86 protein-coding genes, 1 tRNA gene, 1 other RNA gene and 1 riboswitch (1 of these 89 running past the window's edge) are annotated in these 102,288 nt (G+C 65.7%); of the genes, 51 read left to right on the top strand and 37 right to left on the bottom strand.

Annotated elements, in window-relative coordinates; all coding sequences use genetic code 11:
• Window positions 1-154 precede the first annotated feature (154 nt).
• From rpoD to GGR90_RS14395, 4 genes are all read right to left on the bottom strand, one after another.
• Entirely contained in the window at window positions 155-2,170 is a 2,016-nt protein-coding gene (gene rpoD, locus GGR90_RS14410) for an RNA polymerase sigma factor RpoD (RefSeq protein WP_167922118.1), read from the bottom strand.
• Between the two features lie 35 nt (window positions 2,171-2,205).
• The gene (gene dnaG, locus GGR90_RS14405; RefSeq protein WP_167922117.1) at window positions 2,206-4,107 is read right to left on the bottom strand and encodes a DNA primase; all 1,902 of its coding nucleotides are present in this window, start codon (window positions 4,105-4,107) and stop codon (window positions 2,206-2,208) included.
• A complete protein-coding gene (locus tag GGR90_RS14400) occupies window positions 4,104-4,493 on the bottom strand; it encodes an endonuclease domain-containing protein (RefSeq protein ID WP_167922116.1) in 390 nt (129 codons plus the stop codon). Before GGR90_RS14400 ends, dnaG begins: the two co-directional genes overlap by 4 nt.
• A 103-nt stretch (window positions 4,494-4,596) precedes the next feature.
• Window positions 4,597-5,049, bottom strand: coding sequence for a GatB/YqeY domain-containing protein (locus GGR90_RS14395; RefSeq protein ID WP_167922172.1), 453 nt, complete (start codon window positions 5,047-5,049; stop codon window positions 4,597-4,599).
• A 131-nt stretch (window positions 5,050-5,180) separates the two neighbouring features.
• On the opposite strand from GGR90_RS14395, the gene carA reads away from it, so the two are divergent.
• The 5 genes from carA (at window position 5,181) to GGR90_RS14370 (ending at window position 11,483) form a co-directional block, all read left to right on the top strand.
• A complete protein-coding gene (gene carA, locus GGR90_RS14390) occupies window positions 5,181-6,446 on the top strand; it encodes a glutamine-hydrolyzing carbamoyl-phosphate synthase small subunit (protein WP_167922115.1) in 1,266 nt (421 codons plus the stop codon).
• A 3-nt stretch (window positions 6,447-6,449) separates the two neighbouring features.
• On the top strand, window positions 6,450-6,674 hold the full coding sequence (locus tag GGR90_RS14385; protein ID WP_152568123.1) for a methionyl-tRNA formyltransferase: 225 nt from the start codon (window positions 6,450-6,452) through the stop codon (window positions 6,672-6,674).
• Window positions 6,674-10,000, top strand: a complete 3,327-nt coding sequence (gene carB, locus GGR90_RS14380; RefSeq protein WP_167922114.1) for a carbamoyl-phosphate synthase large subunit — start codon at window positions 6,674-6,676, stop codon at window positions 9,998-10,000. Before GGR90_RS14385 ends, carB begins: the two co-directional genes overlap by 1 nt.
• A gap of 353 nt (window positions 10,001-10,353) precedes the next feature.
• Entirely contained in the window at window positions 10,354-10,830 is a 477-nt protein-coding gene (gene greA, locus GGR90_RS14375) for a transcription elongation factor GreA (RefSeq protein ID WP_167922113.1), read from the top strand.
• A gap of 17 nt (window positions 10,831-10,847) precedes the next feature.
• The gene (locus GGR90_RS14370) at window positions 10,848-11,483 is read left to right on the top strand and encodes a rhomboid family intramembrane serine protease (RefSeq protein WP_167922112.1); all 636 of its coding nucleotides are present in this window, start codon (window positions 10,848-10,850) and stop codon (window positions 11,481-11,483) included.
• A gap of 148 nt (window positions 11,484-11,631) precedes the next feature.
• Here GGR90_RS14370 and GGR90_RS14365 read toward each other — a convergent pair whose 3' ends face one another.
• Genes GGR90_RS14365 through GGR90_RS14345 form a run of 5 tightly spaced genes read right to left on the bottom strand, consistent with a single transcriptional unit; the run spans window position 11,632 to window position 14,829 of the window.
• Window positions 11,632-12,180, bottom strand: coding sequence for an NUDIX hydrolase (locus GGR90_RS14365; protein WP_167922111.1), 549 nt, complete (start codon window positions 12,178-12,180; stop codon window positions 11,632-11,634).
• Window positions 12,181-12,192: 12 nt separating this feature from the next.
• Window positions 12,193-12,873 carry a TPM domain-containing protein gene (locus tag GGR90_RS14360; RefSeq protein WP_167922110.1) on the bottom strand — a complete coding sequence of 227 codons (681 nt, stop codon included), beginning with the start codon at window positions 12,871-12,873 and terminating at the stop codon, window positions 12,193-12,195.
• 12 nt (window positions 12,874-12,885) lie between these two features.
• On the bottom strand, window positions 12,886-13,704 hold the full coding sequence (locus tag GGR90_RS14355) for a TPM domain-containing protein (RefSeq protein ID WP_167922109.1): 819 nt from the start codon (window positions 13,702-13,704) through the stop codon (window positions 12,886-12,888).
• Window positions 13,701-14,225: a TPM domain-containing protein gene (locus GGR90_RS14350; protein ID WP_209023761.1), complete on the bottom strand. Its 525-nt coding sequence runs from the start codon at window positions 14,223-14,225 to the stop codon at window positions 13,701-13,703. The genes GGR90_RS14355 and GGR90_RS14350 overlap by 4 nt, the downstream gene beginning before the upstream one ends.
• 1 nt (window position 14,226) lies before the next feature.
• Complete coding sequence (locus GGR90_RS14345) at window positions 14,227-14,829, bottom strand: LemA family protein (RefSeq protein ID WP_167922107.1); 603 nt, start codon at window positions 14,827-14,829, stop codon at window positions 14,227-14,229.
• Between the two features lie 116 nt (window positions 14,830-14,945).
• On the opposite strand from GGR90_RS14345, the gene mscL reads away from it, so the two are divergent.
• Together mscL and ssrA are read left to right on the top strand one after the other, a co-directional pair.
• Window positions 14,946-15,362 (top strand): large conductance mechanosensitive channel protein MscL, encoded by a 417-nt coding sequence (gene mscL, locus GGR90_RS14340; protein WP_167922106.1) that lies wholly within the window; start codon window positions 14,946-14,948, stop codon window positions 15,360-15,362.
• Between the two features lie 28 nt (window positions 15,363-15,390).
• Window positions 15,391-15,745: a transfer-messenger RNA gene (gene ssrA, locus GGR90_RS14335) on the top strand.
• A gap of 104 nt (window positions 15,746-15,849) precedes the next feature.
• On the opposite strand, the gene GGR90_RS14330 is transcribed toward ssrA, so the two are convergent.
• On the bottom strand, window positions 15,850-16,707 hold the full coding sequence (locus GGR90_RS14330) for a BON domain-containing protein (protein WP_167922105.1): 858 nt from the start codon (window positions 16,705-16,707) through the stop codon (window positions 15,850-15,852).
• 148 nt (window positions 16,708-16,855) lie between these two features.
• Window positions 16,856-17,266 carry a MerR family transcriptional regulator gene (locus GGR90_RS14325; RefSeq protein ID WP_167922104.1) on the bottom strand — a complete coding sequence of 137 codons (411 nt, stop codon included), beginning with the start codon at window positions 17,264-17,266 and terminating at the stop codon, window positions 16,856-16,858.
• A 69-nt stretch (window positions 17,267-17,335) separates the two neighbouring features.
• Between GGR90_RS14325 and GGR90_RS14320 the strand changes: the two genes are divergently transcribed.
• On the top strand, window positions 17,336-17,956 hold the full coding sequence (locus GGR90_RS14320) for a cation efflux transmembrane domain-containing protein (protein WP_167922103.1): 621 nt from the start codon (window positions 17,336-17,338) through the stop codon (window positions 17,954-17,956).
• A 134-nt stretch (window positions 17,957-18,090) separates the two neighbouring features.
• A complete protein-coding gene (locus GGR90_RS14315; RefSeq protein ID WP_167922102.1) occupies window positions 18,091-19,479 on the top strand; it encodes an exopolysaccharide biosynthesis polyprenyl glycosylphosphotransferase in 1,389 nt (462 codons plus the stop codon).
• A gap of 22 nt (window positions 19,480-19,501) precedes the next feature.
• Here the strand turns inward: GGR90_RS14315 and GGR90_RS14310 are convergent, their stop codons facing one another.
• The 3 genes from GGR90_RS14310 to GGR90_RS14300 are packed head-to-tail and all read right to left on the bottom strand — an operon-like array spanning window position 19,502 to window position 22,732.
• Window positions 19,502-20,503, bottom strand: coding sequence for a polysaccharide pyruvyl transferase family protein (locus tag GGR90_RS14310; RefSeq protein ID WP_167922101.1), 1,002 nt, complete (start codon window positions 20,501-20,503; stop codon window positions 19,502-19,504).
• A complete protein-coding gene (locus tag GGR90_RS14305) occupies window positions 20,500-21,981 on the bottom strand; it encodes a lipopolysaccharide biosynthesis protein (protein ID WP_167922100.1) in 1,482 nt (493 codons plus the stop codon). Before GGR90_RS14305 ends, GGR90_RS14310 begins: the two co-directional genes overlap by 4 nt.
• Window positions 21,971-22,732, bottom strand: coding sequence for a glycosyltransferase family 25 protein (locus GGR90_RS14300; protein ID WP_342449945.1), 762 nt, complete (start codon window positions 22,730-22,732; stop codon window positions 21,971-21,973). Before GGR90_RS14300 ends, GGR90_RS14305 begins: the two co-directional genes overlap by 11 nt.
• A 225-nt stretch (window positions 22,733-22,957) precedes the next feature.
• Here GGR90_RS14300 and GGR90_RS14295 point away from each other — a divergent pair, with 225 nt between their 5' ends.
• From GGR90_RS14295 to GGR90_RS14280, 4 genes are read left to right on the top strand one after another with little or no spacing between them, the layout of a single operon-like run.
• A complete protein-coding gene (locus tag GGR90_RS14295; protein ID WP_167922099.1) occupies window positions 22,958-23,827 on the top strand; it encodes a glycosyltransferase family 2 protein in 870 nt (289 codons plus the stop codon).
• Entirely contained in the window at window positions 23,827-24,792 is a 966-nt protein-coding gene (locus GGR90_RS14290; RefSeq protein ID WP_245198675.1) for a glycosyltransferase family 2 protein, read from the top strand. The genes GGR90_RS14295 and GGR90_RS14290 overlap by 1 nt, the downstream gene beginning before the upstream one ends.
• Window positions 24,789-25,703 (top strand): endonuclease/exonuclease/phosphatase family protein, encoded by a 915-nt coding sequence (locus tag GGR90_RS14285; protein ID WP_167922098.1) that lies wholly within the window; start codon window positions 24,789-24,791, stop codon window positions 25,701-25,703. The genes GGR90_RS14290 and GGR90_RS14285 overlap by 4 nt, the downstream gene beginning before the upstream one ends.
• Window positions 25,700-26,998, top strand: a complete 1,299-nt coding sequence (locus tag GGR90_RS14280; RefSeq protein WP_167922097.1) for an outer membrane beta-barrel protein — start codon at window positions 25,700-25,702, stop codon at window positions 26,996-26,998. Before GGR90_RS14285 ends, GGR90_RS14280 begins: the two co-directional genes overlap by 4 nt.
• A 6-nt stretch (window positions 26,999-27,004) precedes the next feature.
• Here GGR90_RS14280 and GGR90_RS14275 read toward each other — a convergent pair whose 3' ends face one another.
• Genes GGR90_RS14275 through GGR90_RS14265 form a run of 3 tightly spaced genes read right to left on the bottom strand, consistent with a single transcriptional unit; the run spans window position 27,005 to window position 29,468 of the window.
• Window positions 27,005-27,721 (bottom strand): serine acetyltransferase, encoded by a 717-nt coding sequence (locus GGR90_RS14275; protein ID WP_167922096.1) that lies wholly within the window; start codon window positions 27,719-27,721, stop codon window positions 27,005-27,007.
• Window positions 27,722-27,726: 5 nt separating this feature from the next.
• Window positions 27,727-28,290, bottom strand: coding sequence for a polysaccharide biosynthesis/export family protein (locus GGR90_RS14270; protein ID WP_167922095.1), 564 nt, complete (start codon window positions 28,288-28,290; stop codon window positions 27,727-27,729).
• On the bottom strand, window positions 28,287-29,468 hold the full coding sequence (locus tag GGR90_RS14265) for a glycosyltransferase (RefSeq protein ID WP_245198674.1): 1,182 nt from the start codon (window positions 29,466-29,468) through the stop codon (window positions 28,287-28,289). Before GGR90_RS14265 ends, GGR90_RS14270 begins: the two co-directional genes overlap by 4 nt.
• Before the next feature lie 184 nt (window positions 29,469-29,652).
• On the opposite strand from GGR90_RS14265, the gene GGR90_RS14260 reads away from it, so the two are divergent.
• Both GGR90_RS14260 and GGR90_RS14255 read left to right on the top strand, forming a co-directional pair.
• On the top strand, window positions 29,653-30,813 hold the full coding sequence (locus GGR90_RS14260; protein ID WP_167922094.1) for an acyltransferase family protein: 1,161 nt from the start codon (window positions 29,653-29,655) through the stop codon (window positions 30,811-30,813).
• 44 nt (window positions 30,814-30,857) lie between these two features.
• Entirely contained in the window at window positions 30,858-31,136 is a 279-nt protein-coding gene (locus tag GGR90_RS14255) for a hypothetical protein (protein ID WP_167922093.1), read from the top strand.
• Here the strand turns inward: GGR90_RS14255 and GGR90_RS14250 are convergent.
• The 3 genes from GGR90_RS14250 to GGR90_RS14240 are packed head-to-tail and all read right to left on the bottom strand — an operon-like array spanning window position 31,133 to window position 34,722.
• Window positions 31,133-32,323 (bottom strand): glycosyltransferase family 4 protein, encoded by a 1,191-nt coding sequence (locus GGR90_RS14250; protein ID WP_167922092.1) that lies wholly within the window; start codon window positions 32,321-32,323, stop codon window positions 31,133-31,135. The genes GGR90_RS14255 and GGR90_RS14250 overlap by 4 nt on opposite strands.
• A 36-nt stretch (window positions 32,324-32,359) precedes the next feature.
• On the bottom strand, window positions 32,360-33,373 hold the full coding sequence (locus tag GGR90_RS14245; RefSeq protein WP_167922091.1) for an NAD-dependent epimerase/dehydratase family protein: 1,014 nt from the start codon (window positions 33,371-33,373) through the stop codon (window positions 32,360-32,362).
• The gene (locus GGR90_RS14240) at window positions 33,370-34,722 is read right to left on the bottom strand and encodes a UDP-glucose dehydrogenase family protein (RefSeq protein WP_167922090.1); all 1,353 of its coding nucleotides are present in this window, start codon (window positions 34,720-34,722) and stop codon (window positions 33,370-33,372) included. Before GGR90_RS14240 ends, GGR90_RS14245 begins: the two co-directional genes overlap by 4 nt.
• 486 nt (window positions 34,723-35,208) lie before the next feature.
• Between GGR90_RS14240 and GGR90_RS14235 the strand changes: the two genes are divergently transcribed.
• The 5 genes from GGR90_RS14235 to GGR90_RS14215 all read left to right on the top strand — a co-directional run bounded on the left by GGR90_RS14235 (window position 35,209) and on the right by GGR90_RS14215 (window position 43,600).
• Window positions 35,209-36,147 (top strand): hypothetical protein, encoded by a 939-nt coding sequence (locus GGR90_RS14235; protein ID WP_167922089.1) that lies wholly within the window; start codon window positions 35,209-35,211, stop codon window positions 36,145-36,147.
• A 173-nt stretch (window positions 36,148-36,320) separates the two neighbouring features.
• Entirely contained in the window at window positions 36,321-37,178 is an 858-nt protein-coding gene (locus tag GGR90_RS14230) for a UTP--glucose-1-phosphate uridylyltransferase (protein WP_167922088.1), read from the top strand.
• Window position 37,179: 1 nt separating this feature from the next.
• The gene (locus tag GGR90_RS14225) at window positions 37,180-39,357 is read left to right on the top strand and encodes a polysaccharide biosynthesis tyrosine autokinase (protein WP_167922087.1); all 2,178 of its coding nucleotides are present in this window, start codon (window positions 37,180-37,182) and stop codon (window positions 39,355-39,357) included.
• A gap of 12 nt (window positions 39,358-39,369) precedes the next feature.
• Window positions 39,370-40,767, top strand: a complete 1,398-nt coding sequence (locus GGR90_RS14220; RefSeq protein ID WP_167922086.1) for a hypothetical protein — start codon at window positions 39,370-39,372, stop codon at window positions 40,765-40,767.
• A 166-nt stretch (window positions 40,768-40,933) separates the two neighbouring features.
• A complete protein-coding gene (locus tag GGR90_RS14215; RefSeq protein WP_167922085.1) occupies window positions 40,934-43,600 on the top strand; it encodes a TonB-dependent receptor in 2,667 nt (888 codons plus the stop codon).
• Between the two features lie 103 nt (window positions 43,601-43,703).
• On the opposite strand, the gene lptG is transcribed toward GGR90_RS14215, so the two are convergent.
• Window positions 43,704-44,804 (bottom strand): LPS export ABC transporter permease LptG, encoded by a 1,101-nt coding sequence (lptG, locus tag GGR90_RS14210; protein ID WP_167922084.1) that lies wholly within the window; start codon window positions 44,802-44,804, stop codon window positions 43,704-43,706.
• Entirely contained in the window at window positions 44,804-46,015 is a 1,212-nt protein-coding gene (gene lptF, locus GGR90_RS14205; RefSeq protein ID WP_167922083.1) for an LPS export ABC transporter permease LptF, read from the bottom strand. Before lptF ends, lptG begins: the two co-directional genes overlap by 1 nt.
• Before the next feature lie 131 nt (window positions 46,016-46,146).
• Here lptF and GGR90_RS14200 point away from each other — a divergent pair, with 131 nt between their 5' ends.
• The 3 genes from GGR90_RS14200 to GGR90_RS14190 all read left to right on the top strand — a co-directional run bounded on the left by GGR90_RS14200 (window position 46,147) and on the right by GGR90_RS14190 (window position 48,651).
• A complete protein-coding gene (locus tag GGR90_RS14200; protein ID WP_167922082.1) occupies window positions 46,147-46,620 on the top strand; it encodes a DUF2141 domain-containing protein in 474 nt (157 codons plus the stop codon).
• Between the two features lie 4 nt (window positions 46,621-46,624).
• Window positions 46,625-47,599, top strand: coding sequence for a diacylglycerol/lipid kinase family protein (locus GGR90_RS14195; RefSeq protein ID WP_167922081.1), 975 nt, complete (start codon window positions 46,625-46,627; stop codon window positions 47,597-47,599).
• A gap of 188 nt (window positions 47,600-47,787) precedes the next feature.
• Window positions 47,788-48,651, top strand: coding sequence for a hypothetical protein (locus tag GGR90_RS14190; RefSeq protein ID WP_167922080.1), 864 nt, complete (start codon window positions 47,788-47,790; stop codon window positions 48,649-48,651).
• 113 nt (window positions 48,652-48,764) lie between these two features.
• On the opposite strand, the gene GGR90_RS14185 is transcribed toward GGR90_RS14190, so the two are convergent.
• The 3 genes from GGR90_RS14185 to GGR90_RS14175 all read right to left on the bottom strand — a co-directional run bounded on the left by GGR90_RS14185 (window position 48,765) and on the right by GGR90_RS14175 (window position 52,290).
• The gene (locus tag GGR90_RS14185; RefSeq protein WP_209023759.1) at window positions 48,765-50,747 is read right to left on the bottom strand and encodes an ATP-binding protein; all 1,983 of its coding nucleotides are present in this window, start codon (window positions 50,745-50,747) and stop codon (window positions 48,765-48,767) included.
• A 96-nt stretch (window positions 50,748-50,843) separates the two neighbouring features.
• Window positions 50,844-52,046 (bottom strand): serine palmitoyltransferase, encoded by a 1,203-nt coding sequence (gene spt, locus GGR90_RS14180; RefSeq protein ID WP_167922078.1) that lies wholly within the window; start codon window positions 52,044-52,046, stop codon window positions 50,844-50,846.
• A gap of 7 nt (window positions 52,047-52,053) precedes the next feature.
• On the bottom strand, window positions 52,054-52,290 hold the full coding sequence (locus GGR90_RS14175) for an acyl carrier protein (protein ID WP_167922077.1): 237 nt from the start codon (window positions 52,288-52,290) through the stop codon (window positions 52,054-52,056).
• Window positions 52,291-52,443: 153 nt separating this feature from the next.
• Here GGR90_RS14175 and GGR90_RS14170 point away from each other — a divergent pair, with 153 nt between their 5' ends.
• From GGR90_RS14170 to GGR90_RS14150, 5 genes are all read left to right on the top strand, one after another.
• The gene (locus tag GGR90_RS14170) at window positions 52,444-53,016 is read left to right on the top strand and encodes a Pycsar system effector family protein (RefSeq protein WP_167922076.1); all 573 of its coding nucleotides are present in this window, start codon (window positions 52,444-52,446) and stop codon (window positions 53,014-53,016) included.
• 155 nt (window positions 53,017-53,171) lie between these two features.
• The gene (locus GGR90_RS14165; protein ID WP_167922075.1) at window positions 53,172-54,569 is read left to right on the top strand and encodes an MATE family efflux transporter; all 1,398 of its coding nucleotides are present in this window, start codon (window positions 53,172-53,174) and stop codon (window positions 54,567-54,569) included.
• A 131-nt stretch (window positions 54,570-54,700) separates the two neighbouring features.
• On the top strand, window positions 54,701-54,988 hold the full coding sequence (gene groES, locus GGR90_RS14160; RefSeq protein WP_037554105.1) for a co-chaperone GroES: 288 nt from the start codon (window positions 54,701-54,703) through the stop codon (window positions 54,986-54,988).
• 42 nt (window positions 54,989-55,030) lie between these two features.
• Window positions 55,031-56,674 (top strand): chaperonin GroEL, encoded by a 1,644-nt coding sequence (groL, locus tag GGR90_RS14155; protein WP_167922074.1) that lies wholly within the window; start codon window positions 55,031-55,033, stop codon window positions 56,672-56,674.
• Between the two features lie 139 nt (window positions 56,675-56,813).
• Complete coding sequence (locus GGR90_RS14150) at window positions 56,814-57,581, top strand: glutaminyl-peptide cyclotransferase (RefSeq protein ID WP_167922073.1); 768 nt, start codon at window positions 56,814-56,816, stop codon at window positions 57,579-57,581.
• Here the strand turns inward: GGR90_RS14150 and GGR90_RS14145 are convergent.
• The 4 genes from GGR90_RS14145 to GGR90_RS14130 form a co-directional block, all read right to left on the bottom strand.
• Window positions 57,578-58,249, bottom strand: coding sequence for a DJ-1/PfpI family protein (locus GGR90_RS14145; protein WP_167922072.1), 672 nt, complete (start codon window positions 58,247-58,249; stop codon window positions 57,578-57,580). The genes GGR90_RS14150 and GGR90_RS14145 overlap by 4 nt on opposite strands.
• Window positions 58,250-58,269: 20 nt before the next feature.
• Window positions 58,270-58,350, bottom strand: a riboswitch (ZMP/ZTP riboswitch).
• A 32-nt stretch (window positions 58,351-58,382) separates the two neighbouring features.
• Complete coding sequence (locus tag GGR90_RS14140; protein ID WP_167922071.1) at window positions 58,383-58,571, bottom strand: hypothetical protein; 189 nt, start codon at window positions 58,569-58,571, stop codon at window positions 58,383-58,385.
• 76 nt (window positions 58,572-58,647) lie between these two features.
• Complete coding sequence (locus GGR90_RS14135) at window positions 58,648-58,977, bottom strand: entericidin EcnAB (RefSeq protein WP_167922070.1); 330 nt, start codon at window positions 58,975-58,977, stop codon at window positions 58,648-58,650.
• Window positions 58,978-59,148: 171 nt separating this feature from the next.
• A complete protein-coding gene (locus GGR90_RS14130; protein WP_167922069.1) occupies window positions 59,149-59,481 on the bottom strand; it encodes a hypothetical protein in 333 nt (110 codons plus the stop codon).
• 232 nt (window positions 59,482-59,713) lie between these two features.
• Here GGR90_RS14130 and GGR90_RS14125 point away from each other — a divergent pair, with 232 nt between their 5' ends.
• The 6 genes from GGR90_RS14125 to GGR90_RS14100 all read left to right on the top strand — a co-directional run bounded on the left by GGR90_RS14125 (window position 59,714) and on the right by GGR90_RS14100 (window position 66,912).
• The gene (locus GGR90_RS14125; RefSeq protein WP_167922068.1) at window positions 59,714-60,700 is read left to right on the top strand and encodes a metalloregulator ArsR/SmtB family transcription factor; all 987 of its coding nucleotides are present in this window, start codon (window positions 59,714-59,716) and stop codon (window positions 60,698-60,700) included.
• Window positions 60,697-61,635: a methylenetetrahydrofolate reductase gene (gene metF, locus GGR90_RS14120; RefSeq protein WP_167922067.1), complete on the top strand. Its 939-nt coding sequence runs from the start codon at window positions 60,697-60,699 to the stop codon at window positions 61,633-61,635. The genes GGR90_RS14125 and metF overlap by 4 nt, the downstream gene beginning before the upstream one ends.
• A 14-nt stretch (window positions 61,636-61,649) precedes the next feature.
• Window positions 61,650-62,696 (top strand): homocysteine S-methyltransferase family protein, encoded by a 1,047-nt coding sequence (locus GGR90_RS14115; RefSeq protein ID WP_167922168.1) that lies wholly within the window; start codon window positions 61,650-61,652, stop codon window positions 62,694-62,696.
• A 3-nt stretch (window positions 62,697-62,699) separates the two neighbouring features.
• Window positions 62,700-63,224, top strand: a complete 525-nt coding sequence (locus tag GGR90_RS14110; RefSeq protein WP_167922066.1) for a GNAT family N-acetyltransferase — start codon at window positions 62,700-62,702, stop codon at window positions 63,222-63,224.
• Window positions 63,225-63,246: 22 nt separating this feature from the next.
• Entirely contained in the window at window positions 63,247-65,865 is a 2,619-nt protein-coding gene (metH, locus tag GGR90_RS14105; RefSeq protein WP_167922065.1) for a methionine synthase, read from the top strand.
• 93 nt (window positions 65,866-65,958) lie between these two features.
• Entirely contained in the window at window positions 65,959-66,912 is a 954-nt protein-coding gene (locus GGR90_RS14100; RefSeq protein WP_167922064.1) for a right-handed parallel beta-helix repeat-containing protein, read from the top strand.
• A gap of 110 nt (window positions 66,913-67,022) precedes the next feature.
• On the opposite strand, the gene GGR90_RS14095 is transcribed toward GGR90_RS14100, so the two are convergent.
• The 5 genes from GGR90_RS14095 to GGR90_RS14075 all read right to left on the bottom strand — a co-directional run bounded on the left by GGR90_RS14095 (window position 67,023) and on the right by GGR90_RS14075 (window position 71,518).
• Complete coding sequence (locus GGR90_RS14095; RefSeq protein WP_167922063.1) at window positions 67,023-67,529, bottom strand: type III secretion system chaperone family protein; 507 nt, start codon at window positions 67,527-67,529, stop codon at window positions 67,023-67,025.
• Window positions 67,530-67,698: 169 nt separating this feature from the next.
• Entirely contained in the window at window positions 67,699-68,043 is a 345-nt protein-coding gene (locus tag GGR90_RS14090; RefSeq protein ID WP_167922062.1) for an accessory factor UbiK family protein, read from the bottom strand.
• Window positions 68,044-68,092: 49 nt separating this feature from the next.
• Window positions 68,093-68,644, bottom strand: coding sequence for a TspO/MBR family protein (locus tag GGR90_RS14085; protein ID WP_167922061.1), 552 nt, complete (start codon window positions 68,642-68,644; stop codon window positions 68,093-68,095).
• 61 nt (window positions 68,645-68,705) lie between these two features.
• Entirely contained in the window at window positions 68,706-69,446 is a 741-nt protein-coding gene (locus GGR90_RS14080) for a TlyA family RNA methyltransferase (RefSeq protein WP_167922060.1), read from the bottom strand.
• Window positions 69,446-71,518 carry a protein-disulfide reductase DsbD family protein gene (locus GGR90_RS14075; RefSeq protein ID WP_167922059.1) on the bottom strand — a complete coding sequence of 691 codons (2,073 nt, stop codon included), beginning with the start codon at window positions 71,516-71,518 and terminating at the stop codon, window positions 69,446-69,448. Before GGR90_RS14075 ends, GGR90_RS14080 begins: the two co-directional genes overlap by 1 nt.
• Window positions 71,519-71,663: 145 nt before the next feature.
• Between GGR90_RS14075 and GGR90_RS14070 the strand changes: the two genes are divergently transcribed.
• Both GGR90_RS14070 and GGR90_RS14065 read left to right on the top strand, forming a co-directional pair.
• Window positions 71,664-73,286 (top strand): alkaline phosphatase family protein, encoded by a 1,623-nt coding sequence (locus GGR90_RS14070; protein ID WP_167922167.1) that lies wholly within the window; start codon window positions 71,664-71,666, stop codon window positions 73,284-73,286.
• Between the two features lie 19 nt (window positions 73,287-73,305).
• The gene (locus tag GGR90_RS14065) at window positions 73,306-74,136 is read left to right on the top strand and encodes a pyrroline-5-carboxylate reductase family protein (RefSeq protein WP_167922058.1); all 831 of its coding nucleotides are present in this window, start codon (window positions 73,306-73,308) and stop codon (window positions 74,134-74,136) included.
• A 115-nt stretch (window positions 74,137-74,251) separates the two neighbouring features.
• Here GGR90_RS14065 and GGR90_RS14060 read toward each other — a convergent pair whose 3' ends face one another.
• Complete coding sequence (locus GGR90_RS14060; protein WP_167922057.1) at window positions 74,252-74,764, bottom strand: MarR family winged helix-turn-helix transcriptional regulator; 513 nt, start codon at window positions 74,762-74,764, stop codon at window positions 74,252-74,254.
• Between the two features lie 78 nt (window positions 74,765-74,842).
• On the opposite strand from GGR90_RS14060, the gene GGR90_RS14055 reads away from it, so the two are divergent.
• Both GGR90_RS14055 and GGR90_RS14050 read left to right on the top strand, forming a co-directional pair.
• On the top strand, window positions 74,843-75,928 hold the full coding sequence (locus GGR90_RS14055; RefSeq protein WP_167922056.1) for a branched-chain amino acid aminotransferase: 1,086 nt from the start codon (window positions 74,843-74,845) through the stop codon (window positions 75,926-75,928).
• 58 nt (window positions 75,929-75,986) lie between these two features.
• Window positions 75,987-76,061: transfer RNA gene (locus GGR90_RS14050), tRNA-Gln, on the top strand.
• A 5-nt stretch (window positions 76,062-76,066) separates the two neighbouring features.
• Here the strand turns inward: GGR90_RS14050 and GGR90_RS14045 are convergent.
• Window positions 76,067-77,446, bottom strand: a complete 1,380-nt coding sequence (locus tag GGR90_RS14045) for an amidohydrolase family protein (protein ID WP_167922055.1) — start codon at window positions 77,444-77,446, stop codon at window positions 76,067-76,069.
• Between the two features lie 138 nt (window positions 77,447-77,584).
• Between GGR90_RS14045 and GGR90_RS14040 the strand changes: the two genes are divergently transcribed.
• Both GGR90_RS14040 and GGR90_RS14035 read left to right on the top strand, forming a co-directional pair.
• The gene (locus GGR90_RS14040) at window positions 77,585-79,399 is read left to right on the top strand and encodes a DUF885 domain-containing protein (protein WP_209023757.1); all 1,815 of its coding nucleotides are present in this window, start codon (window positions 77,585-77,587) and stop codon (window positions 79,397-79,399) included.
• A gap of 141 nt (window positions 79,400-79,540) precedes the next feature.
• Window positions 79,541-80,782, top strand: coding sequence for an ROK family transcriptional regulator (locus tag GGR90_RS14035; RefSeq protein WP_167922054.1), 1,242 nt, complete (start codon window positions 79,541-79,543; stop codon window positions 80,780-80,782).
• 3 nt (window positions 80,783-80,785) lie between these two features.
• On the opposite strand, the gene GGR90_RS14030 is transcribed toward GGR90_RS14035, so the two are convergent.
• A complete protein-coding gene (locus tag GGR90_RS14030) occupies window positions 80,786-82,147 on the bottom strand; it encodes a sugar porter family MFS transporter (protein WP_167922053.1) in 1,362 nt (453 codons plus the stop codon).
• Between the two features lie 215 nt (window positions 82,148-82,362).
• On the opposite strand from GGR90_RS14030, the gene GGR90_RS14025 reads away from it, so the two are divergent.
• From GGR90_RS14025 to GGR90_RS13975, 11 genes are all read left to right on the top strand, one after another.
• Complete coding sequence (locus GGR90_RS14025) at window positions 82,363-83,190, top strand: cupin domain-containing protein (RefSeq protein WP_167922052.1); 828 nt, start codon at window positions 82,363-82,365, stop codon at window positions 83,188-83,190.
• A gap of 112 nt (window positions 83,191-83,302) precedes the next feature.
• Window positions 83,303-85,615, top strand: coding sequence for a GH92 family glycosyl hydrolase (locus GGR90_RS14020; RefSeq protein ID WP_245198673.1), 2,313 nt, complete (start codon window positions 83,303-83,305; stop codon window positions 85,613-85,615).
• Between the two features lie 101 nt (window positions 85,616-85,716).
• Window positions 85,717-87,666 (top strand): glycoside hydrolase family 2 protein, encoded by a 1,950-nt coding sequence (locus GGR90_RS14015; protein ID WP_209023755.1) that lies wholly within the window; start codon window positions 85,717-85,719, stop codon window positions 87,664-87,666.
• Window positions 87,667-87,957: 291 nt separating this feature from the next.
• On the top strand, window positions 87,958-90,948 hold the full coding sequence (locus tag GGR90_RS14010; protein WP_245198708.1) for a TonB-dependent receptor: 2,991 nt from the start codon (window positions 87,958-87,960) through the stop codon (window positions 90,946-90,948).
• Between the two features lie 153 nt (window positions 90,949-91,101).
• On the top strand, window positions 91,102-92,142 hold the full coding sequence (locus tag GGR90_RS14005) for a glycoside hydrolase family 43 protein (RefSeq protein WP_167922051.1): 1,041 nt from the start codon (window positions 91,102-91,104) through the stop codon (window positions 92,140-92,142).
• A gap of 14 nt (window positions 92,143-92,156) precedes the next feature.
• Window positions 92,157-94,481, top strand: a complete 2,325-nt coding sequence (locus GGR90_RS14000) for a GH92 family glycosyl hydrolase (protein WP_167922162.1) — start codon at window positions 92,157-92,159, stop codon at window positions 94,479-94,481.
• 14 nt (window positions 94,482-94,495) lie between these two features.
• A complete protein-coding gene (locus GGR90_RS13995) occupies window positions 94,496-95,935 on the top strand; it encodes a glycoside hydrolase family 125 protein (protein WP_167922050.1) in 1,440 nt (479 codons plus the stop codon).
• Window positions 95,936-95,949: 14 nt separating this feature from the next.
• Window positions 95,950-98,286 carry a GH92 family glycosyl hydrolase gene (locus GGR90_RS13990; RefSeq protein ID WP_167922049.1) on the top strand — a complete coding sequence of 779 codons (2,337 nt, stop codon included), beginning with the start codon at window positions 95,950-95,952 and terminating at the stop codon, window positions 98,284-98,286.
• Window positions 98,287-98,436: 150 nt separating this feature from the next.
• The gene (locus GGR90_RS13985; protein ID WP_167922048.1) at window positions 98,437-99,357 is read left to right on the top strand and encodes an ROK family protein; all 921 of its coding nucleotides are present in this window, start codon (window positions 98,437-98,439) and stop codon (window positions 99,355-99,357) included.
• 56 nt (window positions 99,358-99,413) lie between these two features.
• Window positions 99,414-101,753: a GH92 family glycosyl hydrolase gene (locus GGR90_RS13980; RefSeq protein ID WP_245198672.1), complete on the top strand. Its 2,340-nt coding sequence runs from the start codon at window positions 99,414-99,416 to the stop codon at window positions 101,751-101,753.
• A gap of 91 nt (window positions 101,754-101,844) precedes the next feature.
• On the top strand, window positions 101,845-102,288 hold the beginning of the coding sequence (locus GGR90_RS13975; protein ID WP_167922046.1) for a monovalent cation:proton antiporter-2 (CPA2) family protein. It continues 1,365 nt past the right edge of the window; 444 of the gene's 1,809 nt are visible here — the first part of the coding sequence; the start codon lies at window positions 101,845-101,847; the stop codon falls past the right edge of the window.

The raw sequence follows: 102,288 nt of genomic DNA, 5'->3' as shown, positions 1-102,288 counted from the left end.
AGTCATCACTTATGGCCAAGCTTGCGCACTAAGGCGCAAAAGGCACAATCAGCTTTGGAAGCGCGGAGCTAAACGTCCGCTTCCCACCCCAAAGCGGACAAAAAAGGGGCGGCCCGTTCCCGGACCGCCCCCGTGAAATTCGGCGAACTCGCCCTTACTGGTCGAGGAAGCTGCGCATCTTGCGGCTGCGCGACGGGTGCTTCAGCTTGCGGAGCGCCTTCGCCTCGATCTGGCGGATGCGTTCGCGCGTCACGCTGAACTGCTGGCCCACTTCCTCCAGCGTATGGTCGGTGTTCATCCCGATGCCGAAACGCATGCGCAGCACGCGCTCCTCGCGCGGAGTGAGTGAGGCGAGGACGCGGGTGACCGTCTCTTTCAGGTTCGACTGCACCGCGGCGTCGACCGGGATGACCGCATTCTTGTCCTCGATGAAATCGCCGAGGTGGCTGTCTTCCTCGTCGCCGATCGGCGTTTCGAGGCTGATCGGCTCCTTGGCGATCTTCATCACCTTACGGACCTTTTCGAGCGGCATCGACAGACGCTCGGCCATTTCCTCCGGGGTCGGCTCGCGGCCGCTTTCGTGAAGGAACTGGCGGCTGCAGCGCACCAGCTTGTTGATCGTCTCGATCATATGGACAGGGATGCGGATCGTGCGCGCCTGGTCGGCGATCGAGCGGGTGATCGCCTGCCGGATCCACCAGGTCGCATAGGTGCTGAATTTGTAGCCGCGGCGATACTCGAACTTGTCGACCGCCTTCATCAGGCCGATATTGCCTTCCTGAATGAGGTCGAGGAACTGCAAACCGCGGTTCGTATATTTCTTGGCGATCGAGATCACGAGGCGCAGGTTCGCCTCGACCATTTCCTTCTTGGCGATACGCGCTTCGCGCTCGCCCTTCTGGACCATGTTCACGACGCGGCGGAATTCGGTCAGGCTCATGCCCGCGGCTTGCGCGATTTCGCTGATCTCGATGCGGATGCGGTCGACCGCGCCGGCCTCATTCTCGGCGAAGGCGGCCCATTTCTTGTCGAGACCGCTGACGCTCTCGATCCAGTTTTCTTCGAGCTCGCGCCCGACATAATTATCGAGGAACGATTTGCGCGGCACCTTGTGGCGCTCGGCGAGGCGCAGCATCTGGCCGCCCAATGCGGTCAGGCGGCGGTTATAGCTGTAGAGCTGGTCGACGAGATATTCGATCTTGGTGTTGTGGAACTGCACGCTCTCGACCTGCGCGGTGAGTTCCTCGCGCAGCTTGTGGTATTTTTTTTCCGACGCCGAAGGGAATTCTCCCGCGGTCGACAGAGCCTCAAGCCGCGCGTCCTGCAACTTCGAGAAGGCCTTGAAGCTCTTGGTGATGTTCGCGAATTTTTCGAGCGCGTCGGGCTTCAGCAGCTCTTCCATCGCGGCGAGGCTGAGCGTGTTGTCTTCCTCATCCTCTTCGAAGCTTTCGCGCTTGCCCGACGAGCCTTCGCCGTTCTCGTCGTCGCCGTCGGCCGAGGGTTCTTCCTCGACCTCATCCTCGTCCTTGAACGAGACGCCGGCGGTCTTCTCGCTGATCTCGCCGGTATCCTCGGCGCCCTCTTCCTCGAGATTCTCGGGCGCCGGGTCCTTCGACAGCATCGCTTCCAGATCGACGATCTCGCGCAGCTGCATGTCGCCGTTGTTCAGCGCGGTCGACCAGTCGATGATCGCGTTGAAGGTCAGCGGGCTTTCGCACAGCCCGAGGATCATCGTGTCGCGGCCCGCCTCGATGCGCTTGGCGATCGCGATTTCGCCCTCGCGGCTCAAGAGTTCGACCGCGCCCATTTCGCGCAGATACATGCGAACGGGATCGTCGGTGCGATCGACCGTTTCCTTCTTCTTCTCGATCGCCGGGTTCGAGACCGATCCGGTGCCGGCGCTGACGTCGACGTCGTCGTCCTGCTCCTGCTCGGCTTCTTCCTGCACATCCTCGTCGCTTTCGACGATATTGATGCCCATGTCGGAGATCGCCGACATGATGTCCTCGATCTGCTCGGACGACATTTCGTCCTGCGGCAGCGCCGCATTGAGCTCGTCATAGGTCAGGTAACCGCGCTTCTTGCCGCGCGCGATCAGCTTTTTGACGTCGGCCTCGTTGAGGTCGATCAGCGGGGCGTCGGTATCGGCTTCGGTGTTCTTGGTGGCCATCAATTTTTCCTGCCTAAAAGGGCATCCATGGGTCGTTACTGGCTGCTGCTGCTCTCGGACAGCGCGGCCAGGCGGCGGGTCAGATCCTCGTCCATCGCGCGCAGTTTCTGCTGCCGCGCCAGGCCTTCGTCATCCATCGTGCGCTGAAAATCCGCGGTGGCCTGTGCCAGCCGCTCGCGGATTTCGGGCTGGGTGACCAGCACGCCGATATATTCGTCGAGATCGCGCAGCGCGGTTTCGCGCGCCGCATCGGCCTCGTCATTGCATTCCAGCCTGCGATTGAACGAGAAGTGCATTCCGTCGGCTCTGAGCAATGTCGTCGCCCTATTATACACTTTCATCGGCTCCAATATGGCAAGCAACCCCTCGCAATCAAGCCCTTCCTGACACATTGCGCTGTCAAGCATTACGCCGAGCAATTCGGCGTCGCCGGAATCGGCGATCGGCAGCCGCGTCAATCCCTCCTCGTTCCGCCGCAGCGCTTCGGGATAGCGCAGCAATCCGCCGATCAACGCCGCGATATATGGCGCCGAAATCCCGGTCTGTCCGATGGAACGCGTTTCGTCGGCCGGAGGTTGCAAGCGCGGATCCGGGCCGAAGCGGCGATTGCCCCCTCCATAATGTCCGGCACGCGGCGGGTTCGGCGTCCATGGCCGGGGCGGCCCGCGCTCGGGGCGTTGCCGCGCGAACAGCGCGTCGAGTCGCTCGCGGAAGGCTTCGCGGTAATGATGGCGCACATCGGCGTCCTGGACCGCGTCGGCGTGCGCAAGCAGGCGCGACTTCAGCGCGGCGCGTTCCTCGGGCGTCGCGAGCGGACCAGCTGCGGCTTCGTGCGCCCAGAGGCGCTCGACGAGCGGCTGTGCGTCTTCGAGCAGCGCGGTGAAGCCCGTCGCGCCGCGCGCGCGGACGATGTCGTCGGGGTCCTGTCCCGCCGGCAACGTCGCGAAGGCGAGGCTGAAGCCGGGACGGAGCAGCGGCAGCGCGCGCATCGCGGCGCGCATCGCCGCCTTCTGCCCCGCGTTGTCGCCGTCGAAGCAGAGAATGGGCACGGGCACCATCCGCCAGATCATCCCGAGCTGATTCTCGGTCAGCGCGGTGCCGAGCGGCGCGACGGCGTCGGCGATCCCCGCCTCGGCGAGCGCGATCACGTCCATATAGCCCTCGACGACGATGATCCGGTTCGTCTGCCGCGACGCGGGGCTCGCCTTGTCGAGATTGTAGAGCGTGCGCCCCTTGTCAAAGAGCGGCGTATCGGGCGAGTTCAGATATTTGGGCTCGCCGTCGCCGAGGATGCGTCCCCCGAACGCGATCACCCGCCCCCGCGCGTCGCGGATCGGGATCATCAGCCGGCCGCGGAAGCGGTCGTAGGGTTCTTTCTCTTCGACCGCGATGAGCATCCCCGCCTCGACGAGCATCGCGGTCGGGAATTTCTTGAGCGCGTCCTTGAGCGCGCTGCGGCTCTCGGGCGCGAGGCCGAAGCCGAAGGCCTTGCGCGTCGCTTCCGAAATGCCGCGCTTCGCGAGATATTCGCGCGCCGGCGCACCGTTGCTGCTGCCGAGCTGCTGGGTGAACCAGTCGGCGGCGGCTTGGGTGACGTCGCGCAGGCTCGCCGCCTCCTCTGCCTTTTTCGCGGCACGCGGGTCGGGGGCGGGAACGTCCATGCCCGCCTCGGCGGCGAGTTCCTTGACGGCATCCATGAAGCTGAGCCCGCGCTGATCGGTCATCCAGCGGATCGCATCGCCATGCGCCGAGCAGCCGAAACAGTGATAGAAACCCTTTTCGTCGTTGATCGTGAAGCTGGGCGTCTTCTCGTTATGGAAGGGGCAGCAGGCTTTGTATTCGCGGCCCGCACGTATGACCTTCACCGTGCGGCCGATGAGCGTCGACAGCGTGACGCGCGAGCGCAGTTCGTCCAGCCATTGCGGGGTGAGGGTCATTCTTCTCCCCTCCCATTTATGGGAGGGGCCGGGGGAGGGCATGTTGCAAGGACGTGCTCAATCTCGCTCACAACCCCCTCGATCCGCTCCATCACATCATTGTTCCAGAACCGGATCACCCGATAACCTCGTGCTTGCAAATAGGCCGTGCGTGCTCGGTCTTTTTCTACATCAACCGCATGTTGCCCGCCATCGACTTCGATGACGAGCTTGGCCGATCGCGAGACGAAGTCGCAAATGAATGGGCCGATAGGGAATTGGCGATTGAAACGGACGCCGGCAACTTTGCGGGCGCTGAGCTGGCCCCACAGCTTCCGTTCAGCGTCCGTGGCGTTCAACCTGAGTTCGCGCGATCTCGCGGTCGGTCGTTTGTAGCCTTTATCCAACAGGCCCTCCCCCGACCCCTCCCGCAAGCGGGAGGGGAGAATTATGATCGCGACCGTCTGTCCCCCTCCCGCCTGCGGGAGGGGTTAGGGAGGGCATGTCTCCTTACGACAAAGCCGCCTTCACCCACCCGCTCGCCTTGCTCATATCGAGCTGGCTCCCGAGCCGGTCCTTCACCGCGGCCATCACCTTGCCCATGTCCTTCAGGCTCTCGGCGCCAAGCTCCACCACGATCGCCTTGATCGCCGCCGTCGCTTCCTCGTCCGAAAGCTGCGCGGGCAGGAAATCCTCGATCACCGCGACTTCGCTCGCTTCGATGTCGGCCAGTTCCTGACGGCCGCCCTGTTCGAACATGGTGATCGACTCGCGGCGCTGCTTCACCATCTTCTGCAGCACGTCGGTGACGAGCACGTCGTCGTCGGCCGGCGCGGTGCCGGTGCGCAGTTCGATGTCCTTGTCCTTGATCTTGGCCAGCATCAGCCGGATGGTGCCCAGACGCGCCTTGTCGCCGCTTTTCATCGCGGCGACCTGCGCAGCCTTGATGTCGTCACGAATCATACGTGTCCCCATGCGCTGCAAATTTCGGAAAGGCCCTCTCTAGCGGCAAGTTTCATAATCCGATAGCTTGTGAATCACTTTTTTGCCTCCTACTTGGTCGGCCGTTTAGCCCCCCGTCCGGAGCATGTTGAATGGCACCTGCCAACCCCTCTGCCGCGCCTGCAAGCCAGCCTTCTGGCGCGACTGGCGTCCTTGTCCTTGCCGATGGCACGATCCTGTGGGGCGTGGGTTATGGTGCCGCCGGGGCCAGCGTGGGCGAGATTTGTTTCAACACGTCGATGACGGGCTATCAGGAAATCCTGACCGACCCGAGCTACGCCGGGCAGATCGTCACCTTCACTTTTCCGCATATCGGCAATGTCGGCGCGAATCCCGAGGATATGGAGCGCGGCGTGCATGGCGCACTGGGTGCGATCACGCGCGAGCTGCCGACGCAGCCGAGCAATTTCCGCAGTGTCCAGACCTTGCCCGAATGGATGGTCGAACAGGGCGTGATCGGGCTCGCGGGCATCGACACGCGCGCGCTCACGCGCCGCATCCGCGATGCGGGCGCGCCGAACGGCGTGATCGCGCATAATCCCGAGGGCAAGTTCGACGTGGACGAGCTGCTTGCCATGGCGCGCGGCTGGGCGGGGCTGGAGGGTATGGACCTTGCGAAGGACGTCAGCCGTACCGACACGGGCGATTGGGATGCGGGGACGTGGGAATTGGGCAAAGGCTACCAGTCCCCCTCCCGCTTGCGGGAGGGGCTAGGGGAGGGCATGTCGACTTCCGCTTCGACCGAAACAGGCCCTCCCCCGACCCCTCCCGCAAGCGGGAGGGGAGATCAACGCCCCCATGTCGTCGCGATCGATTATGGCGCGAAGGACAATATCTTTCGCAACCTCGTCAAGGCCGGCGCGCGCGTCACCGTGGTGCCCGCCACCGCGAGCCTCGACGAAGTGCTGGCGCTGGAACCCAAGGGCGTGTTCCTCTCGAACGGTCCCGGCGACCCCGCGGCGACGGGCGATTATGCGGTGCCGGTGATCCAGGGACTGCTCGAACGTGACGTGCCGATCTTCGGCATCTGCCTCGGTCACCAGATGCTCGGCATCGCGGCGGGCGCCAAGACCATGAAGATGCACCAGGGCCACCGTGGCGCGAACCATCCGGTGCAGCGCGCCGAAGATGGCGTGGTCGAGATCACGAGTATGAATCACGGCTTCGCGATCGACGCATCGACGCTGCCGGGCGGCGTGGTCGAAACGCACAAGAGCCTGTTCGACGGATCGAACTGCGGCATCGCGATCACGGGCAAGAACGCGTTCAGCGTGCAATATCACCCCGAGGCGAGCCCGGGGCCGCAGGACAGCTTCTATCTGTTCGAGAAGTTTGTGGGGCAACTGGGGAAGGACTAAGCGATGGCAACTGTCAGGAAGTTTACCGTTGTGCCACTCGATGATGCGCGCCCGCATGAAGACGTTGAAGCCATCGTTCGCCTTGTTGATTGCGGACGAGAGCGCCTAATACAAATCGATACTTACGGCCGGCCGACGCGCGAAAAGCCGGGAAAACTCTCACAAACCATCCGTCTGGATAAGGCTGCTTTTGAAAAGCTGGTCGAAATTGGAAGCAAGCACTTTTAATGCCCAAAAGAACCGACATCCAATCCATCCTCGTCATCGGCGCCGGCCCGATCGTTATCGGTCAGGCGTGCGAGTTCGACTATTCGGGGACGCAGGCGATCAAGGCGCTGAAGGAGGAGGGCTATCGCATCGTCCTCGTCAACTCCAACCCGGCGACGATCATGACCGATCCCGACCTCGCCGACGCGACGTACGTCGAGCCGATCACGCCCGAGATCGTCGCGAAGATCATCGCGAAGGAGCGCCCCGATGCGGTGCTGCCGACGATGGGCGGGCAGACCGCGCTCAACACGGCGCTGGCGCTGTTCAACGACGGGACGCTCGAGAAATATGGCGTCGAGATGATCGGCGCCGATGCCGAGGCGATCGACAAGGCCGAGGACCGGATCAAGTTCCGCGACGCGATGGACAAGATCGGGCTGGAAAGCGCGCGCAGCGGCATCGCGCACACGCTCGACGAGGCGTTCGCGGTGCTCGAACGCACCGGCCTGCCGTCGATCATCCGCCCGAGCTTCACCATGGGCGGCACCGGCGGCGGCATCGCGTATAACCGCGAGGAATTCGAACATATCGTCCGCGGCGGCCTGATCGCCTCGCCGACCACCGAAGTCCTGATCGAGGAATCGCTCCTCGGTTGGAAAGAATATGAGATGGAGGTGGTGCGCGACCGCAAGGACAATTGCATCATCATCTGTTCGATCGAAAATGTCGATCCGATGGGCGTGCATACGGGCGACAGCATCACCGTCGCGCCGGCGCTGACGCTGACCGACAAGGAATATCAGATCATGCGCAACGCGAGCATCGCGGTGCTGCGCGAGATCGGGGTCGAGACGGGCGGGTCGAACGTGCAGTTCGCGGTGAACCCCGCCGACGGCCGCCTGATCGTGATCGAGATGAACCCGCGCGTGTCGCGTTCGTCGGCGCTCGCGTCGAAGGCGACGGGTTTCCCGATCGCCAAGGTCGCGGCGAAGCTCGCGGTCGGCTACACGCTCGACGAGATCATGAACGACATCACCGGGGTCACCCCGGCGTCGTTCGAGCCGACGATCGACTATGTCGTGACCAAGATACCCCGGTTTGCCTTCGAAAAGTTCAAGGGCGCCGAGGCGACACTGTCGACCGCGATGAAATCGGTCGGTGAGGTGATGGCGATCGGCCGCACGATCCATGAGAGCCTGCAAAAGGCGCTGCGCGGGCTGGAGACGGGGCTTTCGGGTTTCAATTTCGTCGAGCGGCTGAAGGGCGCGACGCACGATCAGCTGCGCAGCGAGCTGGCCAAGCGCACCCCCGACCGGCTGCTCAATGCTGCGCAGGCGATCCGCGAGGGGCTGCCGCTCGAAGAGATCAACCGCGTCGCGGGCTACGACATGTGGTTCCTCGAACGCATCGCCGAGATCGTTGTGGCCGAGCAGGAGGTTTGCGAGAACGGCCTGCCGCGCGATGCCGAAGGGCTGCGCAGGCTGAAAGCCATGGGCTTTTCTGACAAGCGCCTCGCCTATCTCGCGCTTCAGTCGGCGAATCTTCAACCGGGCGTCGGCCATGCGACCGCGCATGGCAGCGGGCTGATCCACGAGGCCGTGAAGGCGATGACCGGCGGCGTGACCGAGGCCGAAGTGCGGAGCCTTCGTCACAAGCTCGGCGTGCGGCCGGTGTTCAAGACGATCGACACCTGCGCGGCGGAATTCCGGGCGCAAACGCCCTATCTCTATTCGACCTATGAAGCGCCGACCTTTGGCGCGCCCGAGTGCGAGGCGAACCCGTCGGGCCGCAAGAAGATCGTCATTCTCGGCGGCGGACCGAACCGGATCGGACAGGGGATCGAGTTCGATTACTGCTGCTGCCACGCCTGCTTCGCGCTCGAAGAGGCGGGCTATGAAACGATCATGGTCAACTGCAATCCCGAAACGGTGTCGACCGATTATGACACCTCGGACCGCCTCTATTTCGAACCGCTAACCGCCGAAGATGTGCTCGAAATCCTGCATGTCGAACAGCAGAACGGCACGCTCGTCGGCGTGATCGTCCAGTTCGGCGGGCAGACGCCGCTCAAGCTCGCGCAGGCGCTGGAGGAAGCGGGCATCCCGATCCTCGGCACCTCGCCCGACGCGATCGACCTTGCCGAAGACCGCGAGCGTTTCGCGGCGCTGGTCAACAAGCTCGGCCTGAAACAGCCCGAAAACGGCATCGCGCGCAGCCGCGAGGAAGCCGTCGCGGTCGCGGCGCGCATCGGTTATCCGGTGCTGACGCGCCCCTCCTATGTGCTCGGCGGCCGCGCGATGGAAATCGTCGACGATCAGGCGCAGCTCGAAAATTATATCGAGACCGCGGTGCAGGTGTCGGGCACATCACCGGTGCTGATCGACCGCTATTTGCGCGACGCGATCGAGGTCGATGTCGATGCGCTGTGCGACGGGACCGACGTCGTCGTCGCGGGCGTGCTCCAGCATATCGAGGAAGCCGGCGTCCATTCGGGCGACAGCGCCTGTTCGATCCCGCCGTACAGCCTGTCGGCCGACATCGTCGCCGAAATCGAGCGTCAGGCCGACGCGCTCGCGCGCGCGCTCGAGGTTCGCGGCCTGATGAACATCCAGTTCGCGGTCAAGGGCGACGAGGTTTACCTGATCGAAGTCAACCCGCGCGCCAGCCGCACCGTGCCTTTCGTCGCGAAGGCGGTGGGCTCGCCGATCGCCAAGATCGCGGCGCGGGTGATGGCGGGCGAGAAGCTGGCCGACCTGCCCAAGATCAACCGCGACATCGCGCATGTCGCGGTGAAGGAAGCGGTCTTCCCCTTCGCGCGCTTTCCGGGCACCGACCCGGTGCTGTCGCCCGAAATGAAATCCACCGGCGAAGTCATGGGGATCGACAGCAATTTCAACCTCGCTTTCGCCAAGGCGCAGCTCGGCGCGGGCGACCGCCTGCCGACCACGGGGCGCGTCTTCGTATCGGTCAAGGACAGCGACAAGCCGCGCATCGTCGGGGCGGTTCGCCAACTGACCGACTGGGGCTGGCAGGTCATCGCGACCGGCGGCACCGCCGATTATCTGGCGGGCGAGGGGATCGCGGTCGAGCGCGTGAACAAGGTCGCCGAGGGCCGCCCGCACATCGTCGACCGGATCAAGGACGGCGATGTGCAACTGATCTTCAACACGACCGAGGGATGGCAATCGCTGCAGGATTCGCAGTCGATCCGCGCCTCGGCGCTTGGCGCCGACATCGCTTATTATACGACGGCGGCGGCCAGCGATGCCGCGACCCAGGCGATCGGCGCATTGCGCTCGCACAGTCTTGAAGTAAAGCCGCTTCAAGACTATTATCAGGGTTAGAGCCCATCAATAGCACGTTCGAGGTTTGAAGCGATTTTGTTCAGGGCGAGGAAGCGAGGCGCAGGTATATGAATATATTCCAAGGCTCGCTGACGCTGCCATGGACAAAATCGGTCAAATCCCGAAGGGACGTCGAAATGGCTTCGATCTCGCTTACGCGCAGCCTAACAGGTAGAACCACTACCTGTCGCGGCTACGCGAAAGCGATATCTTCGCCATTTCGACGCCTCGAACGTGCTATTGATGGGTTCTAACCCTAGACCGCTCCACCCCCCGACATTGACGGAAGCAGCGGCGCAGCCGCCCGGCGAAGTTTCGCTGGCGCTGGATTATTGACGAAGGACAACAGGATAATGGCAAGCGTTGAAAAGGTGCCGATGCTGGCAGAAGGCTATGAGAAGATGAGCACACAGCTCACTGCGCTCAAGGCCGAGCGACCGCTGATCGTCGATGCGATCGAGGAAGCGCGCGCGCATGGCGACCTTAGCGAAAATGCCGAATACCACGCCGCCAAGGAGCGCCAGGGCCAGGTCGAAGCGACGATCGGCGACCTTGAGGACAAGCTTTCGCGCGCGCAGGTCATCGACCCGACGACGCTGTCGGGCGACCGCATCGTGTTCGGCGCGACGGTCACGCTCGCCGACGAGGACGACAAGCCCGTCCGCTACCAGATCGTCGGGCAGGCCGAGGCCGACGCCAAGGACGGCAAGATCAGCTATAATTCGCCGCTCGGCCGCGCGCTGATCGGCCGCCGCATCGACGACGAGATCGAAGTCACCGTGCCCGCGGGCGACAAATATTATCTGGTGACCAAGATCGAATTCATCTGACGAGTGGACGCGCGAGGATGAAACCGCAAGCCGCGCCGCTCGTCACGGGCTATGCGCTCGCCTGCGTCGTTATCTTCGTGCTGCTCTGGATCACCGGGTTCCAGATCGACGCGATCATCCGCGCGGGGTTCATCCCCGCGCGTTTCGGCCATGAGCTGATCCTGCCGCCCGGGACGATGGTGCCCTTTGTGCTGACGCCGCTGTCGTCGGCCTTGCTGCACGGCGGGGTGCTGCACATCGCCTTCAACATGCTGGTGCTGCTGTTCGTCGGCCGCCAGCTCGAGGCGCCGCTTGGCACCAAGGCGATGGCGGTGCTGCTGCTCGCCGGCGCCTATGGCGGCGCGCTTGCGCAATATCTCGCCGATCCCGCCTCGGCGGTGCCGATGATCGGGGCGAGCGGTGCGATTTCGGCGCTGATCGCGGTATTCGCTTTGATCTTCAGCCGCACGCAGGCGCCCGCGATCGGCCCGATCCCGAGCCATTGGGTGCGCGCGCTGTGGCTCGCCGCGGCGTGGATCGGGCTGCAGTTGCTGCTCGGCTTCGCCGGCGGCAGCGGGTTCGGCGCGGTCGCGATCTGGGCGCATGTCGGCGGCTTCCTCGCCGGGCTGTTCCTCGCTCGGCCATTGCTGCGCTGGCGTTTCGGGGCGCGCTAACCAGCTCCTGAGTATCCCGTTCGCATCGAGCCCTTCGACTGCCTTGGCAGGCGCTCAGGATGAACTTCCGGCTGCGCCGGAAGTCGAGATGCCCCTCGACCTTGCTCGACGCCGATGGGTGTCTCGACTTCGCTCGACACGAACGGAGTTAGAGGTTGGCGAGCAAACCGCCTGCAAGTAGCATCGCCACCCGAACGTCGATCCCGCAGCCTTCGGCGCGTTTTGTCGCGATGAAGCTCTCGATGTCGGCGATCGGAACGCGGTGAACGATGATGTCCTCGCCATCGACACCGCCGCCTTCGCTGACCTTGGTCAGGTCCGTCGCAATCAATAGGGTGAAGCTCTCGCTGACCATGCCGGGCGAGCTATAGAATTCGCCCACCGTGCGCCACCGCGCGGCGCGATAGCCCGTTTCCTCCTCAAGCTCGCGCTCCGCTGCGATCTCGGACGCTTCGCCCGCCATGTCGTCGCCGACCAGTCCCGCGGGCAGTTCGAGGCAGTTGATCTTCAGCGGCACGCGATATTGCTCGACCAGAATGACATGGCGGCCGTCGTCGTCCTCGTCGATCGCGAGAATCACCGCGGCGTGGATGCCGCGCGAGCGCGAGACATATTCCCACGTCCCCTGCTGCCTGACCGTGATGAAACGGCCCTCCCACCGCGTCTCGATGGGAGTGTCAGGGGCGGGGCGGGTCATGGTTTTTTCCTTTTAAAGCTCGATCAGCCGGTCCGGCAATTCGTTCGGATTTTCGCTGCCGCGCGGGAAATGCTCGGCGAGCACGATGCCCATCTGGCGCACCGCCTCGGCCATGCCTTCACCCGGCTTGCCCGCGCGCACGTGATCGATCAGCGCCGCCATCGCATCGCCCCACACATCGGGCGTCACCTTTGCGGCGATCGCCTCGTCGGCGACGATGTCGGCGCGATGCTCTTTCAGGCTGAGATAGAGGAGAACGCCGGTGCGGCCGGTGGTCTTGCCCTCGGTGCCGACCTTGAACAGGTCGATCGCGCGGGCGCGGACGCGTGTCGCCTTGATGCTGCGCGGGGTCAGCGCCATGCGCAGCGGGCGCCACAGCAGGATCAGCCACACGCCGATCCACTTGAGCACCCCGAATGCGATCACCATGCCGAGCCACTGATTGGCGGTCAGTTCATGCCCCCAGCCGCCGGTCAGCCGGTCGTACAGGCCGCGGTAGAATTCGGGGAAGAGCGCGACGATCGACATGGCGAGGAAGGCGATGATGCTCGCCCAGACGAGCGCGACATCGTCATAGTCATTGGATTTTCCGGCAACGACGGTGACGATTTCGCCGCTCGTCGGCGCCTCGGCCGCGGCGACCGCGGCGGTGACGATGTCGTGATCGGCTTCGCTGACATGGCTGACTTTCATGGTCCCGCTCCCTTACCAGCCGCCCGAGGCGCCGCCGCCCCCGAACGAGCCGCCGCCGCCCGAGAAACCGCCGAAGCCGCCGCCCCCGAAGCCGCCGCCGCCCCATGACGAACCGCCGCCACCGCCCCAATGATCGTCGTCGCCGCCGCCCCAGATGATGATCGGCGCGGCGCCCCACGGGCCTCCCCTGCGCCGCTTCCGCCCGCGCCGCGAACGGCTCGACAGCCAAGGGATGATGAAGAAGATCAGGATGATGAAACCGATGAAGAACAGCCCGCCGAAATTGCCGTCGTCGGCGCGCTCGCGTTCGGCCTTGGCGGCGGCGGCGGCGCGCGCCGCGGCCTCTTCGGGGGTCAGCTGGATCTGTTCGGCGATCGCGCCCACGCCGTCCTGGATGCCGCCGGGCATGTCGCCCGCCTTGAACTTGGGGGTGACGACGTCGCGGATGATTCGTCCCGACAAGGCGTCGGTCAGGATCGGTTCGAGCCCGTAGCCGACCGAGATGTTCATCCGCCGCTCGTTCGGCGCGATCAGGAAAACGACCCCGTCGTCCTTCTCCTTGTCGCCGATCTGCCACTCGCGGCCGAGCCGGTAGCCATAGTCCGAAACGTCATGGCCCTCGAGGTCGCCGACCGTCGCCACGACGAGCTGGTGTCCCGTTCGTTGCTGGAGTTCGAGGAGCTGCGTATTGAGCGCGGCTTCCTCGGCCGCCGGGATGATGTCGGCCTGATCGACGACGGGGTTCCCTGCAAGCTTCGGGAAGGTCTGCGCGGCGACGGGCGCGGCGACCAGCGAGAAGCCCAGCGCCCAGCCGAGCAGGATCAACTTCACTGCGGGTCTCCCGTTTGTGCGGCGATAGCTTCTACGCCGGCCGAGACGCCGTCGGCATAATCGGCGCGTTTGAAATATGTTGTCATGTTTTTCACCGCGTCCAACGCCTTGTCGTCGGGGAATAGTTTCTCCATTCCGAGGCCCGTCGAAATGGCCACCCGGCGATCCTGTGGCGCGATGAGAACGACCAGTCCATCGTCATGATCTTCTCGCCCGATACGCCATCGGTTTCCGAGGCACGTAGCGAAATTGTCGACGCGAGCGCCGTGAAGACTCGATGTCGTCGCGACGATCATCTGGTGCTGCGTGCGCTCTTCGTATCGGGCCAAGCGCTCGGACAAGCGGGCTTCCTCTTCGGTGGTCAGGACATCTGCTGCATCTGTCACCCGGCCAGCGAGGGTCATTTGGGGGATGCCGTCGCAGGCAACCGTTTCCCTTGCGATAGCTGGCTCCGACGCCGCTTTGCATCCGCCCGCGCCCAGCAGGATCGCGAGCGGAGCGACAAGAGCGACGCGGCCCACCTTATGACCCGAAATCGACCTTCGGCGCCTGATTGGCGTTGGGGGTCACCGCGCGGTACGGCGTCATCGCCTCCGCGCCATGGACGATCTTGGCGCCGATGATGTCGGGGAAGGTGCGGATCGTCGTATTATAATCCTGCACCGCGGCGTTATAGTCCTGCACCGACACGTTGATGCGGTTTTCGGTGCCCTCGAGCTGGGTCATCAGGTCGGCGAAGCGCGCCTGGCTCTTGAGATCGGGATAGGCTTCGACGGTGACGAGCAGGCGGCCGAGCGCGCCCGACACATTGCCTTGCGCCTGCTGGAACGCCTGCACCTTCGCGGGGTCGTTCAGATCGTCGGTGCCGAGTTTCACCTGCGTCGCCGATGCGCGCGCCTGAATCACGCCTTCGAGCGTCGATTGCTCGATATTGGCGGCGCCCTTCGCGGTTTCGACGAGATTGGGGATCAGGTCGGCGCGCCGCTGATAGGCGGCTTCGACATTCGCCCACTTCGCTTTCGCGGCCTCTTCCTTGGTCGGGACGCTGTTGATACCGCAGGCGGACAGGCTCATCGCGGCGACAGGCAGGATCAACCAGCGAGCGGAACGATAGGTCATGGTCAAAAACTCCCTCCGGCGGCGTTTTGCCGCAACAATACACATAATAGGATGGCGCTTGCCTTTGTGCAATCGTCGCGGCAGTTTCGATGCCGAAACTCAACAATCCGGGGTAAGACAAGATGCTGAATGAATTCAGGGAATTTATCGCCCGCGGCAATGTCATCGACCTCGCGGTCGGTGTCATCATCGGCGGCGCGTTCGCGACGATCACCGGTTCGCTGACCGAGGATCTGATCATGCCGCTGGTCGGCTGGATTTTCGGCGGAGTCGATTTCTCGAGCCAGTTCATCCTGCTCGGCGGCGTGCCCGACGGCATCGCGGCGACCGACTATGCGGCGCTCAAAAAGGCCGGTGTGGCGATGATCGGCTATGGCGCCTTCATCACCGCCGTGATCAATTTTCTGATCCTCGCCTGGATCATCTTCCTGCTGGTGAAGATGGTGAACCGCGTCATCCGCAAAGGCCCCGACGCGCCGGCGGGGCCGAGCGAAGTCGACCTGCTCACGGAAATCCGCGACGAGCTGAAGAGGAAGTAGTTCGCGATCCGCGACGAAACGCCCGCCCGCTCTTCCCAAAAGCGGGCGGGCTCCCTATATCGGTGATGCCGGTTTCGGCCGGCTATGAGGATAAATGGTGTCGTGGAATAGACACAGCGGACCCGGGGGCAGTACCCGGCGGCTCCACCACAAACCCGCGTTTCTTGATGGGCGCGCGGGCTTCTGACGGGGCCGAACCAGGATCGACGTGTGTTCAAAGGCGATATTTTCTTCCGGGCTGAGTAACCCGTTCAAGGCTCAAAACGATAAGTGCTAACGATAACGAAGCACTCGCTCTGGCTGCGTAACCGATAAGCCTCACGGCCTAAGGTTATTCAAATAGAACGCGGTTCGGACCGAACCGGGCAACAGAATCGGATACCAGCGGCTGGGGACGAGCCGGGCAACAGAATCGTCCCACCTTTCCTTCATTGCGGGCAGAAAAAGGGAGCGGCGAACCGCTCCCTCTCTTCGCCATGCGGGCGAGCTAGCTACCCTGCGGCGCGAAGGACGTGCTGTCGACGCGCAAATTATTCTGCACATGCTTCACGCCCGTCACGTCGTCGGCGATGTCCTCGGCGTGGCGTTTGGCGCGCTTGCCGTCGACGGCGCCGTCGAGGGTGACTTCGCCCCCCGACACGGTGACGCCGATGTGCGAGGCGTCGAGCCAATAATCCTCGGTCAGCCGGTCGTTCACATCCTCGCGAATGCGGTCGTCCGAGCGGACATAGTCGGCCGGGCCGCGCCCGCGATGGTCGCGCTCGCGGCGGCGCTGTGCATCCTCGTCGCCGAACCATGACAGGACTTCGTCGCCCGCGCGCTCGAAAAAGCCGCGATCGTGACGCCCGCGCGGCGAATAGCCGGCGCGATCATAGGTCGATCGGCCGAAATCGGCGGCACCATAAGGGATATAGGTCGGCCAGCCATAGGGGTCGGCATAGCCCATATAGGTCCAGGCCGACTGGCGATCTTCGCGGTCGCGCGACTCCCGATCGCGTGAGCTGCGATAGCGATCCTTTTCGTCGCGCTCGTCGCGCTCGCCATATCTTTGCTCGTCGTCCCAATAGCGCCGTGCGCCATAGGTGCGATTCCAGTCGTTTCCGGCATAATCGCGCGGGCGTTCGGCGCTGTAATGACCGCGCTCGGTGCGCTCGCGTCCGCTGCGGCCATGGTCGCCATAGCGCCGCGTCTCGCGCGGCCCGAAGCCGGCCTCGGGATAGCCGCCATAGGCGTAACCGCCGTCGTCGTCGCGGTTCGATTCCCAATTATGAAGCGGGCCCGACTGCGTATCGCGATCGCTGTTTTCGTCGCGGTCGCCGCGGTCTCTGTTCGTCTGCCTTTCCATTTTCCATCTCCTCGTTTCGCTGGTGGGGAGTGGTTGGCAGGCGCCGGGGGACGACGCCCCCAACCTGTCCGACTGACGCGTGCGACCCGCGCAAGTTCCGGTTTGTTCGACGAATGGAGTGGGAAAGCGCGAGCGGCGATCCGCGGCGTCAGTGCTGGCTTCCGCAGCGGCTGTGGTCGCCGAGCGCCTCGATGACCCGGCAATCGGCGGCGACCCCACCGCGGCAGCGCCCGACGATCCGCGTCAGTTCGTCGCGTAGCAAACCCAGCTGCGCGATCTTCGCCTCGACCTGCTCCAGATGCGCGGTCGCGATCCGGTCGGCCTCGCCGCAATCGCGCGCCGGATCGTCGGACAGGTCGAGCAGCGAGCGGATCTCCTCGATCGTGAAACCCAGCTCGCGCGAATGGCGCACGAAGCTCAGCCGCGACCGGTGCGCGTCGCCATAGCTGCGATAATTGGCCGCGGTGCGATCGGGCGCGGGGAGCAGACCGATGCGCTCATAATAGCGGATGGTTTCGATATTCGTGCCGGTGACACGCGACAGCTCGCCGATCTTCATCGCTTGACCCTGTAGTTGCTACAGGGTGCATATAGGATGCCGACTCGAAGATGATAGGAGATTTCGGCGATGGCCGATCAATGCTGTGCCGGCAAAAGCGGCAAGACCGCGCTGAACGACCCCAAGTGGCGGCGGGTGCTGTGGTTTGCGTTGCTGATCAACGCCGTCATGTTCGGCGTCGAGATCGTCGCGGGCGTCGCGGCGGATTCGCGCGCGCTGCAGGCCGACGCGCTCGATTTTCTGGGCGATAGCGCCAATTATGCGATCAGCCTGGGCGTCGCGGGCATGGCGCTCGCGTGGCGCGCGCGCGCCGCCTTGCTGAAGGCGGCAACGATGCTCGCCTTCGGGCTTTGGGTGTTCGGATCGGCGGTCTGGGGCTTCGTCGCCGGGTCGGCGCCGCGTGCCGAGACGATGGGGGCGATCGGCGCGTTGGCGCTCGCCGCCAATGTCGCGGTCGCGCTGATGCTCTATCGATACCGGACTGGCGACGCCAACATGCGCTCGGTCTGGATCTGCTCGCGCAACGATGCGATCGGCAACATCGCCGTGATGGGCGCGGCGCTCGGCGTGTTCGGCACCGGACGCAGCTGGCCCGACCTCGCGGTCGCGGCGATCATGGCCGGGCTCGCGATCTGGGGCAGCCTCGAAGTGTTCCGGCAGGCGCGAGTCGAACTCGCGGCGGGAAGCTGAACCCCCCGCCGCTCCTCCTCCTCTCCGATCATCCTGTATCCGGCACAAGCCCGCGCTGGCGGCTTGTATTTCCGGCTTCCCCGGACATGTTGCATCGCAACAAGATTGCGTGAACCCAGGGAGTCCCCCATCCCATGACCAAGATCGACCTGGCGCTCCACGGCGCGCCCATCCGAACGCCGCTCGCGAAAGTGGCGCGCCGCGACGCCAAGATATGGCTCTGCCTCGCGCTGATGGCGCTCGATGCGGTGGCGCTGATGGCGGGTTTCGTCGTCACGCTGATAATCGAAGCGCCGCGAAGCATATCGGACGGATTGTGGACGGCGATGGTCGGCGCGCTGCTCGTTCACGCGGCGATCGCCTTTCAGAATCAGGCGTATAACCCGCGCTGCCTGACCAGGCCGCTCAAGAGCTGCCGCCAGACGCTGATCTCGTTCGCGACGACCTTGCTCATCTTCCTGCTCGCCGCCTTCTCACTGCGGGTGACGGGACAGGTGCCGCGCCTCGCGCTCGGCATGGGCATGGTGACCGCGGTGACATTGCTCGTCGCCCAGCGCCTCCTGATTTGCCGCATCGTGCGCCGCGCTTTCGGCGAGATGACCGCCGAGCTGGTGATCGTCGATGGCGCGAACCTGCCGCCGGCCTATCTGAAGCGCGACGTCATCGACGCGCGCGCGTCAGGACTCCGCACCGATCTCGACGATCCCTATATGCTCGACCGGCTCGGCACGGTGCTGCAGGATTATGACCGGGTGACGATCGCCTGCGCCCCCGAACGAAAGGTCGAGTGGGCCCGCGCGCTGAAGGGCGTGAACATCCTGGGTGAGATCGTGATGCCCGAGATCGCCGAACTGGGGCCGCTGACGACGCGGCAAGCGGGCGGGGTGACGACGCTGGTGGTGTCGTGGGGCCCGCTCAACCGCGCCAACCGGGTCAAGAAGCGCGCGCTCGACCTTGCGGTGACGATCCCGGCGCTGATCGCGCTGGCGCCGCTGCTGGCGCTGGTGGCGATCGCGATCAAGCTCGATTCGCGGGGACCCGTCTTTTTCCGGCAGGATCGGATGGGGCGCGGCAACCGCATTTTCCGGATCCTCAAATTCCGCAGCATGCGCGTCGAGGTGACCGATGCCAACGGTGCGCGCTCGGCGAGCCGCGACGACGACCGGATCACGCGCATCGGCAAATTCATCCGTGCGACGAGCATCGACGAGCTGCCGCAGCTGATCAATGTGCTGTCGGGCGAGATGAGCCTGGTCGGGCCGCGCCCGCACGCGCTGGGTTCGACCGCCGGGAATGAATTATTCTGGCGCGTCGACCGGCAATATTGGCATCGCCATGCGCTCAAGCCCGGCATCACCGGACTCGCGCAGATTCGCGGCTTTCGCGGCGCGACCAACACGAAGCGCGACATCGTCAACCGGCTGGGCGCCGACCTTGAATATCAGCATGGCTGGTCATTGCTGCGCGACGTTTCGATCCTCGTCCGCACCGCGCAGGTACTGATCCATCGCAACGCCTATTGAGGCAGGCGGGGCGGCGGGCTCCTCAGCCGTCGACGATCTGCGGCGCCACACAGGCGAGCGCGGTTCCAAAGGCCTCGGCGCGGCTCGTCGCGCGCATCAGTCCGCCATAATCGCCCGTCCATTGGTCGGCGAAGCCCGCGACCTTGCCATAGCTGTTGTCGAGCAGGACGTGCGGAATATCGAGCAGCAGCGAGAGGATATGCGCGTGGAGCCGGTCGGTGACGACCAACTCGCCCGCCGAGAGCATCGTGAGCCCGCGCTGAAACCGCCACTCGGCGAGGCGCTGTTGCCGCGCGGCGCGCTGCGCCATCAGATCGCGGTTGAAAAGGCGGCCGAGCTTGAGCGACAGGCGCAGGCGGCGCTTTTGGGCGGGGTCCTCTTCGAGCCAGTCGTCGGCGGCCACGCCGGCGGGGAGTGCGTCGGCGCCGCCGGGCGCCCGCTCATGGTCGGTGCGGAGCAGCGCGAAAACCGGCACCGTGGCGGGCGGGCGCTGTTGGCGGCCCAGCATCAGCGCGGCATCGGGACAGAGCCGGACCCTGCAGTCGAAATGCCGCTCGGCAAAGGCGAGCGAGCGGGCGTCGCGGACGAGCAGGGTGAGCTGACCGTGCGCGCGGATCGCTTCGGCCATCTCGGCCGCGGCGGCGGGGTCGGCATAGTGGATCGACTGCGGCATCTGAACGACCGGATGGCCGCGATGGGTGCGGAGGAGGTGGAGGCGAAAGGCTTCATGCTTGGGCCAGAGCGTCCCCATATTGCCGCCGCCGTGGATCAGGATCGGCCCGTCGTCGATCGCCGCGCGGCAGGCTTCGTCGTCGAAATCGGCGATCGCGGAATAATAGGCGGGGAGGCGGCTTCTTTTTCGCAGATAGGCCATCTCGCCGAGCCAGATCGCCGAGTCGCCGACGTTGGAATGGTCGGGAAAGTCGACGAGGGCGAGCTTGCCCGCCGGCAGCACGGCATCGAGTATGCGGGCGAAATGGTCGGCGAGCTCGCCGACGAGCAGGTCGGCGCTTTTCATGGTCATATCGGGCTCTTTCTGAGCTGTCGGGAGAGGGAGAGGAGGCGGTTTCGCCATGTCCCGGAGATGGCGAGCAGCGCGGCGCCGTAGAAGAGCGCGCCGATCGCGATGAGCAGCAGCAAAGCCTGCCAGCCCGCGAAATGATCGCCGAGCAGCCGCATCGCGATCGCGAGCGCGACGCCCATCAGCGAGGAAGCGACGAGCGGCGGGCCGACCGCGCGCAGGCTGTCGATCGGCCGGATGCCCGACGCGCGGCGGAGCAGCCAGATTTGCATCGGCAGGGTGAGATAGGCGCGCCCCACATAAGAAACGGCGACCGCGAAGAGGCCAAAGGGCAGCGCCGCGAGCGTCAGCGCGACGCCGAGCACGAGCTGCGTCGTCGACAGCGAAATCAGGCTGCGCGCCGCGCCGAGCACGCTGAGCGAAGGCGAGGCGAAGAAGTTGAGGGTGAAGGGCAGCGCCATGAAGGCGAAAATCTGCGCGAGCTCACCCGCCTCGGCCCATTTGGCGCCGAACACGGTCGGGATCGCGATCGGCGCGAGCGCGCCGAAACCGACGAGTGCCGGGAAGGAGAGCGCCGAAGCGCGCGAAATCATCCAACGGTAAGCGCGGCGCAGCTCGGCGGGATCGTCCTTGACGCGCGCGAGCGTCTGCACCGCGACCTGCGTGAAAGGCTGGATCGCGCCGCGGCCGATCAGCTCGACGGTGCGCCAGGCGGTGCGATAGATACCGACGGCGGCGAGCCCGATCCCGGCGCCGATCGCCATTTCCTGCACCCGCACGGTGGCGAGGAAGGCGAGCTGGACATAGATCAGGCTGGCATTGAGCATCAAATTGCCGCGCAAGATGGCCCAGTCGAATTGCCAGCCGGGTTTCCAGTCATAGGAGGCGCGCGACAGCACCAGCCCGACGATCTCGGTGACGAGGCGCTGGATGACGAGGCTCCACAGGCCAAGCCCGGCGAAGGCCGCCACCACGGCGGCCGTCCCGCCGATCAGCCCGCCGGCGACCGAGCGGAGCGCGGTGGTGCGATGTCCGAACTCGCGCAGGCGCAGCGCCATGTGCGTCGCACCGAAGGAGGAGATCGGCAGCGTCAGGCTCATCACCGCGAGCGGAAGCGCGATGTCCGGCGCATCCATCCAGCCCGCGATCGGCTGCGCCAGCGCCATGATCAAGATCGCGGAGACGAAGGAGAAGGCCTGCTGCGAGCGATAGATGGTGTCGAGGAAGGCCCGGGTGATCTCCTTCTTGCGCGCGATCGTCTGCACGAGGCCGGCTGTCGCGATGATGCGGAACGCCTCGGCGGTTACCGCCATCACCGCGAAGGCGCCGATGTCCGCTTGCGCCAGCAGGCGCGCGAGGATGACGAAGACGACGAAGGAGAAGATCTGGTCGGACAGGAAACGCGTGACCGTCCAGCCGATCGAACTGCGGCTGCGTGCGCGTAACCCCGCGTCGAAGCGGGTGGGGAGATCAGCGTTCAAGCAGCCGCCTCGCTTTCAGCATCCGCATCCGCGCGCGTTCGATCTGGCGCCAGAGCCTTTGCCTTGCCGAATGATAGAGCGGGTCGTTCTTGGGAACGAAGCGCGAATTGCCGATGTCCGAGACGATCGCCGCCTCGAGGATCGGCGCCGGAAAGAGCGCGAGATTGGGGAGACCATGCGCCCACGACCGGTCCATCTCGTCGTCGATCGGGCGGCGGACGGTGCGGCAATGCTCGGCGAGCCGCCGCGCGCCCTCGAGCGTGATCGCATAGCCCTGCGTGCCGTATGCGAGCCCGACCAGCTCGACGATCGCGCGCGAATGCTGGAGGAAGTCGCGCCGGACCACGCGCTGCCACGTCGGCCGCTTGGCATAGAGGCGGAGGTAATCGATGCCCTCAGCATGGAGATCGGTGCGCGCGAGCGGCTCGAGATACGCCCAGTCGACGACCGTATCATCCTCGAGGACGATCGCCTGGCGCACGCCGCGTTCGATCATGTCCCGCCAGATCGAGAAATGGCTGGCGTAACAACCGATCTCGCCCTTGCTCATCGCGCGGCCCTTGTTGCGGCGGATCGCGGCTTCGTCGATCGTCATGCCCGGCGCGGGGGCGGTGCAGGCATCGAAGAAGCGCCACGCGAGGGATGTCTCCGCCGCGCGCGCGGCAAAGGCCGCCCGGCGGGCCTCGGCGGATTCGAGCGACACCACCAATATTTCGGCGGCTTCGCCCGTTTGGGGCAGGAACTCACCCACGGATATGCGTCTCCTATTCACCACTGCCGCCAGGTCTGCGCGGTGCAAACGGGCGACCGGCCCGACGCGATCCTTGGTAGCGGGCAATTATTTGAGAGCGAAGGCGCGCGGGCTCCGGTCGTCCGGTCCACGGGGCGGCTCGTCTTCGCAGGTGCAGCATATGGTTGACCTGAGTGGGGCCACGGACCGATTGAGCCGCGGCGGGGGCACTGGACAGGCCTATTCATGTTTCAAGTCGCAGTCGTCATACCCGTATGGAACGGCGAAGCCGTGCTCGGCCGTTGCCTCGATGCGCTCGCGCGTCAGACTTTGCCGCGTGACGCCTATCAGATCATCGTCGTCGACAATGGGTCGAGCGATACCACGCGCAAGATTGCGCGAAGCTACGCCGGCGTCGAACTGCTCGAAGAGCCGCAACCCGGCTCTTATGTCGCGCGCAACCGCGGGATCGAGCGGGTGCGCGCGCCGATTACGTCCTTTACCGATGCCGATTGCGAGCCCGCATCCGACTGGCTGGAGCAGGTGCTGCGCGCGGCGGCGGCGAACCCCGGCTTCGGCGTGCTCGCGGGCAAGATCGAATTGTTCGACGAGATCGCGCCCGAGCGCGAGGTTTTCGGCGATTACGAACGGTTGTTCAGCTTTCCGCAGGCACACGCCGCGCGCGGCAATTGCGCGACCGCCAATTGGGCGAGCGAGACGGCGCTTCTTCGCGAACTCGGCGGGTTCGACGCGGCGTTGAAGTCGGGCGGCGACCGGCAGATGGCGCTGCGCATCCGCGCGGCGGACCGGCCACTCGTCTATGTGCCTGCCATGATCGTGCGCCATCCGGTGCGCGCGAGCCGCGCCGAACTGGTGCGCAAGCGCCAGCGGCTGAGCGGCGGGCGCTGGGATCGCACCGCGGGGCGCCCGCGCCTCGTCCATGTGCTCGGCATCACCGCCATCGATACGATGCGGCGACTGCGCCGCGCGGCGATCACGCGCGAGTTGTCGCTGCGGCGCCGGCTGGCGGTGATGTTGCTGACGTTGCAACTCGCCGGAGTGGCGGTGGGCGAGTTTTTCAATCTCGCGGGGGGACGAAAGGCAGCGCGCGACTGATGACGATGTCCCGATCCACTCCGCGCTTTTCCGTGGTGATGCCGCTCTATAACAAGGCCGCGCATGTCCGCGCGGCGATCGAGAGCGCGCTCGTGCAGAGCTATCCCGCGCATGAGATACTCGTGATCGACAATGGCTCGACCGACGGCGGGCGCGAACTGGCGGCCGCGATCGGCGACGCGCGGATCAAGCTGCGCGACCTCGCGGCGCCGGGGCCGGGCGGCTATGCCGGGCGCAATGTCGGCATCCGCGCCGCGAGCGGCGACTGGATCGCCTTCCTCGATGCCGACGATCTGTGGGAGCCCGATCATCTGGCGGTGCTGGCCGAAGGCATAAGCGCCGACCCCGACGTGCGCGCGGCGGCGACGCGGTTCGACCATGTCTTCGACGATCGCTCGCAACCACAGCGGATCGCGCCTGAGCTCGATCGCGCCCGGAGCCTCGACTTCGCGGAGTTTCTGTCTGCATGGCTCGCGGTGCGCGAATGCCCGATGTGGACCGGGGCGATCGCGATCCGCCGCGACACTTTGTTCGAGGCGGGCCTCTTCCCCGAAGGGCGCGCGGTGCGCGGCGGCGACAAGGATTTGTGGCTGCGCGTGCTCGCCAAGGGGGCGCTGCGCTACGATCCGCGGATCACCGCACGCTTTCACCGCGACAGCGACAACAAGGTGAGCAAATCGACCACGACGCTCGACGTGCCGTGTCTGGTCGAGACGGCGCGGGCGATGCTTGCGGGCGCCCCGCCGCGCGAGGCCGCCTTGCTGCGCCGCCTCGTCAATCAGGAGATTGCGCACTACGCCCGCTATGCGATGAAATATCCGGGGCGGACGGCGATCCGGGTCGGCGATGTCTATCTGCCCGAGGGGACGGGCACGGCCGCCCTGCTGCTCGCCGCGAAACTGATCCCCGCGTCGCTCCGGCAGTCGGGCCATGCGCTGCGCAACCGGCTGCGCGCCCGCGCGTGAAGCTGGTCCGCGTCTTCGGTTCCCTGCTGGCGGGCGGGGGAATCGTCGTTGCGTGGCTGTCACTCGCCGGCGGATGGTTGCCGGCGCTCGACCCGCTCGCGTCCTTCCTGCCACTGTTCGGGGTGGCGGCCTTGCTGGGGCTGCTGCTTGCCCGGTGGCGGTGGGGCTGGGCGGTCGCCGCGGCCTCGCTGACGCTGGTGCCGTTCGCGGTCGGGGTGGCGCCCGAATGGCTGCGCGATATTCCCACCGCGCCCGCAGGCGCGCCGCAGGTTCAGGTGCTGACGCACAATGTCTGGTCCCGCAATACCGACCCCGCCGACACCGCGCGGGCGATCATCGATGCGCGGCCCGACGTGGTGATGTTGCAAGAGGTGAACGGCAGCTTCCAGCCGATGCTTGCGGCGCTGAACCAGCATTTCGCCCATGCGACCGATTGTCCGCCGGGCTGCGATCTCGCCATTTTCTCGCGCTGGCCGATCACCGGGAGCGATTATTTCCTGAAGGACGAAAACGGCCGCAAATTCGGTCCCGCCTTGCTCTGGGCGCGGATCGCGCCGCCGGCCGGCGAGGCGTTCATGGTGGCCACGCTGCACTACCCCCGGCCGACGTCGCGCGATCAGGCGGTGCGCAGGCGCGACGTGGCGCGGGCGCTGGCACGGATCGATCGCGATGCCTTGATCGTTGCAGGCGACATGAACCTGACCCCTTGGGCCGCGGCGATGCGCGAGCAGGACCGCGCCCTCGCCCCGCTCATCCGCATGACGCGCGCGCCCAGCTGGCCGCGCGCGCTTCCCGTGCTGCCGATCGACCATCTCTATGCCGGGCCCGATTGGGGGCTGGTGTCGGCGCGGCGATTGCCCGCGACCGGATCGGACCATCGGCCGATCCTCGTGACGCTGGCGCGCCGATGAAGCGCGTCCTCTCCATCGCGCTGCTCGGCGGCTGCGGCTTCGCCGCGCCCGCGCTCGCGCAGCAATCGGACGCGACCGACGGGCTCGGTTCGGTGTCGAGCGAAAACAGCTTCGGGCGCGACCGCAATATCAGCGTGCTCGAACGCCGCCGACCCGATTATACGGCGGAGCCCATTCACGTTGGCACGCTCGAACTGCTGCCGCGCATCGCGATCGGCGCGGGCTATGACGACAATCTCTATGCGCAGCCCGATGACGAGATCGGCGACGCCTATCTGCGCATCCGCCCGCGTATCTCGCTCGTGCGGCCGTCGCCGAACCTCAAGCTGTCGCTCAACGGCGAACTCGACCTGCTGCGCTACGCCGACCGGTCGAGCGAAAACGCCACCCAATATGCGGTGAGCGCGGGCGCGGCCTGGACGATCAGCAAGTCGGACACGCTCGACGTCACGTTTCGCAACGGGCGCTACAGCCAGGAACGCGTCTCGCCCGACAGCCCGACGCAGGCGTCGCGGCCGATCCGCTTCACGCTGAACGGCGGCACCGCGACCTATACGCATGTCTTCAACCGCCTGCGCGTGCGCGGGGTGATCGACGTTGAAAATCGCAACTATGGGGACAGCGTGACACCCGACGGCACGCCGATCGACCAGGATTTCCGCGATCACACGACCTACACCGGCAGCGCGGTCGGCGAATATGCGCTGAGCCCGAGCATCGCGCTGTTTGTCGCGGGCTCATACAACAAGCGCGATTATCGCGAGCGCATCGGCCCGGTCGCGGCGCGCGATTCGACGGGTTTCGACCTCGCCGCGGGCGCGAGCTTCGAACTCGGTCGCAAGGCGCGTGGTGCGCTGCGGCTCGGCTATCTCCATCAGGATTATCGCCCGGCCGAGTTCGAGGATGTTTCGGGCTTCCTCGTACGCGGCGAGCTCGCCTATTTCCTGACCCCGCTGGTGACGATCACCGGCACCGTCGACCGCGGCATCAAGGAAACCGGCGTTAACGGCGCCACGGGCTATCTTGCCACCAACATGACGCTGCGCGCGGATTACGAGCTGCTGCGCAACCTGATCATCAGCGCGGGCGGCGAGCTCGAAAAGCGCGATTTCAATAATATAGACCGGCAGGACGACCGCTGGACCTGGCGCGCCAACGCCTCCTATCTGGTGAGCAAGCGGATGGCGCTTCGCTTCGATGTGCAGCGGCGCACGCAGTCGAGTTGGGGCTTTAATGCGGGTCGCGAATTCACCGACAACCGCGTTTCGGTAGGGGTGACCTTCTCGGGTCTGTAGCTCCGATCAGCGGGGCTTGGTCATTGCCCCATGGAGCGCGCCCTCGCATGCCGCGAGCAGTTCGGGCGGGGCGAGACGGTTGATATAGCCCGCCGATCCCTGATCCGAGAGCAGCTTTGCCGGAATTCCGCCGACCACGCCGCGTTCAGGCACGTCCTTCGTCACCACCGCATTGGCGCCGATCGCCGCCTCGGCGCCCACGGTGATGCCGCCGATGACCTTGGCGCCCGAACCCAGAAAGCTGCGGTCGCCGATCACCGGCGCGCCGCGGCGGCTGCCGCGGTTCATATAGCCGAGCACGACGCCGTGGGTGATGTTGACATTGCTGCCGAGCACCGCGTCGCCGTGAAAATAAAAGCCGCCGAAACGGTTGAGGAACAGGCCCGGCCCGATCTCCATATATTCGGGGATCGCAAAGCCATATTTATAGCGCGCGCGCAGCAGCAGCCATTTGGCGAGCGGATAGAGGCCGAAGGCCTTGGCGGGCTTGAGTTTGAGCCAGCCCGCCGTGCGCATCAGCACCGTATATTTATACCCCGGGGTAAAGGCATAATGCCGCGCGAAGGCGCCGAAGCCGGTGCGGCCGGCATAGCGATAGAGGTCGGCGGCGAGCAGCGCCTTGAGCTTCGCGAAGCTCACCGGGCAGCCGCGCAGGTGCGGCTTGCCGCTTTCCTCGGAAACGGGTTCGAACGCCGGGGCGGGGGCGAGCGATGCGCTGGCCATATCCATCAGAAATAGCGCTCGCCGAAGCGGATCGTGTCGCCGGGAAGCACCGGGAAATCGGCGGTCAGCTCATATTCGCGCTCGCCCGCCTCGCCCGCGCGTTTCAGGAAGACGCGCTTCTCGTTGGCGCGATAGGTGAAACCGTCGGCCTTGGCGACCGCGCCGCGGATGGTGAGACCCTGCGTATAGGGATATTCGCCGGGCTTGTTCACTTCGCCGAGCACATAGACGGGGCGGAAGCTCGCGACCTGGACCGAGACTTTGGGCTCGAGCAGATAGCCGCCCGCCAGCTTCGCCTCGATCGCCTTCGACAGTTCGTCGGTCTGCAAGCCCGCCGCCTTGACCTCGCCGATCAGCGGGAAGGCGATCGTGCCGGCGGGCGACACTTCGAAATCGCCGGTCAGCGTCTCTTCGCCATAGGTCGCGATCTTGACCTTGTCGCCGGGCGAGAGGCGGAAGGCTTCGGCGGGCGGCGGTGCCGCGCCGCTGCCCGCGAGCGGCGCCTGTCCGGCACACCCGCCGAGCATCGCGAGCATGCCCGCCAAGGCGATCTGCTTATGCCATTTCATGAATTCACTCCCGGACTTGATACTGCAATGTCTTTGAATTCGGTCCCTGTGCGCGGCTGGGCGAGCGCCGCCTCGATCCGCGCCCAATAATTCGCCGCGGCCTGTTCGACGCCATAGGCAAGCGAGCGCGCGCGCGCGCGCTTGCCGCATTCGCTACGGTGCGGCTCGGCGAGTAGCCGGCGCAAGGCGGCGGCGAAGGATGGCACATCATCGGTCGGCACCAACGCGCCCGCATCGACATCGATCCCGCCGCTGATCGTCTCGCGCGGCCGGTCGGCCAGAATCTCGGACGGGCCGGAGGCGCAATTGGTCGCGACGACGGGCACGCCGCACGCCATCGCCTCGACCAGCCCGTTCGGGAAGCCCTCGGCATTGGAGGGCATCGCATAGGCGCGCGCGCGCGCGACCACCGCGAAGGGGTTGGCGACGAAGCCGGGCATATCGACCCGGCCCGCGATACCCAAGGATGCCGCGAGTGCCTCGAGTGCGCCGCGCTCGGGCCCTTCGCCGAGAATGACGAGGCGCTCGGGCGGCGCGGCCTGGGCATAGGCGCGCAGCAGCAGCGGAAAATTCTTGTTGGGGACGAGCCGCCCGGCCGCGGCGATATAGGGCCCGGCCGGGACGAAGGCGGGCGGTTCGGCGGCGAGTTCGGCGATGCGCCGATGATCGACCGGATTGGCGATCGCCGACATGCGGCTCCGCGCCACGCCGAAATGGGCGGCAAGATCGTCGACGACGCCCTCGGACACGGCGATGACATGCGCCGCGCGCGGGTAGACGAGGCGCACCATCGCCCTGGCGGCGACAGCGCTGCCGAGATGGGCGCTGGTGTTCACCCGCTCGCTGATCAGCCATGGCCGCCGCCGCCCCGCCATCGCCCAGGCGTTGGCGATGTTGGCGCGGGTAAGAAAGCTCAGCGTCGCATGGGGCTTGAGCCGCCCGGCGAGCGCGCGCAGTCCGGTCAGGCTCGGCAGCAATTTATGCCTGGCGTCGAGCTGGTGAAGTTCGACCCATTCGGGCACGTCATAGGCACGCGGCTCGTCGTCGAGCAGCGCGAGATGGATGTCATAGCGCGCGCGCCATGGCTCCGACCCGGCGAGCAAGGTCGCGAGCACGCGCTCGGCGCCGCCGCCCGCGAGCGAGTTGATCGCGAACAATATCCGCTTTCGGTGCAGCATGGGACCTCGTTGGGGTTTGGTGCGGAATTCGCTTCGGCAGAACCCTTACCACGCCGATTTGTTGCAGCGCACACAGCGCCGCCCGCTTCATCGCCTGCGGGGGGCATCTGGCCGATTCGAGCGAGTTTCGCGCAGCGAGACGTCTATCACCAGGGGCACCGATGAACGTTTGCGGAGATAGGTAATGGACATTCGGCGCGTCGAGTGTCTGGACGGCTTGCGCGGCGTCGCGGCGCTTTGGGTGCTGCTCGGGCACATGATGATCCTCACGGGTTTCCGGCTGCCGCTGATGAGCAAGCCCGACCTTGGCGTCGATTTGTTCATCCTGCTCTCGGGCTTCCTGATGATGTTCCAGTACCGGTTGCGCGCGGACCGCGAGGACTGGAACGCGCCCGGCACCTGGGCGGCCTTCTGGACAAGGCGATTTTTCCGGCTGGCGCCGCTTTTCTATGTGACGCTCGCCGCCGCGCTGATCGCGGGGCCGTCGATCTACGCCGACCGCGTCGCGATCGACAGCTTTCTCGGCCAGTCGCTCCAGCCGCCCGAACGCTATCTCGACGGCAGCCTCACGAACATCGCGCTGCATCTGAGTTTCCTGTTCGGATTGCTGCCGGATTATGCCTTCCGCACCCCGCTGCCCGACTGGAGCCTCGGGCTCGAGATGCAATTCTACCTGCTCTTTCCTTTCTTGGTGCTGCTCGGACGGCGGTTCGGCTGGGTCACGTCGGCGCTTATCGCGGCGGGGGGCGGGGTGGCGCTCGCGCTGCTCGCGGGGGCGGCGGGGCTCGACTATCCGATGCCGTCCTTTCTGCCATTGAAGCTCCAGCTTTTCCTCGCCGGCATGCTGCTCGCCGCCGGTGCGGGCGAAAGCGCCGCGCGGCTGTGGATGCGTCTCGGCGCGGCGATGCTGCTCGCCGCGATCCCGATCGGTGGCGATCAGGATCTGCTCCACTTCGCGGTCCGCGAGTTGCTCGTCTTCGGCTTCTTCGCGCTGGTTCACCTGCGCTCGCTCGGCGTGATCGACTGGATTTCGCGGCTGCTCGGCAGCCGGCCCTTCCATTGGCTGGGCGAGCTTTCCTATGGGACCTATCTGATCCACCTGCTCATCCTCCAGCCCGTGGCGGCGGCGGTGATCGGGCGGTTCGGCATCGGGCTAGGCGCGATCGAGCGTTTCCTGCTGACCGGCGCGATCGTGGTGCCGGCGACCTATGCGCTTGCTTTTGCGACCTACAAGCTGGTCGAGCTGCCCGGGCAGCGGCTGGGAAAGACGGTGATCGGGCGCGCCATCGGCCGCGGCACATCCCGCGCTCACCAGACCGTGCCCGAAAAGATCGCGGCGCCATGATGGTCGAGCCGCCTTGCTGTCCACATATCAATGGAGATTATCCGATGGACCGACGAATATTGCTGACCTCGATGGCCGCCGCCGCGGCGAGCGCTTGCACCCGGCGCGATGACGATGGGGCGGCAGCCGACCGCACCGGCCGCCCGACGCTGGCGATCGAGTCCGAAGGACCGGGGCGCTGGCGCATTCGCAGCTGGCAATGGCGCGCGAACGCGTGGCGGCCGCGGATCGCCCAGGCGCGAATGGCTGGCGGCAAGATCGAAATCAGCGGCCCGATCGACGCGGCCGACCGGGCCGAAGTGATCGCCCGGCTGCGCGCTTAGCCCCTCGCCGTCCCGGGGGTGGCTGTGGGGCGCGGAACCCGTCGGCGCGGCGCAAGCGCGGTGCGGTAGACTTCGAGCGTCTCCGCCGCCGCCCTGTCCCAACTGAAGCGTGCGCGGACGGTGTCGCGATCGACCTGAAAATCGGTGCAATCGGCGTTCAGCCGCGCGGTGAGTTCCGCGACGTCGCCGACCGGAAAATAGTTCACAGCGTCGAGCGCGATGTCGAGATTGGCCGGGATGTCGCTGAGCAATATCCGCGCGCCGCAACTCGCCGCCTCCAGCGCCGCGATCGGCAGGCCTTCATGATAGGAAGGCATGACGAACAGCGCGCAATGTTCGTAGAGACATTTCAGCGTCGCGCGCGACTGGACGCCGGCGAAGATCACGCGGTCGCTGGCGCGCGCGAGCAAGTCGCGGGCATATTCGCTCGCATGATCAGCCGAGCCGGCGATCACCAGCTTGGCGGTGCGATCCGACCGCTCATAGGCGTCGATCAGGTCGTGCAGACCCTTTTCGGGGACGAGCCGCGCGACGGCGAGCAGGAAGTCGCCGTCCGCGATCCCCAGCCGCTCGAATATCAGCGCGGGATCGGCATCGCCGGGCAGGTCGGAGGTGCCGTTGGGGATATAGGCAATCCTCTGCGCGCGCTCGGGAAAGCTCTGTCGCAATTGCGCGGCGAGCGAAGGGGAAACGGCGATGACCCGGTCGGCGAAGCTGAGCGCCAGCCACTCGCCGGCGCGCAGCGCGCCGCGCGCGAGCGGGCCCCATTTGGCACGGTGATAATCGGTGCCGTGATGCGTTACGACGACTTTCAGCCCGAGCAACCGCGCGACCGGCGCCAGCAATCCGGGGCCGATCGCATGGATGTGAATCAACCCGGCGCCGCGTTTCCGCGCTGACAGCACGGCGAGGAAGGTCGACACGATCGCTTCGAAATGCTGCGAGCGCGGGCAGGGGATGCCGACGATCTCGACCCCGCGATGCTCGCCCACGGGCTCGGGCAGATAGGGCGCGCGGCCGAGCACGACCGAACGGTGGCCGGGCCACAGCGCCTTGATCCGCGGCAGCAGCTCCTCGCAATGGCTTTCGATCCCGCCCATGACGTGCGGAAAGCCGCGCAGGCCGGTCACGCAGATGGTGGGCGACCCTGCGGGGGCGCCGGAAGATATGTTTGTCCGTTGCAGCATCATAAACTCCAAAAGCGCCCGGCCGGATTTCCCGGCTCAGGCCACCGCTGCCATCGGCCCTCTTCCACCATTTTCTATTTCGCCCAGATACCAGTCGACGAACCGCTCGATTCCTTGCGTGAGCGGGACCTTGGGACTGTATCCGGTGAGCGCGTTGATCGCCGAGATGTCGGCGTAGGTCGCGGTTACATCGCCCGGCTGCATCGGCCGCATCAGCTTGATCGCCGGCCGGCCGAGCGCGCGCTCGAGCGTCGCGATCATGTCCATCAAGCCGACGGGATTGCAGTCGCCGATGTTGAGCAACCGGTTTTCGCCGCCCGCCGGAGGCCGGTCGAGCACGCCGACGATCCCGTCGACGATATCGTCGATATAGGTGAAATCGCGCGCCATCCGGCCTTCGCCGAACACCTCGATCGGCTGGCCGAGCAGGATTTTCTGCGCGAAGCCGTAATAGGCCATATCGGGGCGGCCCCACGGGCCATAGACGGTGAAGAAGCGCAGCCCGCTGAGCGGCAGCCCATAGAGCGTCGCATAGCTCTGGCTCATCAATTCGCAGCTGCGCTTGGTCGCCGCGTAGAGCGAGACCGGCGCGGTGCAGGGCTCGTCCTCGCGGAAACCCGCGCCGCCGATCGGACGGTCGCCATAGACCGAACTCGACGAGGCGTAGACGAGATGCTCGACAGTGCCCGCATGGCGCGCCGCCTCGAGCACCGCGAGATGCCCTTTGAGATTGCTGTGCTCATAGGCGAAGGGATTTTCGAGGCTGTAGCGCACGCCGGCTTGCGCGGCGAGGTGGACGATCCGGCGGATGCCGTTCGCTTCCACCAACTCGCTGACCAGCCCGGGGCTGGCGATGTCGCCGTCGATCAGCCGGAAATTGAAATTGCCGGCAAGCCGCGCCGTGCGCGCCTTTTTGAGCGCGACGTCATAATAGTCGGTGAAGCTGTCGAGGCCGATCACGCGCTCGCCGCGCGCGAGCAGCCGTTCGGACACCGCATGGCCGATAAAGCCGGCGGCGCCCGTCACCAATATGGGGCTGTCGTCGGTCACGCGGCGCGCCTTTCGTTCGAGAGTGCGCCATCCTCGTCGGACTTGCCGGGGCGCCCGATGCCGACGTAGCGCAGCCCCGCCGCTTCGGCCTGCGCGGGGCGATAGATGTTGCGGAGGTCGACGAGTAGCGGATCGGCCATCGCCGCCCCCAGCCGCGTCAGGTCGAGCGCGCGGAACGCGTCCCATTCGGTGACGATCACCGTCGCCGCCGCGCCGTCGGCGGCGGCGTAGGCGGAGGACGCATATTCGACGTCGCTCAGCACCGTCTTGGCCGCTTCCATACCCTCGGGGTCGTAGGCGCGCACCTTGGCGCCGGCATCCTGCAGCGTCTGGATGATCGCGATCGAGGGCGCGTCGCGCATGTCGTCGGTGTTGGGCTTGAAGGTCAGGCCGAGTAGCGCGACGGCGCGGCCGCGGACCGGCCCCTCGATCGCCGCCAGAACCTTGCGGCCCATCGCGCGCTTGCGCTGCTCGTTCACCGCGACGGTCGCTTCGATCAGCCGCAGCGGTGCGTCATGGTCCTGCGCCGTCTTCATCAACGCGAGCGTGTCCTTGGGAAAGCAGGAGCCGCCATAGCCGGGCCCCGCATGCAGGAATTTGCCGCCGATCCGGTTGTCGAGCCCGATGCCGCGCGCGACCTCCTGCACATCGGCGCCGACCTGTTCGCACAGGTCCGCCATCTCGTTGATGTAGGTGATCTTCATCGCGAGAAAGGCGTTGGCGGCATATTTGATCAGCTCGCTGGTGCGCCGCCGGGTGAAGACGATCGGCGCCTTGTTCAGCGACAGCGGGCGATAGACTTCCTCCAGCGGGGCGCGGGCGCGTTCGTCCTCTATGCCGATGACGACGCGGTCGGGGCGCTTGAAATCCTCGATCGCGGCGCCTTCGCGCAGGAATTCCGGGTTGGAGGCGACGGCAAATTCGGCCGCGGGGTTGCACTCGTGGATGATCCGCTCGACCTCGTCGCCCGTCCCGACGGGAACGGTGGATTTGGTGACGATCACGGTGAAGCCGCTCAGTGCTCCCGCGATCTCGCGCGCCGCGTCATGGACGAAGGAGAGGTCGGCGTGGCCGTCGCCGCGACGGCTGGGGGTGCCGACCGCGATGAACACGACATCGGCGGCGCTCACCGCCTCGGACAGTTCGGTGGTGAAGGCGAGGTTGCCTGCGGCGACATTGCGCGCGACCAGGCCGTCGAGCCCGGGCTCATAAATGGGAATTCCGCCGGCGCGAAGACGGGCGATCTTGTTCGCGTCCTTGTCGACGCAGGTCACATGATGGCCGAAATCGGCAAAACACGCGCCCGAAACGAGCCCGACATAGCCGGACCCGATCATTACGATACGCATACCGCGTTGCTCCCTTTTATATGAAGGCGATTTTGCTGCGCTTGCGAACAATCATCGCGCCTGCCCCCCGCACGTCAACTTGCCCGCTTTGAAAAGAGGCAATTGAAAGGCGAAGCGAATGCCGTGCTGATTTCAAAAAATGCAGTCAATTATAGGTAGATAGCTCGCGGCTCTGCGCAAACGAACGTCGGGTCGATTCGCTCCCTTGCGGCGAACGCTTCGCCTTGAACACGCCACGCGTCGCGGGCGGATCACGGGCCAGCTGCGACGGGCCGAGCGAAAAGCGCGCGGCTCGAACGCAACGCCCGGAATTTTTCGCCGACGCGCCGGTGTCGCTCGCTGTTCGACGCTTCGGGCCAGACGAATCGGGACGCCGGGCGGGCGAAGCCCATCGAAGCGGCGCCCGCGCTGCGCTGATCCCGGACGCGCCACGCCGCGCCGCATCGCGCTCGCCTTGTCCGGCGGCGTCCGACTAACGCCGGGCGCATGGCCGATATGTCCTCCCGCCGCGCCGCGAGCGCGGTTCAGATCGCCGCGGGCGGCGAGCCCGTCTATGTCGTGCGCTCGGGCGGCGTCTATCGCGGCGTGCGCGCCCGCGATGTCGGCAACGGCCTGTTCGTGATTCGCGAGCCGGTTCGCGACGTGCAAATTTCCGACATCAGGGTTGCGGGCGGCTATCGCGTCATCGAAAATACCGCGGCGCCCGATCTGGTGGCGGCGGGCGTCGTCGGGCTGCATGTGCGCGGGGCGCGGGCGAGCGACCTCGAACGCAGTTTCGCCCGCATCCGCTATGACAGCCATCACGGGGTGATCGAGGATGTCAGTGCGAGCGGCATGCTCACCACCGGTTCGACCGACCTTCCGGTCGGCATCGGCTTCGCCGATACCGCGCATGATTTCCGGATCGAACGCTGTTTCATGCGCCACTTTCAATGGAAACGCCGCGACAACCAATATTGGAACGGCGACGGCTTTTCGACCGAGCGCGGCAATGCGCGCTTCCTGTTCCGCCAGTGCGCCGCGTGGGACAATAGCGACGGCGGGTTCGACCTGAAATCGACCGAGACATTGCTCGACGATTGCACCAGCGGCCGCAACGCGCGCAATTTCCGCCTGTGGTCGAGCATGCGTGCGACGCGGCTCATCAGCATCGATCCGATCAAGATCGGCGGGGTCGGCGACACCAATCATTTTTCAATCATGGCGGTAGCGGGCGCGAGCGAGCCGCTCGTCATCACCATCGACCATCTGGTGGTGAAGAGCGACCGCGGCTGGCCGATCTTCGACGTCCACAACGGACCCGCCAAGATCATCATCGGCTCGCATGATATCCAGGTGCCGCCCGGAACCCCGCTCGTCCGCTCGCGGAGCGGCGGGTCGGTGCCTGGCGGCGTGTCGTTCAAGGGCGACCCGCCGAAACTTTAAGACGGAAGCGCCGGAATAGGCCGGACGCACTTTGGCCACGCTTCGACGCCGGGCTCTTGCTGCAATGCAGCGTGAAGGCGCAAACGGCGCCGGTCAGCACGTGGCGATCGTGTCTGCGGAATCCGAATACTGGTTTTTGGGGGGGAACCCAGTGACCAGCAAAGGGTGGAAAAATGCGAAAGATACGCAAGGCCGTGTTCCCCATTGGCGGCCTTGGAACCCGGTTCCTTCCGGCGACCAAATCCATGCCAAAGGAGATGCTGCCGGTCGTCGACCGGCCGCTCATCCAATATGCCGTCGACGAGGCGCGCGAGGCGGGTATCGAGCAGTTCATCTTCGTGACCAGCCGCGGCAAGAGCCTGATCGAGGATCATTTCGATCACGCCTTTGAACTTGAGGAAGCGATGGCGCGGCGCGGCAAGTCGCTGTCGCCGCTCGACGGCACCCGCCCGTCGCCGGGCGACATCACCATCGTCCGCCAGCAGGAACCGCTCGGGCTCGGCCACGCCGTATGGTGCGCCCGCCGCCTCGTCGGTGACGAGCCCTTCGCGGTGCTGCTGCCCGACGACCTGATGGTCGGCGAGCCGGGCTGTTTGAAGCAGATGGTCGAGGCCTATCACGACCTGGGCGGCAATTTGATCTGCACCGAGGAAGTGGCGGCGGACCAGACGCATAAATATGGCATCCTTACCCCGGGGGCGCAGGCCGGACCGATCACCGAAGTGAAGGGGCTGGTCGAGAAGCCGGCGGCGGACGTCGCGCCGTCGCGGCTCGCGATCATCGGCCGCTATATCCTCCAGCCCGAGGTGATGGACGTGCTCGGCAGCCAGGAGGAAGGCGCGGGCGGCGAGATCCAGCTCACCGACGCGCTGGCGCGGATGATCGGTCAGCAGCCCTTCCACGGCGTCACCTTCGCGGGGACGCGCTATGATTGCGGCGACAAGAGCGGCTTCGTGACCGCGACGCTCGCGCTCGCGCTCGGTCGTCCCGACATCGCGCCCGCGGTGCGCGCCTTTCTGGCTGCCGCGTGACATGGATTCACTTTCACGGCGCGCACCGCTCCGCCGGGAAGCGGACCCGCAGGTCGATCGCGGCGCGCTGATCGACCTGCGCCATGTCGGCGCGATCTTGCGCCGGCGGTGGATGGTGCTGTGCGCGGCGATGGTCGCGGCGATCATCATCGCCGCCGCCGCCTATCTTGTCGCCGAGCCGCGCTATCTCGCGACCGCGCAGGTCGCGCTCGAACGCACCGCCGAGCGGGTGATCGACGTCGATTCGGTGACCCCGACCGCCGATCCCGATTCGGCGGCGGTCGATACCGAGGTGCAGGCGCTGCGCTCGCCCGAGCTGATCGGCCGGGTGGTCGACCGGCTGCGGCTCGCGCGCGATCCGGCGTTCAACGAGGCTGCGGGGCAGGGCGCGCCGGCGGCGCAGCCCGACCCGACCGGGCGCCAGCGCGCGATCGGCACCCTGCTCGGCGGCCTGACGGTGAAACGCGACGGACTCTCCTATGCGATCAGTGTGTCGTACGAGGGGAATACACCGGGCCAGGCGGCACAGATCGCCAACGCATTGGTCGACGACTATGTCTCGGGCCAGGCGGGTTCGAAGGCTGAGGCGACGCAGCGCGCGCAGGGTTTTCTCGAAAAGCGGCTTCAGGATTTGCGCACGCAGGTGCTGGGCGCCGAGCGTGCGGTCGCCGACTATCGCGCCGCGAACAATCTTTTCGCGGTTTCCGAAGCCAGTACGGTGACGCAGCAGGAATTGTCGGGCCTCTCGACGCAGCTCGCGCAGGCCAAGGCGGAAAATGCCGCGGCGCAGGCGCGGCTTTCGGCGGCACGCGCGCAGGTGCGCGGCGGGCGGAGCGGCGAGGAGCTCGGCGACTCGCTCGATTCGCCGGTGGTCAGCCAGCTCCGCGCCCAGCGCGCCGAGGCGGCGCGCGAGGTCGCGGCGCTCGAAAAACGCTATGGTCCGCGCCATCCCGCGCTCGTCCAGGCACAGAACCAGCTGCGCACCGCCGACCAGCATATCGCCGCCGAGGTGAAGCGCATCGTCGCCAACGCGTCGATCCAGGCGAGCATCGCCGGTCAGCGCGCGGCTTCGCTCGCGGGTTCGGTCGCGCAGACGCAAGGCAAGCTCGCGAGCGACAATGAAGCATCGGTGCGGCTCGCCGAGCTGGAGCGCAACGCCGAATCGTCGCGCACGCTCTATCAGGCCTTCCTCGACCGTTATCGCCAGACGGTCGCGCAATCGGGGCTCGAACGCAGCGATTCATACATTGTCAGCCGCGCGCGCGTTCCGGGCGCGCCAAGCTCGCCGAACATGCTGATCTATGCGGCGATGGCTCTGGTCGGCGGGCTCGGTATCGGCGTGCTGCTCGTCGTGCTGCTGCAATTGCTCGAACGCGGGCTCGAGACGAGCGACGCGATCGAGAATGCGCTGGGGCTGGCGACGCTCGCCTCGATCCCCGACGCGCGCACGCTGCCCGGCTATCGCAAATCGGGCCTGCCGGCACCGCCCGCGGAGCTGCTGCTCAAGCGGCCGCAATCGACCTATGCCGAAGCGTTCCGGACCCTGCGCACCTCGATCCAGTTCGCCGAGGCGGCGCAGCCGGTCCGCGTCGTCGCGATCACCTCGGCGGTGCCGGGCGAGGGCAAGACGACGACCGCGATGAGCCTCGCCCGCGCGATGGCGGCCGCGGGCGGCAAGGTGCTGCTGATCGACGCCGACGCGCGCCGGCGCGCCTCGAGCCGGCAGTTCGCCGAGGACGTGAAGCTGGGGCTCGACGAAGTGCTGGCGGGCGAAGCGACGCTGGAACAGGCGATCGTCAAGGACAGCCTGTCGGACGCCTGTTTGCTGCCGCAGCGGCTCGATTCCAAAGGCATCAGCCTCGCTGAAAGTCCGCGCCTCGCCGAGCTGATCGAACAGGTGCGCGAACGCTATGACCTCGTGATCCTCGACACGCCGCCGGTGCTGCCGGTCGACGAGGCGCGCGTGATCGCGAGCATGGCCGACGGCGTGGTGTTCCTCGTGCGCTGGCGCAAGACGCCGTCGAAGGCGGCGTCGGTGGCGCTGCGGCGGCTGTACGACGTCCACGCCGAAATGCTGGGCGCGGTGCTGACGCTGGTCGATGTGGGCGAGCAGGAGCGTGCCGGCTATGAGGATGGCGGCACCTTCCTCAAGGCGTACCGCCCTTATTATGCCGACTGACCGGGCGGCGCCGTGACCGCGCAGGCGCTGCCCTATGGTCCGGCCTTCGGGCTCGGCATATTGGTGCCCGTCACGTTGGTGCTGCTCGTCCCGCTCGTCATCGCGGCAAGGCGGGCGGGCGGCATGGCGGGGGCGTTCGTGGTCGTCGCGCTGTGGCTGCGCACCACCGCGGGCGCCTATCATCTCTATATGTTCCAGCCGCTTGCCGGCGGGCTGTCGGGCAATGCCGTGCTTTCGGTCGCGGTGACCGGTTTCGGGCTGCTTTTCGTCGTGCGGCCCGCCAATCTGGCGCTCAAATGGCTGCTGCCCGTCTATATGCTGATCCTGCTCGCGCTGCTGAGTGCCGGCCTCAACGGCGATCTGGTGGGCGGCATCAACGTCGCGGTCAAATATGCCTATATGATCGTGATCCTGCTCGCGGCCTTCCAGGCGCTGCGCCGCGATCCCGAGGCGCGCTTTCTGACCTGGGCGATGGTTTCCTTCCTGCCCTTGCTCGTCTTCCAGGCGCTGTCGCTGGCGCTGAACATGCCCAAGGGCGCCGAGGACGGCGACGGGCTGGTCTGGATCGGCGGCTATAATCACGAGGCGGCCTTCTCGGTCGCGCTGCTGACGGGGTTCATGGTTGGCGGCTTCGCGCGCTCGGCGCCGCGCGCGGTGCGCATCGCCTTTCTGTCCGTGACGCTCATTGCCATTCTGCTCGCGGGTTATCGCACCACGATCCTCGCGCTCGCGCCGCTCGCGCTCGCGGTCTTCCTCGGCGGGCTGACGATGAGCGTGCGGCGCGACCAGCGCGGCGCGATGGCGGTGACCGCGACCGTCGCGGGCGTGCTGCTCTTTGCGATCGCGGCGCTGCTCTACCGCGAGAGTTTCGCCGACCTCGCCGCCTTCCTCGCCGACCCGGCGGCGCTGATCAAGCCGCCGCGCGACTTCGACCTGCTCGAACGGCAGGTGATGTCGGGGCGGCCGCTGATCTGGAGCAGCTATATCTATGCCTGGGCCGACGGCACGCCGCTTCAGCATCTGTTCGGTCTGGGGCCGGAAAGCTGGGAGGGCGTCTTCAAGGTCTATCCGCACAACACGCTGGTCGCGACGCTCTACGAGCTCGGCTGGTTCGGCGTCGCGGCGATGATCGCCCTGTGGACGGTGATGTTCGTTGCGGCGGCGTCGGCGCGCGGCGACCGCTTCCAGCTGATCGCCGCGCATTTCGCCTTCTTCCTGCTCAACATGGCGACGATGCCTTTTTGGCAGGTCGAGGGGCTGGCATTCTATGGCCTGCTCTGCGGCTATACCGTCCATGCCGCCCGCGCGGCGGCGCGGCGGGGCGCCGCCCCCGCGCGCCGGGACCGGCTTTCCCATGGCATGTTGGAAAGTCGTTGGAGTTTAGGAAAACGAGGATCGCCCACCGCGTAACGCGGCTTCGTGCTGTGGCGAACGCAGCGCGATCGCAAACCGGGCTTGCGATCTGATGACGGACAGTATACGATATATTGTAGGAGTTAACGAATCGAAATAAAAAAGGGGAGACGGGGCAATGCGGATTAGATCGACGATTCTATGTTCGGCGGCTTTTGGGGCCATGGCGTTCGGGTGCGTGCCGACGGCCGCCGCAGCGCAGGAGTCGGACAGCGTCGCGGAGGATGCCGAAGCACAGGATGACGCGACCATCGTCGTCGTCGGCATCCGGGGCAGCGTCGAAGCCGCCAACGACATGAAGCGCAATTCGAAACAGATCGTCGACTCGGTCGTCGCCGAAGACGTCGGCAAGCTTCCCGACAATAATGTGCCTGAGGCGCTGTCGCGCGTGACCGGCGTGCAGATCGATCGTGCCCGCGGCCAGGGGCAAGGCGTCACGATCCGCGGACTTGCCGAGATCCAGACGACGATCAACGGCAACCAGACCAATTTGGGCGACGGACGTTCGCTCAATCTCGCCGACATCCCGGCCGAACTGTTGAAGCAGGTCGACGTCTACAAGACGCGCACCGCCGATCAGGTCGAAGGCGGGATCGCGGGCACCGTCAATGTCGAATTGCGCCGCCCGATGGACCTCAATCGCGGCTGGACGATCGCCGGCAGCGCGCGCGGCGTCTATGACGACATCTCGAAGAAGACCAGCCCCTATGGCAGCTTGCTCATCGCCAACCGGATGAACGCGGGCGACGGCGAGATCGGTTTTCTGATCAACGCGTCGTGGACGAAGAATTTCTACAACGAAAACTACATCGAGAGCGAATCGCCCTTCGACACGACCATCGACGGTTCGACCGTGGTGATCCCCTATCGCGCGCAATATGGCACCGAGGAGGGCCATGTGACGCGCCCTTCGATCAACGCGGTGCTCCAGTGGAAACCGAGCGACAATCTCGATTTCGTTCTGGAAGGCGGCTATCTCGGATCGCGCGAGAAGCGTTCGGTCGAGCGGCTGTATGTGCAGGACATCCCCTTCATGCCGGCGGGGATCTACAGCGACGTCGTGCTCATGCCCGATGGGACGACGGTAAAGTCGCTGACCGTCTCCAATCCGAACGGGATCGCCGCGGGCATCGACTCGCTCTATAATTCTTTTCACTCGAACCTCTACACGACCAATTTCGAGGCGCACTGGCGCGGCGACCGCGCCCAGATCAATGCGAGCGTCCAGTATAATTGGAGCAATGAGGGCAATTATTTCGTCGAACAGATTTTGCGCCCCGGCGACCTGACCTCGGCGAGCGTCGACTTCATGTCGGACCAGTATAAGGGCGGGGTGCCGTCGATTACTTTCAACGACGCCGATCTCTCAGACGTCGGTTCCTATGTCGTCGACCGTTTTCAGGACAATCAGGGCGGTTCGAAGAACAAGGAGTTCGCGGCGCAGGCCGATCTGACGCTGCGGCTCAGCGATGCGCATTTCCTGCGCAACCTTCAGGTCGGTTTTCGCTACAACCGCCGTCTTACCAGCCGCTACTATGGCTATCGCGACGGTTTCCCGCGTATCGGCGGCGCGCGGACGCCGCTCACCGATTTTCCCGGCGGCGGCGATGCCAGCCTGACCGGGCCGACGATCGGCGGCATCGACAGCCTGTCCTGGTATCGCATTCCGGGCGCCGACCTCCTCGGCAATATCGACGCCGTCCGCAGCTATATCCAGCAATTTGACCCCGGCAATGCCGAGCGTTTTTCGAGCGAATTCCCGCCGAGCGACCGCGGCCAGACCTTCCGGTCGACCGAGAATAATTTCGCCTTCTATGGCCAGCTCAACTATGGCTTCGATGCGCTCGGCTTCCCGATCGACGGTTCGGCGGGCGTCCGTTACGTCAATACATGGGGCAGTTCGAACAGCTTCAACTTCCGTCCGGGCGACGCATCGAACGGTTTCCAGGACATCGTCGAGGAATCGCCGGGACGCGGCAATTATACCGACATCCTGCCGAGCTTCACCGCGCTGCTCCATTTCACGCCGAAGCTGCAACTGCGCCTGTCATATACGACCAATGTCCATCGGCCGAGCTTCTATGACACGCGTCCCTTCTTTTTCGCCGAGACGCGCGCCACGCCGAAGATCATCTTTGCCGGCAATCCCGCGCTGGAGGCGCAACGCGAGCACGCTTTCGACGCCAGCGCCGAATATTATTTCGGCCGCGGCGGGCTGGTCTCGCTGGCGGGCTATTACAAGAAGGCGACGAACTTCCTTTACTATAGCCGTGAAGGCGACCAGCCGCTCGACATTTACGGCTTTCCGGGCGAGACGGGCTTTGTCGAACAGCAGCGCAACGCCGGCGACGGCACCTTCGCGGGGATCGAAGGGTCGGTGCAGAGCTTCTTCGATTTCCTTCCCGGTGTCTGGAAGAACTTCGGGGTCAGCCTCAATGCCAGCCATATTCTGGAGGCACGCGTCGAATATCCCTATCCCGAGGAATTCCCCGGTGCGTTCGATTCGCCCAACACCTCGAAATGGACCGCGAATGCGGCGCTCTTCTATGACACGCCGAAGTTCAGCGCCCGCGTCGCGCTCAACTATCGCTCCTCCTATCGCCTGTTCGTCTGGACGCAGAATCCCGACTATTCCTGGTATAATGACGATACCTACCGCCTCGACGCGGCGATCAACTATACGCCGGTGAAGTGGATGACGCTGTCGCTCGAGGGCGGGAATCTCCTCGGCCACGACGTCTACCGCTATTTCGGGAAGGAAAAGCTGCTGCCGCTCGGCGTCCGTACGCTGGGTCGCACCGTCCAGGGCAGCGTTCGTTTTCGTTTCTGAACCCGTCAGGTCAAGAGTCTCGATGGGTCGTAGTGTGGCCGCGGCGCGGAAGTGCCGCGGCCCATTGCCGTTTATGAGAACGGAGCCGGGTCGAAACCGGCCGCTATTCTTCCGTCCGGATCAAGATCATCTCGCCGATCAGCGCAAAGAGGATGAACGGCCCCCACGCGGCGAGAAAGGGCGAATAAGCGCCCAAATCGCCCATCGCGAGCGCAAAATTGTCGGCGACGAAATAGGCGAAGCCAAGCCCCATGCCGATGATCGCGCGCACGAAGAGTTTGCCCGAGCGCGCGAGGCCGAACGCTGCGACCGCGCCGAGCAGCGGCATCAATATCGCTGACAGCGGTCCCGAAATCTTATGCCACAGCACGCCCTTCAGCGCGTCGACGGGGCGCCCCGCGGCTTCGAGGTCGGCGATCGCCGAGCGGAGCTGGAGGAAGGGCAGAGCGTCGCCATCGACCTGTGCCAGCGTGAACTGGTCGGGACGCACATTTTTCGCCGCGACGATCGTGCCGAGCGGTTCGACGGTGCCCGAGCGGCGGATGAAGCGCCGCGCGTTCGTCATTTCCCAGCCGCCGCCCGCGACCGCGCGCGCGCTGTCGGCCGACAGCATCGACGACAGCACGCCGCCGGTGCGCTCATAGATGGTGACATAGCCTAGAACGATCACCGGGCCGCTGATGTCGACCGTCGTCGCGTTGATCAAATCGTCGCCGTCGCGAACCCAGATATTGGTGCGTATCCCGCTGTCCTTCGGCACCTTCTTATATTCGACCTTCTGCCAGGCGCTGAGCGCGGCGGTCGAGCGCGTGACGATGCGTTCGTTGAACGCGAAGCTGATTCCCGCGACGAGCAGCGCGGCGAGGAACAAGGGCGCGAGCACCTGATGCGCCGACATGCCCGACGCTTTCATCGCGACAACCTCGCTGTTCTGGTTGAGCGTTATCATCGTCAATATCGTGCCGAGCAGCACCGAAAAGGGCAGGAAGGTCTCGATGATCTGCGGCAGCCGCATCCCGACATAGCGCCACACGTCCGAATCGCTGTTGCCGGCAACCGCCAGGATCTTGCCGCTCTCGCCGAGCAGGTCGAGCGTCTGGAGGATCAGGACGAGCGCGAAGAGGATGGAGAAGGAGCGGACGAGGAAGAGGCGCCCGACATAGAGCGCCATCGTGCGCGACGGGAAAAAATGAAGCTGGTGCATCAGGTGAGTCGGGCCTTGTCGCGCTGGAACATGCTGAGCAGGCCGCGAAGCTTCTGCGCCGCTTTGGCGGCGACGCGTTCGAGCGCGCCGATCGGCTGCCCCCCGGGAACATGTGCGATCGTGTAATACATCCAGATCGCGAGCGCCGCGAAGAGCAGATAGGGAACCCAGAGCGCGATCAGCGGGTCGATCGCCCCGCGCGCGCCCAGATCCTCGGCATATTGGTTGATCTTGTGCTGGGTGACGAGCAGCACGATCGACAGGAAGACGCCGAGCGACGAGGTCGATCGTTTCGGCGGGATCGCGAGCGCGACCGCGATCAGCGGGATCAGGAACATCGACATCACCTCGACGATGCGGAAGTGGAAATTCGCCCGCGATTCGAGCCGCGTCCGCTCGGGTTGGCTGCTGTCCTTGCCCGCGACGAACAATTCGGGGATCGTCATCTCGCGGTCGGCGCCGCCGCGCAGGCGGAACGCCTCGATCTTGGGCAGCGGGATCGGCAGGTCGTGATTGTCGAAGGTCAGGACGCGCGGCACCGAGAATTTGGGCGATTCATGGATCAGCACGCCCTGCGACAGGCGCAGGATGATCGTGTTCGGATCGTCGGTCGCGAGAAACTGCCCCCGCGCCGCGGTTGCCGACACGCGCTGCCCGTCGCGCTGGTCGCCGCGCACGAAAATGCCGCGCAAGGCGCGGCCATCGTCATAGCTTTCCTCGATGCGCAGCGTCATGCGGTCGCCCAATTTGGTGAATTCGCCGACCTTGATCGATGCGCCGAGCGCGCCCGAGCGCAGTTCGAATTGCAGCCCTTCGTAGGCATAGCGCGCGACGGGCTGGATGAAGCCGACGATCGCGAGGTTGAGCGCCGCGAGCGCGATCGCATAGGCGAAGGGAATGCGCATCAGCCGCCCGAAACTCATGCCCACACCCTTGAGCACGTCGAGCTCGCTCGATGTCGCAAGCCTTCGGAAAGCGAGGAGAATCCCCAGCATCAGGCCGATCGGGATGCCGAGCGAAAGATATTCGGGGATGAGGTTCGCGAGCATGCGCCACACGACGCTGACCGGGCCGCCCTCGGTGGCGACGAAGTCGAAGAGGCGCAGCATCTTTTCGAGCACGAGCAGCATCGCCGACAGCACGAGCGTGCCGAGCATCGGGAAAAAAATGAGCCGCGCGATGTAGCGGTCGATGGCAGGAAGCTTATTCAATCTTTCGTCGCCCCATCACCATGATTTGGCCGCAGTTGTTTCCGATATGCCGATTCAAGGGCGACAGGGACCCACGTCGGCGCGCGTTAGCGTTTGCGGATGTGGCTATAGCCTCTGGAGGTTTTGAGGTCATGTCGAAATTTGTATCGGCCCTGTTTGGCGTTTCCTTGCTGGCAGTCGCCGCAACGGCGCAGGCGGAAGGCCGGGTCATCTCGAACGATCTGTCGCAGTGCAGAAATGGTCCGTCGACGCTGGTTCAGATCAGCGGCGTCAAGGCGTCGACTGGTAAGATTCGCGTGCAAAGCTATCGCGGCACGTCGGCGGACTGGCTGGAGAAGGGCCGCTGGCTCGCTCGCATCGAAGTGCCGGCGCGCGCCGGGTCGATGACCGTCTGCGTCCCGCTGCCCCAAGCTGGCGTCTATGGCATCGCGGTGCGCCACGACGTCAACGGTAATGGCAAGACCGATATCACGCGCGACGGCGGCGGGATGTCGAACAATCCCAGCATCAACATCTTCAACCTCGGCAAGCCGAGCTACAAGAAGACGGCCTTTTCGGTCGGGGATGCGCCCAAGACGATCTCCATCTCGATGAAATATATGTAAAGATATGGCCAGCGTCGCGCTCCTTTCGAATCCACGCTCGACGGGCAACCGTGCCCTGTTGCCGCGGGTTCGCGAATATTGCGCGGCGCACCCCGATATCTTCCATTACGAGGTCGAGGACGTCGACCAGATCGGCGAAGCGATCCGCACGATGGCGATGGTCTCGCCGCGCATCGTCGTCATCAACGGCGGCGACGGCACGGTACAGGCGGCGCTGACCGAACTTTATTCGGGCGGCCATTTCGGCGGTTCGCCGCCGCCGGTCGCGGTGTTGCCGAACGGCAAGACCAATTTGATCGCGCTCGACCTAGGCGCCGAGGGCGATCCGATCAAGGCGTTGCAGCGCGTCGTCGAACTGGTCGACAGCGGCCGGCTCGAGGATCATGTGATCGAACGCCAGCTCATCTCACTCGACAGCGGCGACGAATCGCGCCCGGTGCTCGGCATGTTCCTCGGCGGCGCCTATCTTGCCGACGTGATGCTCTATTGCCGCAACCGCATCTATCCGCTCGGCCTGCCCAACGGCATATCGCATTTCCTCGCCGCAATGCTCGCGCTGTTCGCGATCATCTTCGGCGTCGGCGGCGGGCGGCTGCCGCCCAAGCCCGAGCCGATGACCGTGTCGCTGATCCGCCAAGGCGAGTTCAAGGGCAAATTCTCGCTCCTCATCGTGACGACGCTAGAGAAGCTGCTGCTCAGCATTCGCACCAGCGAAGCCTATGGCACGAACGGCAATATGAAATTGCTCGCGACCGACAGCAACGTCGGCGCGCTGTTCCGCATGCTCGGCGCGACCTGGCGCGGGACGCTGGGGCAAAAGCAGCTCGAAGGCGTGCATTTTCAGCAGGGCGACGAGATCCGTATCGAGGGCGAACGGTCGAACGTCATCCTCGACGGCGAAATCTTTCAGGCGAAGAACGGCATGCCGATCATCCTGACCTCGACGCAGCCGGTTCCCTTCCTGCGCCTCGCTGCATAGATCGAGCGAACCTTGAATCATCCGTTCGCATCGAGCGAAGTCGAGATGCCCCTCTGGACGGGAGTCATCTCGATGGGTGTCTCGACTTCCGCCCAAAGGCGGAAGTTTATCCTGAGCGCCGCCGCAGGCGGCGTCGAAGGGCTCGACACGAGCGGGCTTGGCAAAGCGTTTTTCAAAGAAGGCTTCTCATGTCGGACAGCCTGACCGACCTGGTTCGCGCGGAACTCTCCATCCCCGTCGATCCGCGCGTCGCCGCGATGGCGGGGGCGATCGCGGCGGAATATCCGGGCAGCGCGCGCGCCGCTCTCTTCTATGGCAGCTGCCTGCGGATGAGCGAACTCGACGGGCTGATGCTCGATTTCTACCTGATCGTCTCCGACTATGGCGACGCTTATGCCAAAGGCTGGATGGCGGCCGCGAACCGGCTGATCCCGCCGAATGTCTTTCCGTTCCAGCACGGCGGACTGATCGCCAAATATGCGGTGCTCAGCGAAGGTGATTTTGATCGGCTGAACGGGCCCGAGACGCGCAACGTGTCGGTGTGGGCGCGCTTCGCCCAGCCTTCGCGGCTCGTCTGGGCGGTCGACGACACCGCGGCGGACCGCGCGGTCGCGGCGGTGTCGCGGGCCGCGCCGACGTTGCTCGCGGCGGCGGGACGGGTCGACGGCGAAGCGCCGCTCGACTGGTGGCGGCGCGCCTTTTTACTCACCTATTCGGTCGAGCTGCGCGCCGAACGCACCGGCCGCGCGCAGTCGGTCGTCGATGCCGACGCCGAACGTTACGAGCGGTTCAGCGCACCCTCGATCGCGGCGATCGCGGCGGACGGACGCGCTGGCGGGTGGGCTCGACGGCGGCTGGAGGGCAAGCTGCTCAGCATCGCGCGGCTCGCCAAGGCCAGCCTGACCTATGCCGGCGGGATCGATTATCTGGCATGGAAGATCAACCGGCACGCGGGAACGAAGATCGAGATCAAGCCGTGGCAGCGCCGCTGGCCGCTCGTCGCCGCGCTGACGCTGGTGCCGCGTTTGATCCGGGGCGGCGCGATTCGGTGAGAACCTGATCCCGTTCGCATCGAGCGAAGTCGAGATGCCCATCGTTCGTGCACGCCTTCGCGGTGTCTCGACTTCGCTCGACACGAACGGAAGTTAAGTCGATCCCAACGGGCTCAGCTCGCGAGCCGCTGCCCCGCCGGCCGCGTTTCGCCGCTGCGCCGGATCGCCCGATCGAGCGCGCTGAGCGTGAAAGGTTTGCGCAGCACGTCATGGTCGCCAAAGGCGGCGTCCTCGCTCGCATCGCCGGCGTAGCCGGTCACGAACAACACCGACAGTTCGGGCCAGCGCTGTTTCAATTGCGCGACCATTTCGGGGCCGGTGAGCTCGGGCATCAGCACGTCGGACAGGATCAGGTCGAACCCGCCGCGTCCCTCGGCCAGTCGCCCTTCGACCAGCGCCTCCGCCTCCAGCGGATTGCCGCACGCGACCGCGCTATGGCCAAGCTCGCTGACCGCGTCGACCGTCGCCGCCAAGACGCGCGCGTCGTCCTCGACCACCAGGATGGTGAGCGCGTCGGCGAGCGGCGCGGGCGCGTCGCTCTCGCCCGGTGCCACGTCGTCCACGGCGCCCGTCACCGGCTTCGCGACGGGCAGCAGCATCGCGACGCTCGTGCCTTCGCCCTCGGTCGACGAAATCTGCACTTCGCCGCCCGACTGGCGGCAGAAGGCGAAGACCTGGCTCATGCCGAGCCCGGTGCCCTGACCCGCCGGCTTGGTGGTGTAAAAAGGATCGAAGACGCGTTCGAGCACCTCGGGCGACATGCCGCAGCCGGTGTCGATCACCTGCACCGCGAGCCCAGCGGCCTTGTTCTCGCCGTCATCCAGCGTGCGGATCGTCAGCGACCCATGGCCGTCCATCGCGTCGCGCGCATTGACCGCGAGGTTGAGCAGGGCATTTTCGAACTGCTGGCGGTCGACCCAGCAGGCGAGGCCCTCGGCCTGAAGGTCGAGCGTAAGCGCGATCCGGTCGCCGATCGTGCGCTCGATCAGCTGGGCGAAGCTGGCGATACACTCGTCGACCGGGGTCATTTCGGGGCGCGCGGGCTCCGAGCGGGCGAAGGTCAGCAGCCGCCGCGTCAGGTCGGCGGCGCGATTGGCACCGTCGAGCGCGTTGGCGAGGTGGCGCTGCGCCTTTTCGGGCGTATCGGGAAGCCAGCGCTGCGCCAGCTCGAGCCCGCCGACGACGACCGCGAGCATATTGTTGAAATCATGCGCGATGCCGCCGGTCAGCTGGCCGACAGCTTCCATCTTCTGCGCCTGGCGCAGCTGCGCCTCCGCCGCTTCGCGGTCGGTCATCTCGCTGCGCAGCGCGGCGTTCGCATGGGCGAGTTCGGCGGTCCGCTCCTCGACCGCCTCCTCAAGCTGCGCGGCGCGGTCGCTCTCGACCAGCTGCTCGCGCCGGGCGAGGCGGCGCTCGCCTTCGGCGCGGATCAGCGAGAAGGTCGCGCCGATCGCGATCACCGCGGCGGCCGCGCCGAGAAGGGAGAAGAGCAGGATCGCCTGGTTGAGGCTCGCGCGGTCGGCCGCCGCCAACCGGTTGCGCTCGCGCAGCAGCGCGCGCTCGTTGGCGATGATTTCGCTCAGCAGATTGTCGATCCGCGCCAGCCCGTCGCCCTGACCGGCGGCGTAGAATTTTGAGATGGCGGCGACGGTCTGGTTGTAATTGGCGCTGAGCGCCGCATCGCCCAGCTGTTCGCCGCGGCTGTCCATCTCGCGCGCCAGCTGCTCGACCAGCGCGATCTGCTTGGGATTGTCGCGCACATTGCGCTTCAGCCGCGTCATATACTGGCGCGCGCGGCCCCATTGATATTCATAGATGCGCCCGTCCTCTTTCTGCAGCCCGACCGCGAAGCGGCCGAGCGCGGCCTCGGCGCGCGCGATCGCGGCGTCGACCGAACGGGTCTGCGAAATGACCTCCATGCTCTGCGTCTGCCAGCCGAGCGAGCGGTCGTAATCGTCGTTGGCGCGCGCGAGCAGCAGGACGAGCGCCCCGACCACACCGGTCAGAACCGCGCCGAGGACGATCGTCGACCAGAAGCGAATACGCTCCCGCCGGCCGTCATTTTCACTGTCGATATCCCGCTCGAACACGCGCATCTCTTACCGGACAAGCGGGGCGCAGCAAAGGACGGAAGATCGCGCGGCTTCAACTCGCCGCGAAAAAAAATCCGCTGGTCGGCGCTCCGGCTCGTTTCAGCCGATAATACCCACGCGCTTGCCGGCGCGTTCGAAGCGGCCGAGTATCTCGCCGACCTGCTCGCTCGAATGTTCGGCGCACAGCGAACAGCGCAGCAGCGTCATACCCGCGGGGGTCGCCGGCGGGCGCGCGAGGTTCACATAGAGCCCCTCTTCGAGCAGCGCCTCCCACATCATAGCTCCGCGTTCGAGGTCGGGCATGATGACGGCGATGATTGCCGACTGCGGCTCGTCGGTGCCGAGCGTGAAGCCCAGATCCTTGAGCCCCTGGTGGAGCATCTTCGAATTTTCCCACAGGTGCGCGCGTTTGTTGCTCCCCAGCATCAGCTTGCGGATGCTCGTCGCCGCGGTCGCGACGACGCTCGGCGGCAGCGAGGCGGTGAACACATAGGGGCGGCAGACGAGCCGCAGGATCTCGAACTTCGGGTGGTTCGACACGCAGAAGCCGCCGACGGTGCCGACGCTCTTGCTGAACGTGCCGATGATGAAGTCGACGTCGTCGATCACGCCCTGCGCCTCGGCGACGCCGCGGCCGTGTTCGCCGATGAAGCCCATCGAATGCGCCTCGTCGACCAGCACCATCGCGCCGGCTTCCTTCGAGACGCGGATCATTTCCTTCAGCGGCGCGACATCGCCGAGCATCGAATAGACGCCTTCGAGCACGACAAGCTTGCCCGCTTCGGGGGGCAGGCGCTTCAGACGCTTTTCGAGGGCTTCGACGTCATTGTGGCGAAAGGCGACGATCTCGGCATTGCCCATCGCGCAGCCGTCATAGATCGACGCGTGGCTGTCGATGTCGAGGATGACATAGTCGCCCTTGCCGGCGATCGTCGAAATGATGCCGAGGTTCGCCTGATATCCGGTCGAAAACACCATGGCATGGTCCATGGCGTAAAATTCCTTGAGCGCGTCCTCGCATTCCTTGTGCCCCTGATAAGTGCCGTTGAGGACGCGGCTGCCGGTGGTGCCGCTGCCGAATTTGTCGAGCGCGTCCTTGCCCGCGGCGATCACGTCGTCGTCGAAGGTCATGCCCATATAATTATAGGTGCCGAGCAGGATCGTCTCGCGCCCGTTGCAGACCGCGACGGTCGGCGAGATCACCTTTTCCATTACCAGGCTGAACGGATCGGTGACGCCGGTCGCGAGCAATTCCTCGCGCTGCTGGATCAGCGGGTCGAATTTGGAGAAGAGGTCGGTCATCGGCGGGTCAGCCCTGCAATTTCTCGACCGCGGCGACGAGCTGGCCGACATTTTCGATCTCGGCCTGCATGTTCATGCTGATGATGATGTCGAACGTGTCTTCGACCTCGGCGACGAAATCCATCACCGTCAGGCTGTCCCATTCGAGGTCGCCGGCAAAGGTGGTCGCGTCGGTCAGTTCGACGCCCTTCTTGTTGAAAGGGCCGATCAGGCCGAAAATCTGGTCGCGCAGGGCGGTGCTCATGTGATGCGTCCCATAATGGTAGAAAGTTGCGCGCGGGCATGCCGCGAAGGCTTCCGATTGGCAAGCGATTGCGGCGGGAACAGGGCAGCATCTTGCCGCATCCGGGGCTTCATGCCATCCTTATGGCAGGGTCGCCAGCAGGGGCAGCTTGGCATGGACAACGCAGAATCGACGCCATCGCAGGGCCGGCCGGCGGTCTCCTATCCGCCGAACGCGGTGCATCTCGTCCGCACCAACCAGCAACTGACGATGCAGCTGTCGCAGATGGCCGATCAAAAGGCGTCGATCCTGATGGGCGCGACCTTCGTGGTTTTCACCCTCGCGATCGGGCAGGCACGCGCTGGGGCAGGGGCGCTCGCGATGCCGCTCACCATCCTCGCGACCTTTTCTTTTCTCTCGGCGCTGCTCGCGGTGTCGGCCGTGCTCCCGCGCGTAGGCAAGGGGCCGCCAATCGTCTACAGGGACGGCAAGGACCACAGCAACATCCTCTTCTTCGGCCGCTTCGCCCAGATGGACGAGGATGAATTCATCGCCGAGGTGAAGAACCGGCTGCGCAGCGAAGAGGATTTGTACGAGACGATGCTGCGCGATACCTATCAGAACGGCATCGTCCTCGCGCGGCGCAAATATCGTTATCTCGCCTATGCCTATCGGCTGTTCGTGGTGGGACTGACGCTGACGTTCATCGCGTTCGTGGTCGAGATGGTCGGGATGTGGCGGGGGTGAAATATTGCCGTCGCCCCCGCGAAGGCGGGGGCCGCTAGCCGCCTTCGCGGGGGCGACGGTTATATTGTTGCCATTCTGCCACCCCTGCGCACAATTGGCCTCGTGGTCCCCGCCGCACTTGAACCGTAACATTCGCGCGCCTATCCGGGCCGGCTATGTTGCAGCAGGCCAGCCCACTGACCGCGGAAACACCGCAAAGCCTTCGCACGGAATTCCGTGCGACGCTGGCGCTCGCCGTGCCGCTCGCGGCGGCGAACCTGCTCCAGATGATGGTCCATGCGATCGACGTCATTTTTGTCGCGCGCCTCGGCGACGCCGCGCTCGCCGCCTCGTCGCTCGGCGTCGCGATCTTCGGTCTGCTGCTCTGGACCGGATCGGGCCTGATCGGCGCGTCGGCGCCGCTGATCGCCGCCGAACTCGGCCGCCGCAAACATGCGGTGCGCGAAGTGCGGCGCACGGTGCGCATGGCGCTGTGGCTCAGCGTGCTCGTCTCGATCCTGTTCATGGGCATTTGCGCCGCGGGCGGCCCGATCATGCGCGCGACGGGGCAACCGGCCGAGACATCGGCGCGCGCCGCGAGCTTCCTGCTGATCCTGATGTGGGGTCTGTTCCCGATGATCGCGGCGGCGGTGCTGCGCATCTTCGTCTCGGCACTGGGGCGCGCGACGATCGCGACCGCGATCACCTTCGGCGCGCTCTTCGTCAATGCGCTCGGCAATTGGGTGCTGGTGTTCGGTCACCTCGGCATGCCCGCGCTCGGGCTGCACGGCTCGGCGATTTCGAGCGTGATGACCAGCGTGCTGATGCTCATCGCCTATGTCGTCGTCATCCAGCGCGACCGGCGCCTGCGCCGCTATCGCCTGTTCGGCAATTGGTGGCGCTCCGAATGGAGCCGTTTCTTCGAGATGCTGCGCATCGGAACCCCGATCAGCCTGACCATCTTGGCCGAAGCGGGGCTGTTCACCGGCGCGGCTTTCCTGATGGGGCGGATCGGCGAGGCCGAGCTGGCCGGGCACACGATCGCGCTTCAGGTCGCGGCGCTCGCCTTCCAGATTCCGTTCGGGGTCGCGCAGGCGGCGACGATTCGCGTCGGCCTCGCCTATGGCGCGCGCGATCGCCGCGGCATTACCTATGCGGGGCAGGCGTCGCTCGTGCTCGGCATCGGCTTCATGGCCTTCACGGCCTTGCTCATGTGGCTGTTCCCGACGCTGGTGTTGTCGATCTATGTCGATGTCCACGCCGCGCGCAACGCCGCGCTCGTCGGCTTCGCGATGCAATTTCTCGTCGTCGCGGCCGCTTTCCAGCTTTTCGACGGAGCGCAGGCGGTGGCGGCCGGCGTACTGCGCGGGCTGCAGGACACGCGTATCCCGATGATCATCGCGATCTGCGGTTACTGGATCGCGGGTTACGGCACCGCGATCTATCTCGGCTTCTGGACGCCGCTCGCCGGTGTAGGCGTATGGATCGGGCTCGCGGTGGGCCTCGTGGTGGTCTCGGCGGTGCTGCTGCTGCGCTGGCGGATGCGCGCCCGTCTCGGCCTGCTTCCGGCCTGACGCAAAAACTTCGTACAAATCTTGTAGCGCGGCGCTTGACGCCTATCTGACTCCCACCCATATGGCCGACTGTTAGCACTCGCACCCTGTGAGTGCTAAACGACATCATTTCCATCTCTGGAGGGATATCCATGCAATTTCGTCCGCTGCACGACCGCGTGCTTGTTCGCCGTATCGAAGCCGAAGAAAAGACGGCCGGCGGCATCATCATCCCCGACACCGCCAAGGAAAAGCCGCAGGAAGGCGAAGTCGTCTCGGTCGGTTCGGGCACCCGCGCCGACGACGGCAAGGTCACCCCGCTCGACGTCAAGGCCGGCGACCGCATCCTGTTCGGCAAATGGTCGGGCACCGAAGTCAAGGTCGATGGCGAAGAGCTGCTGATCATGAAGGAATCGGACATCCTCGGCGTCATCGCCTGAGCCTATTCTTCCCCATTTCATTCTATTTGAAGGAGCATCCACATGGCTGCCAAGGACGTTAAATTTTCGCGCGACGCGCGCGAGCGTATCCTGAAGGGTGTCGACACCCTCGCCGATGCGGTGAAGGTCACCCTCGGTCCCAAGGGCCGCAACGTCGTGATCGACAAGAGCTTCGGCGCGCCCCGCATCACCAAGGACGGCGTCACCGTCGCCAAGGAAATCGAACTCAAGGACAAGTTCGAAAACATGGGCGCCCAGATGCTGCGCGAAGTCGCATCGAAGGCGAACGACAAGGCCGGCGACGGCACCACCACCGCGACCGTGCTCGCCCAGGCGATCGTGCGCGAAGGCATGAAGTCGGTTGCCGCCGGCATGAACCCGATGGACCTGAAGCGCGGCATCGACCTCGCGGTCACCAAGGTCGTCGAAACGATCAAGTCGCAGTCGAAGCCCGTCTCGGGCACCGCTGAAATCGCCCAGGTCGGCATCATCTCGGCCAACGGCGACACCGAAGTCGGCGAGAAGATCGCCGAAGCGATGGAAAAGGTCGGCAAGGAAGGCGTGATCACCGTCGAGGAAGCCAAGGGTCTCGATTTCGAGCTCGACGTCGTCGAAGGCATGCAGTTCGACCGCGGCTACCTGAGCCCCTACTTCATCACCAACCCCGAAAAGATGCTCGTCGAGCTGGCCGATCCGTACATCCTGATCTTCGAAAAGAAGCTGTCGAACCTGCAGGCGATGCTGCCGATCCTCGAAGCCGTGGTGCAGTCGGGCCGTCCGCTGCTGATCATCGCCGAGGACATCGAAGGCGAAGCGCTCGCGACCCTCGTCGTCAACCGCCTGCGCGGCGGTCTCAAGGTCGCGGCCGTCAAGGCGCCGGGCTTCGGCGATCGCCGCAAGGCGATGCTGCAGGACATCGCGATCCTGACCGCCGGCGAAATGATCAGCGAAGACCTGGGCATCAAGCTCGAGTCGGTCACGCTGAACATGCTCGGTCAGGCCAAGCGCGTCACGATCGACAAGGACAACACCACCATCGTCGATGGTGCGGGCGACCATGATGCGATCAAGGGCCGCGTCGAACAGATCCGTGCGCAGATCGAAACGACGACCAGCGATTACGACAAGGAAAAGCTGCAGGAACGTCTGGCGAAGCTCGCCGGCGGTGTTGCCGTGATCAAGGTCGGCGGCGCTTCGGAAGTCGAAGTGAAGGAACGCAAGGACCGCGTCGACGACGCCCTCCACGCGACCCGCGCTGCGGTCGAAGAAGGCATCGTCCCCGGCGGCGGTACGGCGCTTCTGTACGCGACGAAGGCGCTCGAAGGCCTGTCGGGCATCAACGAAGACCAGACGCGCGGTATCGACATCATCCGTCGCGCGCTGCAGGCTCCGGTCCGCCAGATCGCCGAGAACGCGGGCTTTGACGGCGGCGTCGTCGCGGGCAAGCTGTTCGACCAGAAGGACACGAGCTTCGGCTTCAACGCCTCGACCGACGTCTATGAAGACCTCGTCAAGGCCGGTGTCATCGACCCGACCAAGGTCGTCCGCATCGCGCTTCAGGATGCTGCCTCGGTTGCCGGTCTGCTGATCACGACCGAAGCCGGCATCGCCGAAACGCCCGACGACAAGCCCGCCATGCCCATGGGCGGCGGCGGCATGGGCGGCATGGGCGGCATGGACTTCTAAGTCCCGACCGTTCGGCACTCAGCCAACGACAAGAAGGGCCGGAGCAGCGATGCTCCGGCCCTTTTTCTATTTGTCACAATGGCGAAATAGGGGAGGCGGGACATTGCCAGTTCAGCCCGAGCGACATAGCTAAGCATCGATGATGCTTGTCTTCGCTCTCGCCATGCTCGCCGAACCGCCGGTCGCAGCGACGCCCGCACCGCCGCGGGTCGAACGCTGCGGCTATCGCATCGTACAAAGCTATCCGCACGACACCTCCTCCTTCACCCAGGGCCTCTTCTGGCACGACGGGCATCTTTATGAGGCCACCGGTCAATATGGCCGATCGCGCGTCGCGCGGCTCGACCTCGATACGGGCAAGGCGCTGGCGCAGACCAAGCTGCCGTCCGACCAGTTCGGCGAGGGGATCACGCGCTGGGGCGACCAGATCATCGGCGTCACCTGGCAGGGCGGCGTCGGCAACCGCTGGTCGATCAAGGATCTGAAACCTGCCGGCACCTTCACCTATGAAGGCGAGGGCTGGGGCGTGACGATGGTCGGGGACAGCCTGGTGCTGAGTGACGGCACGCCCGACCTGCGCTTCTTCGACCCGGCGACGATGAAGGAGCAAAAGCGCGTGACGGTGCGCTTCGCCGGCCGGCCGATCCCGATGCTCAACGAGCTCGAGACGATCGACGGACAGGTCTGGGCGAATGTCTGGATGACCGACTTCATCGTCCGCATCGACCCCGCGACCGGCAATATCGCCTCGCTGCTCGACCTGTCGACGCTGAAGGCCGATGCGGGGGCGAGCGGCACCGATAGCGTGCTGAACGGCATCGCGTGGGACGAAAAGGGCAAGCGCCTGTTCGTCACCGGCAAGAACTGGCCGAAGCTCTATCAGATCGCGCTCGCCGACTGCCGCTAGCTTCTGAGCGCCGCCTCCATTCGCGCCGCCGCCGCGTCATAGACGCGCGCTTTCAGCCCCGCGGTCACCGCCTCGGGCGCGCGATCGGGATGCCCGCCGGGAAAGGGCGGGGCAGGGTCATATTCGATCGCGAGCTGGATCGCCTGCGCCACCGCATCGCCCTGAATCCGCGCGATCAGCGTCAGCGCGAAATCGAGCCCCGAGGTCACGCCGCCGCTGGTCACGATATTTCCGTCCTCGACGATGCGCGCGGGCTGGAATTCGGCGCCGACGAGCGGCAGTAGATGCGTATAACCCCAATGCGTCGTCGCGCGTTTGCCCTGAAGCAATCCGGCGTGGCCGAGCAGGAAGGCGCCGGTGCATACGCTCGTCACCCACTCGGCGCCCGCCGCCTGCCGTGCGATGAAGTCGATCGTCGCGGCATCGTTCAGCGCCTCGATCACGCCGTGTCCGCCGGGGATGCAGAGGATGTCGGCCTGCGGCGCGCTCGCAAAATCATGGGTGGGCAGGATGGCGAAGCCGCTGTCGGTCGCGATCGGGTCGAAGCGCGCGGCCGCGCCCGCCAGCACCGCGCCGGGCATCCGGGACAGCGCCTGCGCCGGCGCGGTGAAGTCGAGCTGGGTGATGCCCGGAAAGAGCAGGAAGACGATATGGGTCGTGTCGGTCATGCGGATGGTCCTTCGCTGGCGTGGATCACCCAGGCGCGCGGCTCACATCGGTCCCGCTTCCCGATGGAACTCCATCTTCAGCGCCAGTCGCGGGACGGCATCGGTCTAACCCTCGCGGCGCGGCGAGGGAAGCCTATTCGGGCGCGTCGCTCGCTGGCGCTTCGTCGGCCGCGCTGTCGCGGCTTTCGAGCATCTCGGCGGCATCGTCGAGCGCCTTGGCTTCGCTGACGGTCACGCCGCCGGGACCCGGTTCATTGTCGGTGCGGCTGCACCCCGCCAAAAGCAGGCCGAGCAGGGCAGCAGCGGGCACGAAGTTTCGCATCATAAGCTTCCCATGAAAAAGGGCTCCACCCGTGCGGATGGAGCCCCTCTTTAACAGCCCAAGGGCGTGCCGACGACTATTGCTTGTCGTTGGCTTCGGCCTTCTTGGTTTCTTCGGCGATGTTGTCGCCGGCCTTGTCGACGGCCTCGCCGGCGGCGTTCACCGTGCCTTCGACGGCGTTGCCGGCGTCATCGGCGGCGGCGGCGGTCGCATCGGCGGCGTCGTCGGCGGCAGCGGCGGTCGCATCCGCAGCATCGGCTGCGCCTTCGGCCATTGCGTCGCCGGCATTTGCGGCATCGTCAGCCATGGAGTCGGCGGTTTCACCGGCGGCATCCTGCGTCTTTTCCGAGCAGGCGGCGAGGCTGAAGGCCGCGGCGGCCATCGAGGCGATGATGATCTTGCGCATGGGTATTCCTTTCGAATGCAATGACCGGGCGGCCGGCCATGGGAAGAGAGTTAACCGGGGATCCGGGGCTTGGCAACCGCGCTGCGAAGCCTGTCCCGAAAAGGAAAGGGGCCGCCGGCAAGCCGTCGACCCCTTCCTGTTCCTTCGGCCCCGAAGAGGCCGGAAAGAAGCTTACTTCTTGGCTTCTTCCATCGCGCCCTTGGCGGCGTCGGCGGCTTCCTGGGCCGCGCCGGCAGCTTCGGCCGCCTTGTCGGTCGCGGTGGCGGCGTCGCCGGCGGCAGCGGCATCGGCCGCAGCATCGGCGGCGGCGCCGGCTTCGCCAGCGGCGGCGGCGGTCGCGTCGGCAGCGCCTTCGGCCGCTTCCATCGCGCCGTCAGCAGCGCCTTCGACGGTCGCGGCTGCGTCTTCGGTCGTGGCGGCCGTGTCGTCGGCAGCCTTTTCGGCGCAAGCGGCGAGGCCCATCGAAGCGGCGAGGACGAGCGACAGAGTGATCGATTTCTTCATATGGGAATACCCCTCTCGATTTGGACTGATCGATCGGCACAGGAACTGATCGATCCCGAACATTGCCAATCGCGCGCAGAATTACCCACTCGCCAAATGGCGTGCAACCGTCCTTGTGACGATTATCCCCCGTGTTTCGTCGCAATCCGAGGACGACCGCAGCGCGCACCGCGGAAAATCGAGGTGCCGCGCTTGGTTGACCAGATATAAAGAAAGCTTTATATGTCTTTCCGTGAGCGAGCTTATCGACATTTTCCGCGCTCTCGCGGACCCGACGCGCCTGCGAGTCGTCGCGCTGCTGCGCGAGATGGAGCTTGCGATCGGCGAACTCGCGATCGTGCTCGACCAGAGCCAGCCGCGCGTATCGCGCCATGTCCGTATCCTCGTCGAGGCGGGGATCGTCGAGCGGCGGCGCGAGGGCAGCTGGGTTTTCCTGCGCATCACCGCCGCAGGGCCGGTCGCCGAGATTATCGGTCAGGCAGAAAAATGGCCTTTCTCTGCGCGGGAAACGCGCGTCATCGCGCATGATGCACGGCGGCTGGCGGCGGTGCGCGACGATCGCGCCGCGGCAGCCGAGCGCTATTTTGCCGAGCATGCCGCCGAATGGGACGCGATCCGCTCGCGTCATATCGCCGAGAGCGAAGTCGAAGCCGCGATGCTCGCGATGATGCACAACCGCCGGCTCGGTCATTTGCTCGACATCGGCACCGGCACCGGGCGGATGGCCGAAATCTTCGCGCCGACCGCGCGCCGGATCACCGCGCTCGACCGCAGTCCCGAAATGTTGCGGATCGCGCGCACGAAGCTGGAGCGCCAGCCGGTGCCCGTCGACCTGCTGCAGGGCGACTTTCTCGATCTGCCGGTCGCCGATGCCAGCGTCGACAGCATCGTCATCCATCAGGCGCTCCATTTCGCGCACGAGCCCGACCGCGTGATCGCCGAGGCGAGCCGGGTGCTGCGCGGCGGCGGCCATCTGCTCGTCGTCGATTTCGCGCCGCACGAGGATGAGGAACTGCGCGCCCTCGCGGCGCACGCGCGCCTCGGCTTTTCGGACGCCCAGATCCGCGGCTGGTTCGCTTCGGCGGGCTTGCTGCTCGAAAACACCGAAACGCTCGAAGGCGGGGAGCTGGCCGTAAAGCTATGGCTCGGCCGCCGTCGCAGCGATGAAGATCAATCGCCCGTCGCCGGTGACGGACAAAGCAAAAGGCTTGCGGCATGACGTCGAATTTGAACTCGCTGGCGGAAGCGCGCCGCGCTGCGGCTTCGCCGCTCTTCGCCGACCTTGCCGGCGACATCGGCGTCAGCTTCGAATTTTTCCCGCCGAAGACCGAGAAGATGGAAGCGCAGCTGTGGGACACGTTCCGCACGCTCGAGCCGCTGGGTCCGAGCTTCGTTTCGGTCACCTATGGTGCGGGCGGGTCGACGCGCGAGCGCACCCATGCGACCGTCGCGCGGATCGCCGCCGAAAGCCGTGTGCCGCCCGCCGCGCACCTGACCTGCGTCGAGGCGTCGCGCGCCGAGATCGACGAGGTCGCGCGCGCCTATTGGGAGGCGGGGGTGCGGCATATCGTCGCGCTGCGCGGCGACGTCCCGGGTGGTGAGCCCTATCGTGCGCATCCCGATGGTTATGCCAATGCGATCGAACTGGTGGCGGGGCTGAAGGCGATCGCGCCGTTCGACATTTCGGTCGCCGCCTATCCCGAAACGCATCCCGACGCGACATGTCCGCAATCCGACCTCGATAATCTCAAGCGCAAGCTCGATGCCGGGGCGACGCGCGCGATCACGCAATTCTTCTTCTCGCCCGACAGCTTCCTGCGCTTTCGCGACGCCGCCGCGGCCGCGGGGATCGAGGCGCCGATCATTCCCGGCATCCTGCCCGTGTCGAACGTGTCGCAGACGCGCCGAATAGCCGACATGTGCGGCACCGCGATCCCGGCGTGGATGGTGTCGCTGTTCGACGGGCTCGACGATCATCCCGCCGCGCGCCAGCTCGTCGCGGCGACGATCGCCGCCGAAATGTGCCGCCGCCTCTACGCGGGCGGCGTCCGCGATTTCCACTTCTACACCCTCAACCGCGCCGAGCTCAGCTATGCCATCTGTCATCTGCTGGGCCTGCGGCCGGTTTCGACCGCAAAGGATCAGGCAGCATGAGCGCCAGTTTGAAAATGGGGGCACGAGAAGCTCTCGCCGCGGCGGCGAAGGAACGCATCCTGCTGACCGATGGCGGCTGGGGCACCCAGATCCAGCTCCGCAAGCTGGTCGAAGCCGATTATGCGGGCAATCTTGGCCTGACGCACGACCAGAAGGGCAACAACGACATCCTCGCGCTGACGCGTCCCGATGTCGTGACCGCGATCGGCGAAGCCTATCTGGACGCCGGGTCGGACATCGTCTCGACCAATACGTTCAGCGCCAACCGGATCAGTCAGGCCGATTATGGCGCCGAGCATCTGGTCGCCGACATTAACCATGAAAGCGCGCGGCTCGGCCGCGAAGCCGCCAACAAATATGAGGCGCGCGACGGCCGCCGCCGCTTCATCGCGGGCGCGGTCGGGCCGACGAACAAGACGCTGTCGCTGTCGCCCGACGTCAACAACCCCGGCTATCGCGAGATCGATTTCGACGAATTGAAGGAGGTCTATTTCGACCAGGTCGTCGCATTGGCCGAAGGCGGCGCCGACTTCATCCTGATCGAAACGATCTTCGACACGCTCAACGCCAAGGCGGGGATCGCCGCGACGCTGGAAGCCGAAGCGAAGATCGGGCGCGAACTGCCGCTGATGATTTCGATGACGCTCACCGACCTTTCGGGCCGTAACCTGTCGGGGCACACGGTCGAGGCCTTCTGGTATGCGGTGCGCCACGCGAGGCCGCTGACGATCGGGCTCAACTGCTCGTTCGGCGCGTCGCAGCTTCGCCCGCACGTCCGCGTCCTGTCCGACCTCGCCGACGCGCTGGTGATGGTCTATCCGAACGCCGGTCTGCCCAACGAACTCGGCGAATATGACGAACTGCCCGACACGACCGCGGAGCTGGTGCGCGAGTGGGCCGAACAGGGCCAGGTCAATATCCTCGGCGGCTGCTGCGGTTCGACGCCTGCTCACATTGCTGCGATGGCGCGCGCGATCGAGGGGTTGCCCGCGCGGCGGATTCCCGACGTGCCGGTCCGCACGCGGCTGGCGGGGCTTGAGCCCTTCACCATGGCGGCCTGACCTATGGCCGCTATTCCGACATGGACGATCCGGGAAGCCGGACCGGATGATGCGTCGGCGCTCGCGTTGGTCGGCGCCGCGACCTTTCTCGAAACCTTCGCGGGCATCCTCGACGGCGATGCGATCGTCGGCCATTGCGCCGCCCAGCATACCGCCGCTGCGTATCTTGCCTATCTCGAGGATGACGGACGCGCGTGGATCGGCGAAGCGCAGCCCGGCGGCGCGCCGATCGGGTTCGCGCTGGTCGGCAAGCCCGATCTTGCCGCGGCGGTCGAGGGTGATATCGAGTTGAAGCGCATCTATTCGTTGTCGCGCTTTCACGGCACCGGACTCGGCGCGGCGCTGATGAAGCAGGCGCTGGAGGCCGCGCGCGGTCATCGCCGCCTGCTGCTCGGCGTCTATGCACAGAACGACCGCGCGCTCGCTTTCTATCGCAAGCAGGGGTTCACCGACCTCGGCACCCGCCAGTTCAACGTGGGCGGCAAGTTCTACGACGATCTCATCCTCGCGCGCCCGCTCGCCGCCTAATATTCAGTTTCAGGATTAACCCATGACCACCGCCGCCTCCTCCACCTTCGTCAACATCGGCGAACGCACCAACGTCACCGGTTCCGCGGCGTTCAAGAAGCTGATCCTCGCCGACGATTATGCCGCGGCGGTCGAGGTCGCGCGCCAGCAGGTCGAAAATGGCGCGCAGGTCATCGACGTCAACATGGACGAGGGTCTGCTCGACGCCGAATATGCGATGACGACCTTTTTGAAGCTGATCGCGGCCGAACCCGACATCGCGCGCGTACCGGTGATGATCGACAGCTCGAAATGGAGCGTGATCGAAGCGGGCCTCAAATGCGTTCCCGGCAAGCCGATCGTCAATTCGATCAGCATGAAGGAAGGCGAGGAGCAATTCCTCGATCATGCGAAGAAGTGCATGGCCTATGGCGCCGCGGTCGTGGTGATGGCGTTCGACGAGGTCGGGCAGGCCGACACGATGGAACGCAAGATCGAGATTTGCGCCCGCGCCTACAAGCTGCTCACCGGCATCGGCTTTCCGCCCGAGGACATCATTTTCGATCCCAATATCTTCGCGATCGCGACGGGGCTCGAGGAGCATGACAATTATGCCGTCGACTTCATCGAGGCGGTGAAGATCATTCGCGTCCGCTGCCCGCACGTCCATTTCTCGGGCGGCCTGTCCAACCTTTCCTTCGGTTTTCGCGGCAACGAGACGGTGCGCCGCGCGATGCACAGCGTCTTCCTCTACCATGCGATCCCCGCCGGGCTCGACATGGCGATCGTCAACGCGGGCCAGCTCGACGTCTACGACACGATCGATTCCGAACTGCGTGACGCCTGCGAGGACGTCATCCTCAACCGCAAGGTCGAAGGCGAAGCCGAAAGCCCGACCGAGCGGCTGATCGCGCTCGCCGAACGCTATAAGGGCAGCAATCCCGCGCAGGAAAAGGCGGCCGAGGAATGGCGCGGCTGGGACGTCGCCAAACGCCTCGAACATGCGCTGGTCAAGGGCATCGACGCCTATGTCGTCGACGACACCGAGGAAATGCGCTTGGCTATGCCGCGCCCGATCGAGGTGATCGAGGGGCCGTTGATGGACGGGATGAACGTCGTCGGCGACCTGTTCGGGTCGGGCAAGATGTTTCTGCCGCAGGTCGTGAAATCGGCGCGTGTGATGAAGAAGGCGGTCGCGCATCTGCTGCCCTTCATCGAGGCATCGAAGGAGCCGGGCGCGAAGGGCAAGGGCAAGGTCGTGATGGCGACCGTCAAGGGCGACGTTCACGATATCGGCAAGAATATCGTCGGGGTGGTGCTCCAGTGCAACGGGTTCGAGATCGTCGATCTCGGCGTGATGGTGCCCTGGTCGAAGATCCTCGAGGCGGCGAACGAGAATGACGCCGACATGATCGGCCTCTCCGGCCTCATCACGCCCTCGCTCGACGAGATGGTGACGGTGGCCGAGGAAATGCAGCGCGCGGGGATGACGATGCCGCTGCTGATCGGCGGCGCGACGACCTCGAAGGTCCACACCGCGCTGCGCATCGATCCCGCCTATCAGGGGCCTGTGCTGCATGTCCTCGACGCGAGCCGCGCGGTGGGCGTCGCGACATCGCTCGTCAGCGACACCGGGCGCGACACCTATGTGAAAGGCTATAAGGACGACTATGCCCATATCCGCGACGTGCGCGCGGGCAAGGGGCAGAGCGTACTCCACACCCTCGAAGAAGCGCGCGCCAATTATTACGACGCCTATCTCAGCGACAAGCCCGCGCCGCCGCTGCAACCCGGGCTGCACCGCTTCGACGACTGGTCGCTCGAAGATCTGCGCGAGTGCATCGACTGGACGCCCTTTTTCCGCGCGTGGGAACTGCACGGCACCTATCCGTCGATCCTCGACGATGACGTCGTCGGCGAGACCGCGCGCGCGCTCAAGGCCGATGCCGATGCGATGCTCGACAGGCTGATCGCCGAGAAGTGGCTGACCGCGCGCGGCGTCTGCGCCTTCTGGCCGTGCGCGCGCGACGGCGACAGCGTTACCATCCACTTGGCCGACGAGGAGCGTCATGTGACGCTCCCCTTCCTGCGCCAGCAGATCAAGAAGAGCCGCGACCGCGCGAACATGTGCCTCGCCGATTTCATCGACCCGGCGGGCGACTGGATGGGCGGCTTCGCGGTCGGCCTCCACGGCCTCGAGCCGCATTCGGAACGCTTCCGCGCCGACAAGGACGATTATTCGGACATCTTGCTGAAGGCGCTCGCCGATCGCTTCGCCGAGGCTTTCGCCGAGCGGCTGCACCAGCATGTCCGCACCGAGCTGTGGGGCTATGCGCCGGGCGAGCAGCTCACCAACGAGGCGCTGATCAAGGAGCAATATCGCGGTATCCGCCCGGCCCCCGGCTATCCCGCCTGCCCCGACCACAGTTTGAAGCCGATCCTGTTCGACCTGCTCGCCGCGGGCGAGAATGCCGGGCTGATACTCACCGAAAGCTTCGCGATGTTGCCGACCGCGGCGGTCAGCGGCTTCTATTTCGGGCATCCCGAAAGCCAGTATTTCGGCGTCGCGCGCATCGGCAGCGACCAGCTCGAAGATTATGCCAAGCGGCGCGGGGTCGATATCGAAACCGCGACGCGCTGGCTGCGGCCCAATCTCGATTAACGCGCTTGCCGGCGGTTGTCCGATAAGGGGACAGCCGCCGGGTTAACCAGCTTCGCCAGCGACTTGCGCCGCGAAAATCGCTATGGGCGGCGCATGTTCAAATCGATCCTCCGCCGGCCCCTGCTGCCGTTGCTCGCCCTCCCGCTGCTTCTGGCGCCGGTGCCGCTTCCCGCGCAGACGGGCGGTGCGCCTTACAGCATCGACGGCCGCGGCTTCTCGCGCTTGCAGGACGCGGTCGATGCGATCGGCGAGGGCGAGGGGACGATCCGCATCGCCCCCGGCTATCACCGCGACTGCGCGGTGCAGACCGCGGGCCGCATCGCCTTCGTCGCCGCCGAGCCCGGCCGTGCGATCTTCGACGGCGTCACCTGCGAGGGCAAGGCGGCGCTCGTGCTGCGCGGCGCCGGCGCGCGCGTCGAGGGCGTCGTCTTCCAGAATATGCGCGTCCCCGACGGCAATGGCGCGGGCATCCGGCTCGAAACAAGCGATCTCGACGTCGTGAACGCGATGTTCCGGGGCAGCGAACAGGGCATCCTCACCGCCGACGATCCGCAAGCGACGCTGACCATCGACCGGTCGACCTTCTCGCGCCTCGGCCGCTGCGACCGCGGTCTAAGCTGCGCGCACAGCGTCTACACCGGTATCTACGGCCGCGTCGCGGTCACCCGCTCGCGCTTCGAGAAGGGCAGCGGAGGCCATTATCTGAAGACGCGCGCGATTGAGGTCGACGTCGACGACAACAGCTTCGACGATACCCAGGGCAAGGCGACCAACTATATGATCGACCTGCCCTCGGGATCGGTCGGCCGGATTTCGAACAATCTGTTCGTGCAGGGCCGCGATAAGGAAAATTATTCGGCTTTCATCGCTGTCGCGGCCGAAGAGCGCAAGAATCCGTCGCGCGGCTTGGTGATCGAGGGCAATCGGGCGAGCCTGCCGGCGGGCGTGGATCGCCGGTCGGTGTTCGTCGCCGACTGGAGCGGCGAGCCGCTGGCGATCGGGGCGAACGAGCTGGGCGCGGGGCTGACGAAGTTCGAGAAGAGATAGCCGGACGCTGAAACCCGTTCGTGTCGAGCGAAGTCGAGACACCCACCGGAGGTGCTTGACCTCCCGGCATCTCGACTTCGCTCGATGCGAACGGGAACGGGACGGAGGGTTTACGCCTCGCCGCGCGTTTCGATCAGCGACGCCGCGAGCGCCTCGGCCGGCGTCTTGCCGCCCCACAGCACGAACTGAAACACCGGATAAAAGCGTTCGCATTCGTCGATCGCGCTTTCGATCAGCGTCTCGGTCAGGTCGAGCGACAGCCCCGCATCGGCGCCGACGAGCATGCCGTGGCGAAAGAGGATCGTGCCGCTGTTCGACCACAGCTCGAAATGGCCGAGCCAGAGCTGCTCGTTGATCAGCGCCAGCGCCTCGTGCGCCACCGCGCGTTTGTCCTCGACGACGCGGATGTCGGGAAAGGCGAGGAGTTGAATCACCCCGTCGTCGGGGCGCCACACCGCGCGGAGCTCGTAAGTCGTCCAGCTGCCCTGCGCGGTCGCGACGATCTCGTCCTCGCCGACCATCTCGTGCGGCCAGTCGTGCGCGGCGAAATAGGACGCCAGCATGTCCATCGGCGCCGCTTCGTGGCCGTCATCGTCGTCGTATAGATCGTCACTCATGCGCGCGCCTTTAGCGGGTCTTGCGTGAAGTGGCGAGTCTGCAACTCCCCCACTAACCGTCATCCCGGCGAAGGCCGGGATCTCGACGGTACAGTCGAACACGAGGTCGAGACCCCGGCCCCTTCGACTGCCTTACAGGCGCTCAGGACAGGCTTCGCCGGGGTGACGATCATTTTTTCGGGGCGGCCTTCGGTTTCGCCGCGGGCTTGGCGGCGGGTTTCGCGGCCGGCGTTGCGGCGGGTTTGGCCGCCGCCTTCGGCGCCGCAGCGGTCTTCGCCACACCCTCGAGCTTGTCGAGCCGGGCCTTCAACGTTTCGGCTTCGGCGCGCGCGGTGGCGGCCATCTGCTTCACCGCCTCGAATTCTTCGCGGCTGACGAAATCCATGCGGCCGACGAATTCCTTCGCACGGTCGCGCATCGCGGCTTCGGCTTCGCGGCCGGCGCCCGCGACGGTCCCGGCAATGCCGTTCACCATCTTGGCGAGGTCGTCGAAAAAGCGGTTTTCGCTCTGCATGTCTGATATTCCTTCGTCGGGGATAGCCCCCAGGTTGTCCCTTGCGCCGTCACCTTATCTGGGTGCTGGCGGCGGCGGGGACAAGGGTTTCGGCATCGGGATTGCGCTGGTCGATCTGAAAATTGAGGATCGCCGCAAAGCTGAGCCAGATCATATAGGGGACGAGCAGCCACGCCGCCGCCTTGCGGATCGGCGCGAAGGCAAAGGCGGTCGCGATCGTCACCATCAGGATGAAGATGATCAGGTAAAGCGCGGTCGTCACCTGATGCTGGCCGAAGAAAAGCGGCGACCAGGCGAAATTGGCGATCAGCTGGACGAAAAAGAGCAGCAGCGCGAAGCCGCGCCCCTTGGCGCCGCGCGCATGAAGGATCATCGCGAGCGAGAGGCCGAGGCAGATATAGAGGATCGGCCAGACGGTGCCGAAGACCCAACCCGGCGGCGTGATCGGCGGCAGGGCGAGCGCGGCGAACCAGCGGTTGCCGTAACCGCTGTTCGATAGCAGGCCCATCAGGCTGCCGATCAGCACGATCGCCGGCACGGTGACGAGCGCCCAGCGCAGATAGGACATGCGAAGCTGGCCCTGTGTCGCGATTTCGGTCATGTCCGCAATATCCCCCCAATGCGAATCCGCTGCATTTGTGTCGCGATTGCGCGGCGCAGCGTCAAGCGGCTCGATTCACTGCCGCGATCAGAAATTCGACATTGCCCTCGGGCCCGGTGATCGGGCTTTCGACGAGGTCGACGACGTCCCAACCCTCGCCGGTCAGCCACCCCCGCACGTCGGCGCAGACGCGTTCGTGGATCGCGGTGTCGCGCACGACGCCCTTCTTGCCGACTTCGTGCCGCTCGGCCTCGAATTGCGGCTTGATCAGCGCGACGATGCGCGCGCCCGGTTTCGCAAAGCTCATCGGCACCGGCAGCACCTTCGACAGCGCGATAAAGCTGGCGTCGCAGACGATCAGGTCGACGAGCTCGGGGATATGGTCGGCGGTCAGGATGCGCGCGCTCGTCTGTTCGTGGACGATGACGCGGTCATCCTGCCGCAGCTTCCACGCGAGCTGGTTGGTGCCCGAGTCGATCGCATAGACGCGCGCGGCGCCGCGGCTCAGCAGCACGTCGGTGAAGCCGCCGGTCGACGACCCGACGTCGATCGCGACCGTGCCCGCCACGTCCCAGCCGAGATGCCGGAGCGCATGGTCGAGCTTGATCCCGCCGCGCGACACCCACGGATGGTCGCGGCCCTTGACGCTCAGCTCGGCATCCCCGGCGATCTGCTGCCCCGCCTTGTCGATCCTGCGGTCGCCGACGAAGGCGAGCCCCGCCAGGATCAGCGCCTGCGCGCGCGTCCGGCTTTCGGCGAGGCCGCGATCGACGAGCAGCTGGTCGGCGCGCTGCTTCGCCATCAGCCGCCCACCGTGTCGGTGAGCAGGCCGGGGGTCAGGATCTGCGGCAGGATTTCGGGTTTCGTCGCGCCGGGTTCGTACCAGAGGTAGAGCGGCACGCTGTTGCGGCCATGCTCGGCAAGCGTGCGTGTGATGACCGGGTCGCCGTTGGTCCAGTCGCCGACGAGTGTGACGACGCCCGCCTTGTCGAAGGCGGTCTGCACCGCCTCGCGATTGATCGCGCCGGCTTCGTTGGCCTTGCACGACAGGCACCAGTCGGCGGTGAAATAGACGAAGACGGGCTTGCCGCCCGCGCGCGCGCTGGCGAGCGCGGCGGGGGAGAAGGTGGAGCCATTCGCCGAAGCGATAGCGGCAGTGGCCTTATAATCGTCAAATGTCCGGATGAACTGCACCATATTTAGCGCGAGCAACAATCCGAAGGCGACAATGAAAAGCCGCCTATCGCCTTCGCCGCGCTGCTGAGCGCCGATCTGAATGACGATGAACAGGACCATCGTGATAGCGCCGACGGGATAGTGCCAACCCTCTCCACCCGTTTGGCGCCACAACAGCCACCCGAGCGCCAGCGCCGTCAGCCCCATCGGCAGCGCCATCCATTTGCGGAATGTCGCCATCCAAGGCCCCGGCTTGGGAAGGCGATTGCGCAACGCTGGGATGAAGCCGACGGCAAGGAAGGGCAGAGCGAGGCCCAGCCCGAGGCCCCCGAAAATCGGCAGCGCCGCCCATGCCGGCAGCACCAGCGTCGCGCCGAGCGCCGCGCCGAGCAGCGGCCCGCTGCACGGGGTTGCGACGAAAGCGGCGAGCGCGCCGGTCCAGAAACCGCCTGCCGCACCGCCCTTTTCGGCGAGCGCCTGTCCGCCGCCGAAGGTCGGCAGTTCATAATATCCGAGCAGGTTCAATGTGATCGCGAGCGAAAGGATCAGCAGCGCGAGCACGCTGACCGGATGCTGGAGCTGGAAGGCCCAGCCGACTTGTTCGCCCGCCGCGCGGAGCGCGAGCAGCGCGCCGCCGAGCAGCAGGGCGGTGACGATGGCGCCCGCGGTATAGGCGAGCGCCTCGACCCTGGCCGTGTTTGCATCGCCGCCCGATCGCGCAAGGCTGAGCGCCTTGAGGCTGAGGATCGGGAAGACGCACGGCATCAGGTTGAGGATCAGCCCGCCGAGGATCGCGCCGCCGAGCGCGGTCCAGAACAGCGCCATGTCGATCCCGTCCGATGGTCCCGCGATTGCCTCGCCCGCCGCGGGCACGGCGCCGGGTTCGAATTGCAGCGATAGGCCGCGTCCCCCGCCCAGCTTCAGCAGCGCCGAAACCGGCCCGCTCTTGTCGCCCTTGGCGCGCGTTTCGATGATGATGTGATCGCCGTTGCGACTAAAACGCTGGGGGGCGGGATAGTCGACGACATCCTGCGTCTGGGCGAACAGATGCGGCGCGTCGATCGCGGTGCTGGCGGGCAGGGGGATGGCGAAGCGCACCATGTCGCCGCGCCGCTCCCATGTCCCGTGCCGGTCGAGCGGCTGCGGGAGCAGCGCGCGCCAGCCGTCGAAGCGGGTGCGCGCCGCCTCCGGAATCGCCCCGTCGCCCGCCTTGAGCGCGACCGAAATCACCGCCTTTTCCGGAACGCATACCTTGTCGGTGCAGGCGAGCCAGTTGGCGACACCCGACAACGTCAAGTCGGTGCCGGGCGCGACGCGTTCGTCGACCCGCACCTCGGTGAGCAGCGCATAGGGATGCTCATAGACATGGTTCATCATGCCGAACAGGATCAGCGCGTCGGGAACCGGATAGCGGAAGGGGGCGATCGACACCCCTTCTGGCGCATTCCATTCGACCGACAGGCCAAATCCCGCGTCACCGCCATTGACCCAATAGCCGTGCCACGTCTTTTCGGGCGTCATGGTCAGCGCCAGCGTCGTCGCGCTGCCCGGGGCCGGCGCGGGCGATTCGGCGACGAGTTTCGGCTGAATATGCGTCGATTGCGCGTGCGCGGGACCGAAAGCGGCAAGGGTCAGCGCCAGCACGGCCAGCAGCGCGCGCCCGATGCGTGTCACAAAAGCCTCACTCAGCAAATTCATGGCCCGTCCGCAGCTGTTGGTCGTTCGAAGGCTTGCCATATAGGCGGCTTTCGTCGAGAGGACAGCCCGCGCTGACACCCTCTGTCCGGAGAAGCCGCCCGTGAAGCTGAAATATCTCACCGCCGCCCTCGCCACCGCGCTTTGCATGACCGGCGCCAGCGCCAGCCTCGCGCAGGATTCGGCGCCGCCCGCGCAGAAGGTTACCGTGGCGACCCCGGCGCCGAAACTGATCGTGATGATCGCGGTCGACCAGTTTTCGGCCGACCTTTTCGCCGAATATCGCGGCCGCTTCACCGGCGGTCTCGCGCGGCTCGCTTCGGGCGTCGTCTTTCCGGCGGGCTATCAGGCGCACGGCGCGACCGAAACCTGCCCCGGCCATTCGACGATCCTGACCGGCAACCATCCGGCGCACACCGGCATCGTCGCCAATCATTATTTCGATCTGTCGGCGGCGCGCGAAGACAAGCGCATCTATTGCGCCGAGGATGAGAAGGTCGCGGGCACCAGTTCGGGCGGCGGCAAATATGCGCCGTCGGTGGGTCACCTGCTCGTTCCGACGCTCGGCGACCTGATGAAGGCGCGCGATCCGAAGGCGCAGGTCGTCTCGGTATCGGGCAAGGATCGCTCGGCGATTATGATGGGCGGGCGCCAGGCCGACGAGCTGATGTGGCTCGTACCCACCGGCCTCACCGGCTATCGCGGCACCGCTCTGTCGCCGACCGCGCAGCAGGCGAGCACCGCGATCGCCGCGGCGATCGGTCAGGCGCGCCCGGCGCTTGCCCTGCCCGCCGAATGCGCGCCGCACGACATCGCGATCCCGCTCGACAAGGGCGGCTCGGTCGGCACCGGCCGGATGGCGCGCGACGCCGGCGACTTCCGCCGCTTCATGGCATCGCCCGAAGCCGACGGCGCCGTGCTCGCGACCGCCGCGGCGCTGCGGCAGGTGCGCAAGATGGGCGAAGGGGACAGCACCGACCTCCTGATCGTCGGCTTGGCCGCGACCGACTATGTCGGACATAGCACCGGCACCGAGGGTAGCGAAATGTGCATCCAGATGGCGGGTCTCGATCGCGAGCTCGGCGATTTCTTCGCGCGGCTCGATGCGACGGGGATCGACTATGCCGTCGCGCTGACCGCCGACCATGGCGGCCACGACCTGCCCGAACGCAACCGCCAGAACGCCTGGCCCGACGCGCAGCGCGTCGACAAGGCGCTCGATCCCGAGGCGATCGGCAAGGCGGTCGCCGAAAAGCTCGGTCTGCCGCAGCCCATGATTTATGGCGACGGCGGCGATTATTATCTGGCGAAGACGCTGACCGCGGCGCAGCGCAAGGCGGCGCTTGCCGAAATCCTGCCGCGCCTCCGCGCGCATCCGCAGATCGAGGCGGTGGTGACGCGCGAGGAATTGGGCGCGCATCCGATCTCGAAGCGCGCGCCGGATACGTGGACGCTGATGGACAAGCTGCGCGCTTCCTATCATCCGCAGCGGTCGGGAGACTTCATCATCGCGCTGAAGCCGCGCGTGACGCCGATCCCCGAATCGGGCCTCGGCTATGTCGCGACGCATGGCTCGGTATGGGATTATGACCGCCGCGTGCCGATCCTCTTCTGGCGCAAGGGGCTGGCGGCGTTCGAACAGCCCAATGCGGTGATGACGGTGGACATCATGCCGACGTTGGCTTCGTTGATCGGCTTGCCGGTCGACGCAAACAAGATCGACGGCCGCTGCCTCGACCTGATCTCGGGTCCCGAAAGCAGTTGCCGGTAACAAAGAAGAACCAGGGACCATGACGAAGAGTTTGAAGGATTTTAACGGCCGGATGCTGCTCGTGGGATGCGGCAATATGGCTGGCGCGATGCTGGGTCGCTGGCTGAAGGCGGGGCTTGATCCCGCCGCGGTGTCGATCGTCGATCCGTTCGCGGCACCGCGTGGGGGTATCGCGCAATTCGCCTCGCTCGCCGAATGGCTCGGCGCGGGCGGAGCCGCCGAATGGGTCATGCTCGGCATGAAGCCGCAGCAGCTTGGCGACGTCGCGAACGAACTCGCCGAGGTCGTGACGGGCGAAACCCACCTGCTCTCGATCCTCGCGGGCGTTTCGCTCGTCGACCTCGCGGCGCGCTTTCCGGCCGCGCGGGCGCAGGTCCGTATCCTGCCGAATCTTGCCGCGCGCATCGGCGCCGGCGTGTCGGCGGTCGCGAGCAACGGGGACGCCGACGAAGCGGCGATCGGCAATCTGCTGAATCCGCTCGGCACGGTCGTCGCGCTTCCCGACGATTCGACGATGGATCTGGTTACGGCTTTCACCGGCAGCGGCCCGGCGTTCGTCTTTCGCCTGATCGAATCCTACGCAGCCGCCGGAGAGCGCCTCGGCCTGTCGGCCGAGGACGCGCTGAAGCTCGCGACCGCGACCTTTGGCGGCGCGACCGCGCTGCTCGCCGACAGTGGCGAAAAGCCCGGCGTGCTGATCGCGCAGGTCGCGAGCAAGGGCGGCACGACGCAGGCTGGGCTCGACATACTCGACAGCGACGGCCAGCTCGCGGCGCTGCTTACCAATGTGCTGCGCGCGGCGCGCGATCGCGGCCGCGAACTCGCCGACATCGCGCGGGGCGAAGGGTAGGCGCTATCAATTCCGTTCGCATCGAGCGAAGTCGAGATGCCCCTCGGGCTAGGCTTTCTCTCGATCGGTGTCTCGACTTCGCTCGACACGAACGGAATTAAGCTTGGAAACGGGGCTAACCCGCGTCTTTCCCCAACCCCGCGATCCGGCGGCGTTCGCGCGGCGGAACGAGCGCCTCGCTGACCTGCCAAAAGCCGGTCACCGCCTGCTGCCCCGCATGGGTATAGGCGCGGCTCATCGTATCGCGCAGCGCCGCGAATATTTCGCGTTCGGCCGCGCGGCCGGCGTCGGTCAGGCGCAGCTCCTTGGCGCGCCGGTCGCGGTTTCCCGGCCGCGTCGTCAGATATTCGCGCGCTTCGAGTTCCTTCACCACGCGCCCCAACGACTGTTTGGTGATGCCGAGCAGCGCGAGCAGGTCCGAAATCGTCAGCCCCGGTTGCCGCGCGATGAAATAGAGCGCGCGGTAATGGGCGCGCCCCAGCTCCTTTTCGGCGAGCCGCGCGTCGATCGCGCGCCAGAGCGAAGCGTGGGCGAAAAAGAGGAATTCGATGCCGCGGCGCACCTCCTCTTCGCGCAAGAAAAGGGCAGAAGCGGCGGGAACTTGTGAAAGAAAATTTTCATCCGGCATAGTCGCTACCGTTGCGCGCCGTGCCGCTCTTTGGCAAGAGGCGCGCTCCCGAAACCAGCAAAGCAAAGGTGTTCCCGCATGTCCGCTCCCGCCTTCACCCATCTGCCGCATCCCAATCCGGCGGCGGACGATGTACGGGCGGCGGCGATTGCGGACCCGCTTTTCGGACGCGTCTTCACCGATCATATGGTGTCCATCCGCTATGCCGAGGGCAAGGGCTGGCACGATGCGCAGGTAATGCCGCGCGGCCCGCTGACGCTCGATCCGGCGACCGCGGTGCTCCATTATGCGCAGGAAATCTTCGAGGGGCTGAAGGCCTACCGGCTCGACGACGGCTCGATGGCGCTGTTCCGCGTCGAGGCCAATGCCGCGCGCTTCAACGCGAGCGCGCGCCGCATGGCGATGGCCGAACTGCCCGAGGATATGTTCATCGCGGCGGTGAAGGAAGCCGTCGCGGCCGACGCCAGATGGTTCCCCCCCGTCGACGGCGGTGCATTGTACCTGCGCCCCTTCATGTTCGCGAGCGAAGTGTTCCTCGGCGTCAAGCCAGCGTCCGAATATCAATTCCTCGTCATCACCTCGCCGGTGGGCAATTATTTCAAGTCGGGCGCCCCCGCGATCTCGCTCTGGGTATCGGAGGACTATACCCGCGCCGCACCCGGCGGCACCGGCGCCGCCAAATGCGGCGGCAACTACGCCTCCAGCCTCGTCGCGCAGCGCGAAGCGATCGCCAAGGGGCACGACCAGGTCGTCTTCCTCGACGCCGCCGAGCATCGCTGGATCGAGGAACTCGGCGGCATGAACATGTTCTTCGTCATGGGCGACGGCAGCATCGTCACGCCGCCGCTGACCGGGACGATCCTGCCCGGCATCACGCGCGATGCGATCATCACGCTGGCGAAGGATGCGGGGCTGACGGTGCGCGAGTTACCCTATGCGATCGACCAGTGGCAGGCCGATGCGGAAAGCGGAAAACTGACCGAAAGCTTCGCCTGCGGCACCGCCGCCGTGATCACCCCGGTCGGCAAGGTGACGCGCGGCGAGAACAGCTTCACGATCGGCGCTGGCGGTCCGGGGCAGATCACCGAAATGCTCAAGGGCAAGCTCGTCGACATCCAGCGCGGCCGCGCGGCGGACCCGCACGGCTGGGTCACGCGCCTCTGATCCGACCCGCCTTGCATTAAGCGGCGACGCGCTATAGAGCGCGCGTCGCACCGGCCGTTGGGGCGTCGCCAAGCGGTAAGGCAGCGGCTTTTGATGCCGCCATGCGCAGGTTCGAATCCTGCCGCCCCAGCCAGCCGGTCAATCCGCTTCGCCCAATTCCTCCGGCGTCGGCGCGACATAGTCGGTGCGCCGATATTCGCGGCCGCGCTTCACCGTCATTTCGATCCGCTCGATATTGTCGATGTCGGCCAGGGGGTCGGCGGCCAGCACGACGAAGTTCGCGAGCTTGCCGGGCTCGATCGATCCCATATCCTTGTCCTGCCCGGCCGCGCGGGCGCCGACCAGCGTCGCCGAATGGATGACGGCGAGCGGCGGCATGCCGACATCGTGCGCCAGATAGCGCAGCTCGGCATGGACTTCGGGCCAGCGGTTGCTCGCGGGGTCGACGAAGTCGGTGCCGGTCGAGATCGGAATGCCGGCGCGCCACGCCTGCTGTGTCAGCCGGATCGTCCGCGCGCCGCTGCACCGCAACGATTTCGCCTTGGGGTCCGCCTTGCGCGCGGCCTCGAACTTCACGAACAGGCTGCCGGTCGCGTCGAGGATCGTGCCCTGTTTCGCCATCGCCCGGTAAAGGCCGGCGACGACCGGATCGTCGCCCGTCGGCGCGAGGCGCGTCTCGTCGACCGGGGTGCGGTCCTCATAGGCGGCGAGCATCTCGGGCTGCGCTTCGTAACCCAGATAGCAGACATGGCTGATGACGTCGGCGCCCGCGGCGATGACCTCGGCGGGGCGGGCGGGAAAGATCGCGCTGTGCGCCCAGACCATCATCTTCTGGCGGTGCGCCTCGGCGGTGATCGCCGCGACGCGCTCGGCCGGAAGGTCGGCATAGATTTTGATCGCGGTCGCCGACGTGCCGCGCGCCAGCGTCACCGCGGTACGCAAATCGGTGTTCGCATCGATCGCCTGCATCCACGGCGCGGTTCCCGGCGCGAAGCCGCGGCTGACCGACAGGACGCGCGGGTCGGCAAAGAAAGGCGGGCCCGCCATCAGCGCGGCATAATAGATGTCGGGCGCGGCAATCTCGCCCACCAGCGAAGCGCGCGCCAGATCGCCCACCGCGCGCAGATCGTCGGCCATGTCGCGCACCGCGGTGACCCCGCCGTAGAGCTGGCGGCGCAGGATCGCCTCGGCACGCGTCCGGTTCGGCGGCGTCGCGAGATGGACGTGGCTGTCGACCAGCCCCGGAATGACGAAGCGCCCCGACAGGTCGATCCGGCGGGCCGCCCCGGCCTGCGCCGCCAGCGCGTCATGCGCCCCGATCGCGACGATACGCTCGCCCTCGACCAATATGTCCTGATCGGGACGCGCCGCGCCGCCGGTGCCGTCGATGACCGTCGCGCCGGTATAGAGCGTGGTCTGGGGGGCGTCGGCGGAGGCCGCGGCGACCGGCGATAGCGCCAGGCCGAGCGAGGCAAGAATGGCGAACAGGGCGAGGCGGCGGGAGGGGGGCTTGATCATGCGCCAGTCGCTAGCCGGGCTGTTTCGCCTTCGCAATCGCCGAAGCGCGATCGTCTTGCATCGAGCCGGCGCCGTCCGGTTGTGATTGCGCCAAAGCAAGCACTGGCTACAAGCGACGCATTCGACAGGAGAATTTTCATGCGTTTCGCAATTGCCCTGATGTTGATGCCCATATTGCCGCTCGCCGTCCTTCCCGCCCCGGCGATGGCCGAGACGGCGGCGGCGCCAGCGGCGACGCAGGACGCGGCGCTGCTCCGCTTTCTCGACGACGCCTTCGACGCGCGGATCGCACTCCAGCCCGAAAGCCAGACGCATCTTGGGCTCAAGACCAACTACGACCGGCTCGACGATTATACCGACGCCGCCGCGGTGCGCGAGCAGGCGCTGCTCGAAAGCCAACTGAAGGATATGCGCGCGCGTTTCCGCCCCGAGCAATTGGGACCGAGCGCGCGCCTCAGCTATCGCTTGTTCGAATATGACGTTGAGCGCCGTCGCGACTCTTTCCGCTTCCGCAAGCTCCGCTTCCCGGTCACGACCAACGGCAGCCCGGCGGGCGATATTCCCGTGCTGCTGATCAACAATCACAAGGTCGATACCGTCGCCGATGCGGCGGCCTATATCGCGCGGCTGCGCGACACCGACCGCGTGATGCGTGAGGTCGCGGCAACGATGCGCGAGCAGGCGGTGGCCGGCGCGGTGCCCAACAAGGTGAATTTCGCCCCCGCGCGCGCCGATGCGAAGAAAATCCTCGTCGGCGCGCCGTTTGATAGCGGGGCGGATTCGACGTTGCTCGCCGATTTCCGGAAAAAGGTGGGCGCGCTCGATGCGTCCGATGCGGTCAAGGCGAAGCTGATCGCCGACGCGACCGCGGCGCTGACCGGTCCGTTCAAGCACGGCTATGATGTCCTCATCGCCGCGATCGACGAGGTTGCGCCCCAGTCGAAAGGCAATTTCGGCGTGTGGAGCCTGCCCGATGGCGAGGCCTATTATGCCGACCGGCTGAAAAATTCGACGACGACCGACCTCACCGCCGACCAGATCCACGAACTCGGGTTGAAGCAGGTCGCGGCGATCCGGGAGGAAATGGAAGCGATCAAGCGCGAGGTCGGTTTCAACGGCACGCTCGAACAATTTTTCGACCATATCCGCACCGATCCGAAGTTCAAATATCCGAACACGGGGGCCGGCCGCGAAGCCTATCTGACCGATGCGCGCGCGGTGATCGCATCGGCGATGGAAGCGGCGCCGCGCTATTTCAGCGTGCTGCCGAAGGCCGCGCTCGAAGTGCGCGCGGTCGAGAAGTGGCGCGAGGCGACCGCGTCGACCGCTTTCTATAACCCGCCCTCGGCCGACGGGTCGCGCCCCGGCATCTATTACGTCAACCTGATCGACATGAACCAGACGCAAAAGGTGCAGGTCGCGGCGATCGCCGCGCATGAGGGCGCGCCGGGCCATCATTTCCAGATCGCGCGGCAGCAGGAGCTGACCGGCATCCCCAAGTTCCGCAAGTTCGGCGGCTATGGCGCCTATATCGAGGGCTGGGGGCTTTATTCGGAGCGGCTCGCGAACGAGATGGGGATATACAAGACCCCCTATGACCGGTTCGGCATGCTGTCGCTCCAGGTGTGGCGCGCGATCCGGCTGGTGCTCGACACCGGCATCCATTCGAAGCGATGGACGCGCGAACAGGCAATCGCCTATTTCCGCGCCAACAGCTCGGTCGCCGAGACCGACATCGCGCGCGAAGTCGACCGCTATTTCAACTGGCCGGGCCAGGCGACGAGCTACATGGTTGGACAGCTGAAGATCGCCGAACTGCGCGAGCGTGCCGAGCGCGAACTCGGACCGCGCTTCGACATTCGCGAATTTCACGAAGCGGTGCTCGGCGAAGGCGCGCTGCCGCTGAGCATTCTCGAGGAACAGGTCGCCGCTTATATCGCGTCGAAGCGCTGATACCCGGCGGCGTTCGATTGACAGGACGCCGCCGCTCGGCTTTATCGAAAATCGAATTATTAAAGCGACGACGCTTTATGGCATGAGTCTGTTTGGCGGGGGGCGCCGGGCATTCGAACCAGCTTGGAGGACAGTCCTGCAATGAGCCTCAACCTTCCGGGTCGCGACCGGCGCCAGTCGGCAATGAGCGGATCGGAGGCGCGCGACGCGCGGCTGACGCTCAGCCTGTCGGGCACGAATCTGGAGCGCGCGGGCGACTATAATCAGCGGATCGTGCTCCAGGCGATCCGCCTGACCGAAGAGACGACGCGCAGCGACCTCGCGCGCGTCACCGGCCTCACGCCGCCGACGATCGTGAACATCACGAAGCGGCTGATCGACCTCGGCCTCGTCAAGCCGGCCGGACGCCTGCAGGGCAAGCGCGGCCAGCCCGCGATGCGGATCGTCATCGATCCCGACGGCGCCTTCGCGATCGGGCTCAATATCGACCGCGATCATATCACGCTGGTGACGCTCGATCTTGCGGGCAGGATTCGCAGCCGTCACACGCGCGAGATCGCCTTCGCCTTGCCCGAAACGGTCGTCGATCATGTGCGCGACATCTTGCCCGGACTGCTCGAAGAGGGCGGGGTCGACCGGGCGCGTATCCTCGGCGTCGGGGTCGCGCTCCCCGACGACCTCGGGCGCATCGCGCTGCCGCATCGGCCGACGGAATATGACGCGTGGGACGCGATCGACCTTGGCGCGCTGCTCGGCGAAGTGCTGCCCTGGCCGCTGCACGCCGACAATGACGCGGCCTCGGCGGCGCTCGGCGAAGTGCATCTCGGCAACGGCATCGCGCTGCCGAGCTTCTTCTACCTGCTGATCAGCGCGGGGCTTGGCGGCGGGCTCGTCATCGATCGCAGCTATGTTCGCGGCGCCGATTCGCGGTCGGGCGAGATTTGGGCGATGCCCGACCCCGAGCGCGGCGACGGCGCGAATGTGCAGGATACGGTTTCACTGTCGGCGCTCTACGCGCGGCTCGAAGCCGAAGGGCACGAGGTCGATGCGCCCGACGCGCTGCTCGGCAGTTCGCCCGAGCGCGAGGCGGTGATCCTGCAATGGCTCGACGACGCCGCCGAGGCGCTCGTCCGGCCGCTGATCGCGGTCAATTGCCTGATCAACCCCGCCGCCATCCTGATCGGCGGGCGCCTGCCGGGCAAATTGGTTGACGGCCTCGTCGAGCGGCTCAACGCGCGGATGACGGGGGTCAAGTTGCCGGTGGTGGCGCCGGTGCGACGCGCCGGCGCGGCCGACGACGCCTCGGCGATCGGCGCCGCGATCATCCCCTTCCTCGATCATGTCCTGCCGTCGGAATCGATCCTGATGCAGGCGGGGCGCTGACGGTCAGCCCGCCGTGATCTGCCGGTCCATTTCGTCGAGATCGACGCCCTTCGTTTCGGGAAAGACCGCGGCAACAACTACGAATTGAACTACCATCGCGGCGGCGAAGATGACGAAGGGTGCGCCGGGCGACCAGGCGACCAGCACCGGAAAGATTCCGGCGATCAGCGCGTTCATCAACCAGTGCGTGCTGGCGCCCAGCGCGCTGCCGCGTGCGCGCACCGGCGTCGGGAAAATCTCCGAAATATAGACCCAGATGACCGCGCCCTGGCTGGTGGCGAAAAAGGCGATGAACCCGATCAATGCCGGCAGCATCAGGCCGGTACCGAGCGCGCCGAACAGCACCCCGGCCGCAGCGGCGAGACACAGCGTCATGCCCGCCGCGCCGGCGAGCAGCAGCGTCTTGCGCCCGAGGCGGTCGATCAGCGCCATGCCGACGAGCGTGAAGACGAGGTTGGCGATCCCGATCATCACGGCCTGCCGGTCGGGCGACAGCGACCCCGCGCGCGCGAAAATATCGTTCAGATAATAGAGCACCGCGTTGATGCCCGCGAGCTGGTTGAACATCGCGATCAGGATGACGAGCAGCATCGGCCGGCGGTGCCGGCGCCACGACAGCTTCTCGCCCGGTGGATCGCGTTCGAGCGCCGCTTCGATCCGGTCGAGTTCGGCGGTCGGTGCGCCGATGCGGCCCATCGCCATGCTGGCCTCTTCGCGGCGTCCCTTGGCGAGAAGCCAACGCGGGCTGTTGGGGATCGCGAAAAGCAGGATGAAGAAGATCAGGGCAGGGGCGGCGGTCACCCCCAGCTTCCACCGCCACGCCGTGTCGCCGCTGACAAGGCCCGCGATCGTCGCATTGCTGAGATAGGCGACGAGGATGCCGGTGACGATCATCAGCTGGAACAGGCCGACGAGGAAGCCGCGGTGCCGCGGCGGCGCGATCTCGGCGATATAGACGGGGGCGAGGACCGACGAGCCGCCGATCGCAAGCCCGCATATGAAGCGGAAGACGAGGAAGGATGTCCAGCCCGGCGCTAGCGCGCAGCCGAGTCCCGCGACGAAATAAAGGATGGCGAGCACCCGCAGGCTGTCGCGGCTGCCAAAGGCGTCGCCGGGCTTGCCCGCGAACAAGGCGCCGACCAGCGTTCCCCAAAGCGCCGCCGAAACGGTGATGCCGAGCGTTTCGGGGGTGAGGGCGAACAGCGTGGTCAGGTCGCCGGTCACGCCCGCGATCACCGCGGTATCGAAGCCGAACAACAGACCGGCGAGCGCCGCCGTTCCGATCGCCGCGGCGAGGACGCCGCGGCGGGGACGGCTCGCTGCATCCGCGCTGGAAAAGGCCGCCTTCTCGGGCGTGTGGGTCATCTTTTCTCTCCCGCAGGATCGGACGTCGGCGCCCGTCCTCTTTCGTCCGGACATGCCATAAACGCGTCTTCGATCAAATAAATTAATTTTCATTATTATCTTGACGCCGACGGCGTGGGCGGGGCAGCATATGAAAAATCGGCCGCCGGGATTGCCGTCCGAACGCCCGGCAAACCGACCCGAAAGGACGGGCGGAGCTATGAAGGAGGGGATTGGTGCCAGCGACCTTGCTTGCGACTCACCGGGTGGAGAAGCCCTGGGGACGGCATGAATTGCGGGCCTCTTTCCGCGCAGCGCCGGCGGACGGCGAACCGGTGGGCGAAATATGGTTTCAGGCACCCGGCGACGCGGCGCCCGACCTGCTGATCAAATATCTGTTCACGAGCGAAAAACTGTCGGTGCAGGTCCACCCGGACGATGCGCAGGCGCATGCCCGCGGATTGCCGCGCGGCAAGGACGAATGCTGGCTGATCCTCGGCGCCGAGCCCGGTTCGACGATCGCGCTCGGGACCAAGGCGCCGGTCGAGCGGGACAGGCTGCGCGCGGCCGCACTCGACGGCAGCATCGAGCAATTGCTCGACTGGAAACCCGTCAAGGCAGGCGATTTCTTTTATGTTCCCTCGGGCACGGTCCATGCGATCGGCGCGGGGCTGACGCTGATCGAGGTGCAGCAGAACAGCGAGACCACCTATCGTCTCTACGATTATGGCCGCCCGCGCGAATTGCACCTGGGCGACGGCATCGCGGTCGCCGACCCGCGGCCTTACGTGGCCTATCCGTCGCCCGGCCGCGTGGCCGACGATCGCGAGATCCTCGTTGACGGTCCGAAGTTCATACTCGAACGGCTCGCGGGCGGCACACGGACGATCGCACTCCCCGATGGCGTCACGGCGTGGCTGATCCCGGTGGCGGGCAACGGTCTGGTGGACGGCGTCGCTTTCGCAGCGGGCGAATGCCTCACGCTCACCGGCACGGCGCAGATCGCGGCCGATGCGGGCGCCGACCTGCTGCTGGCCTATCCGGGGGAGGGGCGCCTCCCATGACCGGGCGGGCGCGCTGGAAAGCGCGCCGCACGCACACGCAATCAACGACAAGAATTCAGGGAAGAGGGTCGCAATGAAAAAGAAAATGGGTTCGAACAGATTGCAGCCTCGGTTGCGAAAGGCCGCGATCGCGATGGCGTCGTCCGCCGCGATACTGGCCTTCACGGCCGCGGCCGCGCAGTCGCCGGTCGATCTCGCCAACCCGCTCGTCGGCACCGCGCCGCTCGACGATCCGGCGGTGATCGGCAACGCGCCGCCGCCGGGCGAGCCCGTCTATTCGGGGCAGACCTCGCCGGGTGCGCGCCTGCCGCACGGCTCGGTCGCGGCCTCGCCGGTCAACAATAATATCGAGCTTCTCTATCCGAACGGCGTCCCCGTTCCCTATTATTACACCAACCCGACGATGATCGGCTTCACCGGCGGCGGCGGCTCGACCTATGGCGGCGGCGCCGAGCCGTTTATCATGCCGGTGGTCGGCGACTGGTCGCCGCCCCCCGCCTACAGCCAGTCCTATTACGACAAGTCGCGTGAAAAGGCGTCGCCGGGCTATTATTCGGTCTATCTCGACACCTTCCGCACCCAGGTCGAGCTCACCGCGACGCGCTGGGCGAGCGTGATGCGCTTTACTTTTCCGCAGAGCGAGCGGTCGAACGTCATCGTCAACCTGCCGCGCCACGGCGGGACGGTCGAGGTCGTCGGCGACCGCATCGTGCGCGGAATATCGAAAGACAAGCGCAGCACCGACGGCGCCTATTTCGTCGCCGAATTTTCGAAGCCCTTCGCCGCGCTCGGCACCTTCCGCAAATCGCCCGGCGACAATATCGGCTGGGGCATCGGCACCAGCGACGTGCAGCCCGGCGCGCGCGACATTTCGGGCAGCTACGCCGGCAGCTATGTGACCTTCAAGACCAAGGCCGACGAACAGGTGCTGATGAAGATCGCGCACGGCACCAGCTATGAACAGGCGGCCGAGCGGCTCGCCGCCGAAGTGGCCGGTTGGGATTTCGACGGCGTTCACAAGGCGGCGCGCGACACTTGGGCGCAGCTGTTGAACCGCGTCCGCGTGACGGGCGGCACCGACAAGCAGCGGCGGCTCTTCTATTCGACCCTCTTCCAGTCCTTCGCCTCACCGCGCTTGATCGCGCAGAAGGGCGAAAAATTCGCCGATACCAATGGCAAGGTCCAGACCGCGACGCACGACCGCTACGGCCCGGTTCCCTTCTGGGACACGGGGCGTAACCAGATCGTCCTGCTCGAACTGATGGAGCCCGAGGCGGTCAAGAACATCATGGCCTCCGAACTCGCGATGGCGCGCGAGAAGGGTTATATGAACACCTCCTTCCACGGCGACAATGCGGTGTTCCTGTTCCTTGGCGCGTGGGAGCGCGGCATCGAATTCGATTATGAAGCCGCCTATGAATATATGCGCAAGAATGCGACCGACCCGAAGGGGCCGCGCGGCTATCTCGCCGAATATATGAAACAGGGCTGGATTTCGGACATCGTGCCCGACCATAATCCCAGCCCGCCCTATGCCGGCGGCAAGGCGGGCGCGGACAAGACGCTCGAATATGCGTGGGACGATTATGCGCTCGCGCTCTATGCGAAGAAGCTCGGCAAGGACGCCGACTACCGGATGTTCCTGAAACGCGCGGGCAATTACGTCAATGTCTTCGACAAATCGATCGGCTTCATGCGCGGACGCACCGCCGACGGCAAGTGGATCGCGCCGTTCGATCCGCAGGAGCCCTATTATAATTTCATGATGAAGGAGGCGTCGGGCTGGTCGACGCTTTGGCTCGTCCCGCACGATGTTCAGGGGCTGATCGGCCTCCTCGGCGGACGCGACGCGTTCAATGCCAAGCTCGACGAATTTTTCACCAAACCCTATAATCCGACGGGCATCTGCCGCGACTGCACCGGCGTGATCGGCCAATATGTCCACGGCAACCAGCCCGACCAGCAGGCGCCCTATTATTACAACTGGAGCGGCCAGCCGTGGAAGACGCAGGCGCTGGTCCGCAAGATCCTCGAAAAAACCTATGCCAGCGACGCCGCGGGCTACGGCTATCCGGGGATGGACGATCAGGGCGCGACCTCGTCCTGGTATGCGCTGTCGGCGCTCGGCTTTTATCCGGTCGATCCATCGAGCCAGGATTATATCATCGGCAGCCCGCTGTTCGACGACGCCAGCCTCGACATGGGCAATGGCAAGACGCTGCGGATCGTCGCGCGCAATAATTCGGACACGAATATGTACATCCAGTCGGCGACGCTCAACGGCAAGCCGTGGAACAAGCCATGGTTCCGCCACGACGATGTCAAGGACGGCGCGACCTTCGTCTTCACCATGGGCCCCAAGCCCAACAAGGCATGGGGCGCATCGCCCGACGCCGCGCCGCCCTCGATGTCGCGAAAACGCTGACCGAACCCGCCCCTCGCCCCCGTGTCCTCCGCGGGGGCGCGAGCCCAGGACCCGCCTTCCCCCTAAGGGTCCTGGGCTCTCCCAATTCGACAGGACATAATATGCGCAGCTTTCTGATCACCGCATCGCTTCTCGCTTTCGCGCCGCTCGCGGTACAGGCCCAGACCGCCGCATCGCCCGCGGACGACGCCGTCTATACCGGCGAACTGATGACGCGCTGGGGCAAGGAAGTGACGCCCGAAAACGCCTGGCGCCTCTATCCGCGCCCGCAGATGGTGCGCGACCGCTGGCTCAACCTCAACGGCCTGTGGGATTATGCGATCGCGCCCAAGGCGGCCGAGCTCCCGGCGGCGATGGACGGCAAGATCCTCGTGCCCTTCCCGGTCGAATCGAAACTCTCGCGCGTCGCGCGCAAGGTCACGCCCGACGACCGCGTCTGGTATCGCCGCAGCTTCACCGTCCCCGCCGACTGGCGCGGCGAGAATGTCATGCTCAACTTCGGCGCGGTCGATTATGAAGCGACGGTGCGCGTCAACGGATCGGTCGTCGGGTCGCACAAGGGCGGGTTCGACGCCTTCGGATTCGACATCACCCCCTATTTGAGGGCGGGCGAGAATGAGCTGATCGTCGAGGTGCTCGACCCGACGAGCGCGGGCACGCAGCCGCGCGGCAAGCAAATCCTCGACCCCGCCGGCATCTGGTACACCGCGGTCAGCGGCATCTGGCAGACGGTGTGGATCGAACCCGTGCCGAAACTCCACATCGCCGAGGTGCGCGCGACGCCCGACATCGACCGCGGCACCGTCGACGTCGCGGTGGCATTGAGCGGCTGGGCGAACGACACCGACGCGGTGCGGCTGACCGCGAGCGCCGGGGGCAAGCCGATCGCCTCCACGATCATCCGCGCCAACCGGCGGGCGACGCTCGCGGTCCCGAACGCGCATCTCTGGTCGCCCGACGATCCGCATCTCTACGACCTCAAGGCCGAACTGGTGACGATCGCCGATCCCTATGCGAGCGAGGCCGAACGCGACCGCAAGGCCTATGACTCGCGCTTCACCGATCACGAAAGCCGCGTCTATGCGAAGGCGCGGGTCGACGGCGCGCCGCGCGACAGCGTTGCCGCCTATTTCGCGATGCGCAAGGTGTCGATCGGCCCCGGCCGCGTCGCGGGGCAGCCCGCCATCCTGCTCAACAACAAGCCGCTGTTCCAGCACGGCACGCTCGATCAGGGCTGGTGGCCCGATGGACTTTACACGCCGCCGTCGGAGGAGGCGATGAAGAGCGACATCGTCTTCCTGAAGAAGGCGGGGTTCAATATGCTGAGGAAGCATATCAAGGTCGAACCCGCGCGCTATTATCACGACGCCGACCGGCTCGGTATGCTGATCTGGCAGGACATGCCCTCGGGCGGCGGCGAGGATCAGTATCTCGCGGGCACCAGCCAGTATCAGGCGATCTTTCCGTCGGAAACGCTCGCCGAGCAGCAGAAGCAATTGTCCGAAATGGTCGGCGAACTGCGCGCCTTTCCCTCGATCGTCACCTGGGTGATCAATAACGAAGGGTGGGGCCAATATGATTCGGCGACGCTCGCGCGCTTCGTGAAGGGGCTCGATCCCTCGCGGCTGGTCAACGCCAATTCGGGCTGGGTCGACGTCGCGCCCGGCGTGTCGGACATGCTCGACATCCACACCTATGAGGATGTGCCGCGGACGCCGCCATTGCAGGCGAACCGCGCGATCGTGCTCGGCGAATATGGCGGCGTCGGCTTCCCCGTGCCGGGCCATATCTGGAAACCCGGCAAGGACAATTGGAGCTATCAGGTCGCCAAGGACGAAAAGGAATATCTGGTCCGCTTCCGCCGCAAGATGGAGGGCGTGATCCGGCAGGCGAAGGAGAATGGCCTCAGCGCCTCGGTCTACACCCAGACCACCGACGTCGAGGACGAGATCAACGGACTTTTGACCTACGACCGCGCGGTGCCAAAGGCGCCGGCGGAGGCGCTGGCAAAGATCGCCGCGCCGTTGTGGACGACTCCGGCGCCCGATTGACGGGCGGACGGAGGATAGCGTGACAGGTGCTGCCATCCCCGAGTCGGGATGGCGGCGGCGGCGCTGTGCGGCTCGTTATCACTCCCCAAAAAAGCACGGAAAACTGCCATTTTAACATGGGCCTTTAACGGTTCATCGCGTCCCGCCCCCGGCTGGAAAAATTTATTTTGACAAATTGTTTTTTATATTCTGATAGAGGCTCGACGGGTCCGGAGATCCGCCGCTCGGCGACCTGAGGGCGCCGGATAACAAGCGGGGGCGAACAGCCCCTCGAACAGGGAGGTCGATGTGATGAAGGCAGGACAAATCCATTCAGTGAAGACGGCGCGGCGCGCGGCGCTGGTGCGCGAGCTGATGTTGAGCGCGGGCGCGGTGGTCGCATTGTGCGGGGCGGGGCAGGCGCACGCGCAGACCGCCGACGCACCCCCGGCGGACGACGCCGCAGCCGCTCCCGGCGACGCGATCGTCGTCACCGGCTATCGCCAGTCGATCGAAAAGAGCCTCGAGCAGAAGCGCGAATCCAATTCGCTGATCGAGGTCATCACTGCCGAGGACATCGGCAAATTCCCCGACAAGAATGTCGCCGACGCGTTGCAGCGCGTTCCGGGCGTGATCATCACCCGCGACGGCGGCGAGGGCAGCCGCGTCAGCATTCGCGGGCTCCAGTCGGACCTGACGCTGACCCTGCTCAATGGCAATTTCATCGCCGGCGCCGACAGCGGCGATCCGTCGCGCTCGTTCAACTATGTGCTGCTGCCGTCGAACTTCATCGCCAGCACCGAGGTCTATAAATCGTCCGAAGCACGGCTCGAAGAAGGCGGCGTCGGCGGCACGGTGATCCTCAACACCCGGCGTCCGTTCGACCTGCCGGCCTGGTCGGGCTTCATCTCGGCCGAGGGCACCTATTCGGACACGACCAAGAAATTCGACCCGCAGATCGCCGGCCAGATTTCGTGGAAGGACCCCGAAGAACGGCTCGGCTTCCTCGTTGGCGTGACGTATCAGGAACGCGCGAACCGCGAGTTGCGCGGCTCGACCGAGACCTGGCGCTGGTGGAGCGACCGCGATGCGGACGGCAACGTCCTCACCCCCGCGACCGACGTCAATGGCAATCCGTTCGAGAATGACGACGCGATTTCCTATTGGCCGGGCGAGGGTGTGACCGCGCAGGACGGCACCCATTATTCGGGCCATTGGGCGCCGCAATCGGTCAACGCCGAAGTCTTCTCGCAGCAACGCAAGCGCCTCGGCATCCAGGCGACCGCGCAGATGCGCCCGTTCGACAATCTGACCGTCACCGCCAATTATTTCCGCTTCGACTACAAGAGCAACTGGCAGAGCAATGTGCTGAAGATCCCTGAATGGGGCTATGGCAATTTCTTCACCGGCCCGACCTTCGACGAAAGCGGCACGATCTTTCAGTCGGCGAATTTCCAGGTGCCCGCCGCGGGGACCGGCTGTCTGACCAACGAGACGCCCTGCACGATGGAAACCCCGCAGATCGCGGGCTCGTACAGCCGCGAAAAGCAGGTGTCGAACACGTTCGAGACCGAGGTCGCCTGGAACACCGACAATTTCGACGCGGTGGCGAAGTTCGGCAAGACGAAGGCCACCGGCGGTCCGTCGATGCGCTTTGGCGTCGCCGTGAAGCCGCGCCTGACGATCCCCGGGCAGGAGCAGAACGGCAACTTCCTGAGCGCGTGGGATTTCACTGGCGGCAATCTCAACATGGAATTCTCGCCCGAACTGCAGGAAAATATCAAGAACGGCATCGCCCAGATCGACGTCGGCTCGACGGGCTCGGGCTTCACCAACAGCGCGATCTCGCAGCGTTATGCGCAGCTCGATCTCGTCCGCCGCTTCGACAGCGTCCTCAGCGCGCTTCGCGTCGGCGGCAAGTGGCGCGAGATGAGCATCCACCGCGAAACCGGCCGCAACGAATGGTATGCCGATCCGGCGACCGAGCTGCGCTATCAGGACACGCCCGAGGGCGCGGTCGCGCGGCCCGAATATTTCTATGACAATCCGATCGGCAACATCGCCGGCGGGTTCGATGCGAGTTCGTTCCCGGGCATCAATTTCGAAAATTATCTCGATTATATCAATTCGACCTATGGCCCGTCGGTGCGCGTCCCCGAACCGAACAACACCTATAACCTGAAGGAAAAGGTGTTCGCCGGCTATGTGCAGGCCGATTTCGAAGCCGGCCCGCTGCGCGGCAACATCGGCGTGCGCGTGGCGCACACCAAGCAGTCGGGCCTGACGTCGGATCGCCTGCAATTCCTCAACGACTATTGCGTCGATGGCCCGGGCGGTCCGTTCGATCCCGACGTGCCGCTCGGCCCCGACGGCAATTGCGACGTGCGGCCGCTCGACGAGCGCGAGGTGATCGTCAACACGCAGGTCGACCAGTCGAAAAGCTACACCGACTGGCTCCCCAGCCTGAACGTCGTCTACGAGGTTACGCCCGACATCGTCGTCCGCGGCGCGGTCGCCAAGGTGATTGCGCGTCCGTCGTTCAACGATCTGGGGTCGCAGCGTTCGCTGACCTATCGTTCGGCAGCCTATGCCTTCGACCGCGGCCAGTTCGGCGAATTCGAGGGCTGGTCGGGCAGCGGCGGCAACGCCGATCTCCAGCCCTTCTCGGCGTGGCAGTACGACCTTGGCGTCGAATGGTATTTCGACCGCGGCTCGGTGCTCGGCCTTGGCCTGTTCCGCAAGGACGTGTCCGACTTCGTTGTCCCGCTCGTGCTCGACGTGACGCGCGAAGTGAATGGCGAGCAGGTGCTGATCCAGCCCTATTCGACCGTTGCCAACGGGTCGAACGCCCGGTCGCAGGGCGTCGAAGTCTATGCCCAGCATACGCTCGACTTCGGCCTCGGCGCGCAGGTGAACTTCACCTATAACGACACGTCGGTCGCCGACATCACCCTCGATGGCGAGACGGTCGGCAAGTCGGCGCTCGTCGGCAGCGCCAAGACGCAGGTCAACGCATCGGTCTTCTATGAAACCGACAAGTTCCTCGTCCGCGCCTCGTACAACCGCCGCGGCGAAGTCGTCGGCGGGCTCGCCTCGGGCCTCAACGTCTACACCGACCCCTATGAACAGGTCGACATCAACGCTTCGTACGAGCTGATGGACGGGCTGATGCTCACCGCTTCGGTCATCAACCTGACCAAGTCGGAAGAGCGCCAGCACCTTGGCAACGACACCAAGGCCCGGTTCGTCCGCAGCAACTATTTCGGCCGCCGCGCTTACGTTGGCGTTTCGTACAAGTTCTGATGGGGCCCATACCCCAGCTCTCCCACTCGGGTGGCTCCGCAAGGAGCCACCCGCCTCTTTCCGGGCGAGCTGGAAAATGCTTCGGTGGTTTGTAACGGGAAAACAGGGGAGGGACGCGAAGTGCGTGTCGGGTTGAAATCGCTGCTTCTGGGCATGGCTCTGCTGACGGGCGGCCCGGCCGCGGCCGAGAATCCGATCGTTCCGGGCTGGTATGCCGATCCTGAAATTCGCATTTTCGGCGACCGCTACTGGATCTATCCGACCTATTCGGACCATGGCGAGACGCCCGACGTCTCCAAACATTTCAGCGAACGGCAAAAAAAGCTGCGCGAACAGAAGACGGTCCGGCCCTCCTATCATTTCCAGACCTTCTTCAACGTCTTTTCATCGCCCGATCTCGTCCACTGGACGAAGCACAGCCATGCCCTCGACGTCGAGAATGTCGCCTGGGCCGCTTATGCCGTGTGGGCGCCGTCGGCGATCGAGAAGGACGGCAAATATTATCTCTTCTTCGGCGCGAACGACATCCAGTCCGACGACCAGCCCGGCGGCATCGGCGTCGCGGTCAGCGACCGTCCCGAGGGACCGTTCAAGGACGCCATCGGCAAACCGCTGATCGACGCCTTCCACAATGGCGCGCAGCCGATCGACCAGTTCGTCTTCCGCGACGACGATGGGCAGCATTATCTCTATTATGGCGGCTGGAAACATTGCAACGTCGTCCGGCTCGGCGACGACCTGACTTCGATCGAGCCCTTTGCCGACGGCACGACCTACAAGGAAATCACGCCCCCCGGCTATGTCGAGGGCTCGTTCATGGTGAAGCGGAAGGGCGTCTATTATCTGATGTGGTCGGAGGGCGGCTGGACCGGCCCCGACTATTCGGTCGCCTATGCGATGGGCCCGTCGCCGACCGGTCCGTTCAAGCCGATGGGCAAGATTCTCAGCCAGGACTTCAAGATCGCACGCGGCGCGGGCCATCATTCGGTGGTCAATGTGCCGGGCACCGACGACTGGTATATCGCCTATCATCGCCGTCCGCTCGATGAGGATTCCGGTGAGCGGCGCCAGCTCGCCATCGACCGCATGATCTTCAACGCCGACGGCACGATCGCGCCGGTGAAAATGACGAACGAGGGCGTCGCAGCGCGCCCGCTGCCGGCCCGAACGGCAAACAGGGGAGAGACGAAGTGAAGACGATCCGCAAGATGATGCTGGGCGCCGCGGCGAGCGCGCTGCTGCTCACCAGCGTCGGTGCGCCCGCGGCGCTCGCGCAATCGACCGCGAACCAGCCCGCGCTCGTCGATTACGTCAATCCGCTGATGGGCACCGATTCGAGCTATCGCCTGTCCTACGGCAACACCTATCCCGCGGTCGCCGTCCCCTTCGGCATGAACAGCTGGACCCCGGTGACGGGCGAGCCCGGCAGCGGCTGGGGCTATACCTATGACGGCGAGAAGATCAGCGGCATCAAGCAGACGCACCAGCCGAGCCCGTGGATGAACGACTATGCCGCCTTCGCGCTGATGGCGGAGACGGGCCCGGTCAAGGTCAAGCAGCAGGAACGCGGCAGCTGGTTCAGCCACAAGGCCGAGGTCGCGCGGCCTTACTCGTACAAAGTCTATCTCGCCGACTATGACGTGACCGCTGAGGTCGCGCCGACGATGCGCGCCGCGCAGTTCCGCTTCACCTTCCCCGAAAGCGACGATGCGCACATCCTGCTCGACGGGCTCGCGGGCGGCTCGATGGTCAAGGTCGATGTCAAGAACCGCCGCATCACCGGCTATGTCCGCAACAACCACGGCGGCGTGCCCGACAATTTCCACAATTATTTCGTCGCCGAATTCGACCGCGACTTCACCCTTGCGCGCACCTGGGCGGGCGACGACCAGCCGACGAACGCGCTAAGCCGCGAAGGCGATCATGTCGGCGCGGTGCTCAGCTTCAAGACCAAGAAGGACGACAAGATCCACGTCCGCGTCGCTTCCTCCTTCATCAGCCCCGAACAGGCGCTACGCAACCTGCGCACCGAAATCGGCAATGACAGCTTCGACACGACACAGGCCAAGGCGAAGGCGGAGTGGGAGAAGGAACTTTCGCGCATCCGCGTGACCGATCCCGATGCCGAAAAGATCCGCACCTTCTATTCGGCGCTCTACCGGATGCTGCAATTCCCGCGCACCTTCTATGAAAAGGACGCGAGCGGAAAGATCGTCCACTACAGCCCGTACGACGGCAAGGTGCACGACGGTTACATGTTCACCGACAATGGCTTCTGGGACACGTGGCGCGCGGTATTCCCCTTCTTCGCGCTAATGTATCCCGAACGCGACAGCCAGTTCATGCAGGGGCTGGTCAACACCTATAAGCAGGGCGGCTGGCTGCCCGAATGGGCGAGCCCCGGCTATCGCAACGTGATGATCGGGTCGAACTCGGCGAATTTGATCGCCGACGCCTATTTCAACGGCGTGCGCGGCTTCGACGTCGAGACGCTTTATGAAGCGATGATCAAGAATGCGACGACGAGCGAGGGCCGGCCGAAGGACAAGGCGGGCAAGGTCATCGCCGCGGTCGGGCGCGAGGGCGCCGAATATTACAACCGCCTCGGCTATGTCCCCTATGACGTCGGCATCAACGAGAATGCCGCGCGCACGCTCGAATATGCCACCGCCGATTTTTCGATCGCCCAGCTCGCGAAGCTGCTCGGCAAGGACGCCGATGCCAAGAAATACACCGAGCGCGCGCTCAACTACCGCAAGCTCTATGACAAGGAGAGCGGCTGGATCCGCGGCCGCAACAAGGACGGCTCGTGGGCGACCCCGTTCAACCCCTATAAATGGGGCGACGCCTTCACCGAGGGCAACGCGCTCCACTACAGCTGGGCGGTGATGCAGGATGTTCAGGGGTTGATGAACCTGATGGGCGGACGCGAGAAGTTCGTCGATCGCCTCGACGCGATCTTCACCACCCCGCCGATCTTCGACGAAAGCTATTACGGTCAGGTGATCCACGAGATCCGCGAGATGCAGATCGTCGATATGGGGCAGTACGCCCATGGCAACCAGCCGATCCAGCACATGCCCTACCTCTACAATTGGGCAGGTGCGCCGTGGAAGACGCAGCATCATGTGCGCGACATCATGGCGAAACTCTATTCGTCGGCGCCCGACGGCTATCCGGGCGACGAGGATAACGGCCAGACCTCGGCCTGGTATGTCTTCTCGGCGCTGGGTTTCTATCCGGTCGCGTCGGCGACGGGCGAATATGCGATCGGCAGCCCGCTGTTCCAGAAGGCGGAGCTGACCATGCCCAATGGCAAGACGCTGACGATCAACGCGAAGAACAACAGCGACGCGAATATCTATCTCCAGTCGGTGGCGCTCGGCGGCAAGCCGCTTACGAAGACCTATTTCACCCACCGCGCGCTGTCGCAGGGCGGCACGGTCGACTTCGTGATGGGCGCCAAGCCCAACAAGCAATGGGGCACTGCCCCCGCCGACGCGCCCTTCTCGATCAGCGCGCCGTCCAAATGATGTCGGAGATGAACATGACCCAGAGCCGCCGCGAAATCATGGCCGGCGCCGGCGCGCTCGCGCTCGCCGCCGCGATGCCCGCCGCCGCGCGCGCCGCGACCGGCAGCTTCGCCAGCAAGCGCCCCGCGCCTGCGCAGCGCGCCTTCACCAGCCCCGCGATCGAGGCCGAGATTTCGCGCGTGAAGGCGAAGATCGCCGACCCCGAACTCGCGTGGCTGTTCGAGAATTGCTACCCGAACACGCTCGACACGACGGTCCAGACGGGCACGATCGACGGCCGCCCCGACACCTTCGTCATCACCGGCGATATCGAGGCGATGTGGCTGCGCGACAGCTCGGCGCAGGTGCAACCCTATATCCACCTCGTCGCCAAGGACGCGAAGCTCAAGCGGCTGTTCCAGGGACTGATCCAGCGGCAGGCGCGCTGCATCCTGATCGATCCCTATGCCAATGCGTTCGACAAGGACCCGACCGCACCGTCGAAGCTCGAATGGTCGCAGACCGACAAGACCGAGATGAAGCCCGGCGTTGCCGAGCGCAAATGGGAAATCGACTCGCTCTGCTACGCGATGCGGCTGTCCCACGAATATTGGACGCGCACGAAGGACAAGGCGCCGTTCGACGAGACATGGTCGCGCGCGATGAAGCTTGCGGCCCAAACCTTCCGCGAACAGCAGCGCAAGGATGGGCCCGGACCGTACAAGTTCCAGCGCCCCGCGCTTCAGCCGTCGGACAGTCTGATGCTCGGCGGCTATGGCCGGCCGACGAAAAAGATCGGGCTGATTCATTCGATGTTCCGCCCGTCGGATGATGCGTGCCTCTATCCCTTCCTGATCCCGTCGAACCTGTTCGCGGTGTCGGTCCTCCGCAAGATCGCGACCGTCCATCGCGAGGCGCGCGGCGACAATGCTGCGGCAACCGACGCCGAGGCGCTCGCCGCCGAAGTCGATGCGGCGCTGAAGGCGCACGCATTGATCGACGACGGCAAGGGCGGTCAGGTGTGGGCGTATGAGATCGACGGCTTCGGCAATTACATCTTCATGGACGATGCCAATGTGCCGAGCCTGTCAGGGCTGCCGCTGATCGACGTCGTCGACAAGAAGGACCCGCTCTTCCTCCGCACCGCCGCGCTCGCCTGGTCGGATCGCAACCCCTATTTCTTCAAGGGCACGGCGGCCGAGGGCATCGGCGGCCCGCATATCGGCCTCGACATGATCTGGCCGATGTCGATCATCACCCGCGCGATGAACGCCGACGACGATGCGACGATCCTCCAGTGCCTGCGCTGGCTGAAGACCACGCACGGCGGCACCGGCTTCATGCACGAAAGCTTCCACAAGGATGATCCGAAGAACTTCACGCGCAGCTGGTTCGCGTGGGCCAACGCGCTGTTCGGCCAGTTGATCGTCGAGGTCGCCGACAAGCGCCCGGCGCTGCTCGCGCGGCCGCTGTGAGCGGAGAGGGGACGATGATCACGACCAGCCGCCGCCAGCTTCTCGCCACCACCGGCCTGCTCGCGCTCGGCGGCGCGATCCCCGCCGGCTGCTCGCGCGTCGCGGGCGGGCACGACGCCGTCGCCGTCGGCAAGCCCAATCTCTTCATCGGCACCGGCGGGCACGGCCATACCTTCCCCGGCGCGTCGCTGCCCTTCGGCATGGCGCAATTGAGCCCCGATACGAACACCCACGGCTGGGACGCCTGCTCGGGCTATCACCAGAAGGATGGCTCGATCATGGGGTTCAGCCACACGCACCTCTCGGGCACCGGCATCGGCGACATGCTCGACGTGCTCGTGGTGCCCACGCGGCGCGAACTGAAGCTCGAACCCGGAACGATCGAAAAGCCCGGCGAGGGCTTTCGCCAGCGTTACTCGGACGAACATGCCGAGCCCGGCTATTACCGCGTGAAGCTCGAGACCGGCGTGCTCGCCGAACTCACCGTCACCGAACGCTGCGGGCTGCATCGCTATCGCTTCGGCCAAGGGCCGGGCCATATCCTGATCGATTTCGCGCACGCGATCGAGGATGATTGGGACAAGGGCATCGTCGTCGAAAATGCGTCGCTCGACATCGGCGAGGACGGCATGCTCACGGGCGGGCGGCAGGTCAATCGCTGGGCGAAGGGCCGGCGCATCCATTTCGCGATGCGGATGTCGCGGCGCCCCGACCGCGTGCAATTTTTCGGCGACGACGGCACCCCCGCCCCCGATGGCGCGACGTCGATCAAGGGCAACAAGCTCAAGGTCGCCTTTTTCTTCGACGATGCCGGTGGTCCGCCGATCCTGATCAAGACCGGCCTCTCGGCGGTCGACGTAAAAGGCGCGCGCGACGCGCTGGCGCAGGAGGTTCCTGCCTGGGACTTCGACGGCGCGGTCAAGGCCGCGCGCGGCAGCTGGGCCAAGGCGCTCGGCGGCATCCGCGTGTCGGGCGGCACCGAGGCGCAGCGCGTCATCATGACGAGTGCGCTCTATCATGCGCAGCTTGCGCCGACGCTCTTCACCGACCGCGACGGCCGTTATGTCGGGCTCGACCGGCAGGTACATCAGGCCGCGAAAGGCGAGGAAGCGTTCAGCACCTATTCGCTGTGGGACACCTATCGCGCGCTCCATCCGCTCTTGACGCTGATCGACCCCGAGCGCGCCGCGCTCCTGACCCGCGACATCTGCCGCCAGACCGCGCAGAGCCCCGCCGGCCCACTCGTCTGGCCGCTGCAGGGGGTCGAGACCGCGTGCATGATCGGCTGGCACGGCGTCTCGGTGCTCGCCGAGGCGCACGCCAAAGGGATCAAGGCCGACTATGCCGCCGCCTGGCCCAATATCCGCCGCCGCGCCTTCGACCGCGATTACAAGGATATCGACAGCACGCTCGGCCGCGGCTTCTATTACGATCTCGGCTATATCCCGTGCGACGAGATATGGGAATCGGTCAGCCGGACGCAGGAATATGCCTATGACGACTGGGCGATGGCGCACCTCGCCGACGCGGTCGGCGCCAAGGACGACGCGGCGGCGCTGCGCAAGCGCGCGCAGAACTATCGCGGCGTCATCGACCCCGAAACGCGCTTCGCCCGCCCGCGCTTCAAGGACGGCAGCTGGTGGAAGGATTATGATCCGGTCCAGATCGGCCACAACGTCAAGAAATGGCGCGACTATACCGAAGCGAACGGCTGGCAGGCGACCTTCCTCAACCAGCACGACGTCTATGGCCTGATCGATCATTTCGGCGGCGACGCGGCGTTCGAGAAACAGCTCGACGCGCTGTTCAACGCGCCCTCGACCCTGCCCGACAATGCGCCGCCCGACATTTCGGGGCTCGTCGGCCAATATGCCCATGGCAACGAACCCAATCACCATGTCGCGTACATGTACGCCTATTGCGGCGCGCCCGCGAAGGCGCAGGCGATGGTCCGCCGCCTGCTCGGCGAAATGTACAAGAACGACCCCGACGGGGTGATCGGCAACGACGATTGCGGCCAGATGAGCGCGTGGTTCATCCTCTCGGCGCTCGGTTTCTACCCGGTCGATCCGGTCAGCGCGGTCTACGTATTCGGCTCGCCGCTGTTCGACGTTGCCGAGGTGACGGTGGGCGCGGGCAAGACGCTCACCGTCCGGGCAGAGGGCAACGGCCCCGACCGGCCTTACGTGCAGTCGGTGCGCTGGAACGGCCAGTCGTGGAGCAAGAACTGGATCGCGCACGCCGACCTGATCGGCGGCGGCGAACTCGTTTTCGAGATGGGCGCGAAGCCGTCCGCATTCGGCACGGCGAAAGCCGACCGTCCGCCGTCTTTCGGTTCCGCCCCCGCATGAAGCAAATTGGCGACAAGTTTTTGGTAGCGAAAAGAAAATGATAAGAACGGAATACGTTGTGAAATCTCTCCAAATCCCGTCACGTTCGGCCTTGCGATGCGGCCCGGCACGCTCCAGAAACCTCAGCGATCGAGCGAAGGGGTGGCGCTGATGGATGGTCCCGCAACAGACCGCAGCGAAGCGCGCCTGTTCGCCGGCGTCGAACTGGGCGGCACCAAGTGCATTTGCACGCTCGCTGCGGGACCGGACGACATCCGCGATCAGCAAATGATCGCGACCACCGTGCCGTCCGAAACGCTGCCCGCGATCATGGCGGTGCTCGACGGCTGGGCGCGATCGCACGGCTTTTGCAGCATCGGCGTCGCCTCATTCGGCCCGATCCGGGTCGATCCCGCAAAGGCCGATTATGGGCGGGTCGGCGCGACGAACAAGCCCGATTGGGAAGGCGCCGACCTGCTCGGCCCGCTGCGATCGGCCTTTTTGGTCCCGATCGGTTTCGACACCGACGTCAACGGCGCGGCGCTCGCCGAAATCCGCTGGGGCAGCGGGCGCGGCCTCGACGATTTCGCCTATGTGACCGTCGGCACCGGCGTCGGCGTCGGGCTGGTCGTCCACGGCAGGCCGACGCGCGGGTTCAGCCACAGCGAGATCGGCCATATCCTCGTCCCGCGCCTTGCCGGCGACGACGTGCCGAGCGTGTGCCGCTTCCACGACGATTGTGTCGAAGGCCTCGCCTCGGGCACCGCGCTCAACGCACGGTTGGGCGGGCGGCCGCTGGCGGACGTCTCCGCCGACGACCCCGTTTGGGAACCGATCGTGCACGCCCTGGCGACGATGGTGCATTCGCTCGCCTGCACGACCGGGCCGATGCGCGTCGCGATGGGCGGCGGTGTGCTCGCCGGCCAGCCGCAATTGCTCCCGCGGATCAACGCACAGCTCGAAAAGAGCCTCGCGGACTATATGCAGATCCCGGGGAATGGCGCTTATGTGATCGCTCCCGAGCTTGGAACCATGGCGGGTCCGCTTGGCGCCATCGCGCTGGCGATGGACGCGGTCGGGGTCGCGGCGTGAGCCGGGCGGGCCGCGCGCCGTTGGACAGGGCGGAGCCTTCGCGGCACAAGGGCATGATGAAACGCCTGACCGCCGCCGCCGCGCTGCTCGCCCTCCTGCCGATCCAGTCCTTCGCCGAACAACCGGCGCCCGATCCGCTCGCTTTCGTCGACCCGATGATCGGCACCGGCCCCGAAGGCCACACCTTCCCCGGCGCGACCGCGCCCTTCGGCATGGTCCAGCTGTCGCCCGACACCGACGCGACGTGCCAGATCCGCGACTGCTACGATCATGCCGCGGGCTACAGCTACAACGACCCGACGATCCAGGGTTTCAGCCACACCCATTTTTCGGGCGCGGGCCATTCGGACCTCGGCGACATTCTCGTCATGCCGCAAGTTGGCCCGGTGGATAGCGTCAAGCTCGATCCGGGCGATCCCGCCAAGCCCGGTTCGGGCTATCGCCAGCGTTTCAGCCACGACACCGAAAAAGCCAGCCCCGGCTATTATGCCGTCACGCTGGCCGACAGCGGCATCCGCGCCGAACTCACCGCGGGCACCCGCGTCGGCGTCCACCGCTACAGCTTCCCCGCGGGGAAAGAGGCGCATCTCCTCCTCGACCTCCGCTCGTCGCTCTATGATTATCCGGGCAAGATCCTCTGGTCGGGCCTCCACCTTCGTCCCGACGGCACGCTCACCGGTTTTCGCGAAACGCGTGGCTGGGCACCGGGGCGCAAGCTCTATTTCGCGATGCGCTTCTCGGCGCCGCTCAAATCCCACGCCTTCCTCGATCGCGACGAGAAGATTCCGTACAAGGGTTTCCATCCTCCCGGCCGCGGCAGCGACGCGCTCGCCGAAAAGCTCGGCAAGGCGCTCGAAGCGCGGCTTGATTTCGGCCAGCTCGACGGCCCGCTCGAAGTGCGCGTTGCGCTGTCGGGCGTCGACGAGGTCGGCGCCGTCGCCAACCTCGATGCAGAAGGCGCCGGCTTCGACGCCGTCCGCGACCGCACCGAAGGCGAATGGCGCAAAGCTCTGGGCGCGCTCGAAATCGAGGCGCCCGCGCCGATGCGCACCAATCTCTACACCGCGCTCTATCACAGCCTGCTCGCGCCGAGCGTGTGGAGCGACGTCGACGGACGCTATCGCGGCCCCGACGATCAGGTCCATACCGCGAAGGATTTCACCTTCCGCTCGACCTTTTCGCTGTGGGACACGTTCCGCGCGCAGCACCCGCTGCTGACGCTCGTCCAGCCGGGCAAAACCAACAGCGACATCGTCAAATCGCTCGTCGCGAGCCGCAAGGCGAGCCCGCACGGCATCCTGCCCGTCTGGCAGTTCCACGGACGCGAAACCTGGACGATGATCGGCTATCACGCGGTCCCGGTGATCGCCGACGCCTATCTGAAGGGCGTGGGCGATTTCGACGCGAACGAGGCCCTGGACGCCATGGTCGCGAGCGCCGAATATGCCCCCTATGGCGGGCTCGGCGACTATATGAAGCTCGGCTATGTCGCGATCGACCGCGAGCCCGAGGCGGCGTCGAAGACGGTCGAATATGCCTATGACGACTGGACGATCGCGCGGATGGCCGAAAAGATGGGCCGCAAGGACATCGCCGACCGCTTCTACAAGCGTGCCGGTTACTGGCGGAACAGCTTCGATGCGAAGACCGGCTGGCTGCGCGCGCGCAAGGCCGACGGCAGCTTCCGCACACCCTTCGATCCGACCGCGATCAACTATGGCTCGGACTATACCGAAGGCAATGCGTGGCAATATTCGTGGTTCGTGCCCCAGGATCAGGCCGGGCTCTTCCGCATCCTCGGCGGCGACGCCAAGACGATCGCCAAGCTCGACGCGATGTTCGACTATGACATCTCGAAGCTCGACTATAGCCATGCCGAGGATATCGCCGGGCTGATCGGCCAATATATCCATGGCAACGAACCGAGCCACCATGTCGCCTATCTCTACGCCTATGCCGGCGCCCCGTGGCGGACGCAGGAGCGGCTGAAGCAGATCGTCGACAGCCAGTATAAACCCACCCCCGACGGCCTGTCGGGCAACGACGACCTCGGCCAGATGTCGGCGTGGCTCGTCTTTACCAGCCTCGGCTTCTATCCGGTCGCGCCGGGATCGAACCAATATGTGATCGGCCGCCCCTTCGTCGACCGCGCGGTGCTTAACCTACCCGGCGGTAAACGTTTCACGGTCGAAACGGTCGGCCTCTCCGACGCCAACCCCTATGTCGGCAAGGTCGAGCTCAACGGCAAGCCGCTCGCGCGCAGCTGGATTTCGGACGCCGAAATCCGCAGCGGCGGCACGCTCCGCTTCACGATGCAGACGAAGCCCGATGCCGAATGGGGCAAGGCGGCGGCGGCGCGCCCCTATTCGCTCTCGACCGCGCGCGCCGCGCCCTGACCCGGCGCTGGCAGGCCGGCGCTCCTTGCTCTAAGCCTCGATTCGAACCCGTCTTTCCGCGCGGGTTCCGGGTCGGATAAGGGGACGGGCGATGGCCGCCGAAACAGCACATGCCGCCGAGGCAGCCGCGCACGGGTTCGACCTGTTGCCGATCGTCATCCTGCTCGGCGCCGCCGTCGTCGCGGTGCCCTTGTTCAAGCGGCTCGGCCTCGGCTCGGTGCTCGGCTATCTCGCGGCCGGGCTCGCGATCGGTCCCTTCGGGCTGGCGCTGTTCTCCGATGCGCAGACGATCCTTCACGTCGCCGAACTCGGCGTCGTCATGTTCCTCTTCATCATCGGGCTCGAGATGCAGCCGTCACGGCTGTGGGCGATGCGCGGCGAGATTTTCGGGCTCGGCGCGGCGCAGGTCGGCGGCGCGATCGCGCTGCTGATCTGCGTCGGGCTCGCGCTCGGTTATCCGGTCGCGGCGAGCTTCGTCGCGGGCACCGGCTTCGTGCTCACCTCGACCGCGATCGTCATGCAGATGCTCGACGAG

It is taken from the genome of Sphingopyxis italica, from assembly GCF_011926545.1.
Lineage (GTDB): Bacteria > Pseudomonadota > Alphaproteobacteria > Sphingomonadales > Sphingomonadaceae > Sphingopyxis > Sphingopyxis italica.
Note: the sequence above shows the minus strand (reverse complement) of the source record. Positions and strands in the feature narration are given on the sequence as shown.

Coding starts and splice junctions, on each gene's coding strand:
- rpoD (WP_167922118.1), bottom strand. CDS start 2,170: ATGGCCACCAAGAACACCGAAGCCGATACCGACGCCCCGCTGATCGAC.
- dnaG (WP_167922117.1), bottom strand. CDS start 4,107: ATGACCCTCACCCCGCAATGGCTGGACGAACTGCGCTCGCGCGTCACG.
- GGR90_RS14395 (WP_167922172.1), bottom strand. CDS start 5,049: ATGATTCGTGACGACATCAAGGCTGCGCAGGTCGCCGCGATGAAAAGC.
- carA (WP_167922115.1), top strand. CDS start 5,181: ATGGCACCTGCCAACCCCTCTGCCGCGCCTGCAAGCCAGCCTTCTGGC.
- GGR90_RS14385 (WP_152568123.1), top strand. CDS start 6,450: ATGGCAACTGTCAGGAAGTTTACCGTTGTGCCACTCGATGATGCGCGC.
- carB (WP_167922114.1), top strand. CDS start 6,674: ATGCCCAAAAGAACCGACATCCAATCCATCCTCGTCATCGGCGCCGGC.
- greA (WP_167922113.1), top strand. CDS start 10,354: ATGGCAAGCGTTGAAAAGGTGCCGATGCTGGCAGAAGGCTATGAGAAG.
- GGR90_RS14370 (WP_167922112.1), top strand. CDS start 10,848: ATGAAACCGCAAGCCGCGCCGCTCGTCACGGGCTATGCGCTCGCCTGC.
- GGR90_RS14365 (WP_167922111.1), bottom strand. CDS start 12,180: ATGACCCGCCCCGCCCCTGACACTCCCATCGAGACGCGGTGGGAGGGC.
- GGR90_RS14360 (WP_167922110.1), bottom strand. CDS start 12,873: ATGAAAGTCAGCCATGTCAGCGAAGCCGATCACGACATCGTCACCGCC.
- mscL (WP_167922106.1), top strand. CDS start 14,946: ATGCTGAATGAATTCAGGGAATTTATCGCCCGCGGCAATGTCATCGAC.
- GGR90_RS14330 (WP_167922105.1), bottom strand. CDS start 16,707: ATGGAAAGGCAGACGAACAGAGACCGCGGCGACCGCGACGAAAACAGC.
- GGR90_RS14325 (WP_167922104.1), bottom strand. CDS start 17,266: ATGAAGATCGGCGAGCTGTCGCGTGTCACCGGCACGAATATCGAAACC.
- GGR90_RS14320 (WP_167922103.1), top strand. CDS start 17,336: ATGGCCGATCAATGCTGTGCCGGCAAAAGCGGCAAGACCGCGCTGAAC.
- GGR90_RS14315 (WP_167922102.1), top strand. CDS start 18,091: ATGACCAAGATCGACCTGGCGCTCCACGGCGCGCCCATCCGAACGCCG.
- GGR90_RS14310 (WP_167922101.1), bottom strand. CDS start 20,503: ATGACCATGAAAAGCGCCGACCTGCTCGTCGGCGAGCTCGCCGACCAT.
- GGR90_RS14295 (WP_167922099.1), top strand. CDS start 22,958: ATGTTTCAAGTCGCAGTCGTCATACCCGTATGGAACGGCGAAGCCGTG.
- GGR90_RS14290 (WP_245198675.1), top strand. CDS start 23,827: ATGACGATGTCCCGATCCACTCCGCGCTTTTCCGTGGTGATGCCGCTC.
- GGR90_RS14280 (WP_167922097.1), top strand. CDS start 25,700: ATGAAGCGCGTCCTCTCCATCGCGCTGCTCGGCGGCTGCGGCTTCGCC.
- GGR90_RS14275 (WP_167922096.1), bottom strand. CDS start 27,721: ATGGCCAGCGCATCGCTCGCCCCCGCCCCGGCGTTCGAACCCGTTTCC.
- GGR90_RS14270 (WP_167922095.1), bottom strand. CDS start 28,290: ATGAAATGGCATAAGCAGATCGCCTTGGCGGGCATGCTCGCGATGCTC.
- GGR90_RS14265 (WP_245198674.1), bottom strand. CDS start 29,468: ATGCTGCACCGAAAGCGGATATTGTTCGCGATCAACTCGCTCGCGGGC.
- GGR90_RS14260 (WP_167922094.1), top strand. CDS start 29,653: ATGGACATTCGGCGCGTCGAGTGTCTGGACGGCTTGCGCGGCGTCGCG.
- GGR90_RS14255 (WP_167922093.1), top strand. CDS start 30,858: ATGGACCGACGAATATTGCTGACCTCGATGGCCGCCGCCGCGGCGAGC.
- GGR90_RS14250 (WP_167922092.1), bottom strand. CDS start 32,323: ATGCTGCAACGGACAAACATATCTTCCGGCGCCCCCGCAGGGTCGCCC.
- GGR90_RS14240 (WP_167922090.1), bottom strand. CDS start 34,722: ATGCGTATCGTAATGATCGGGTCCGGCTATGTCGGGCTCGTTTCGGGC.
- GGR90_RS14235 (WP_167922089.1), top strand. CDS start 35,209: ATGGCCGATATGTCCTCCCGCCGCGCCGCGAGCGCGGTTCAGATCGCC.
- GGR90_RS14230 (WP_167922088.1), top strand. CDS start 36,321: ATGCGAAAGATACGCAAGGCCGTGTTCCCCATTGGCGGCCTTGGAACC.
- GGR90_RS14225 (WP_167922087.1), top strand. CDS start 37,180: ATGGATTCACTTTCACGGCGCGCACCGCTCCGCCGGGAAGCGGACCCG.
- GGR90_RS14215 (WP_167922085.1), top strand. CDS start 40,934: ATGGCGTTCGGGTGCGTGCCGACGGCCGCCGCAGCGCAGGAGTCGGAC.
- lptG (WP_167922084.1), bottom strand. CDS start 44,804: ATGCACCAGCTTCATTTTTTCCCGTCGCGCACGATGGCGCTCTATGTC.
- GGR90_RS14200 (WP_167922082.1), top strand. CDS start 46,147: ATGTCGAAATTTGTATCGGCCCTGTTTGGCGTTTCCTTGCTGGCAGTC.
- GGR90_RS14195 (WP_167922081.1), top strand. CDS start 46,625: ATGGCCAGCGTCGCGCTCCTTTCGAATCCACGCTCGACGGGCAACCGT.
- GGR90_RS14190 (WP_167922080.1), top strand. CDS start 47,788: ATGTCGGACAGCCTGACCGACCTGGTTCGCGCGGAACTCTCCATCCCC.
- GGR90_RS14185 (WP_209023759.1), bottom strand. CDS start 50,747: ATGCGCGTGTTCGAGCGGGATATCGACAGTGAAAATGACGGCCGGCGG.
- spt (WP_167922078.1), bottom strand. CDS start 52,046: ATGACCGACCTCTTCTCCAAATTCGACCCGCTGATCCAGCAGCGCGAG.
- GGR90_RS14175 (WP_167922077.1), bottom strand. CDS start 52,290: ATGAGCACCGCCCTGCGCGACCAGATTTTCGGCCTGATCGGCCCTTTC.
- GGR90_RS14170 (WP_167922076.1), top strand. CDS start 52,444: ATGGACAACGCAGAATCGACGCCATCGCAGGGCCGGCCGGCGGTCTCC.
- GGR90_RS14165 (WP_167922075.1), top strand. CDS start 53,172: ATGTTGCAGCAGGCCAGCCCACTGACCGCGGAAACACCGCAAAGCCTT.
- groES (WP_037554105.1), top strand. CDS start 54,701: ATGCAATTTCGTCCGCTGCACGACCGCGTGCTTGTTCGCCGTATCGAA.
- groL (WP_167922074.1), top strand. CDS start 55,031: ATGGCTGCCAAGGACGTTAAATTTTCGCGCGACGCGCGCGAGCGTATC.
- GGR90_RS14150 (WP_167922073.1), top strand. CDS start 56,814: ATGATGCTTGTCTTCGCTCTCGCCATGCTCGCCGAACCGCCGGTCGCA.
- GGR90_RS14145 (WP_167922072.1), bottom strand. CDS start 58,249: ATGACCGACACGACCCATATCGTCTTCCTGCTCTTTCCGGGCATCACC.
- GGR90_RS14140 (WP_167922071.1), bottom strand. CDS start 58,571: ATGCGAAACTTCGTGCCCGCTGCTGCCCTGCTCGGCCTGCTTTTGGCG.
- GGR90_RS14135 (WP_167922070.1), bottom strand. CDS start 58,977: ATGCGCAAGATCATCATCGCCTCGATGGCCGCCGCGGCCTTCAGCCTC.
- GGR90_RS14130 (WP_167922069.1), bottom strand. CDS start 59,481: ATGAAGAAATCGATCACTCTGTCGCTCGTCCTCGCCGCTTCGATGGGC.
- metF (WP_167922067.1), top strand. CDS start 60,697: ATGACGTCGAATTTGAACTCGCTGGCGGAAGCGCGCCGCGCTGCGGCT.
- GGR90_RS14115 (WP_167922168.1), top strand. CDS start 61,650: ATGGGGGCACGAGAAGCTCTCGCCGCGGCGGCGAAGGAACGCATCCTG.
- GGR90_RS14110 (WP_167922066.1), top strand. CDS start 62,700: ATGGCCGCTATTCCGACATGGACGATCCGGGAAGCCGGACCGGATGAT.
- metH (WP_167922065.1), top strand. CDS start 63,247: ATGACCACCGCCGCCTCCTCCACCTTCGTCAACATCGGCGAACGCACC.
- GGR90_RS14100 (WP_167922064.1), top strand. CDS start 65,959: ATGTTCAAATCGATCCTCCGCCGGCCCCTGCTGCCGTTGCTCGCCCTC.
- GGR90_RS14095 (WP_167922063.1), bottom strand. CDS start 67,529: ATGAGTGACGATCTATACGACGACGATGACGGCCACGAAGCGGCGCCG.
- GGR90_RS14090 (WP_167922062.1), bottom strand. CDS start 68,043: ATGCAGAGCGAAAACCGCTTTTTCGACGACCTCGCCAAGATGGTGAAC.
- GGR90_RS14085 (WP_167922061.1), bottom strand. CDS start 68,644: ATGACCGAAATCGCGACACAGGGCCAGCTTCGCATGTCCTATCTGCGC.
- GGR90_RS14080 (WP_167922060.1), bottom strand. CDS start 69,446: ATGGCGAAGCAGCGCGCCGACCAGCTGCTCGTCGATCGCGGCCTCGCC.
- GGR90_RS14075 (WP_167922059.1), bottom strand. CDS start 71,518: ATGAATTTGCTGAGTGAGGCTTTTGTGACACGCATCGGGCGCGCGCTG.
- GGR90_RS14070 (WP_167922167.1), top strand. CDS start 71,664: ATGACCGGCGCCAGCGCCAGCCTCGCGCAGGATTCGGCGCCGCCCGCG.
- GGR90_RS14065 (WP_167922058.1), top strand. CDS start 73,306: ATGACGAAGAGTTTGAAGGATTTTAACGGCCGGATGCTGCTCGTGGGA.
- GGR90_RS14060 (WP_167922057.1), bottom strand. CDS start 74,764: ATGCCGGATGAAAATTTTCTTTCACAAGTTCCCGCCGCTTCTGCCCTT.
- GGR90_RS14055 (WP_167922056.1), top strand. CDS start 74,843: ATGTCCGCTCCCGCCTTCACCCATCTGCCGCATCCCAATCCGGCGGCG.
- GGR90_RS14045 (WP_167922055.1), bottom strand. CDS start 77,446: ATGATCAAGCCCCCCTCCCGCCGCCTCGCCCTGTTCGCCATTCTTGCC.
- GGR90_RS14040 (WP_209023757.1), top strand. CDS start 77,585: ATGCGTTTCGCAATTGCCCTGATGTTGATGCCCATATTGCCGCTCGCC.
- GGR90_RS14035 (WP_167922054.1), top strand. CDS start 79,541: ATGAGCCTCAACCTTCCGGGTCGCGACCGGCGCCAGTCGGCAATGAGC.
- GGR90_RS14030 (WP_167922053.1), bottom strand. CDS start 82,147: ATGACCCACACGCCCGAGAAGGCGGCCTTTTCCAGCGCGGATGCAGCG.
- GGR90_RS14015 (WP_209023755.1), top strand. CDS start 85,717: ATGCGCAGCTTTCTGATCACCGCATCGCTTCTCGCTTTCGCGCCGCTC.
- GGR90_RS14010 (WP_245198708.1), top strand. CDS start 87,958: ATGAAGGCAGGACAAATCCATTCAGTGAAGACGGCGCGGCGCGCGGCG.
- GGR90_RS14005 (WP_167922051.1), top strand. CDS start 91,102: ATGGCTCTGCTGACGGGCGGCCCGGCCGCGGCCGAGAATCCGATCGTT.
- GGR90_RS14000 (WP_167922162.1), top strand. CDS start 92,157: ATGATGCTGGGCGCCGCGGCGAGCGCGCTGCTGCTCACCAGCGTCGGT.
- GGR90_RS13995 (WP_167922050.1), top strand. CDS start 94,496: ATGACCCAGAGCCGCCGCGAAATCATGGCCGGCGCCGGCGCGCTCGCG.
- GGR90_RS13990 (WP_167922049.1), top strand. CDS start 95,950: ATGATCACGACCAGCCGCCGCCAGCTTCTCGCCACCACCGGCCTGCTC.
- GGR90_RS13985 (WP_167922048.1), top strand. CDS start 98,437: ATGGATGGTCCCGCAACAGACCGCAGCGAAGCGCGCCTGTTCGCCGGC.
- GGR90_RS13980 (WP_245198672.1), top strand. CDS start 99,414: ATGAAACGCCTGACCGCCGCCGCCGCGCTGCTCGCCCTCCTGCCGATC.